At 41.7% G+C, this 115,343-nt stretch carries 98 protein-coding genes, 1 tRNA gene and 2 riboswitches (2 of these 101 running past the window's edge); of the genes, 33 read left to right on the top strand and 66 right to left on the bottom strand.

Translation table 11 applies throughout. The features are described from left to right. From ACKWCA_RS20830 to rsgA, 9 genes are all read right to left on the bottom strand, one after another. On the bottom strand, window positions 1-497 hold the 5' portion of the coding sequence (locus ACKWCA_RS20830) for a polyprenyl synthetase family protein (protein WP_413980179.1). It extends 481 nt beyond the left edge of the window; only the first 497 of its 978 coding nucleotides appear in the window; it begins with the start codon at window positions 495-497; the stop codon falls past the left edge of the window. Window positions 498-644: 147 nt separating this feature from the next. Then, window positions 645-1,682, bottom strand: coding sequence for a dual-specificity RNA methyltransferase RlmN (rlmN, locus tag ACKWCA_RS20825; protein WP_413980178.1), 1,038 nt, complete (start codon window positions 1,680-1,682; stop codon window positions 645-647). A 103-nt stretch (window positions 1,683-1,785) separates the two neighbouring features. Beyond that, complete coding sequence (gene queA, locus ACKWCA_RS20820; protein ID WP_413980177.1) at window positions 1,786-2,835, bottom strand: tRNA preQ1(34) S-adenosylmethionine ribosyltransferase-isomerase QueA; 1,050 nt, start codon at window positions 2,833-2,835, stop codon at window positions 1,786-1,788. A gap of 87 nt (window positions 2,836-2,922) precedes the next feature. Continuing rightward, window positions 2,923-4,152 (bottom strand): 3-phosphoshikimate 1-carboxyvinyltransferase, encoded by a 1,230-nt coding sequence (locus ACKWCA_RS20815; RefSeq protein WP_413980176.1) that lies wholly within the window; start codon window positions 4,150-4,152, stop codon window positions 2,923-2,925. A 35-nt stretch (window positions 4,153-4,187) separates the two neighbouring features. Next, window positions 4,188-4,514, bottom strand: a complete 327-nt coding sequence (locus ACKWCA_RS20810; RefSeq protein WP_413980175.1) for a nucleotide pyrophosphohydrolase — start codon at window positions 4,512-4,514, stop codon at window positions 4,188-4,190. Beyond that, complete coding sequence (locus ACKWCA_RS20805; protein ID WP_413980174.1) at window positions 4,480-6,531, bottom strand: DUF3858 domain-containing protein; 2,052 nt, start codon at window positions 6,529-6,531, stop codon at window positions 4,480-4,482. The genes ACKWCA_RS20810 and ACKWCA_RS20805 overlap by 35 nt, the downstream gene beginning before the upstream one ends. 29 nt (window positions 6,532-6,560) lie before the next feature. Further along, window positions 6,561-8,465 (bottom strand): DUF3857 domain-containing protein, encoded by a 1,905-nt coding sequence (locus ACKWCA_RS20800; protein WP_413980173.1) that lies wholly within the window; start codon window positions 8,463-8,465, stop codon window positions 6,561-6,563. An 86-nt stretch (window positions 8,466-8,551) separates the two neighbouring features. Further along, window positions 8,552-9,004 (bottom strand): D-aminoacyl-tRNA deacylase, encoded by a 453-nt coding sequence (gene dtd / locus ACKWCA_RS20795; RefSeq protein ID WP_413980172.1) that lies wholly within the window; start codon window positions 9,002-9,004, stop codon window positions 8,552-8,554. Then, window positions 9,001-9,954, bottom strand: a complete 954-nt coding sequence (rsgA, locus tag ACKWCA_RS20790) for a ribosome small subunit-dependent GTPase A (protein ID WP_413980171.1) — start codon at window positions 9,952-9,954, stop codon at window positions 9,001-9,003. The genes dtd and rsgA overlap by 4 nt, the downstream gene beginning before the upstream one ends. Window positions 9,955-10,258: 304 nt before the next feature. Between rsgA and ACKWCA_RS20785 the strand changes: the two genes are divergently transcribed. Further along, the gene (locus tag ACKWCA_RS20785) at window positions 10,259-10,702 is read left to right on the top strand and encodes a hypothetical protein (protein ID WP_413980170.1); all 444 of its coding nucleotides are present in this window, start codon (window positions 10,259-10,261) and stop codon (window positions 10,700-10,702) included. An 89-nt stretch (window positions 10,703-10,791) separates the two neighbouring features. Here the strand turns inward: ACKWCA_RS20785 and ACKWCA_RS20780 are convergent, their stop codons facing one another. The 10 genes from ACKWCA_RS20780 to ACKWCA_RS20735 form a co-directional block, all read right to left on the bottom strand. After that, window positions 10,792-11,874 carry a chorismate mutase gene (locus ACKWCA_RS20780; RefSeq protein WP_413980169.1) on the bottom strand — a complete coding sequence of 361 codons (1,083 nt, stop codon included), beginning with the start codon at window positions 11,872-11,874 and terminating at the stop codon, window positions 10,792-10,794. Window positions 11,875-11,989: 115 nt separating this feature from the next. Continuing rightward, the gene (locus tag ACKWCA_RS20775) at window positions 11,990-12,850 is read right to left on the bottom strand and encodes a prephenate dehydrogenase (RefSeq protein WP_413980168.1); all 861 of its coding nucleotides are present in this window, start codon (window positions 12,848-12,850) and stop codon (window positions 11,990-11,992) included. A gap of 151 nt (window positions 12,851-13,001) precedes the next feature. Beyond that, on the bottom strand, window positions 13,002-14,147 hold the full coding sequence (locus ACKWCA_RS20770; RefSeq protein ID WP_413980167.1) for a pyridoxal phosphate-dependent aminotransferase: 1,146 nt from the start codon (window positions 14,145-14,147) through the stop codon (window positions 13,002-13,004). Further along, window positions 14,144-14,971, bottom strand: a complete 828-nt coding sequence (locus tag ACKWCA_RS20765; protein WP_413980166.1) for a prephenate dehydratase — start codon at window positions 14,969-14,971, stop codon at window positions 14,144-14,146. The genes ACKWCA_RS20770 and ACKWCA_RS20765 overlap by 4 nt, the downstream gene beginning before the upstream one ends. 214 nt (window positions 14,972-15,185) lie before the next feature. Continuing rightward, window positions 15,186-15,677, bottom strand: coding sequence for a hypothetical protein (locus tag ACKWCA_RS20760; RefSeq protein WP_413980165.1), 492 nt, complete (start codon window positions 15,675-15,677; stop codon window positions 15,186-15,188). 53 nt (window positions 15,678-15,730) lie between these two features. Then, entirely contained in the window at window positions 15,731-17,233 is a 1,503-nt protein-coding gene (locus ACKWCA_RS20755) for a M20/M25/M40 family metallo-hydrolase (protein ID WP_413980164.1), read from the bottom strand. A gap of 75 nt (window positions 17,234-17,308) precedes the next feature. Next, window positions 17,309-17,770 (bottom strand): hypothetical protein, encoded by a 462-nt coding sequence (locus ACKWCA_RS20750; protein WP_413980163.1) that lies wholly within the window; start codon window positions 17,768-17,770, stop codon window positions 17,309-17,311. 61 nt (window positions 17,771-17,831) lie between these two features. Next, window positions 17,832-21,053 (bottom strand): DUF2723 domain-containing protein, encoded by a 3,222-nt coding sequence (locus ACKWCA_RS20745; RefSeq protein WP_413980162.1) that lies wholly within the window; start codon window positions 21,051-21,053, stop codon window positions 17,832-17,834. Window positions 21,054-21,136: 83 nt separating this feature from the next. Further along, a complete protein-coding gene (locus tag ACKWCA_RS20740) occupies window positions 21,137-22,102 on the bottom strand; it encodes a helix-turn-helix domain-containing protein (protein WP_413980161.1) in 966 nt (321 codons plus the stop codon). 59 nt (window positions 22,103-22,161) lie between these two features. Beyond that, window positions 22,162-23,238, bottom strand: a complete 1,077-nt coding sequence (locus ACKWCA_RS20735; protein WP_413980160.1) for an amidohydrolase family protein — start codon at window positions 23,236-23,238, stop codon at window positions 22,162-22,164. Window positions 23,239-23,634: 396 nt separating this feature from the next. Here ACKWCA_RS20735 and ACKWCA_RS20730 point away from each other — a divergent pair, with 396 nt between their 5' ends. Continuing rightward, the gene (locus ACKWCA_RS20730) at window positions 23,635-23,952 is read left to right on the top strand and encodes a hypothetical protein (RefSeq protein WP_413980159.1); all 318 of its coding nucleotides are present in this window, start codon (window positions 23,635-23,637) and stop codon (window positions 23,950-23,952) included. Here the strand turns inward: ACKWCA_RS20730 and ACKWCA_RS20725 are convergent. Beyond that, window positions 23,949-24,458 carry a hypothetical protein gene (locus ACKWCA_RS20725; RefSeq protein WP_413980158.1) on the bottom strand — a complete coding sequence of 170 codons (510 nt, stop codon included), beginning with the start codon at window positions 24,456-24,458 and terminating at the stop codon, window positions 23,949-23,951. The genes ACKWCA_RS20730 and ACKWCA_RS20725 overlap by 4 nt on opposite strands. Window positions 24,459-24,603: 145 nt before the next feature. Here ACKWCA_RS20725 and ACKWCA_RS20720 point away from each other — a divergent pair, with 145 nt between their 5' ends. Further along, window positions 24,604-25,248, top strand: coding sequence for a hypothetical protein (locus ACKWCA_RS20720; protein ID WP_413980157.1), 645 nt, complete (start codon window positions 24,604-24,606; stop codon window positions 25,246-25,248). 105 nt (window positions 25,249-25,353) lie between these two features. On the opposite strand, the gene ACKWCA_RS20715 is transcribed toward ACKWCA_RS20720, so the two are convergent. The 13 genes from ACKWCA_RS20715 to ACKWCA_RS20655 form a co-directional block, all read right to left on the bottom strand. Next, a complete protein-coding gene (locus ACKWCA_RS20715) occupies window positions 25,354-26,490 on the bottom strand; it encodes a serine hydrolase domain-containing protein (protein WP_413980156.1) in 1,137 nt (378 codons plus the stop codon). Between the two features lie 30 nt (window positions 26,491-26,520). Further along, window positions 26,521-27,324, bottom strand: coding sequence for a head GIN domain-containing protein (locus ACKWCA_RS20710; RefSeq protein WP_413980155.1), 804 nt, complete (start codon window positions 27,322-27,324; stop codon window positions 26,521-26,523). A 2-nt stretch (window positions 27,325-27,326) separates the two neighbouring features. Then, entirely contained in the window at window positions 27,327-28,418 is a 1,092-nt protein-coding gene (locus ACKWCA_RS20705) for an acyloxyacyl hydrolase (protein WP_413980154.1), read from the bottom strand. Between the two features lie 64 nt (window positions 28,419-28,482). Further along, window positions 28,483-29,436, bottom strand: a complete 954-nt coding sequence (metF, locus tag ACKWCA_RS20700) for a methylenetetrahydrofolate reductase [NAD(P)H] (RefSeq protein ID WP_413980153.1) — start codon at window positions 29,434-29,436, stop codon at window positions 28,483-28,485. 108 nt (window positions 29,437-29,544) lie between these two features. After that, complete coding sequence (metH, locus tag ACKWCA_RS20695; RefSeq protein WP_413980152.1) at window positions 29,545-32,232, bottom strand: methionine synthase; 2,688 nt, start codon at window positions 32,230-32,232, stop codon at window positions 29,545-29,547. Further along, the gene (locus ACKWCA_RS20690) at window positions 32,233-33,237 is read right to left on the bottom strand and encodes a homocysteine S-methyltransferase family protein (protein ID WP_413980151.1); all 1,005 of its coding nucleotides are present in this window, start codon (window positions 33,235-33,237) and stop codon (window positions 32,233-32,235) included. A gap of 117 nt (window positions 33,238-33,354) precedes the next feature. Next, window positions 33,355-33,465: riboswitch (SAM riboswitch) on the bottom strand. A 149-nt stretch (window positions 33,466-33,614) separates the two neighbouring features. Further along, window positions 33,615-34,676: an NAD(P)/FAD-dependent oxidoreductase gene (locus ACKWCA_RS20685; RefSeq protein ID WP_413980150.1), complete on the bottom strand. Its 1,062-nt coding sequence runs from the start codon at window positions 34,674-34,676 to the stop codon at window positions 33,615-33,617. Window positions 34,677-34,771: 95 nt separating this feature from the next. Continuing rightward, window positions 34,772-35,350 (bottom strand): precorrin-2 dehydrogenase/sirohydrochlorin ferrochelatase family protein, encoded by a 579-nt coding sequence (locus ACKWCA_RS20680; protein WP_413980149.1) that lies wholly within the window; start codon window positions 35,348-35,350, stop codon window positions 34,772-34,774. Between the two features lie 2 nt (window positions 35,351-35,352). Continuing rightward, a complete protein-coding gene (gene cobA, locus ACKWCA_RS20675; protein WP_413980148.1) occupies window positions 35,353-36,120 on the bottom strand; it encodes a uroporphyrinogen-III C-methyltransferase in 768 nt (255 codons plus the stop codon). After that, window positions 36,113-38,203 carry a HEPN domain-containing protein gene (locus ACKWCA_RS20670; RefSeq protein ID WP_413980147.1) on the bottom strand — a complete coding sequence of 697 codons (2,091 nt, stop codon included), beginning with the start codon at window positions 38,201-38,203 and terminating at the stop codon, window positions 36,113-36,115. Before ACKWCA_RS20670 ends, cobA begins: the two co-directional genes overlap by 8 nt. A gap of 3 nt (window positions 38,204-38,206) precedes the next feature. Then, window positions 38,207-38,830 carry a phosphoadenosine phosphosulfate reductase domain-containing protein gene (locus ACKWCA_RS20665; protein WP_413980146.1) on the bottom strand — a complete coding sequence of 208 codons (624 nt, stop codon included), beginning with the start codon at window positions 38,828-38,830 and terminating at the stop codon, window positions 38,207-38,209. Window positions 38,831-39,006: 176 nt separating this feature from the next. Further along, window positions 39,007-39,420, bottom strand: a complete 414-nt coding sequence (locus tag ACKWCA_RS20660; RefSeq protein WP_413980145.1) for an RrF2 family transcriptional regulator — start codon at window positions 39,418-39,420, stop codon at window positions 39,007-39,009. Between the two features lie 57 nt (window positions 39,421-39,477). Then, window positions 39,478-40,059 (bottom strand): TetR/AcrR family transcriptional regulator, encoded by a 582-nt coding sequence (locus ACKWCA_RS20655; protein WP_413980144.1) that lies wholly within the window; start codon window positions 40,057-40,059, stop codon window positions 39,478-39,480. 92 nt (window positions 40,060-40,151) lie between these two features. Between ACKWCA_RS20655 and ACKWCA_RS20650 the strand changes: the two genes are divergently transcribed. From ACKWCA_RS20650 to ACKWCA_RS20635, 4 genes are all read left to right on the top strand, one after another. Next, entirely contained in the window at window positions 40,152-41,153 is a 1,002-nt protein-coding gene (locus ACKWCA_RS20650; protein ID WP_413980143.1) for an aromatic ring-hydroxylating dioxygenase subunit alpha, read from the top strand. A gap of 57 nt (window positions 41,154-41,210) precedes the next feature. Next, window positions 41,211-42,548, top strand: coding sequence for a metal-dependent hydrolase family protein (locus tag ACKWCA_RS20645; RefSeq protein WP_413980142.1), 1,338 nt, complete (start codon window positions 41,211-41,213; stop codon window positions 42,546-42,548). Window positions 42,549-42,677: 129 nt separating this feature from the next. Continuing rightward, window positions 42,678-43,604 (top strand): sugar phosphate isomerase/epimerase family protein, encoded by a 927-nt coding sequence (locus tag ACKWCA_RS20640; RefSeq protein WP_413980141.1) that lies wholly within the window; start codon window positions 42,678-42,680, stop codon window positions 43,602-43,604. Window positions 43,605-43,616: 12 nt separating this feature from the next. Further along, window positions 43,617-44,087, top strand: coding sequence for a YybH family protein (locus tag ACKWCA_RS20635; RefSeq protein ID WP_413980140.1), 471 nt, complete (start codon window positions 43,617-43,619; stop codon window positions 44,085-44,087). A 4-nt stretch (window positions 44,088-44,091) separates the two neighbouring features. Here ACKWCA_RS20635 and ACKWCA_RS20630 read toward each other — a convergent pair whose 3' ends face one another. From ACKWCA_RS20630 to ACKWCA_RS20620, 3 genes are all read right to left on the bottom strand, one after another. Further along, the gene (locus tag ACKWCA_RS20630) at window positions 44,092-45,258 is read right to left on the bottom strand and encodes a trans-sulfuration enzyme family protein (RefSeq protein WP_413980139.1); all 1,167 of its coding nucleotides are present in this window, start codon (window positions 45,256-45,258) and stop codon (window positions 44,092-44,094) included. Between the two features lie 139 nt (window positions 45,259-45,397). Next, entirely contained in the window at window positions 45,398-48,784 is a 3,387-nt protein-coding gene (gene thrA / locus ACKWCA_RS20625; protein WP_413980138.1) for a bifunctional aspartate kinase/homoserine dehydrogenase I, read from the bottom strand. Window positions 48,785-48,898: 114 nt separating this feature from the next. Next, window positions 48,899-50,191, bottom strand: coding sequence for an O-acetylhomoserine aminocarboxypropyltransferase/cysteine synthase family protein (locus ACKWCA_RS20620; protein WP_413980137.1), 1,293 nt, complete (start codon window positions 50,189-50,191; stop codon window positions 48,899-48,901). 175 nt (window positions 50,192-50,366) lie between these two features. Further along, window positions 50,367-50,490: riboswitch (SAM riboswitch) on the bottom strand. 247 nt (window positions 50,491-50,737) lie between these two features. Between ACKWCA_RS20620 and ACKWCA_RS20615 the strand changes: the two genes are divergently transcribed. After that, a complete protein-coding gene (locus tag ACKWCA_RS20615; protein WP_413980136.1) occupies window positions 50,738-51,115 on the top strand; it encodes a DUF2200 domain-containing protein in 378 nt (125 codons plus the stop codon). Window positions 51,116-51,171: 56 nt separating this feature from the next. Here the strand turns inward: ACKWCA_RS20615 and ACKWCA_RS20610 are convergent, their stop codons facing one another. Both ACKWCA_RS20610 and metK read right to left on the bottom strand, forming a co-directional pair. Beyond that, the gene (locus tag ACKWCA_RS20610) at window positions 51,172-53,103 is read right to left on the bottom strand and encodes a CocE/NonD family hydrolase (protein ID WP_413980135.1); all 1,932 of its coding nucleotides are present in this window, start codon (window positions 53,101-53,103) and stop codon (window positions 51,172-51,174) included. A 100-nt stretch (window positions 53,104-53,203) separates the two neighbouring features. Continuing rightward, the gene (gene metK, locus ACKWCA_RS20605; RefSeq protein ID WP_413980134.1) at window positions 53,204-54,460 is read right to left on the bottom strand and encodes a methionine adenosyltransferase; all 1,257 of its coding nucleotides are present in this window, start codon (window positions 54,458-54,460) and stop codon (window positions 53,204-53,206) included. 397 nt (window positions 54,461-54,857) lie between these two features. On the opposite strand from metK, the gene ACKWCA_RS20600 reads away from it, so the two are divergent. Next, complete coding sequence (locus tag ACKWCA_RS20600; protein WP_413980133.1) at window positions 54,858-55,481, top strand: deoxynucleoside kinase; 624 nt, start codon at window positions 54,858-54,860, stop codon at window positions 55,479-55,481. Here ACKWCA_RS20600 and ACKWCA_RS20595 read toward each other — a convergent pair. Continuing rightward, window positions 55,474-56,472: an App1 family protein gene (locus ACKWCA_RS20595; protein ID WP_413980132.1), complete on the bottom strand. Its 999-nt coding sequence runs from the start codon at window positions 56,470-56,472 to the stop codon at window positions 55,474-55,476. The genes ACKWCA_RS20600 and ACKWCA_RS20595 overlap by 8 nt on opposite strands. A gap of 223 nt (window positions 56,473-56,695) precedes the next feature. On the opposite strand from ACKWCA_RS20595, the gene ACKWCA_RS20590 reads away from it, so the two are divergent. After that, window positions 56,696-57,397, top strand: coding sequence for an energy transducer TonB (locus ACKWCA_RS20590; protein WP_413980131.1), 702 nt, complete (start codon window positions 56,696-56,698; stop codon window positions 57,395-57,397). A gap of 147 nt (window positions 57,398-57,544) precedes the next feature. Here ACKWCA_RS20590 and ACKWCA_RS20585 read toward each other — a convergent pair whose 3' ends face one another. From ACKWCA_RS20585 to ACKWCA_RS20570, 4 genes are all read right to left on the bottom strand, one after another. Continuing rightward, window positions 57,545-59,929, bottom strand: coding sequence for a sodium-translocating pyrophosphatase (locus tag ACKWCA_RS20585; RefSeq protein ID WP_413980130.1), 2,385 nt, complete (start codon window positions 59,927-59,929; stop codon window positions 57,545-57,547). Between the two features lie 109 nt (window positions 59,930-60,038). Then, window positions 60,039-60,563, bottom strand: coding sequence for an inorganic diphosphatase (locus tag ACKWCA_RS20580; protein ID WP_413980129.1), 525 nt, complete (start codon window positions 60,561-60,563; stop codon window positions 60,039-60,041). A gap of 144 nt (window positions 60,564-60,707) precedes the next feature. Next, on the bottom strand, window positions 60,708-63,209 hold the full coding sequence (locus ACKWCA_RS20575; RefSeq protein WP_413980128.1) for a DUF5686 and carboxypeptidase-like regulatory domain-containing protein: 2,502 nt from the start codon (window positions 63,207-63,209) through the stop codon (window positions 60,708-60,710). A 108-nt stretch (window positions 63,210-63,317) separates the two neighbouring features. Next, window positions 63,318-64,295: a pyruvate dehydrogenase complex E1 component subunit beta gene (locus tag ACKWCA_RS20570; RefSeq protein WP_413980127.1), complete on the bottom strand. Its 978-nt coding sequence runs from the start codon at window positions 64,293-64,295 to the stop codon at window positions 63,318-63,320. 166 nt (window positions 64,296-64,461) lie between these two features. Between ACKWCA_RS20570 and ACKWCA_RS20565 the strand changes: the two genes are divergently transcribed. The 4 genes from ACKWCA_RS20565 (at window position 64,462) to ACKWCA_RS20550 (ending at window position 68,432) form a co-directional block, all read left to right on the top strand. Next, window positions 64,462-65,202 (top strand): electron transfer flavoprotein subunit beta/FixA family protein, encoded by a 741-nt coding sequence (locus tag ACKWCA_RS20565; RefSeq protein WP_413980126.1) that lies wholly within the window; start codon window positions 64,462-64,464, stop codon window positions 65,200-65,202. Window positions 65,203-65,279: 77 nt separating this feature from the next. After that, window positions 65,280-66,248, top strand: coding sequence for an electron transfer flavoprotein subunit alpha/FixB family protein (locus tag ACKWCA_RS20560; protein WP_413980125.1), 969 nt, complete (start codon window positions 65,280-65,282; stop codon window positions 66,246-66,248). 87 nt (window positions 66,249-66,335) lie between these two features. Beyond that, window positions 66,336-66,965 (top strand): bifunctional nuclease family protein, encoded by a 630-nt coding sequence (locus ACKWCA_RS20555; RefSeq protein ID WP_413980124.1) that lies wholly within the window; start codon window positions 66,336-66,338, stop codon window positions 66,963-66,965. Window positions 66,966-66,983: 18 nt separating this feature from the next. Further along, a complete protein-coding gene (locus ACKWCA_RS20550; RefSeq protein WP_413980123.1) occupies window positions 66,984-68,432 on the top strand; it encodes a NupC/NupG family nucleoside CNT transporter in 1,449 nt (482 codons plus the stop codon). A gap of 39 nt (window positions 68,433-68,471) precedes the next feature. On the opposite strand, the gene ACKWCA_RS20545 is transcribed toward ACKWCA_RS20550, so the two are convergent. Beyond that, complete coding sequence (locus ACKWCA_RS20545) at window positions 68,472-69,599, bottom strand: carboxypeptidase-like regulatory domain-containing protein (protein ID WP_413980122.1); 1,128 nt, start codon at window positions 69,597-69,599, stop codon at window positions 68,472-68,474. 260 nt (window positions 69,600-69,859) lie between these two features. On the opposite strand from ACKWCA_RS20545, the gene ACKWCA_RS20540 reads away from it, so the two are divergent. The 5 genes from ACKWCA_RS20540 (at window position 69,860) to ACKWCA_RS20520 (ending at window position 73,937) form a co-directional block, all read left to right on the top strand. After that, window positions 69,860-70,684, top strand: coding sequence for a thymidylate synthase (locus ACKWCA_RS20540; RefSeq protein WP_413980121.1), 825 nt, complete (start codon window positions 69,860-69,862; stop codon window positions 70,682-70,684). A 71-nt stretch (window positions 70,685-70,755) separates the two neighbouring features. Then, a complete protein-coding gene (gene egtB / locus ACKWCA_RS20535; RefSeq protein WP_413980120.1) occupies window positions 70,756-71,916 on the top strand; it encodes an ergothioneine biosynthesis protein EgtB in 1,161 nt (386 codons plus the stop codon). Between the two features lie 16 nt (window positions 71,917-71,932). Further along, window positions 71,933-72,904 carry an L-histidine N(alpha)-methyltransferase gene (gene egtD, locus ACKWCA_RS20530; protein ID WP_413980119.1) on the top strand — a complete coding sequence of 324 codons (972 nt, stop codon included), beginning with the start codon at window positions 71,933-71,935 and terminating at the stop codon, window positions 72,902-72,904. Between the two features lies 1 nt (window position 72,905). Next, window positions 72,906-73,634, top strand: coding sequence for a class I SAM-dependent methyltransferase (locus tag ACKWCA_RS20525; protein ID WP_413980118.1), 729 nt, complete (start codon window positions 72,906-72,908; stop codon window positions 73,632-73,634). Window positions 73,635-73,655: 21 nt separating this feature from the next. After that, entirely contained in the window at window positions 73,656-73,937 is a 282-nt protein-coding gene (locus ACKWCA_RS20520) for a DUF427 domain-containing protein (protein ID WP_413980117.1), read from the top strand. 50 nt (window positions 73,938-73,987) lie between these two features. Here the strand turns inward: ACKWCA_RS20520 and ACKWCA_RS20515 are convergent, their stop codons facing one another. Together ACKWCA_RS20515 and ACKWCA_RS20510 are read right to left on the bottom strand one after the other, a co-directional pair. After that, a complete protein-coding gene (locus ACKWCA_RS20515; protein WP_413980116.1) occupies window positions 73,988-74,287 on the bottom strand; it encodes an isoamylase early set domain-containing protein in 300 nt (99 codons plus the stop codon). A gap of 184 nt (window positions 74,288-74,471) precedes the next feature. After that, window positions 74,472-75,557 carry an aminotransferase class V-fold PLP-dependent enzyme gene (locus ACKWCA_RS20510; protein ID WP_413980115.1) on the bottom strand — a complete coding sequence of 362 codons (1,086 nt, stop codon included), beginning with the start codon at window positions 75,555-75,557 and terminating at the stop codon, window positions 74,472-74,474. Between the two features lie 56 nt (window positions 75,558-75,613). Between ACKWCA_RS20510 and ACKWCA_RS20505 the strand changes: the two genes are divergently transcribed. Both ACKWCA_RS20505 and ACKWCA_RS20500 read left to right on the top strand, forming a co-directional pair. After that, a complete protein-coding gene (locus tag ACKWCA_RS20505; protein ID WP_413980114.1) occupies window positions 75,614-76,000 on the top strand; it encodes a 2TM domain-containing protein in 387 nt (128 codons plus the stop codon). Then, window positions 75,997-76,494, top strand: coding sequence for a dihydrofolate reductase (locus ACKWCA_RS20500; protein ID WP_413980113.1), 498 nt, complete (start codon window positions 75,997-75,999; stop codon window positions 76,492-76,494). The genes ACKWCA_RS20505 and ACKWCA_RS20500 overlap by 4 nt, the downstream gene beginning before the upstream one ends. Window positions 76,495-76,498: 4 nt before the next feature. Here ACKWCA_RS20500 and murI read toward each other — a convergent pair whose 3' ends face one another. Continuing rightward, window positions 76,499-77,287, bottom strand: coding sequence for a glutamate racemase (gene murI / locus ACKWCA_RS20495; protein WP_413980112.1), 789 nt, complete (start codon window positions 77,285-77,287; stop codon window positions 76,499-76,501). Window positions 77,288-77,298: 11 nt separating this feature from the next. After that, window positions 77,299-78,969, bottom strand: a complete 1,671-nt coding sequence (gene pafA / locus ACKWCA_RS20490) for an alkaline phosphatase PafA (protein ID WP_413980111.1) — start codon at window positions 78,967-78,969, stop codon at window positions 77,299-77,301. A 111-nt stretch (window positions 78,970-79,080) separates the two neighbouring features. Here pafA and ACKWCA_RS20485 point away from each other — a divergent pair, with 111 nt between their 5' ends. Both ACKWCA_RS20485 and ACKWCA_RS20480 read left to right on the top strand, forming a co-directional pair. After that, a complete protein-coding gene (locus ACKWCA_RS20485) occupies window positions 79,081-79,818 on the top strand; it encodes an MlaE family ABC transporter permease (RefSeq protein WP_413980110.1) in 738 nt (245 codons plus the stop codon). Then, a complete protein-coding gene (locus tag ACKWCA_RS20480; protein ID WP_413980109.1) occupies window positions 79,818-80,585 on the top strand; it encodes an ABC transporter ATP-binding protein in 768 nt (255 codons plus the stop codon). The genes ACKWCA_RS20485 and ACKWCA_RS20480 overlap by 1 nt, the downstream gene beginning before the upstream one ends. A gap of 122 nt (window positions 80,586-80,707) precedes the next feature. Here the strand turns inward: ACKWCA_RS20480 and ACKWCA_RS20475 are convergent, their stop codons facing one another. From ACKWCA_RS20475 to ACKWCA_RS20465, 3 genes are all read right to left on the bottom strand, one after another. Continuing rightward, window positions 80,708-82,177: a DUF389 domain-containing protein gene (locus ACKWCA_RS20475; protein ID WP_413980108.1), complete on the bottom strand. Its 1,470-nt coding sequence runs from the start codon at window positions 82,175-82,177 to the stop codon at window positions 80,708-80,710. A 2-nt stretch (window positions 82,178-82,179) separates the two neighbouring features. After that, a complete protein-coding gene (locus tag ACKWCA_RS20470) occupies window positions 82,180-83,259 on the bottom strand; it encodes a mannose-1-phosphate guanylyltransferase (RefSeq protein WP_413980107.1) in 1,080 nt (359 codons plus the stop codon). Between the two features lie 87 nt (window positions 83,260-83,346). Beyond that, window positions 83,347-83,946, bottom strand: a complete 600-nt coding sequence (locus tag ACKWCA_RS20465) for a SprT-like domain-containing protein (RefSeq protein ID WP_413980106.1) — start codon at window positions 83,944-83,946, stop codon at window positions 83,347-83,349. Between the two features lie 195 nt (window positions 83,947-84,141). On the opposite strand from ACKWCA_RS20465, the gene ACKWCA_RS20460 reads away from it, so the two are divergent. Both ACKWCA_RS20460 and ACKWCA_RS20455 read left to right on the top strand, forming a co-directional pair. After that, window positions 84,142-84,570, top strand: a complete 429-nt coding sequence (locus ACKWCA_RS20460) for a hypothetical protein (protein WP_413980105.1) — start codon at window positions 84,142-84,144, stop codon at window positions 84,568-84,570. A 28-nt stretch (window positions 84,571-84,598) separates the two neighbouring features. Beyond that, window positions 84,599-85,207: a peptidylprolyl isomerase gene (locus ACKWCA_RS20455; RefSeq protein ID WP_413980104.1), complete on the top strand. Its 609-nt coding sequence runs from the start codon at window positions 84,599-84,601 to the stop codon at window positions 85,205-85,207. Between the two features lie 9 nt (window positions 85,208-85,216). Here the strand turns inward: ACKWCA_RS20455 and ACKWCA_RS20450 are convergent, their stop codons facing one another. The 6 genes from ACKWCA_RS20450 to porV form a co-directional block, all read right to left on the bottom strand. Continuing rightward, window positions 85,217-85,894: an SDR family NAD(P)-dependent oxidoreductase gene (locus ACKWCA_RS20450; RefSeq protein WP_413980103.1), complete on the bottom strand. Its 678-nt coding sequence runs from the start codon at window positions 85,892-85,894 to the stop codon at window positions 85,217-85,219. Beyond that, on the bottom strand, window positions 85,895-86,818 hold the full coding sequence (locus ACKWCA_RS20445; RefSeq protein ID WP_413980102.1) for a M28 family metallopeptidase: 924 nt from the start codon (window positions 86,816-86,818) through the stop codon (window positions 85,895-85,897). Window positions 86,819-86,904: 86 nt separating this feature from the next. After that, window positions 86,905-88,563, bottom strand: coding sequence for a pyruvate dehydrogenase complex dihydrolipoamide acetyltransferase (locus ACKWCA_RS20440; protein ID WP_413980101.1), 1,659 nt, complete (start codon window positions 88,561-88,563; stop codon window positions 86,905-86,907). A gap of 4 nt (window positions 88,564-88,567) precedes the next feature. Then, entirely contained in the window at window positions 88,568-89,566 is a 999-nt protein-coding gene (pdhA, locus tag ACKWCA_RS20435; protein WP_413980100.1) for a pyruvate dehydrogenase (acetyl-transferring) E1 component subunit alpha, read from the bottom strand. Window positions 89,567-89,732: 166 nt separating this feature from the next. Then, complete coding sequence (locus ACKWCA_RS20430; RefSeq protein WP_413980099.1) at window positions 89,733-90,215, bottom strand: cytidine deaminase; 483 nt, start codon at window positions 90,213-90,215, stop codon at window positions 89,733-89,735. Window positions 90,216-90,291: 76 nt separating this feature from the next. Further along, window positions 90,292-91,440 (bottom strand): type IX secretion system outer membrane channel protein PorV, encoded by a 1,149-nt coding sequence (porV, locus tag ACKWCA_RS20425; protein WP_413980098.1) that lies wholly within the window; start codon window positions 91,438-91,440, stop codon window positions 90,292-90,294. Between the two features lie 458 nt (window positions 91,441-91,898). Here porV and gldJ point away from each other — a divergent pair, with 458 nt between their 5' ends. Together gldJ and ACKWCA_RS20415 are read left to right on the top strand one after the other, a co-directional pair. Further along, window positions 91,899-93,569, top strand: a complete 1,671-nt coding sequence (gene gldJ / locus ACKWCA_RS20420; protein WP_413980097.1) for a gliding motility lipoprotein GldJ — start codon at window positions 91,899-91,901, stop codon at window positions 93,567-93,569. A gap of 68 nt (window positions 93,570-93,637) precedes the next feature. Continuing rightward, window positions 93,638-94,915 (top strand): UDP-N-acetylmuramoyl-tripeptide--D-alanyl-D-alanine ligase, encoded by a 1,278-nt coding sequence (locus tag ACKWCA_RS20415; RefSeq protein WP_413980096.1) that lies wholly within the window; start codon window positions 93,638-93,640, stop codon window positions 94,913-94,915. Between the two features lie 22 nt (window positions 94,916-94,937). Here the strand turns inward: ACKWCA_RS20415 and ACKWCA_RS20410 are convergent, their stop codons facing one another. The 4 genes from ACKWCA_RS20410 to ACKWCA_RS20395 form a co-directional block, all read right to left on the bottom strand. Continuing rightward, a complete protein-coding gene (locus tag ACKWCA_RS20410) occupies window positions 94,938-95,762 on the bottom strand; it encodes a mechanosensitive ion channel family protein (RefSeq protein WP_413980095.1) in 825 nt (274 codons plus the stop codon). Between the two features lie 35 nt (window positions 95,763-95,797). Beyond that, complete coding sequence (locus ACKWCA_RS20405; protein ID WP_413980094.1) at window positions 95,798-95,980, bottom strand: hypothetical protein; 183 nt, start codon at window positions 95,978-95,980, stop codon at window positions 95,798-95,800. Between the two features lies 1 nt (window position 95,981). Further along, window positions 95,982-96,554, bottom strand: a complete 573-nt coding sequence (locus ACKWCA_RS20400; RefSeq protein ID WP_413980093.1) for an RNA polymerase sigma factor — start codon at window positions 96,552-96,554, stop codon at window positions 95,982-95,984. Window positions 96,555-97,242: 688 nt separating this feature from the next. Next, window positions 97,243-97,317: transfer RNA gene (locus ACKWCA_RS20395), tRNA-Val, on the bottom strand. 203 nt (window positions 97,318-97,520) lie between these two features. Between ACKWCA_RS20395 and ACKWCA_RS20390 the strand changes: the two genes are divergently transcribed. The 5 genes from ACKWCA_RS20390 to ACKWCA_RS20370 are packed head-to-tail and all read left to right on the top strand — an operon-like array spanning window position 97,521 to window position 105,856. Then, window positions 97,521-100,742 (top strand): DUF1553 domain-containing protein, encoded by a 3,222-nt coding sequence (locus ACKWCA_RS20390; protein ID WP_413980092.1) that lies wholly within the window; start codon window positions 97,521-97,523, stop codon window positions 100,740-100,742. Between the two features lie 4 nt (window positions 100,743-100,746). Continuing rightward, window positions 100,747-102,213 (top strand): DUF1501 domain-containing protein, encoded by a 1,467-nt coding sequence (locus ACKWCA_RS20385; protein ID WP_413980091.1) that lies wholly within the window; start codon window positions 100,747-100,749, stop codon window positions 102,211-102,213. Window positions 102,214-102,235: 22 nt separating this feature from the next. After that, the gene (locus ACKWCA_RS20380; RefSeq protein WP_413980090.1) at window positions 102,236-103,291 is read left to right on the top strand and encodes a 6-bladed beta-propeller; all 1,056 of its coding nucleotides are present in this window, start codon (window positions 102,236-102,238) and stop codon (window positions 103,289-103,291) included. A 17-nt stretch (window positions 103,292-103,308) separates the two neighbouring features. Further along, window positions 103,309-104,682 (top strand): c-type cytochrome domain-containing protein, encoded by a 1,374-nt coding sequence (locus ACKWCA_RS20375; RefSeq protein WP_413980089.1) that lies wholly within the window; start codon window positions 103,309-103,311, stop codon window positions 104,680-104,682. A gap of 10 nt (window positions 104,683-104,692) precedes the next feature. Continuing rightward, window positions 104,693-105,856, top strand: coding sequence for an alpha-hydroxy acid oxidase (locus ACKWCA_RS20370; RefSeq protein WP_413980088.1), 1,164 nt, complete (start codon window positions 104,693-104,695; stop codon window positions 105,854-105,856). Between the two features lie 73 nt (window positions 105,857-105,929). On the opposite strand, the gene ACKWCA_RS20365 is transcribed toward ACKWCA_RS20370, so the two are convergent. Continuing rightward, entirely contained in the window at window positions 105,930-107,855 is a 1,926-nt protein-coding gene (locus ACKWCA_RS20365) for an Ig-like domain-containing protein (protein ID WP_413980087.1), read from the bottom strand. A gap of 584 nt (window positions 107,856-108,439) precedes the next feature. Here ACKWCA_RS20365 and ACKWCA_RS20360 point away from each other — a divergent pair. Continuing rightward, window positions 108,440-109,693 carry a tyrosine-type recombinase/integrase gene (locus ACKWCA_RS20360; protein ID WP_413980086.1) on the top strand — a complete coding sequence of 418 codons (1,254 nt, stop codon included), beginning with the start codon at window positions 108,440-108,442 and terminating at the stop codon, window positions 109,691-109,693. Window positions 109,694-109,751: 58 nt separating this feature from the next. Here the strand turns inward: ACKWCA_RS20360 and ACKWCA_RS20355 are convergent, their stop codons facing one another. The 4 genes in view from ACKWCA_RS20355 to ACKWCA_RS20340 are tightly spaced (at most 10 nt apart) and all read right to left on the bottom strand, a layout consistent with a single transcriptional unit that may run on beyond the window. Further along, window positions 109,752-111,044 carry an HlyD family secretion protein gene (locus ACKWCA_RS20355; RefSeq protein WP_413980085.1) on the bottom strand — a complete coding sequence of 431 codons (1,293 nt, stop codon included), beginning with the start codon at window positions 111,042-111,044 and terminating at the stop codon, window positions 109,752-109,754. A 10-nt stretch (window positions 111,045-111,054) separates the two neighbouring features. Further along, window positions 111,055-113,247, bottom strand: a complete 2,193-nt coding sequence (locus ACKWCA_RS20350) for a peptidase domain-containing ABC transporter (protein ID WP_413980084.1) — start codon at window positions 113,245-113,247, stop codon at window positions 111,055-111,057. Next, window positions 113,222-114,166 (bottom strand): thiopeptide-type bacteriocin biosynthesis protein, encoded by a 945-nt coding sequence (locus ACKWCA_RS20345; RefSeq protein WP_413980083.1) that lies wholly within the window; start codon window positions 114,164-114,166, stop codon window positions 113,222-113,224. Before ACKWCA_RS20345 ends, ACKWCA_RS20350 begins: the two co-directional genes overlap by 26 nt. Next, window positions 114,159-115,343 carry the 3' portion of a lantibiotic dehydratase family protein gene (locus ACKWCA_RS20340; RefSeq protein ID WP_413980082.1) on the bottom strand. The gene runs 1,089 nt beyond the window's last position, so only the last 1,185 of its 2,274 coding nucleotides appear in the window; its start codon lies off the right edge, out of view; it ends in the stop codon at window positions 114,159-114,161. The genes ACKWCA_RS20345 and ACKWCA_RS20340 overlap by 8 nt, the downstream gene beginning before the upstream one ends.

The following is a 115,343-nucleotide window of genomic DNA, read 5'->3' as shown; positions in this document are numbered from 1 at the left end:
TAGATATCCTCTGTTATATCGAGTCTGCGTGCTTTTTCAATTTGCAACAACTCTCCCTCACTCATCTCACGAACGGCAACCGAAATAATTCGCAAAAGGTCAAAATCACCATGATCAATCGATAATAAAAGTCCCTTCGAAAGCAGATAATCCCCGACCAAAACTGCGATTTTGTTCTTCCATAGTGCATTAATGGAGAAAAATCCGCGGCGTTTATTACTCTCGTCTACCACGTCATCATGTACCAAAGTGGCCGTATGTATCAATTCTATTACCGAAGCCCCCCGATATGTTCGCTCATTAACCTGACCGTCATTCAAGAGTTTGGCACACAGAAAAACAAACATAGGCCGCATTTGCTTCCCCTTTCGGTTTACGATGTAATAGGTAATTCTATTGAGTAGGGCTACTTGAGACGACATCGAATCGCGGAACTTGCTTTCAAAAAGTTCCATTTCCGTACGAATCGGGTCTTTTATTTGAGATACGACTTTCAAAAATAAGTTCGTTTTTCAGTAAGGTCTGAATTGAGTCATAAAATTAGGGAAAAGCGCGGAGTATCTTGGTACGCATCCGTAGTAATGCTCGTAAAAATAAAGTTCCACGGTGATTTGGATTGCTTGTTCCCTTTTCGAACGGACCTCTTATGATTTATTGGCCAACTGTCCGCATGCGGCATCGATATCTTTTCCCCTCGAACGGCGCACTGTAACAACAATATTATTGCGTTCGAGTGTTTCCGTATACATGGAAATGGCTTTTTGAGCGGCTTGCTGAAACATTCCGTCATCAATTGGGTTGTACTCGATTAAATTGACTTTCGAAGGAGCGAATCGGCAAAAGGCAACCAAGGCATCAGCGTCTTTTTGCGTATCGTTGATTCCTTTCCATACCACATACTCATAGGTAATCCTACTTTTGGTTTTCTCATACCAGTACTGAAGGGCTTCACGAAGATCCGTAAGGGAAAATGTGGCATTGAAGGGCATTATGGAAGTACGAATTTCATCGACTGCAGAGTGTAGGGAAACCGCCAATTTGAACTTGACGTTATCATCAGCCATCTTTTTGATCATTTTAGGTACTCCTGAGGTCGAAACAATAATTCGCTTCGGAGACATACCCAAACCTTCGGGCGAAGTGATTTTATCAATGGCTTTTAGTACGTTATTGTAATTCATCAGGGGTTCGCCCATACCCATGAAAACGATATTGCTCAATGGGCGATCAAAGTACAGGCGACTCTCGTTATCGATAGCAACCACCTGGTCATAAATTTCATCCGGGTTTAGGTTTCGCATTCGCTTCAGTCGTGCGGTGGCACAAAACCTACAATCTAAGCTGCAACCTACTTGGCTTGATACACAGGCCGTTGTTCGCGTACTTGTCGGAATCAACACGGATTCTACGACCAAGTCATCGTGCAAGCGTACAGCATTCTTGATCGTACCATCACTACTTCGTTGCATGACATCGACCTTGATGTGATTGATGACGAAATTATGTGCCAACATTTCACGGGTCTCTTTTGAAAGATTGGTCATCACATCAAAGGAGTGCGCCGATTTTTGCCAAAGCCATTCATACACCTGATTGCCTCGAAAAGCCTTGTCGCCATTAGCAACAAAGAAATCGCGCAGTTGTTCTTTGGTCAGGGCCCGAATGTCTTTTTTTGTGCTCACGAAGGTTGTATAAGAAATCCCTCCTTATGCTTGTATTGAACTTAAAGAGGGATTTATAACTTACGGTATACCAGTTCTACCGTAATGGAAAAACAAATATGTTCTATATAATCAGCATCGCATCGCCGTACGAATAGAACTTATACTGTTCTAAAATAGCTTCTTTGTATGCCTTTTTCATCAGGTCATGCCCCACAAATGCGGAGACCATCATCAGTAAGGTCGATTTTGGCAAATGAAAGTTCGTAATCATGGCATTCGCAATACTGAACTCATAAGGAGGGAAAATGAATTTATTCGTCCATCCATCAAAGGTGTTCAGTGTGCGCTGCGAAGAAACCGCGCTTTCCAAACCACGCATGGCCGTAGTACCTACGGCACATATTTTTCTTTTTTTGATTTTGGCAGAATTTACAATTTCAGTAGCCCTTTCATCGATAATCAATTCCTCACTATCCATCTTGTGCTTCGAAAGGTCTTCTACCTCAACCGGGTTAAAAGTACCTAAGCCTACGTGTAAGGTGAGTTCAGCGAAATTCACTCCTTTGATTTCCAAACGTTTTAAAAGATGCTTTGAGAAATGGAGTCCGGCCGTAGGTGCGGCTACCGCTCCTTCATGCTTGGCATAAATGGTCTGATATCGATCTTCATCTTCCGGTTCCACATCTCTCTTGATGTATTTTGGCAAAGGGGTTTGACCTAAATCCCTCAGTTTTCTTCTGAAATCGAGATACGAACCATCGTAGAGAAATCGCAAAGTTCTTCCTCTTGAGGTCGTGTTATCGATAACTTCGGCAACCAAGGTTTCATCATCACCGAAATAGAGTTTATTACCGATTCTTATCTTACGTGCCGGGTCGACCAAAACATCCCAAAGACGTTGTTCTTCATTCAATTCACGAAGTAAAAACACTTCGATTCGCGCTCCAGTTTTCTCTTTATTTCCGTATAATCTCGCTGGAAAGACCTTTGTATTGTTGATGACCATGATATCATCTTCATCAAAGTAGTCAATCAAATCTTTGAACATCTTATGCTCAATCTTTCCCGTTTCACGATGGATGACCATTAGCTTGGACTCATCTCTGTTTTCCGCTGGATATTCGGCGAGTAAATTCTCTGGAAGCTCAAAATTGAAATGCGATAGTTTCATATAGAGGAATTAGTTGCTTTGGATTACTATTTTTTAGCGGCTGCAAATATACAACCTGCGGATAGGGGATGTCAAGTAAAAGGGGAATTATAATTCGGAGACTTGAAATCGCAAGGTCTTTAAATCGTTCCAAAAGTCAGGGTAAGACTTTGAAACGACCTCTGCATCATTGATTATCAAATTGGTTTTGAGTGCGAGCGGAGCAAAAGCCATTGCCATACGATGGTCATTATACGTATCGATGGCCACATCGGACTCTATGGTATTCGAAGGTTTCAAAGTCAGCGCTTTTTCAGTAACCGAAATGGGAGCTCCTAATTTCGTTAACTCGACAAACAACGCTTCTAGACGATCCGTCTCCTTTATCTTGAGCGTATGTAGGCCGGTCAGTTCACAGCCCATCCCCAACCCAAAACAAGTTACGGAAATGGTTTGTGCCGTGTCGGGAGCATTTGACAGATCATACCCAACAGTGTTCAACTTCGGGTCTTCAGCCTTTATCAGGGTAATCTTATGCTGATCGAAAACTGTGTGCACACCGAAATCCGTATATATTTTGGAAAGGATACTGTCACCCTGAAGACTATCCTTTTTATATGCAGAAAGAGTAATTCGTGTTCCTATTTCACAAAGTGCTACGATACTATAAAAGTATGAAGCGGAGCTCCAGTCCGATTCCACCACTAGGTTTGCGTCATTGACAATTGTCCGGGGTGCTACCGAAATACGGTTGTCGTCGAACGTACTCACTACCCCGATCTGTTCGAGCAGGGCTAAGGTCATTTTAATGTAAGGTACCGAAGTAATCTTACCTACCAATTCCAATTCAAGCCCATTCTGAAGACTTGGGGCAGTTAAGAGTAATGAAGATATATACTGACTGCTTATATCCGCCGGCAAACTAACACTACGCTCCGTCAACTTCTTGCCTTTGATTTTCAAAGGCGGGTACCCTTCATTTTGTTCGTAAACGATGTCGGCCCCCAATTGGCGCAAGGCCTCTACCAGCACTTTGATGGGGCGTTCCGTCATACGCTTTGATCCGGTCAGGGTAACTTCTTTCCCCTCACTTGAAGCAAAAAAGCTAGTCAGAAAACGCATGGCGGTACCTGCATGGTGAATATCGACCGTACCAGTCGAGACTTGCAATCCCTTTTGCATGACTTGGGCGTCATCGGAATTCGATACATTCTCTATGGAAATATTTGGATAAAGTGCCTGAAGTAAGAGGCATCTATTCGTTTCACTCTTAGAGCCAGTAATCTGTATACTCGAGGAGAATAAGGTGCTATCAGGTGAAGCTAGTTTTAATTTCAAGGTTCGGTGTTTTAAAACGAGCCCCAAAGATACTACTATTTAAGCTTTTGATTATTGTGGTGGCGATCGTGATCTCTCTTGGTCTTGAGGTCTAGTTTCTCATCAAAAGCCCGTTGTAAATCAACGCCCGTTTGGTTCGCCAAACAAAGTACTACAAAGAGTACATCGGCCAATTCTTCACCAAGATCTTTTGATTTATCCGATTCCTTTTCGCTCTGCTCACCGTAACGTCTGGCAACAATACGGGCTACCTCACCTACCTCTTCCGTGAGTTGGGCCATATTAGTGAGTTCGTTAAAATAGCGTACCCCGTGTTCCTTGATCCATTTATCTACTTTTGCCTGAGCTGTCTGCAGTTCCATCCGATGAAGTTTTAGATAAAACTAGTTTTTCTGTTTGTTTTTCCACGACATTTTTAAACAATTCTTTCAGGTCGGCATAGTAGTTTGCCGATATCACCGCTTCATTTATTTTCAAATCGACCATGACTTGAAGGCCACTTCCGTTTTCGACTATTTGATACTTGAAGCTACCCATTTTATTGACAAGTGCCATATTCATGTTCTCCGGTTTGGAAGTCAATTGATAGCCCTCTGGGAGTTTGATATTCATGACGAACTTCTCTTGCCATGGATAAGTAAAATCTATGGGATAGTTTCTGTCTTCAAGTTTAAAGGGGTTTTCGGTCATGGCCATATAGAACATAGGTGAAAAATACATCTTATCACCTATAATGTTGGCCTGACTTTCCAAATTGAAGGTAAAACTTTCCATCACCGGTTTACCAACTGTCTTCTTGTTCTTGATGGCGTAATCAGAAATTTCCATTCCGTTATTCCTGTTCTCCAACTTCTCCAAATAATCCTCTTCGTCGGCAGCTGCATATCTATTTCTGAAAGCATAACTATCATAATCGGTATAGGACTTGCGCGCTTTACCTTCAATATCACCATTTGCCTTCAGGACTACGCTTACGTTTGTGCTTTCTCTTGAAACTTTCTTTGGAATAAGGTTCAATGTCTTAGCGGTACCATCTTTTTTGATCATCTTGCCAAACCAGTTCAGTGCTCGGGTCGGTAGTAAATTGGGCTTGGTGTATTTGTTCGTTGCATCGAGTAAGACCGTTCCTCCTTCAAGTTCTACTGCCGTAACTACATAATTGAACCCTTCGCGAGTGGGAAACATTGGTACTCCGTGGTCTCTGGTGCTGACCAATACCGGATTCGCATTCAGGCCGGCTTCTTGTAACATCGAGGTAAGAATAAGATTGATATCGGCAATATTACCCGATCGTTCTTTGTAGGCTGTCTTTACCCCTTTATCTACCCCGTATCCATAGATGCTATTCCAATTCATTCGCCCCTGTACATGCAAAAAGATCGCGGCAATCAGTTCTGATTCGGTTGTGGTGGCCGCCATCAACTTTTCAAGGTCTTCCTGGAAATATCGACCTGATTTCAATTGACCTCCAAAACTGTCACTTTTATATATTTTTTTGATGACATCTTCCCAAGTTGTCGAATAGCTTTCACGTGCTTCCTGTGGAAACTGAATGTACTGCAATTCATACTTGACAGCGCTTCTATAATTGTCCATATCATTGACATAGGGCTCTTCCTTCAATGCTGGAACATTCGCTATATCATAATGAGTTGTATTGATTTTATATTCAATTGTTTGCGCATCAAAATTGGTTGCGGCCGAGTAGCGATTAGAGCGGTTCTTTGAAGTGTAATTTATTCTACCCGCTTTTGTACCAAGTTTGGGCGAAATTGGAAGGTATCCTTTCATTAACGGTTTGAAAACAAAATACTCGGGAATCTCTACGGCTATTTCCAGTTTTTTAATCGGTATGTCATACTGCAAGTCGATTTCATCTACGGAGGAATAGAACGGTGATGTGATTTGATAGTGGTATTCAAGAACGCTACCTTCTTTTACATTGGGCAATGTAAATTTCTCCTCGTTTCGGTATTTGCTCCGGGAAGTTTTGAATACCGCTGACTTCTCCATCTTACTCTTTTCTATCTTCCCATTTTCAAGGTTATAGGTATAGGCTTTTAACCCTGAGATGGATTCCGCATCACTTCCGTTTTTATATAGCAATTGGGATACGGTCGCATAATCAAACCCATCTTTACTATATATCTTCACACGTTCATGCACATCGGTAAGCAGCTTAAAACCAACACCTTGAGTATATGAGAATCGCACGCTTTGATGACGGTACAATACCGAGGCCACGGCAGAGGAGTCTTGTGGATATACGTTCTCGGTTAGCTCTTCTTTTGAAACTTTTCCAAACTTGAAATCTTGGCCTAAAACAAAGGAAGTTGCGGAAAAAACAAGGCAAAATACGGTAATTTTAAGTCTAATCATGGTAGTTCTTCTTAATTTGTATGGTTGGTTTATTGGTTCTTGACCAAAACGATTTGCGCGTCATCCAAACGCGCTGTTTCCTTTCTGAAATCGCGATAGTCACTATACTTCTCTTTAGGATAATACCCCTTCTTAACAAGGAGACTACGGGAATACTTCACCGTATTGTTTTCAGGAACATAGGTATAAGCTACTTCATACGAACCGAACTCGGTTTCGATTTGTCGTTCTTTGGGCATCGCCTCAATGCTATACTCTTTTGGAAGCTCTATAGTGAACTCATCGGTATCCAAAAAGCCGCGTTGGATCTCAAAGGGCAGTTTTCTATTTCGATACCTATCAGGGACAAAGTCATTATTGTTGAAGGCATTCACCGTAAAGAGAATGCGATTACCACTTAATGAGGCATAGTTCGTTGCGTTCAAAGAAACCGTCTCACTAAATGTCACTTCTGCCTTATCATCATTCAAGCTATATTCGGATACCTTAAGGTTGTTGATATTGTTCCATTGATTTTTATAGTGTTTAATAACATCTTCCTTAGGGTCTTGATTCAATCTAAAATGCTGATAATAGCGCACTCCTTTGGTCTTGATAGTAGCATTGCCGGCAATACCTCCTTCGCTATCAATGACGTAAGACGCACCAATATGTTGGTAGTTATCGTCATCAACATAAGAGGTTGTTCTGACCAATTCGCCACCCTCAGGCTTTACGATCAAGACCTTTCTATCATCGGTAAAGCTACCTATATATCCGAATGGCAGCACTTGTGAGGTGCAGTCTATCCAATAATACATGCCCTTGTGAGGAATCGTCAAAATCACATGATTTCCCTGTGCCAAATCAGCAAAATCCTCCTCGAAATCAACCTTGTCGGCACCGGCCTGTACCACAGCGTAATAAGAATCGACACCAACGGCTTTCAACAAAGCTTTAGTGTAATTCGAAAGGCCTTTACAGTCACCGTACTTTACGCGATCTACCTCTATGGCACTAATGGGCTGTAAGCCTCCAATACCGATTTGAACACTGATATAACGGGTATTATCTTGAACGTACTTGTAGATTTTCTTGGCCTTTTCCAAATCATCCTCGATACCCGAAGTCAGGTTTTTCACTTCCAGTATGGTCGCCTCGTTCAGTTCATCACGACCGGCCAGCAATTTTTCATCAATCCAAGTTCCCATGGCACTCCAACTCTCGATGGCACCATCATATCCTTTGTAATGAAAATTATTGATTTTGGTCATCAGCCTAGGCGCGATTTTACCAAAAGTGGGACTTAATCTTTCTTGTTTGATGGCTCCGATATTCTCGGCGGTATACACAATACTACTGCCCGTTTCTTTCTTTTCGAAGCGAATTGATTCGAGATTCTTCTCGTGTATGATCGGTTTTAAAGCCGAATTTGAATAGTAAATGGAGTATCGACTTTTTTCCACACTTTTCATGAACCCACCCAAAAAGTACCACGAGGGTATACTACCGGTATCGGGGGTAATATATTCATAGTTGAACTCTAAGGTATAAGGGTAACTAATGGGAGTATAGTCATAATAGAGCTGTCTATAATCAAGATAAAGTGAGAAGCCATCCACCGCACTTACATCGGTAAAGTCTTTTTTCTTTATTTTCTCTATCTGGTTGCCAAGTTTGTCATAGATAATAATTTCTATTGCCTTGATTTTTTTTGAGCTGTCATACCCCAAAGCAGTTCCTGCATGTCTATTTCCAAGTCTGTTCAAGACGGTTATCACTTGCTTGTTCTTGACCACCATTTCCTTCTTTGAGTGAATCTCGATCTCCATTTGATCAAGACGAAGCACAGCATTGGCATTCTTTGTCAAGGTCTCATCAAGTGCTAAGGCTTGATATTGGGCCAAGGAAAGTATGGAGAAAAATAGAAAACACAGAAAAACTGGTAAGCGCATTGATTTGGTTTGGTTTGGTGGTAATCACATAACGCAAAGCAACTTAATTTCTTACAAAACTTTTGAAATTTATAGACGAAACCCTATTATTCTCGATTTTTGGTATCTATGATAATTGTGACGGGACCGTCATTCAACAGAGCGATCTTCATATCGGCTCCAAAAACACCCGTTTTGACTTTTTTGTTCAATTCACCTTCCATTTGCGCAATAAAATCTTGGTAAAGGGGGATGGCGATATGGGGTTTAGCAGCTTTGATGTAAGAAGGCCTGTTGCCTTTTTTAATCGCGGCGTGCAGGGTAAATTGACTCACGACCAACGCTTCTCCTTGGGCATCGATCAACGACCGGTTCATGACCCCCTCCTCATCATTGAAAATACGCAGATTACTTATTTTTCGGGATAGCCATTCGATATCCTCTCGGGTATCGGAATCAACTATTCCCAAGAGCACAAGAAGACCCCCATCGATTTCCGAAAACAGTTCTCCGTCAATCGTAACACTTGCTTTGGAAACCCTTTGAATGACCGCTCTCATTTTTTCTCGCCAAAAAGATCCGTACGATAGTTCTCCTCTTCTCCCGTCACTATCTGAACATAGCTCTTGTAACGGCTCCATGACACCTTTTCTTGATCCAACGCCTCTTTTACCGCACAGTGCGGCTCATCTAAATGAATGCAATTATTGAATTTACACTCACTTTTCAAAGTGAAGAACTCAGGAAAGTAATCCCCGATTTCCTGTTTGTCCATATCTACAACCCCAAACCCTTTGATACCCGGAGTATCGATAATACTCCCCCCAAAACCCAAGTCGTACATTTCTGCGAAAGTCGTGGTATGTTGTCCTTGTAAGTGCTGTTCGGAGATCCTTGCTGTTTTTATGTCCAGAGTTGGTTCAATAGTATTGATCAGGGTAGATTTACCGGCGCCTGAATTGCCTGCGAACATACTGATCTTGTCGACCATCAATTCTTTTACCTTGTCCACATTATTTCCCGTTTTTGCTGAAATTCCAATACAGGTGTACCCTATATTCCTATAAAGCTCCGCAAGGTATTTTACCTCGGCGAGTTCTTCTAAATTATAGGTGTCAATTTTATTGAAGAGCAGGGTAACAGGAATATCGTAGGCCTCTGCCGTCGCCAAAAAACGATCGATAAATATCGGATATGTTTTGGGGTTGTTGAGCGTAACGAGCAAAAAGACCTGGTCTAGATTCGAAGCGATAATATGGGTCTGTTTGGACAGATTGACCGATTTTCTGATGACGTAATTTCTTCGTTCTTCAATTGCCGAAATAATACCTACAGTCTCGTCACCTCCCTCTTCTATAGCAAACTCCACTATGTCACCTACGGCTATGGGATTTGTACTCTTAATACCTTTTATTCGAAACTTTCCCTTAATGCGACATTCATAGAACTCTCCATCCGCAGCCTTAATAGTATACCAACTTCCCGTCGATTTATAAACCGTACCTCTCATTCCATATTGTTATTGCGGACCATAAGTACAAAATAAAGGTTTTTGAACGAGCTGGGTCCTACTATAATTGATATAAATAGCTGTGAGAAATCGATTTCAAGATCGGATACCCAGTAAAGACGTCTCCTTATTTTCCTTCATTTTTCACCAAAAAGCCCATTTTTGTGGTTCAAATCAAAAACAGCGCTTAACTTTGAGTACTGTTCTTATCTAAAAAAACCAAAGTTCAGTGATTTTTTGAACCAGTCGTGCAACCTTAACTAAACCATATTGTCTTTAATCAACATATCTTAAATTTTTAATTATGAAAAAAATAGTTTTTATCGCAACCGTATTACTCATTGCTTCCTTTGATGCCAATGCGCAACAAATAAAGGTTATTACAAGTGTAGAATCAATTGTACCAAGTGGGCTCGGAAGATCTCGTATTATAGACGCTCAGGAAGAAAAGGACTTCGGTGAATATACTTCGGAGCAAACGGCCGAAGACAACACAAGAAACAAATCAAAACGTTCAGATATTCGCGTAAAGAACTTTGAGGAAACAAAACTGCTCAATTTTTATAACATTGCCGGAATCCGTTTTCAGAATATTGCTGCCAATGATGCCGTGATTTCATCTAAGTTAACAGCGATGCTTCAAGATGGATGGGAATTGATCTTTGTGGCCAGTGGTGTTGAAGCCGACGCCGGTGGCGATGATGGCCAAGGCTTGTTCATTACCCGCTACATCTTCAAGAAGGAGTAAAACCAGCATCCCTTTACCATCATTGACAAAAGTAAAAAGGCGCCATCATTCCTATGATGGCGCCTTTTTTATACGTTATTTCTGGTTGACTAGGCCTTTAAAATCTTCTCTTGATGATTTATTGACTCTTGGTGTATGGCTTTGAACATACGCAGCACGAATTCTTCACTCAACCCTTTGGTCTCACCCTCTAGAATCATTTTTCCCAAAATTTCATTCCACCGATTAGATTGAAGTACGGCAACATTTCGGGTCTTTTTCAATTTACCGATACCGTCAGCGACCTTCATACGTTTGCCCAAAGTATCTATAAGCTGATTGTCGATTACATCGATCTGTGCCCTAAGTCCATTTAACTGACTGTTGTATTCCGTTTCGGGGTCGTCTTCCTTTCTGATTTTTAAATCATCCATAATCTGAACCAATCTATCAGGTGTTACTTGTTGCGCCGCATCGCTCCAAGCATTATCGGGATCATGATGTGTTTCTATCATAAGTCCGTCAAAATTCAGGTCCAGAGCGGTCTGCGAAACGTCAAAGATCATATCGCGCTTTCCTGTAATGTGCGATGGATCATTGATCAAGGGCAAATCAGGAAATCTATTTTGAAACTCAATGGCCAGTTGCCATTCTGGAATATTCCTATACTTTGATTTCTCATAGGTGGAAAATCCGCGATGTATGGCCCCAAGTTTTTTGATCCCTGCGGTATGCAATCGTTCAATTCCGCCTAACCAAAGCGCCAAATCAGGGTTCACCGGGTTTTTAACCAGTACAATTTTATCAGTGCCTGCCAGTGCGTCGGCCAGTTCCTGCATAATGAAGGGACTCACTGTTGAACGGGCCCCAATCCATAACAAATCGATATCATGCTCCAAAGCTAGCTCTACATGTGCTCGATTGGCAACTTCGGTAGCGGTTTTCAACCCTGTTTCTTCTCTTACCTTTTGAAGCCATTTCAAGCCCAACGCACCCACACCCTCAAAATTTCCCGGGCGTGTTCTTGGTTTCCAAATACCAGCTCTATAATAGTTGACATCGGTATCTTTTAAATCGTGAGCGATGCGCATCACTTGTTCTTCAGTTTCTGCACTACATGGTCCTGCTATTACTAGTGGATGATCTAAACCCATATCATCCAACCATGTTCTCATTTCTTTTGTATTCTCCATTACTCTGTTTTTGGTGAAGGCGTAAAAGGCGGAGGGTAAAGGTTACTATTTTCCACCATTTTTATGTCTTCGTCTATTTAATATTAGTTATTGTATTAATCGATTTTTCTAAAACTCACTTATTATGCAAGGGTATCCCATTTAATATTTCCCTGATTTTGTTCGTGTTGTTCATTTCGTCATAAATGCCTTGATAGTCATTTTGTATGAGCATTTGTTTAAATTCTTCCAAGTTCTGAATATACTCGTTTAACGTTTCCACGACATTATCCTTATTTTGTTCGAATATGGGTGTCCACATTGCCGGTGAGCTTTTTGCGAGTCTAACGGTACTTTCAAAACCAGATCCCGCCATGTCAAAAATATCGCGTTCGTTTTTTTCTTTCTCGATTACGGTCTTTCCTAACATAAACGAACTGATGTGTGACAAATGCGAAACATAGGCGATGTGCTTGTCATGGGCTTCTGGATTCATATATCGAATTCGCATTCCCATTTTCTGAAATAGTGCCAACGCCTTCTCCTGTAATTTGAAAGCCGTCTTTTCCACTTCACAGATGATATTCGTCTTGCCTTCATACAGGCCTTCTACCGCTGCGGAAGGACCAGAAAACTCCGTACCAGCAATAGGATGTGCCGCTAAGTAATTTCTCCGCTTTGGATGATTTTCCAAGGACCTACAAATCAAACTTTTGGTAGACCCCCCATCAAAAACCACGCAATCATCGCTTACGCCATCCAGTATCTTAGGAAGCTCGCTCACCAAGACATCAACTGGAATCGAAACAATGACCATGTCCGCAAGACCAAGCTCCTCATGGCTCGAAATATGGTCAATGAGATTCAAGGATAACGCCTCTTGCAAATGCGCCTCATTGGCGTCAATACCATAGATGGTCGCCTGTGGCACAAAGCGCTTGATATCCTTGGCAAAGGAACCCCCGATCAAACCGATACCGATGATAAATACTTTCATTTTATTTACACTTTAATCTATATAGACGCCCTGTTGGGGTCAAAATCACCTGCTATGTCCTCCTTTATTCGGAATGTATCCATTTGTAGTAACGGTTCTACTTATCTCTACATTTTTAACCGACATATCCGCAACTTTCTACCTGCGCTATCTAAAATCTTTTTATAGCTTCTTCAATCTTTTCTTCAGTGACACATAAGGAAAATCGGATATACCCCTCGCCGTTACTCCCGAAAATGGTTCCCGGCGCAATAAATATGTTCTTATCGTACAGCACATCGTCAATGAATGCTTCGGAGGGTTTGCTTCCAGCAGGCAATTTCGCCCATACAAACATTCCGACGGCATTGGTATCATAAGAGCAACCTAATTTATCGGCCAGTTGGAACATCAATTTTCTTCGAGACGAATACACCTCATCGAGACGATCAAACCACTCTTTACCACTTCTGAGGGCTGCAATGGCTCCTTTTTGAATGCCATAGAACATTCCGGAATCCATATTGCTTTTCACTTTAAGTATCGATTGAATGTGTTCTGCCTTACCGAGCACCATGCCCACACGCCAACCGGCCATATTAAAGGTCTTACTTAGTGAATTCAGTTCCAATGCGACATCTTTTGCCCCAACAATGTTCAGAATACTTGTTGGGTTTCGACTTAAAACAAAACTGTACGGATTATCGTTGACCAGTAGAATATTCTTCCTCTTTGCAAAATTAACAAGTTGTTCGAGCTGCTGCTTCGTAGCAGTCGCGCCCGTTGGCATATGTGGATAGCTTACCCACATCAACTTTACTTTTGAAAGATCTTCTTTTTCGAGTGCCCCTAGGTCAGGAAACCAATTGCGATTTTCCATCAAATCATAATTTCTGCCTACGCCCCCCACCAACTTCGTCACAGCATTGTAGGTCGGATATCCGGGATTCGGAATCAGCGCCTCGTCTCCAGGATTCAAAAAGGCCATGCTGATATGCATAATACCCTCTTTTGATCCCATTAAAGGCAATACTTCGTTCATAGGGTCGACCCTCACATCGAACTTTAATCGATAAAAATCGGCAATGGCCGTTCTTAAAGCCGGCAGGCCTTGATAACTCTGATATTGATGGGCGCCCGCATCGGTCACGGCATTTTTTACTGTATCGATCACCTCATCCGAGGGGGCAAGATCCGGGCTGCCAATACCCATATTGATAATCGATCTACCTTCAGCGACAAGACCCCGTACCTCCCTAAGTTTTTTTGAGAAGTAGTATTCTTGAACCGTTTTTAACCTATCGGCCGTTTCTATCATAGCCTCCCATTTTTATATTCACCCAATACTTTGAAGTCTTCCGACATGATGTTCAACAATGATTTTGCCTTTTCAAAATTGTCATAGCCTTGAAAGGTCACATCAACAAAAAAAGCATATTTCCAAGGTGTCTCAATAATGGGCAAGCTTTGAATCTTGGTCAGGTTCAAATTGCAATCGCTCATAACATTAAGTATAGCGGCCAAACTTCCGCGTTTATGATCGGTTTTAAACCGTACGGAAGCCTTGTTGATTTCCGTCTTGGCAATCTCCTTGTTTTTTGTCTTTACAATGATAAATCGCGTGGAGTTATTCTTAATGGTCTGTATGTCGGATGCTACGATGTTCAAATCGTACAATTCGGCGGCAACTGAAGGTGCGATTGCCGCAATACCCTTTAAATTGTGTTTCTTTATTTGCTTGGCGGTCTCCGCTGTGTCCACATCCTCGACCATTTTAATATGGGGCTTGGTCTTTAAATATTCGCGACATTGCAACAGCGCCATAGGGTGTGATCGCACTTCTTCAATATCATTCACACTTTGCCCTTTCAGAACCATCAGATGGTGATGAATGTTCAAATAGTGTTCCCCAATAATGTGTAGACCATTGTCATCTACCAATGCATAATTGGGTATAATCGAACCGGCTATCGAATTTTCGAGGGCCATAATTCCCTTGTCTGCTCTACCTTCAAGAAGCTCATCTACCAACTGATGAAAAGACAAACATTCCACTAATTCTATATCAGCACCAAAATAGTCTAGCGCCACCTGATGATGGTTAGACCCTTTGATACCCTGTATTGCAATTTTTAAACCCATTCTAGCAAACTATCAACGAAAAAAGTCCCGCTTTTGCGGGACTTCCATACTATATCTTGTTGCAATATATTATAACAGTCCCTCACCTCTTTTAAAGAAGTAAAAAAAGTAACCGTTAAAAAAATATTGCTGTATCATGATACACTTAAACTTAGGCTAATGTAATGATTTAATTTAGAATTTCTATTTTCCTTTGATTTTTTTTCAATCCCCGTCAAAATTTCAAAGCCAGTCCCAGACCATTTTGATTCCCTACAGGAGTGATATAAAAAGAAGTCTGTTTATCGAATTGCCTGTTGTAGGTAAGAATAGCATTCTTTTTAGACCGGTTTGCCTTAGTTAAGTAAATCACCCCGATTACTAGCGATCCCAGTGACCCTACCAATGGACCCAAAGCTCTTTCTGCCCTTTCGTTTTTGGGTCGGCGATCGTCCAAGATTTCGGAATAGGCCCAAACCAAAAGGCCAAGCTCGGCCAAAGTTGCAATTCCGGCCACTGTTTCCTGTGTCTTTGCCTTTTTCCATTGTAATTGTACTTCGTCATTTTTGATAAACAGGGCTTCCAGTTCTTTCTTGTTTATCTTCTTATCGTCTTGATAGTACTCAGGAGCCCAGAAGCCTGAGAACATCGTAATTTCCTGCGCCATCACTTTTGGAGCATACAACACGAGTAAAATCAGTAGTAGCTGGGTCTTAAGAATTTTCATACTTGGATATTTCGAAATAGAACGAAACCCGCACTAAACAATTGTGTCGGAAGTCATAACTTCTCTTTCAAAATAGCGATCATGGTCTTGATACCTTCCCGATAGTTGCCCAGCCTAATGTTTTCATTCGGACTATGCTGGTTATTATCACGATTTACGGTAGGAACCGTTACCGCGGGGATACCCAAGGTACTTACAAAAGGGGAAATCGGTATCGACCCACCACTCATCCGAATCATGATCGGTTCTTCGCCAAACGCCTTTCCCAGGGCACTCCTCAACCATAGTCCGACTTCGGAGTCAAAATCTGTCCGGAACGATTGATAGGAGATTTCAGTGGTAAGGGTTGCTATTTTGTGGTGTTTCAACCGTTCTTCTTTGGTAGGTTCGGTATCGATTACAACATATCCTTGGTCTTGCACATGCGATTTTATCAAATTCAGCAGTCGTTTCGGGTTGGATTCCAACACGAGCCGCACATCGATTTCCGCCCTTGCCCAACCCGGTATAATGGTGCGTACTTTTTCATTGATCCAGCCCGATTGCATTCCCCTAATGTTTAAAGAAGGGTATTGAATGGCTTCCTGATAATAGTTTCCCACTCCATCGGCTTCCACTATCTGCAGTCTATTCTTGATCTGATTCTCATTATCGGGCACGGCCCTTAGGATTTTTTCCGTATCCTCATCTATTCGGATTCCATCATAAAAACCAGGAATGATCACACGCCCACTATCATCTTTCATAGAAGCGAGGAGTTTGGACAATCGAAGTGCCGGATTCGGAGCATAATTTCCGAAATGACCGCTGTGCTGAGGCACTACCGGTCCATAGGTGGTCAAGGTCGCAGTGGCAATTCCCCTAGCGCCAAAGGTCAAAGTGGGCTTATTCGTGATGTGACGCGGGCCATCGAAAATAATCAACATATCCGACTCCAAAAGCGAAGCATTGTCAATTACGGCTTGTGGCAGATGTGGAGAACCCAACTCCTCCTCAAAATCCATAATGACCTTAATATTATAATTGGGCCGAATGCTAGCCTCGGCGGCGGCATCCAAAGCTGCTAAAAACATAGCCACCGGTCCCTTGGCATCGCTTGCTGACCGAGCAAAGACCCGCCAGTCATCTTCATAATTCGTAATTCGATTCCAGGGAATGGATTCCCAATCGCCATCTTGACCTTTCTTTTTCAGGGTAGGCGTATACGGACTTTCTTGAAACCATCGTGTACTATCTACAGGCTGCCCATCGATTTGCAGGTAAATCAATACGGTCTTCTTTGCGCTCTTATGCGTACGTTCGGCAAGTACTAAAGGAGCCCCTTTAGTCGCAATTCTATTTGTGGCAAACCCCCTCATACCGAACTCGGTTTCACACCATGTTACGTTTTTTTCAATATCATCAGGATAAAAGGCATCATTAGGAATGCTCAACAGCTCTTTCAATAGCGGAAAAGAACATTCTGCATAACGATTTGATAGGTCATCTAGTTGAGCTGACTTATTCTGGGCCATCACTAAAATGGGGAGAAAAGTAAAAAGGACAAGGTATTTCATAGGTGTAGTATTCTATACCTACTAAAATAGTACTTATCCTTTTAGCAAAAAACTAGTAATCGATAAGGGACGACACTAGAACTTCAAAGCCAGACCAAAACCGTTTTGGTTACTTGTAGGAACCAAACGGTATGATGTTTTTTTATCTAAGGAGTCATTATATTCCAATATAGCTTTTTTCTTGTTCTTCATTGAAGAATGAAAAAAGATAGAACCGATAAGACCTGTTCCAGCGACAGCAATGGCCGGACCTGTTAGCGGTTCATTCTTATCGAGGTTAGATAAGAGCCATATGGCAGATCCAAAATTAGCCGCACCGAAAACAAGTCCTCCGAGTGCTTGTTTTTTCGATTTTTGCCAATGCATTTCCGCCGCCTGGCTTTCTTTCATTATCGCGTCTATCTCTTTCCAGGAGAGCTTAGTCTTATCTTGGTAAAAAGATTCCCCCCACATCCCTGGAAAAGAAGTTATTTCCTGTGCCTGTAAAGCAGTAGCACCCATTAAAAGAAACAGCATGCTGAAAACTATCTTTTTCATTATCATTATTTTTTTGTTTAAAGATAATCAATTATTCTTAAACAAGAAAATAGAATTAACCTTACTCTAACATATATTGAAACTCTTTAAGATAGTTGTTAAAATGATTTTCCTCCTTTTCCGCTTGAGCGTTTTGGCCATTCTTCACCAAAATATCGATCAACCTTCTGTAAGACTGTAAATCACTTATCAATGTTTCCAACCGTTCGTACTTCTCATCGATTGGCCGTTTGCGGTAATAGTTCAATCGATCCACATACACTTTCTTCAATGTCGCAAACATGGCTCTAGCTTCTTTAGTTTCTCCTACTTTGAAAGAGCCATCCAAAAAAGGCTCCACAAAAGTATGATAGCCATAATGTTCTATCGGAATGTGTTTCCGAACCAATTTGATGATGGATTTTGCCTTTTCAATTTCGTTTTCCTCCAATAAGGTTTCCAGTAGTCGTGCCAAGACAATACGATAGGATACGCCCCACTGCTTTCTCGTTTGCGGATCATGATAGATGTCAGCGTCACCGGAATTTCCCCAATCCCATGTATTGATGATTTCAAACATCAGTTCACTATCTATCCTTCCCTTGTCGAAAATAGATTCGGTCTTGGTTTTAATGGGTACCAATTTGTACGCTAATCCATCCAGTTGTAAAAAATCGCTCATCCAGATGTATTCCTTTTCGTCAAAGCTTCCGCCTGAAAAGTAAATCGGCCGTTCCCAATCATTGTTAGCAATAATGTCGAGCATCATAAGACTTGCTTTACCGATACCCGATTGTGGTAAGTCGATGTCTATAAAGTCGACTATTTGATCCGCATCTTCTACCTTCACCAATCCGGTCTTTAGTACCTTTTTTTTGTTGACCGGCAGCCTTATTTTATAGGTGGGATAATACACGGCCTCGAGATAGCTATCGGAATACCCATTTAAGTCACGGCCTTGTTCTTGCAAAAGATTCTTGACTTTTGTTCTTGGGACATCGCTCGCCACCCATTTCATAAAGTCCTTTATAGCCCAACGGTTATCGGTTATCGGCGCATAGTAGATGATATCCCTAGACCCGTATCGGTACAGATCGTGATCGAGTTGCGAGGGAATAGGCGCACTCTCATAGGCCCGACGTTTCATCTGGTCAATAAACCAATCTGTTCCGAAATACGTGGTAACCACCACTCTGGTATCCGTTCGATACCCCTCTATGTCTTGAACATACCAAAGGGGATAGGTATCTATGTCACCTATCGTAAACAGAATAGACCCTGCATTCTTTTTCGTAGAATCGAGATAAGCTTTGGCCATTGCCAAAGCCGTATACCGGTTGCTGCGATCATGGTCATCCCAATTTTGTTCGGCCATACGCAAGGGCACTATCAACAAACAAATCAAAAGAACCATCGGCCCTACGTATGCTGATCGTATCTTTTTTCTTAACAGGTTGATTAAACCATACGCTCCGAAGCCAATCCAAATTGAAAAAACATAGAAAGACCCTACCAAGGAATAATCACGTTCTCGTGGTTGAAATATTGGTGGGTTGGTATAAAACTGAATGGCAAGGCCCGTAAATAAAAAGAAAACCAATAGTACCCAAAACTGTTTCCAATCACTTCGAAATTGAAAAACCAAACCGACAAGGCCTAAGAGCAGCGGTAAGAAATAATAAGTGTTTCGACCTTTGTTCCGCAATACCTCCTCGGGTAGATCTTCTTGACTTCCCAAATGCAGGTTATCTATAGGTACTATTCCAGAAAGCCAAGCCCCATTGTCGTCAAAACGCCCCTGTTCATCATTCTGTCTACCGGTGAAATTCCACATGAAATACCTCCAATACATATAACCCAACTGAAAATGAAGCATGTACTTGATATTCTGACCTAGGGTGGGAGGGCGCACTTCGATGTAGTCGCTCGCTTCATTAAGAAAGGTTATATACTCGGTTATCCCTATCTCACCCTTAGCGTGCTGCTGTCTTATCAAGTTTACCGTATTCTTTAGGTCTTGATTATTTTTATACTTGGGTTTAATGGTGAAATCGAGCACCCCATAATACCGCATGTAATTCTCTGCATTTTGCTCACTCCACATGCGTGGCAACCACCCTTTGTGCTCTTCAGAGGATCCTCGGAGTGCTCCTTCAAAGTCATTTACGATGACATATTTGCCCAGTCGCTCGTTTCTCTCATATTTTGGTCTATCGTCCTTATCCGGATGGTCCGATGCAAACGCAGCTGAATAGTAGGCTCCGTAAAAGGGGCTATCGGTAGCAGGATATTGTTCCCTATTGTAGTATGCCAACAAGGAACGGGCATCAGAAGGGTCATTTTCATTGATCACGGTTTTGGCACTGGCCCGAATGGGAAGCAATAGCCATGATGAAAATCCCAAGACCAAAAAAAGTATGGAAAGAAGTATCGTATGGGCTGCCATATATTTACGTCTCCTTGTATATCGCAGGCCAAAATAGAAGAGGGCGACCAACAAAAATCCCATGAGTACAGTACCTGAATTAAAAGGCAACCCGAAAGAATTCACCAACACAACCTCGCACCAACCGAACAGTTGAAGCACGTAGGTCAGCGCAAATTTGAACACCAACATCAGCACGCCGATTGCCAAGAGATTGGCGAGAATAAAATTTTTGACCGTGGGCCTATAGCTCTTGAAATAGTAGAGCAATACAATAGAAGGGATTGCTAAAAACCCCATAAACTGAACACCAAAGGTCAACCCGACGACAAATGAGATAAGCAGTAGCCATTTATTCCTTCGTACGGAATGTTGGTCATCCGTCCATTTGAGTCCCAACCAAAGCAATAGGGCCATAATGAAACTTGCTGTAGCATATACTTCGGTCTCGGTTGCATTAAACCAAAAACTATCTGAAAAGGTATAGGTCAAAGCACCGATGCTTGCACTACCTAAAATGGCGATGTGGTTTTCCCTAGTAGGCCTTTTGATCTTGAAGACCAGTTGTTGTAGCAAATGGGTAATCGACCAAAAAAGAAAAAGAATGGTAAAAGCGCTTGAGACCACTGAAACATAGTTGACCATGAGTGCAATCTGCGATTTATCATAGGCAAAGAGCGCGAAGAACGCACCTATCATCTGTAAAAGAGGAGCCCCCGGCGGATGGGCAATCTGCAATTTGGCCGAGGTAGCGATATACTCACCGGCATCCCAAAAACTTACGGTCGGTTCAACCGTAAGGGCATATACCACAAGCGCAATACCAAAGAGCGCCCAGCCCAACATACGGTTCCATCTGTTAAAGTGGTTTGTTGACATCTAAAAGTACTTTATAACAAAGGACTTTCAGAATAGTTTAAAAACGTATTTTAAGTAGTGGGAAATAGGCACTAGTACCCGTACTAATTTCGCATTTTCCGCACCAATTCCTGACGGTTGGCGACTTTTAGCTTTTGGTAGATATTGGTGATATGGGTTTTTACGGTACTAATGCTGATATAAAGCTCATTTGCTATTTCCTTATTGGTTTTTCCTTCAACAATTAATTTTTGAATATTCTGTTCCTGCCTGCTGAGTGCGACGGGTATAGGTGCACTTTTTCGGCGAACTATCAGAAAACCTGCGAGCCCCAGCACCAAGACTCCCAATATGTAATTCACCATCTTGCTCCAGGCGTATTTTTTTTCTATCGTACCCTGTGTTAAAAACGCCAGACGCTTTTCAAGAAACAGATAGTTTTCTTTGGGCATTTCGCTTTCTTTAAGTTCGGAAAGAAGCGCGAGATAAAAAGCTGAATTTTTGGTGATATCCTGTTCAAGGAGTCCCTTTTCTTCCAATTGCTTGATTCCTATCAATTTTACCATCAAAATGCGGAGAGAGTCTTTCGCATAACCCTTTAACTGTTGCTCCTCGTTATCTTGGTCCAATTTCGATTGTAACAATTCCGTCTCGTAGGCCAATAACCTTTTCCATTCTTTATCGGCTTCGTTGGTGGTTGTGTATTCGGCGAAAGGAACTTTAGTTCTCTGGAAAATCATTTTATCCGACTTGGATAAAATAAAGGTAGCCCCGGCAGCAATCGTATCGTTTAATGCTTCTTCTACCCGTTTCACATAAATATGATACACGGCATCTTTATCGGCAATGTGTTTTTGGTCAAAAGTGAACGAACCATCTTCCCTGGTTAGCATCCAGGCTACGGGCTTTGCAAATTTCAAATCCTTGATATGTTCGATATTCAATTTGGTCAAATGTACTTTGGCAGGAGTGCCCTCAACATTTCTATTGATTTGGCCAGAAATTGCCGCCTGGGCACATACCACAACACTGTAAAAAAATAAAAGAAAAAACAGGCTTTTTTTAATCATATATCATCACATTACACTATCGCTTTTAATAACTGACGCGTCTCTAGTACTTTTTGAGTTCAGTCCGCTTCGAGCCCTAAAAAATCAATAGCATTCCGGTAATAGAATTTATGCAACACTTTTTCGGGCAATTTTAAACCAACATTTTCTTGTCCTCTCTCATAAATCGAATCAGTGGTACTTACATATCGCCAAAGACGATCGTAATCTTTCTCAAGGGCATGGACTTCGTTTTTCAATTCATTTGGACTTTTTCCATCTTGGACAACCGAGTTTCCATAGTCCGTTCCGAACAGGATACGATCTTGGTATTCGATAAAAAAAGCCTTCACCTTCTCGGAATCCTGTCCTACCAAATCACCAAAACGAGCTGCAGGCTCTACATACATATTAGGAAAGCGGTCTAAACGTTGCGCCACCATTTCTACATCATGCGACATACTGCCTAAATGCGCGCCCAAGATTTTCAGTTCGGGGTTGTTCTCAATCCATCGATCTCGAGCATTAATAATCGTTTCGTAGGATGGTATCTCCGGGTGTTGGAAGGCATGGTATTCGGGGTGCTCCGAATAATAACCGTAATGTGGATTGTTCTTGTCATTCAATGGTCGCCATGCTTGGATAGGCTCTCCGATATGGGCCATTACGGGAATGTTTCTATCTTTTAAAAATTCCCATATGGGCTGCAACCGAACGTCATCTATTTGAATGAACTCTCCAGAGGCATCTTTGGTGACCATACCAAAATTCTTCCAAACCTTGACCATCAATGCGCCTGCTTCGATTTCATTTTTTAACCGTTCGATCTCTTTCTCGGCAAAATCAGTGGCATCAATGTCAACCCCGATTAGGGAGGTACAGAGAAAGTACAAATCAGGCTGGGTACCGCTATGCGCTAAATACTCGTTCCAACTTCTATTGACTCCTGCTGAATCGGCAATGGATACATCAACAAGAACGGCTTGCATATTCCATTTTTTGAAAAAATCGAGAAGGTAATCTCGAGAATATTTAAAGTGCGCGTGCACATCGATCTTTTTGATCGACTGCTGCACTAATTCAGGGGATACATTGCTCCCGCCCTCTTTTTTTGCTGTCTGACAAGCATACAGACAACAGATTAAAACTAGTATCAAAGATCGCAAAGTCATACTGAAAATTATTCCTCATAAGGTACTAATATCCGCGCAAAAATTTAAATAAATATTAGTGTTAACAAAATCGTTTTCGTTCCTAAATGAGCTCGAGCGAAGGACCACTAGAGAAAATGTCCAACGTTCAGAACTTTTTGGCGCACTTTGATTACAAATGACACTAGGGGCAACACCTGTCATCCGTTGTATATCAAGCCTCTCTTTCACTACCCCTCTGCATGCATAGGCCATACAAATAATATAACGGTTGAGAATTTGGAGGAAGCGAAGTTTTATTCTGTACATACATTCGCCGATAGATTGCCCATTTTACGTTGCTATTTAATAGAATATATTTTATATTTAGATGTATTTGTCGTCACCTATAAACCATATTCAATGAAATTGCAACAATCGTTGATTCAAAAAATCGATGACTATATAGGTATTGAGGACCTCAGCAAAGAAATGGAGCGGTATCGTTCGCTGACTCATGAAAAGAAATGGTTCAACTATATGATCATTTACTTCAATTGTCTCTATCATCAAAATGAGAACGTTGAAGAACACACTATTTCTTACCGCCAAATTATATTAGGGACGAAGGCATTTCTTGATGAGTTCAATGAAACACGTAATGAGGCCACTATTCAATTTTTATTAGACCTTATACAGTTCAAATTAGATTATGTTGAGGGAATGAGTCGTATTCCTTAACTCGTCATAGCATCCGTATCGGACTCTTTAGACGTCATTTGTTCATCCATATGGGCAGAAAACAAGGTCATTAATTGAAGTTTGATTGCTTTAAGTTCTTTTCCATATTTGTTCTCCCATATTTGCAGAATCATTTGCTCATAGAGGCCTAAGCGGTCAGAATTTGAAGAATTATCTAAATACTCCACTAGTTCTTCGCGGCTTTGCAAACCAAAAAACGCCAGTATCTGTGCAATTAATTCTTCATCTGTTCTTCCCTTTGAAATTTTAAAATCAGATGCTGAATTAGCCGCGGCATTCAACATTTCCCCTTCACCTCGAAGTAGCCATTCGGCGTTGATGTCAGGATAGGTGCTCAGTATTTTTTCAACGACATTTGAGCCGATATTCCTTTGATGTTTCCAGGCATTCGATATGCTTCCATGGCTTACCCCTAAGGACATTTCGAACTTATTGAAGCTTAAATCGCGATGTAGAAGATAGTCTCTCAGTCTATTTAAAATCATCAACTATTTTTTTATGTAAAAAATATTTTATAATTTGCGAATGCCAATTGCTAATATCTGATTATTTTTTACAGCTCAACAGTTTTAAATACTGTCATGCTAGTAAAAAATTGTCATGCTAGGAAAACTATAAAAATATTAGCAAATGACAAATTATTCCAAAATCACCCTTGCCCAAAGTGAACTTGAAATTATTCTAGATTTTGAAAGAAATTTAGAACAGATTTTCTCAACCGACATTAAAGTAGTAATCTGTCCGCCTTCTGACGGACTTGTAAACCTGGCCATAGAGGTCGATTGCAGCTTCAGTCTTCCTGAAATAATTTCCTTAATTCGAATGCCCTTTGATGATTCTGACCAAAAAGTCAATATTTCGAAGCCCATTCTACAATTTCAAAATGCGCTATATGGCTTAAATCAAGCCCTTACGCCCACATTCGATTTCGAAGAAGTTTCCATATACTTTAAAAACACCTCGATCACTATCTATTCCGTTGAACAGAACAGTATTGTTGAAGAATTTGAATACATCGTTCAAGCCCTTCTTCATCATTACGAGTACTATTCAACAATAATGGGCCAAGCACCCAATGAAATCCATATTCCAGTCTTAGAGGATACTACGACCAAAAAGCTTTTTACTAAAAACAATTCGGTCAGACCTCAAAAATACGATTCCCCTTACTCCAAATACTGGGGGCTTTATTTCGACTCTTTAGACAAACCTCTTATCTACAATCTAAGTAAAACTAATATTACTCCGGGTGATCTATATTTTTGCTTTGATTAGTACGTGTAATGAACTATTACAGTACTCTTTTTATTACTTTTTAAATATTCTTCAATGCTAAAATAAAAGAATTTTGTTAAAAAGCAATATGTGCTTGATCGTTTACTATCCCTCGATTTTAAGTAGGCGGTCTTGTACCATATTCAATTCGTCTTGTATACCAGGGTTCGTACAATTGATTAATGCCGCAAAAACCATTTGCTCCCTCGGATAAACGAATAGATTTGAATACCCCCCAACGCCATTTCCAACATGTCCGTAGTATGGTCTTCCGTGCTTATCCTCACTCACCTGCCAACCGAGTCCATAGTAGGTTTTGTTCTGCTTGACCGTCTCGGAGGTCAAAAATTCATCAAGATGCTCTTTATCCAAGGCTTTTTCATCTAAAACAGCCTGGCCGAATTTTGCGATATCCCCAGAGGTAGATAGAAATCCACCTCCGGCCAGTTTATAGTGATTGTTTACAGGTATTGCCTTTCGAAAACCAAAGCGATTTTTAGTATAGTAAGTTGCTCGAGTTTGGAAAACTGTATTGGATCGACTGGTTCCTGGGTTTCGGTCTTCAAGATGTAGTGTTTCTTCCTCCCCTTCTCTCTTTCTGGAAGGGGCCAAGGTCTTTGTCATATCGAGGGGGCGCAAAACCTTTTCCCGGGTATACTCTTCAAAAGGAATCCCACTTGCTTCCTGCATCGCCAATGAAATCAATACCCAATCAAAACTAGTATACAGATAATCCGTACCCGGTTCGAAAAGCAGGTCGTCGTCCTTAAAAATAGCAATACTCTCTTGAATGGAGTAGGGCTTGTTCAAACCGTATTCCAAGCCTCGGTATCCTCGTATACCTGCCGTATGGCTGGCGAGTTGTCGAATGGTAAAGTCCCATTGTTTTTTAGGGAAATAGGGTACGTATTTGTAAAAGGAAGCGTCAAGGGAAATCATACCATCCTTGACCATATGTGCCAAAGCGATTGCTGCTATATTCTTTGATATACTGGCTATTCTACAGATTGTTTCCCCGGGGTCCATGGGAATTCCGTTTTCTATATTTGCATAGCCGTAGCCCTTTTGCAACAACTTTTCCCCATTGCGCATCACGGTAACCGAAATACCGGGCACTTTTTTCATGTCAACCAGTTCTTGAAGCAACATATCCGCCTTGACCAAACCAGTAAGCTGCTGGTCATTACCTACTACACGTTTCTTGCGTAATATGTCTTTGATATACTTGAGAATGGGGTTCACACCGTATACAAGTTATTGGGTTGCCATGGATTAATTTTTAAATATCAGTTTACCATTGAAAAGTGTTTCAATTTCAACTTCCGGGGGTCGGTTACTGCTAATCACGTCACCCGTACCTCGAATAACCCCGCGTAAAGACTGTTGCGGATTTACGAACAGATCATTGGTTCCGCGATGGTCTATGGAAACTCGCTCTGCGATAAGATTTTCAGCCTCGATACGAGAATCCCCGGCTGCTATCTGAACGTTGAAATCCATCGCCGAACCCCTTAGCTTAAAATAGGTAATTCCGTTTACAATAAGGGCCAGATTCTCCACATTCAAATCCAAATCGAATTCACCATCAGTGGTTTCACTTTCCGGGTTTAAAAAACTTTCCGAAATCAACGTCAAATCTGCATAGTTCAAAACACCCTCGCTTCTAATAGGCAAGCCGGTACTGCTTCTTATCTCAGTAAGCTCAGGTGCGGTAACGTAAACCGTGGTGATTCCATAGTCTCGAACATAATTACAATCATTGGTGTCACGTAAGAGCAATCGACTTCCCTCTACCGTGATACTGACCTCATTTCTGAGAAACGATCCCGTTTCCACCTCAACTTTATGTTCAACGCCTTCCGCTACGATCAATCGCACATTTTCGAAAACCGTGATTTGTGAGAAACCAGCAACCACAACCTCATCCCTAACAATTTCCCCGGCGTTTTGAAAACAATCAGAGGCCGAGTTGGAATTACATCCCTGGTTTATGAAGATCAGCAGGTACAATAGGCAGAATGGAAGAGCGTTTCGTCCTAAAGTTCTCTTAAACTGTTTTTTTTGCGTGCTGTTCATGATCATAATCTAATCCCTATTCCAAATTCGACGGCTTCGGCAGCCGCACCATGTGATTTGAGTGAGATTTCGCCAAACCAGCGATTCCCAAAATAGCGTTTCAACCCCATTCTATTGTACACTTTTCCTTCAAAATCAAAGGGGTAGTACACATAATATCCGAGCTGACTAGTGACACTTAATTTATTGATGAACAATTCATGGCCTATGAAGACCCCCACACGTTTGAAATCGGTATCCGCAGCAATCTCATTCTCCGGAAAGGAAATCGATTGAAACCGAATCAACTCTTTTAAGAAGTTCGAAAAAAAGATATCGGCACCCAATTGTATGGCACTCTTCCTCCCCAACCGTTTGTCAACAAACCCCGAAAAAACCGCAAAGCCATATTGACCGGAATTAATTACATCACTTTCATTCACTCCTCCTCGGAGCGCTACCGTATAGCGAATGGGTTCTGTTATCTTTTCTTTTTCGCGTCGGATATAGACCTCTTCTTCTTGATTTATACTATATACCAACCCTGCATTAAAGGCCAACGTATTCGTCGAAGTATTCGGAGCTTTGACATTTGCATTGGAATAGTGAATGACCGAAATACCGGCCTTAATACCAAGATTCTTAATGATGTTCTCTTTCTGAAAGTTCAACATTAAATACGTAGAACTCAGTAAGGTCGAGCCGTAAGCATTATTTCTAAAATTGGTATTCTTATCATATGGATTGGTCGTATAGGCCATTCCCTGGCCTATACGGAGCTGCAGATTTCGTTTAAAGAAGTAAAAGTTAAAGTGAGCATACAATCCGATATTCTTACCTAGCGTCGGATTGACCATATCTTGGTAAATAAAGGAAGCCCCCAAATCTGGATAGTTATACCATTGTTGCCATTCTTCATTTCCGAACGTCTTGCGGTTAAAACCCAAAATAATTCCGGACGGATGTTCGGTAATCAAATGGTTGATATCAGGATTATGCAAGATGACACTGCCGTAAAAGGGGCTGGCCTCTAGGGTATACGATTGCTCCTCTTTATCTTGAGAAAAACCAAGCACCACCGTAAAAAGGAAGCAAAGGAGAACTTTTTGATTCATGGGGTGCAAAGTTAACCAGATAAAATGTCATGTTTTCGATTCCAATCGATTTTCTCTGAAAGGCCTAGAACAATTCCTTTGCAATTGCCCTAATATTATCCGATTTACCCATGGAATAGTAATGCAATACAGGCACTCCGGCCGCCAAGAGCTCTTTGGATTGTTGCACACACCATTCAACTCCGACCTGACGTACCGTTTTGTTGTCTTTACACTTTTCGACCGCATCCACTAAATCTTCGGGCAAATCGATTTTAAAAACCTGCGGTAGTAGGTTCAAATGACGTTTCACCGCAATCGGTTTGATTCCCGGTATGATAGGCACATTGATTCCTATGCCCCTTGCCGCATCAACGAAATCAAAATACTTTTGGTTATCGAAAAACATTTGTGTCACCACATAATCCGCGCCCGAATCCACTTTTTCCTTCAAGCGTTTCAAATCCGTTTTTAGGGACGGGGCCTCTAAGTGTTTTTCGGGATAGCCGGCCACCCCAATACAAAAGTCGGAACAAGCGTCCGTTTCGATTACTTCATGCAGATACTTGCCGCAATTAAGATGCTGAATTTGTTCGACCAAACCAATCGCATAGTCATGCCCCCCTTTGGTAGGTTCAAAATACTTCTCTTCACGCATGGCATCACCGCGCAGGGCCATGACGTTATCAATACCCAAATAGTGACAATCGACCAGTAGGTACTCTGTTTCTTCTTTGGTAAAACCACCACAGAGCACATGCGGCACGGTATCTACATCATATTTATGCTTTATCGATGCGCAGATGCCAACGGTACCCGGCCGCATGCGGGTCAATTTTTTGTCAAGTAATCCGTCTCGATCGATATACACATATTCTTCCCGAGATGTGGTTACATCGATAAATGGAGGTTTGAATTCCATCAAGGGGTTTATATTGTCATAGAGTTCTTGAATATTCCGTCCTTTTACAGGGGGAATGATCTCGAAGGAGAAAAGTGTTTTCCCTTCTGCTTCCTTTATATGATCCGTTACTTTCATAAACAACCTATACTTTTATTACTCCCGCTTCACGGGAATCTCTTCATTCAACTATGCGCAATTCAAGTCATCTTGGAAGCACCTTCAGCAACGCACTTCAAATCTCGTTCAATCCTCCGAAATGTTAGGTGCCAACCATTGCCTCGCCTTCTCAACAGCAATGCCTTTGCGATCGGCGAAGTCTTGCACCTGATCTTCCTTTATTTTTCCAAGCCCAAAATAGCGCGCCTCCGGATTCGCAAAATAGTATCCGGATACTGATGCAGCCGGCCACATCGCCAAGCTTTCCGTCAGCTTCACTCCTATCTTATCCGCTACCCCAAGAATATCCCATATGGTCAATTTTTCTAAATGATCTGGACATGCAGGATACCCTGGCGCCGGTCGGATACCTTTATAGGACTCATTGATCAATTCTTCATTGGTCAAATGCTCGTTGGCAGCATATCCCCAATGTTCAGTTCTCACTGCATGGTGTAAATACTCTGCAAAGGCCTCCGCTAAGCGATCAGCCAAAGCTTTGATCAGTATAGAACTGTAGTCGTCTAATTGCTCCTCATAGGCCTTCGCCAAATCCGCCGTACCAAAGCCCGTGGAAACACAAAAACATCCAATATAATCTTGTTGGCCACTCTCTTTAGGCGCGATGAAGTCTGCCAATGCATGATCAGGCACGCCTTCCCTACGTTTTAGTTGTTGACGCAATGTTCTAAAGACATACCGTTCGTCCGCAGCTACTTCAATATCATCATCGTTGATCGTATTGGCAGGAAAAAGACCGAAAATACCCTTAGCTTTCAATTGTTTTTCCCTTAAGACCGTATCCAGCATTTGCTGCGCATCGGCAAAAAGCTGAGTAGCTTGTTCCCCAACTATATCATCCGTTAAGATATCCGGGTATTTTCCATGAAGCTCCCAACTTCGAAAGAAAGGGGTCCAGTCGATATAGGGAACCAATTTTTCCAAGGCTAGCTCTTCGATGACCTGAATTCCCAGTTGTTTGGGTTTAACGATGGTAGTTTCGTCCCAATCGATTTTAAACTTATTGGCCCGCGCACTTTCAAGGGTTTTGAACTCTTTTTGAACAGCGCGTTTCAAGAATTTATCGCGAAACAGATGATAATCCTCCTTGATTGCCTTTTTATACCTGCCAGAGCTCTCTTTTTGTAATAGATCGCCTACCACAGTGACCGCTCTTGAGGCATCATTTACATGTACCACAGCCTGACCATACTGTGGGTCTATTTTTACCGCTGTATGGGCCTTACTGGTCGTCGCTCCCCCAATCAATAAGGGGATCGTGAAGTTCTTCCGTTCCATTTCCTTGGCCAAATGCACCATCTCATCGAGGGAAGGCGTGATCAGACCACTAAGACCGATGATATCCACACTTTCGTCAATAGCGGTCTGTATAATTTTCTCCGGAGGAACCATGACTCCTAAATCGACAATCTCATAATTATTACAGGCCAATACGACGCTCACGATATTTTTTCCAATATCGTGTACATCTCCTTTTACCGTGGCCATCAATATCTTTCCCGCGTTGGTGGAATCTCCTTGCTGAGGGTTCAATAATTTTTCCTCTTCGATATAGGGCAATAAATAAGCGACCGCCTTTTTCATGACCCTAGCGGACTTCACCACTTGAGGCAAAAACATCTTTCCACTCCCGAACAGGTCGCCTACCACATTCATTCCGGTCATTAAATGCCCTTCAATGACCTCAATAGGTTTAGCGCACGCCTGCCTCGCCTCTTCTACATCAGTTTCAATATATTGATCGATCCCTTTGACCAGAGCCCTAGTGATTCTATTTTGCAAGGGTTCTTCACGCCATGACAGATCGATCTTACTTTCTCTTGCTTTACCTACAACTGATTCGGCAAAATCCAATAAACGTTCCGTAGCGTCTTCCCTTCTATCGAGCATTACATCTTCCACATGCTCCAATAGGTCTTTGGGTATATCGTCATAGACTTCCAATAGTGCCGGATTGACAATACCCATATTCATCCCTGCTTTTATGGCATGATACAGGAATACGGAATGCATGGCCTCTCGCACAGGGTTGTTTCCTCGAAATGAAAAGGAAACATTACTCACACCACCGCTGACGCTACAATGGGGAAGGTTTTTGCGAACCCATCGGGTTGCTTCGATAAAGTCAATGGCATTTCGTTTGTGTTCGTCCATTCCGGTGGCCACCGGAAAAATATTCAGGTCGAAAATAAGATCCTCAGGGGGCAGCCCAACCTTGTTCACTAAAATATCATACGAACGTTTTGAAATCTCTATACGCCGGTCGTAGTTATCGGCCTGTCCGACTTCATCAAAGGCCATAACGATAACGGCGGCACCATATCTCTTGATCAGTTTGGCATGATGTACAAACTCTTCTTCCCCTTCTTTCAGGCTAATGGAATTTACAACGCATTTTCCTTGAACCACCTGCAGGCCTGCCTCGATAATTTCCCACTTTGAACTGTCGATCATAATGGGCACACGGGCGATATCAGGCTCAGCGATGACCAGGTTTAAAAACCTCACCATGGCCTCCTTACCATCTATGAGGCCGTCATCCATATTGATATCGATAATCTGGGCGCCACCTTCTACCTGATGACGGGCCACATCGAGTGCTTCCTCGAACTTGTTTTCCTTAATCAAGCGCAGGAATTTTTTAGAACCTGCCACGTTAGTGCGTTCCCCAACATTGACAAAATTGCTTTCGGGAGTTACTACCAAGGGCTCTAAGCCACTCAATTTCAAATATCTTGGCTTGGCTTCAGTCATCTAAACGTTTTGAGTTATCAATGTCCTAGGCTCATGCTGTTTCACCAGCTCGGCAATTGCCGAAATATGCTCTGGCGTAGTGCCACAACAGCCACCGACAATATTTACCAAACCTTTTTCAAGGTATTCTTTGATTTGTTGTGCCATTTGCTCCGGGGTTTCGTCATATTCCCCAAAGGCGTTGGGCAAACCGGCATTCGGATGTGCAGAAACGGCATGCTCGGTTTTATTGGACAGGACCTCTAAATGAGGCACCAATTGACTTGCCCCTAAAGCGCAATTAAAACCTACCGATAAAATGGGAATATGGGAAATCGATATGAGAAAGGCCTCTGCTGTTTGCCCTGACAAGGTTCGGCCAGACGCATCCGTTATGGTACCACTGACCATGATAGGAATATCGATTTTACGTTCTTCCTTAATTTCCTCTATGGCAAAAAGTGCCGCCTTCGCATTCAAGGTATCAAAAATGGTCTCTAACAACAAAAGGTCAGATCCCCCATCGAGAAGTGCTTCCGCCTGTTGCTTATAGGCAATTCGCAATTCGTCAAAAGATACGGCGCGATATCCAGGATCGTTCACGTCGGGCGACATACTGGCGGTTTTATTCGTGGGACCCATACTACCCGCCACGAATCTCGGCTTATGCGGTTCTTTTCTAGTGAATTCGTCCGCTACCTTTTTTGCGATTCGCGCCGATTCATAATTCAGTTCATAAACCAAATCCTCCATATGGTAATCGGCCATGGCGATTGTGGTTCCAGAAAAAGTATTCGTCTCTATAATGTCGGCCCCGGCCTGAAAATACTTTCGATGTACTTCCGCAATAGCTTCAGGCTGTGTTAAGGACAAGAGATCATTGTTCCCTTGAAGGGGGTGTTCCCATGCAGCGAAACGTTCCCCTCGAAAATCTTCTTCTTTGAACTTATAGCGCTGTAGCATGGTACCCATTGCGCCATCAAGCACTAGAATTTTTTTTTGTAATACGTCTTTGATCGTTACCATAAACAAATGACCAAAATTAAAATTGGTCGAATAAAATATCAAGTAAGGAAAAGTGTAGACGGCCTGTCTGTTCTTTTGTTATCTGTCTTAATAACCAATCGATTTAGAACTGGTCCTGCGCATCCGAAAGCTTCGGGCCAGGGTAAGATAGAACGTAGCACCTTCTTTAAAGTTAAAGGGTTGCTAAGGCTTCATAGGGTCTAATCCCTCCACCTTTCTTGATAACGTTTTCAATGTATTAATGAACTAAGGACAAAGAAACGGCACAGTAAATTCAAAAGCAAGAAAACCCGTGTTTTTTATACTTCCAGGACAAAAAAACCTCCGATCGATAATCGATCGGAGGCTATCGCTAATTCACGGTCATAGCAAACTTTTTAGGCAATACTCTGCACCACTTCTTTTTTGGCTTCCTTCTTGGTGCCGTCAAAACCTTCGACTCCACCAACAGTGGTATATTTCATAACAAATCGCTTCCCTGGATTTATAATTTGATAGGCATATTGACACATCACAGCGGCCTCATGAAAACCGGAAAGGATTAATTTCAACTTTCCTTCGTAGGTGTTCACATCACCTATTGCAAATACCCCGGGAAGATTGGTCTGATAATCCTTTGCATTGTTCACGCGAATCGCATTCTTCTCGATTTCGAGTCCCCAGGTACCAAGGGGGCCAAGTTTTGGGGATAAACCAAACAAGGGGATGAAGTTATCTACTTCCAAATAGGTCTCTCCTCTACTTGAATCATTGTGCTTTATAACCACTGCCTCAACCTGTTCATCCCCGTATATTTTTTTCACCTCTGCTTCGGTGAATAGTTTTATTTTTCCCAGCTTCGCCAGTTCAGAGGCCTTTTCAACCGAATCCAAGGCGCCACGGAATTCATTTCTCCTGTGGACGAGGGAAACCTCGGCTGCTACATCGGTCAAATAGATTGCCCAATCCAGAGCAGAATCGCCACCTCCGGCAATCACCACTTTTTTATCACGATACACTTCCGGGTCTTTGATAATATAGGCCACCCCTTTATCCTCGAATTCCTGTATATTTTCAATGGGTGGTTTTCTAGGCTCAAAAGAACCTAATCCGCCAGCAATAACAACTACCGGGGCATGGTGTTGAGTGCCCTTATTCGTTGTCACGATATAAGAGCCATCTTCTTGCTTATCCAACGTTTCAGCTCTTTCACCCAAGGTGAAACCCGCTTCAAAAGGTTTAATTTGCTCCATCAGATTGGATACTAAATCCCCTGCCAAAATTTCCGGGAATGCCGGTATATCGTAAATCGGCTTCTTCGGATAGATTTCGGAACATTGTCCGCCAGGTTGTGGCAAAGCATCTATTAGATGGCATTTCAATTTTAAAAGTCCGGCTTCAAAAACCGTAAAGAGGCCTGTAGGGCCGGCTCCGATGATGAGTATATCTGTTTTTATCATTTTATTTACGTATTATAATATTTGAATTAGTAGGGTGAAAATTGCTATCGATTGCGCTGACGACCCTAACGGTTTGTCCGGAATACTAACGTCTTTTATACTCTTTCGACTAATTTTTGCGTGATTTCATTCATTTTTACTACTTTTTGTTCAAAATCACCTTTTAGGGTTTTTCTATAGACATTGAGATTTTTTACCATTTGATCGATATCTTCCGGAATCACCTCTTCAAAGAACTGACGAAGCCGTTTAGCTGTTGTTGGTGATTTCCCATTGGTGGAAATCGCTATTTTGACATTGCCTTTGGTCACGATACCACCCATATAAAAATCACAATAGGGAGGATTGTCGGCTACATTTACCAGTTTGTCTAAAGACCGGCAATCATGATACACCTGAATATTCACTTCCGGTACGTCTGTGGTTGCAACAACCATATGGGCACCCATCAAATATTTCGCATAATAGGTATCGGTAATCATTTCAACATCGTACAGCTGAGCCAATTTTTTGGTAGCCTCTCGAAACATGGGAGATACCATGGTGACCTTGGCGTCTGGACTCGACTTCGTTAAAAAGGTCAATTTCTCTTCGGCCACATTTCCTCCTCCTACAATCAAAACATGAAGGTTTGCAGTTTTCAAAAAAATGGGATACAGGTTATTTCGTTCCATTTTCAGTGTACTAATTCGGTTTGACCATATTGCCGTTGTATTTCGAAAATCCGTTCGCGATGGCGCACTACTTCCCCGATAATAATAATTGCGGGATTGGCGAGCCCTTGGCGATCCACTTCCTGCTCAATGGAGTCAATCGTACCCACTCCTACTTTCTCATTTTCCCTTGTCCCATTCTGTATGATAGCTATCGGCGTATGAGACTTGCCTTCTTTCACGAAGAGGTCTACGATCTGGGAAAGTTTCGACATACCCATCAATATCACGACCGTGGCCGTTGACTTGGCCGCTAGGCGAATGTCGTTCGATAATCTGTGTTCCTTTGTGGTTCCGGTGATGACCCAAAGGCTTTCTGAAGCGCCCCTTTTGGTGACAGGTATATTTTGGGACCCGGGAACGGATAAACACGATGAGATGCCCGGTACCATGGCGACTTCAATTCCGTGAGCAACTGCATATTCCATCTCCTCGGCTCCCCGTCCAAATACAAAAGGGTCGCCTCCTTTAAGGCGCACAACATGACCATGACTTTTGGCACGACTCACAATGAGTTCATTGATTTGCCCTTGCTGATAGGCATAACATCCTTTTCGTTTTCCAACAAATATATGTTCGGCGTCAGGAGCGAAACACAGCAATTCAGGATCGACAAGTGCATCATATAAAACTACCTCTGCAGCCCGCAGGGCATAAATGGCCTTTACGGTAATCAGTTCAACATCTCCAGGGCCAGCGCCCACCACCGTTAATTTGGGTTCTTTATACATATGCCAGTTCTTTTTCCCGAAAAGTCTCTACTTTTTGTAAAAAGACGCTAGTCTCTTGCAAGTAAGCTGTTGCAAATTCTTTAGTGGGCTCGTTTTTATTCAATTGTAGCACCAGCGCTTCAAATCCTCCTGAAACGATTATCCGTCCTGATTCAACAAACTTCGTGTCAAAATCCTTGATGATGCTGGCATGGGTATTCACCTTCGTCTTTTCAGCTGTCAGTAGGGCTTTGGCCGAATTCACCATGGAGGAATAGGAATGGTAGATACTAGCTGCCCATTTACCTTCATCTAGACTCTCTTTCGCTTTTTCTATTTTTTCCTTGCTTTCAAGAAGTAAGGTAGCGATTAGGTCGATCACCACCCCGGCACATTCGCCAATACCGATAGCCTTTTCATAGCGCTTTTCCGTTCCCCAATCAATAAAATCAAGTGGTGTCAAGGTGTCGATATCGGTCAGCGGTTTGAGAAAATCATAGAAATAGTGCTCGCCTTTTTCCAAGTAATAATCCGCATACGTACGTCCATTTCCATTAGCATCAAAATCATTTAAGATCAAGCGTAATGCTTCTGGTCCTCTTTTGCTTGGCACTTTGACCACTTTATCTGCAAAACGACCTTGCCCATCTCCAATATTCCCACCACCTAATAATACCTGCAGGGCGGGTGCCACCAATTTATCCTTAGTGCGTATGCTCATACCTTGAAAACCAATGTTCGCCATATTGTGCTGACCACAGGCATTCATGCATCCACTTATCTTAATGACCACATCCGAATTACTGATGTATTGTGGATATTCGGCTTTGATAATCCGCTCCAACTCTTCTGCGATTCCGGTACTACTGGCAATCCCCAAATTACAGGTGTCGGTACCCGGACAAGCGGTGATATCCAATGCTTTATTATAGCCCGCCTCTACAAACCCAAGTTTTTTTAGCTCCGTATAGAAAAAAGGAACCTGCTCTTCTCGGACAAAAGGAATCAATATGTTCTGACGTAAGGACAATCGAATTTCCCCGGCAGCATAGTTCTGAACTAAATCGGCCAATATCCTGGCCTTATCCGTATAAAAATCGCCTAACAATACTTTAATCCCAATAGCGACATAACCTGGCTGTTTTTGTGGGACCAGATTGGTCGATTTCCATGTTTCGTAACTTTCTTTGTCTTCAATTTCGACCGGAGGCACAGTTGCGGTCGCCACTTTTATCTCCGGGTAACTTGAGGCATCAATAGGAAATACTTTATAAGGCACGGCTTTTTGCTCTTCTTCCAAAAGCGATTTGAATCCTTCTAGACCTACATCCTTCAACAAGAATTTCATTCGCGCCTTCGCCCTACTCTTTCGTTCGCCATAGCGATCGAATACGCGGATGACACCGTCCATTAAGGGTATGATTTTCTCCGATGGGAGAAACTCGAAAAGCACATCGGCATGTCGCGGCTGTGAACCTAAACCACCCCCTAACATGACTTTGAATCCCCTAATACCATTCTTTATCTTGGCAATGAAGCCTAAATCGTGCATATATGACAATCCGGTATCCGCGTCGCTTGCCGAAAAGGAAACCTTGAATTTTCTACCCATTTCCTGACTTATCGGATTACGAAGAAAATAAGTGAATAACGCATGCGCATATGGTGATACATCGAAGGGTTCGTCAACGTCAATCCCTGCCGTTTCACTTGCCGTTACATTTCGCACGGTGTTCCCACAAGCCTCTCGCAATGTGACTTCATCTTTTTCAAGCTCCGACCACAGCTCAGGGGTTCTATTCAGGTCTACATAGTGAATCTGAAGATCTTGTCGCGTGGTAATGTGCAAGCGACCAGTGGAGTATTCATCTGACACATCGGCGATTCGATGTAACTGCTTGGAGGTAACTTTACCATAGGGCAGTTTGATTCGAATCATTTGTACCCCCTGCTGTCGCTGGCCATACACTCCTCTGGCTAACCGAAGACTTCTAAACTTCTCTTCATCAAGCTTGCCATTATGAAACTCATTTATTTTGCGTTCCAATTCGAGAATGTCTTTCTCGATTACAGGATTTTCTATTTCTGTTCTAAAACTCTGCATTTCTTATTGTAGGTGTATGCCACATTCCCTATTTTCGAGTGCCTTAATAGGGTCGTAGTAGTTACTATTTTTCGGTAGATGATTTTGATCCAAGTAGACATCCAATTCTTCGTCGGACCAGTAATAAAAAGGACTCACCTTTAAAATTCCGTCTTTGCTATAGCTCAAAATATCCTTGGAATTTCGATACTCGGTTTTTCGCACTCTGATATTGGTAAACCAAATGTCAGGGTCATGCTCTTTCAATGCCCTTCTGAATGGTTCAAGTTTTACGATTTCAGTAAACTCCGTAAAACCTGGCTCATCTACCTTCGGAAAACCCAGTCGGTGTTCGATAAATGCCTTTGTTTGCATGGGCACATACGTATTGAGGTTGAGATGAAATCTATTCAACAGGTAATCGGCATGTGCATAGGTCTCCCGTAAATTATAGCCGGTATCACAATAAACCACATCAATATCAGGGTCTTTTTTACTAAAGGTGCTCAACAGCACCGCCGAGTATTTACCGAAACTGGTGGTGACGATTCTCTTATCGGACAATTGCAGCGCCCATTCGATAATCTCATTCGGACCTTGATGTCTGAAGAGCTTGTTATAGTAGTCTAAATCTAGGTTGATCTTCATAATTATTATTCCTATGGATTTAATAGGATATTCAAAAATAGAATTAATTCCCTAACTAAGACGTAAGCTCCCCTAATTTATTTCATTTACCCTATAGATTTAATAGATTATTAACAAAACACCATGTAAATTGAGAATAATTTAGTGGTTGTCGCATAAATTTCGACAAGACGCTATCAGAAAGATACCAGGTCGGCAAGGGTGTTGTTGCGGTAGACCTCCAAATTGGCATCACGCACCTTGAGCATCAGTTTGTTTACGGAGCAGGTATGCTCATCAGGACAATCATCACACTTTTCGTAGAAATTGAGACTTACGCAGGGGACCATTGCAATGGGCCCCTCCAAAATACGCATGACATCGGTCATTAGGATCTCACTTGGATCCTTAATCAGGTAATATCCTCCACCCTTTCCCTTTTTGGAGCCCAGAAAACCTGTTTTTCGAAGGGAGAGCAAAATACTCTCCAGAAACTTTTGGGAAATATTCTCTTCTCGCGAGATTTCCGCAATTTGCACGGGTTTGGTGTCTTTTCGGGAAGCCAAAAAAGTCAAGGCTTTGAGTCCGTATTTTGTCTTTTTGGAGAGCATGTCGCTAAGATAGTTAAAATAGGTAAAGCGTACTGGAATTACGGAAATAGCTCAACTTTATCCATTCTCCGACACGCCGTTGAAAATAAAGGTTAGGAGCTGTTTTTCAAGCTCAATCGGATTCTTTGGCGTATCGTCCTGAAGATAGCTGTTGTGTAACCAACGAAGAGAAGCCAAAATAGTCTGTGTTGCTATTTTCGGGTCAGCTGACTTAAAAAGTTGCTGTTCCATTCCGTCTTCAAGAAGCCACATTAGTTTATTTTCATACGCCTTTCTTCGCTCCAGAAACCGCTGCAATCCAGGTTCCTTCAAATTTCGCCATTCATTGACCAGAAGGGCCTGCTCATAGGGTCGCTTCGTTGTTATGCGAATATACGAGGAGATGACATGTCGTAGTTTTTCATCCGGGGCATAGGATGACTCTAGAATAAGCTCCATCGCATCATGAAATTCGTTTTGTGTATCGAAGATATACGTCTCTAACAGTGCCTGTTTTGAAGGAATGTAGTTGTAGACATTCGCCACTTCGAAATTCAGTTCTTGGGCGATATCACGCATCGTAGTTGCCTTAAAGCCCTTTCTATGAATTAGTTTCAATACGACTGCGAAGAAGCGTTCTTTCTTGGCGCTATTTTTCATTTTAACCTATATGCCCCAAAAATAGAGAAAAGTTTGAGGATTATGAACAATTATATATATTTACATGAACATTTGTTCATATATAAAAACCTATGGAACCTAAAAAAACTTCATTTCCAGAGAAATTATTCGCTTGCTGGCATCCAGTGGGTTATAGTGAAGAAATTAAGCCCGACACTCCCTTTGGCACTTTTTTGTTGGACGAACCACTGGTCATCTGGCGAACGGTCGATGGGTCGGTCCATGCCATGCGTGATATCTGTATCCATAGAGGAACCGCTTTGTCCCTAGGTTGGATAAAAGATGATTGCCTTGTTTGTCCGTATCACGCTTGGCAGTTCGATAAGCAGGGAAAATGCGTAAAGATTCCACAAGCTCCGGATGTAGCTATTCCTTCAAAGGCAAAAACCCCTGCATACCGTTGTCAAGAAAGATATGGCTTGATTTGGGTTGCCTTGGAAGATGCTGCCTATGAATTGCCAGATATTCCCGAGTTTGGAACAGACACCTGGAAATGGGTCAAAACAGGTCCGTTTGATTGGAATAGCGATAGCTCAAGACAAGTGGAGAATTTTACCGATTTTGGCCATTTCCCATGGGTTCACCCTGGTTTACTGGGAGACCCAAACCGTCCCGAAGTTCCGGAATGCAAGGTCACGGTCAAAGATGCGGTGCTTCACTACTCAGTCGTGCGGCCAGAAGCTACCAATAGTGATGATTTTCCGGTTTTTGCCAATGAGGATGTCGTACAGCCCGAGCGCCAAAGTGTTTATGAATTACATCTGCCGTACACCATTGTGCTACGCCTGGGATGGGGCGGTGAAAAAGGTATGGTCTATTTTTTCGTTTCGCAACCGACTTCCAATACCAAATGTCGCGGATTCTGCCTGATCGGCCGCAACTATAATCTCGATGAACCCGATACAATTTTACAGGAGTTTGAGCAGGTTATCTTTGATCAGGATAAGCGTATTGTTGAATCACAGCGGCCCGAGCAGGTTCCTTTCGATTTTACCGAAGAGCTACATCTGAAATTTGATGCTGTAGCCATGAATTACAGGCGAACCATGAAAAAACAAAAATTGAGTTATTGATTGAAAAGCTTACCTTTCTCACTTAAACTTTTCAACTACCACCACAACACCAGCCCTATGAGAACCAAATTCCTGACACTCTTTTTTTCCTTTATAGGTCTTGCAATCTATTCACAGCATACAACACTGCTAAAGAATGTCAATGTTTGGGACGGAACAAGCAATGTGCTCAATACCAATGTCAGTGTACTCATCAAGGGCAACCTTATTCAACACATTTCAAAAACCATTTCCGAACCTGATGATGCCATCGTCATCGATGGAAAGGGGCACACCCTAATTCCAGGCTTGTCGGATGCCCATGTTCATTTGTCGGCCACCATGAGCGATAAAGAATCTAGAAATGAAGCGCATTGGATGTATACTGCCGTTAGGACGGCCAAAGCGGCCGAGAATTTTTTGATGTTGGGTTTCACCACAGTTCGTGATTTGGGAGGTCCGGTTTTTGGCATCAAAAGAGCAGTAGATGAAGGCCTGATTCCCGGACCTCGTATTTACCCTTCAGGAGCCTATATTAGCCAGACATCAGGGCATGGTGATTTCCGCAGTTCCAATGAGCCCAGCGTTCAATTGTCAGGAGGACAAATGCATCCGTCAGATTTATTGGGCTGGTCTTTCGTGGTGGATGGGGTACCGGAAGTATTAAAGGCGGCAAGGGAGAACTTGAGAAAAGGAGCGACCCAACTGAAAGTTATGGCCGGTGGCGGCATTTCCTCTGATTTCGACCCCATTCACTCTGTACAATTCACCCTTGAAGAACTAGAAGCGGCAGTACAGGCAGCAGCTGATTGGGACACCTACGTTGCGGTTCACATTTATGAATCCAAAGGTGCCATTCGAGCCTTAAAGGCAGGCGTTAAATGTCTTGACCATGGGCATCTCATCGATGAAGAAACCATTAAATTGATCAAAGCGAAAGACGCATGGCTTGTACCACAAGCCTTTTGGACCGAGACCCCAGCAAGTTTCTGGGTTCCTGGAAAAGACACGATACCAGAACCCTTGCTCAAAAAAATAAAGCCTGTACTAGAAGGAACGGACCATGTTTTTAAGCTAGCGAAAAAATATGACATCAATGTAGGGTTTGGTTCTGACGCCTATGGAGATCTAGGTTACGAATCGTACGCCCTAAAAGAATTTACAACCCGTACCAAATGGTATTCGCCTTTGGAGGTTCTGAAACAAGCTACCTCCGGCAATGCACGTCTATTCTCGCTCTCAGGAAAAATCAATCCGTATACGGAAGGAAGACTAGGTGTCATAAGAGCTGGTGCCTATGCCGACCTTCTTATTTATGAAGGTAATCCATTGGAGAATATTGACATCGTCGCCGATCCTGAAAAGTATCTGAAATTTATTATGAAAGATGGGAAGATTTTCAAAAACAAGTTATAAGGTAATTTTTATACTATAACTGCTGATAAGGATAGTTGTGAAGCCATAAAACATAAGTAACTTACTTGCCATATAATAGTTGGATACTTGTATTCTACAAACCAAAAACGTCATCTGAAATTAAACAATATGAAGAAAATGATATTTCGATTCGCTACACTTGCCTTTTTGTTTTTAGGCTTTGTAGCATGTAAAGAAAAGGCCGACAAGAAGAGTACTTCAAGCGAAGCCGGCGCCGCCCAACCTATGGAATCAACTGAAAAAGCCCAGGTGGGCGGATTGGCCCTCTATACTGTTCGCGACGCTATGACCGAAGATGCGAAAGCGACCTTGAAAACCGTGGCCGAAACCGGTTATCAAAATATTGAAGCTGCCGGATATGCCGATGGAATGTACTATGGCATGTCGCCCGAGGATTTTCAGGCTTATTTGAAAGAACTCCATTTGCGTCCTATAAGCACACACCAAAGCAGTGTCACCCTGGACAATGCAGAACAGGAGATGGCTGACGCCAAAGCCGCAGGATTTCAATATTTTGTCGTTCCGATCCCACCCATGGGATTATTCAATTATGACAATGAGACCAACACCATGAGCATGACCGGTGGAGCAAAGAATTTAGCGGAAATCATTGATGCGCTAGGAGAAAAAGCACATGCCGCTGGACTTCAATTATTGTACCACAACCATGACTTTGAATTTATGGAGGATGCTGACGGCATCGTGCCGATCGATTATTTGCTGGACCACTGCAATCCGGATTTGGTCAACTTTCAAATGGACCTCTTTTGGGTCACCAAGGCTGGCGCGGATCCGGTGGCCTACTTTGAAAAATATCCCGGACGCTTTAAAATCTGGCATGTCAAGGATATGGATGACGAAGGGAAGTTCGCCCCGGTGGGCAAGGGCACAATCGATTTTGCCAAAATATTAGCAGAAAAGGAAAAATCAGGTATGGAGTACTACATGGTAGAGCAAGACATGACGTTCACCATGAAACCCCTCGAAGCCATTAAGGTTAGCCATGAAGGGATTAAGAATTTAGGCTTTAACTAAACCGTGGTGATTATGAAGACGACATCCACTCTATTCAAGAATCTCCTTACTTTTGGGTTACTGATTGTAACTATCAGTTGTTATTCCCAAGAATTCTCGGGAAACCAGAAGGATATCGATCAAATTCTCCAAAACGCGCAAGACTTCTCTAGCTATGTGGTTGGGGCCAATTATGAGATGATCGTTGAATCATACACCGAGGACGCCAAACTATTTCCTAACAATATGAAAATACTCGAGGGAAAAGAGGCCATATTGAACTACTGGAAATTGCCGGAAGGAGTCCAAACCACTTACCATAAACTCATGCCCTCGGAAGTAAAGGTCATCGGCGATGAAGCTTATGACTATGGCTATTATGAAGGAAAAACCAAACGCGCCAACGGCGAAGAAAGTAGTTGGAAAGGAAAATATGTGGTTATTTGGCGCAAGGTGGAAGGTGACTGGAAAATGTATCTTGATATTTGGAATGCCGTGAAATAATCCACTACCCTAACGCCTGGGCTATATCATCTATGATATCATCAATATGTTCTAAACCAACAGAAACCCTAACCATACCATCTGTAATACCCGTTTCTGCCCGTTCTTCAGATGTTAGTTTGCTATGGGTTGTCGAGGCTGGGTGCGTAACAATGCTTCTTGAATCACCCAAGTTGGCGGATAGCGACAATAATTTGATCGAATCAAAGAATCGCTGACCTGCTGTCAACCCTCCTTTTACTTCGAATGCGACCACGCAACCACCTGCTTTCATTTGCTTTTTGGCAATCCCATACTTGGGATGCGATTTTAAAAATGGGTATTTCACCCAATTCACTTGGTCATGATCTTCTAAAAAAGTGGCTAGTTTCAGTGCATTTTCACAATGACGGTCCACACGCACCGCCAAAGTCTCTAAACTTTTTGACAAGACCCATGCGTTAAAAGGAGAAAGTGCTGGACCCGTAATTCTTGAAAAGCGATATATCTTATCAACCAATGCCGATTGCCCGACCGTGACACCGGCCAAAACCCTACCTTGACCATCCATTAACTTCGTGCCCGAATGAATGACTAAATCAGCACCGAATTTAATGGGTTGTTGCAAGTATGGTGACGCAAAACAATTGTCAATGACCAAAATAAGATTGTGTTTTTTGGCAATGTTTCCAAGCATTTCCAAATCCAAGACATCCACTCCAGGATTGGTCGGTGTCTCGGCATAAATCAATTTGGTTTTCGGAGTGATCAGTTCCTCAAGGCCATCCAACTCATCAATCTTAAAGTACGTGTGTAAGATATTCCACTTTGGAAAAAAAGAACTGAATAACGAATGCGTTGAACCAAAAATACTTCGCGCCGATAAAATATGGTCACCACCTTCCAATAAAGCAGCCAAAGTCGAGAATACAGCGGCCATTCCTGAAGCAAAGGCGAAACCGGCCTCTGCACCTTCCATTTGACAGACCTTATCCACAAATTCGGACGAATTCGGATTCGAATATCTAGAATAGATATTACGCTCTTTCTCTTCTGCAAATGAAGCACGCATATCTTCGGCATCCTCAAACACAAAACTTGAAGTCATGTAAAGGGGCACCGAATGCTCGAGATGCTGCGAACGTTTCAGTTGGTTTCGTATAGCGTTGGTTTCGAACTTATTTTTACTCATGTATTCAACTTTATTTGGTTTTGGCTTTGCTTCACCTTGTATTGGCTTTGGCTACGCTTGACCTGGTTTTGGCTTCGGCTACGCTCAGTCAACAGTTTGAAATACCATCTTACAATTCGGTGACTGAGCGGAGCCGAAGTCATCCTTTTTCGGCAATTCTTAAAATATCTCCAAAAACGCCTCTGGCAGTTACTGCCGCTCCCGCCCCAGCTCCTTGAATGACCAAGGGATTCTGCCCATATGATTCCGTATAAATCTCTATAATGGAATCCGAACCCTTGACCTGACCTAACGCGCTCTCCTTAGGCACTGAAACCAGTTCAACATCCAGCACCCCTTTTTCTTTTTGGAGGTTCCCATGCAAGTCCCCCACATAACGCAGTACATGATTCGGTTTTTGATTCTTCTTGATTTCATTGAACTTGTCATCCAACATATTCAAATGCTCTAGAAAGTAGGCCACTTCTCCTTGTTGTAACTGCTCTGGAATCAGGTTTTGAATCTGAATGTCCGTAAACTCGTTGCTCAGCTCCAACTCACGGGCCAAAATCAATAGTTTCCTTCCCACGTCGTTGCCGGATAAATCCTCTCTAGGGTCCGGCTCGGTAAAGCCTTTATGCATCGCATCTTTTAATATCTGGGAAAAGGGTGCGTTGACTTCCGAAAACGTATTGAAAATATAGCTTAATGAACCCGAAAAAACACCTTTGATCCTCGTGATATTCTCACCTGACAGGTGCAACAATTTAATGGTGTCGATCAGCGGTAGGCCAGCGCCCACATTGGTTTCATACAAATACTGCTTTTGATTCTTCGTCAGTTCTTCACGAAGTAACTGATAGTAATCAAAACCCAAAGTGTTTGCTATTTTGTTCGAGGAAACCAGATCAAAACCATTCTCCACAAAGTCGAAGTAATGTGCCACAAAATCCTGATTCGCCGTATTGTCCACTGCAATCAGGTTTTCTAAATGGTTTTCTTTTGCAAAATTAAAGATATCCCTCATCTTGTATTCGGCTCCTCTTGACTCGATTGCCGATTTCCATGATTTAGGAATTCCTTTTTTACTCAAAAGCAGTTTTCTTGAATTGGCCACGGCAAACACATTCAAATCGATTCCTTTTCGCTTGGATATACTTTCTGATGATTTTAAGATCTGGTCGATAAGGGTCCCCCCAACATTACCATGGCCAAATATCGCAAGGTTCACCTTTTTGATAATACCGAAAATCTGACCGTGCATGACGTTTAAGGCTTTGTGAAGGTCTGCTTTTTTCAAGACTAGACTTACATTTTTTCCCGATATCGTATTATTAAAAAGCAATGGAACGATTTGATTTTTAATCAGGGCATTATAGGGTTTATGAAAAGTGCTCAGGTCTTGCCCTACTATGGATACCACTGATACGTCATTGATTACCGTAATCATATTGATATCCTTGGATTTGAAATCCCTTGAAAACTCTTTTTCCAAAGCCTGTTTGGCCCTTATGGCATTAGGTTCGTTCACCACTAACCCGATTCCGCGTTCAGAGGAACCCTGGGATATAATACTGACATTGATGTTCTTTTCCTCCAGGGCTCTAAAGATACGGGCGTCGATCCCCACTTTTCCCAAAAGTCCCCTACCCTCAAGATTGACCAAGGCCACATCTTCGATGATGGAAAGGGATTTAATACCATCTTTGCTTGATTTTGCACTGATCAAGGTACCCTCATTGTCATTGTTGAAAGTATTGAGAATTCGCAACGGGATGTTCTTCTCGATCAACGGGATAATCGTCTTTGCATGCAAAATGGTAGCACCGAAATTCGCCAGTTCGTTCGCCTCTTCATATGACAAGTTCGATAGCCTCTTGGCTTCTGGCACAAAATCGGGGTTGGCCGTGTAAATTCCATCAACATGGGTATAATTCTGCAGCTCTTCGGCATCTAGAAAATTCGCGAGCAAGGCCGCGGAATAGTTACTGCCATTTCTGCCCAAGGTCGTTGTTTCGCCTTCCAAGGTAGCGGCAATAAAGCCGGTAAATACTGGAACTATGTCGGACGTCAATGATGAAAACGTTTGCAACACATTTTCTTTCGAAACATTTTCCAATAACTTGGCATCCCCGAACGTATCATCTGTTTTGAACAGTTCCCTGGCGTCTATGAACTTGGCATTTATGTTTTCCCCGATCAACAGTTTAGTTAACAACTTACCGGAAATCAATTCCCCATAGGCCAACACCTCATCCTTGATTTTTGCGCTATAATCGCCTAATAGGGAAACCCCTTCGAAGAGCTTTGCCAAACTTTTGAATTCCTGAGAGAGATTGACGTTGCCGAAGGTGTGTTGCTGGTACTTTTCGAATGCCTCAAAATCCTTGATATAATTTTTTCCTTGTGCTGCTTTATTGAGCATCGCCTCCAGCTGATCGGTAGCCTTTTCCCGAGCCGATAGTACCACAGCAATATTTTCATTTGCCGCAACCTTTGATTGTACGATTTCCAAGACCCTACCGATGCCTTCGCCATTACTTAGTGATTTTCCGCCGAATTTCAGAACCTTGACTCGCTTCGACTTCCCGTTTTGGTTGAAAATGCCCGAGAGAAGTTTTTGCAATTGCTCAAATTCGATCAAGAAGGCGTCATGACCATGAAGTGATTGTATCTCACCATAGGTCACATTGCTATTGGCCTGGGCAATCTGCTTGAAAGTCTCCTTGTTTTCCTTGGCGGTAAAAAACAAGTCCGAATCCACTCCGACGATATGAATATTGGTATCGCTATTTTGAAGGTTTTTAAAATTTTCATCGCCATTACGAGTCACATCGATGGTCTTCAGCAGTTGGTTCATGAGCTTATAGGCGGAAAGCTGAAATCGTTCTTGTAGCTTTTTACCGTGATGCATCAACCAACTTTCCACATTGAACACCTGCAGTTCTTCATTGGTACTCCTTTTAAAGCGTTCCTTGAAAGACTCAGGTGTACGATAGCATAACATGGCATGCATTCGCGCATCATGAACGGGTTGCTTTGAATTCACCAAAAACTGTTCTTGAATCTGACAGTTGGCAATTAACCAGTCGGTAGATTTCCAATCGGAGGCGACGGGAATCAGATGCTGGATCAGTTTCGGGTTCAAAACCGCCATTTCCCAAGCGATGCCGCCACCTAAAGAACCCCCGATAACCGCAAAAAGGGAATCGATATGCAAGCCTTTCAAACCCTCTAAGAAAATATGGGCAATGTCACCCGCAACAAAATCCTTATAGTTTTCGATGGTGAATTTGTCGTATCCATTCCCTGGAATATTGAAGGATAGAATGGTATACTTTTTCGTATCGATACACTTACCCTCCCCGATCAAAGAAGCCCACCAACCTTCTTTCCCGGTGACATTCGAATTTCCGGTCAACGCGTGATTCACTAATACAATAGGCGCCTCGTGTAGCTTTTTTCCAAAAAGCTGATAGGATAACTCGATGTCTTGCGTTACACCGCTGATGGTTTTATAGTTTGCTATTTTTAGGTGGTGGAGCATATATTAAAGGTATGGTTCTGTCATATCGAGCGGAGTCGAGATACAGTCAACTAGTTATTTCGACTTCGCTCAGCCGACTCTATTTCATGACTGAGCGAAGCCGAAGTGACTTTCCTAAGCTAAAATCGACTTGTCGATCGAAGCGAAAGCATTCTCTAAATCTGATTTTAAATCTTGTATATCTTCTAACCCTACCGATAGGCGTATTAGGTCTTGACCGACACCGGCAGCCTCTTGTTGTTCTGCTGTTAGTTGTTGATGTGTTGTACTTGCCGGATGGATAATAAGTGACTTTGTATCACCGATATTCGCCAATAACGAAAATACCTTCGTGGCATCGGTTAATTTCTTGGCTGCTTCAAACCCGCCTTTAACTCCAAAAGTCACCAAGCCACTTTGCCCTTTTGGCAAATACTCTTGTGCCAGATCATAGTACTTGTTACTCTTGAGTCCCGGATAGTTCACCCATGCGACTTCTTCCCTTCCTTCTAACCAAGTGGCCAATTCCAAAGCATTGGCGCTATGCTGCTTTATCCGTACCGGCAAGGTTTCCAAACCTTGAATAATTTGGAACGCATTGAACGGACTCAATGCTCCGCCGAAATCACGCAATCCTTCCAAAATCAACTTAAATGTAAATGCAGCAGCGCCTAAAGCTTCGCTATACACCAAACCATGATACCCTGCGGAAGGTTCGGTAAACTCTGGGAATTTCCCGTTGGTCCAATCGAAGGTACCGGCGTCGACTATCGCTCCCCCAAGAGAATTGCCCTGACCACCAATATATTTGGTAAGTGAGTGGATCACTAGGTTTGCGCCGTGCTCAATAGGATTCAACAATCCCGGAGTAGCCACCGTATTATCTACGATAAAAGGCACTTTTGCTGCTTTGGCTTCTTTAGAAATCGCCTTTAAATCTAAAACATCCAACTTCGGATTCCCTAAAGACTCTACAAAAAAGGCTCTGGTGTTCTCTTGAACTGCCTCCCCGAAACTTTCAGGTTTTGAAGCATCAACAAAGGTGGTGGTAATGCCCAATCTAGGCAAAGTAACGTTCAATAAGTTAAAGGTGCCTCCATACAAACTACTGGAAGCAACGATATGGTCTCCTGCTTTCAAAAGCGTCAATAAGCCTGTGGAAATGGCCGCTGTACCAGAAGCAAAGACCACGGCTCCCACGCCTCCTTCTACTGCCGCCAATCGATCCTGTAATATTTGATTGGTAGGGTTGTTCAATCGGGTATAAATAAAACCAAGTTCGGCTAGCGAAAAGAGATTCGCGGCGTGATCGGTATCATTGAAAACATACGAAGTGGATTGATAAATAGGCACTGCTCGCGTACCCCCTGTTTGTGTTGTGTCATGACCTGCATGTAAGGCATTTGTTGCTAATCTTTGATTGCTCATAATAGTACATTTTGCGCGTCCGTTTTTTTATTGGAACACTGGTTCTTACTAGATTTCCGCCTCCGCGGGAATCACAAAAAATCATTAAAAGCCAAACCCAAGCTAGCCGACATTGCAGCAAGGTTAAATCAAAAAGTTATAAGAAAGCGAATAGATTGTATGAACAATCTGTTTTGCGTTATCTGCCCATTGATCAACGGATAGAATTTAGCACCTTCTTGATCCCGATAGCTATCGGGAGGAGTCAAGGGTTGCTAAGGCTTCAAAGGGTCTAATCCCTCCACCTTTCTTGATAACTATTCAATACGTGTTTGAACTTTGAGACCACAAATAAAAGTCAGAATTGTTTAAAAACCTAATGATTTGGAAAAATTTCACAAAAATCCCAGTCTTTTACTAGGGTAGCATACCGCCTCCGGTCTTCTTGATTTCGAGAAAGGAAACTAGTTTGTTAGCAGCTCTATTTCCTACTATTGAAATCTGTTGTAACTTGTAGTTGTCTGCATGTGTTGGCACCAATGAATTTGAAATTAAAAACCAATAGACATGAAAGTTACAGCTGAAAAAAATGAAAAAGTCGCTCATATGATATTTGCATCCATTTATCCACTTTACTTGAATAGGCTAGAGAAAAATGGTAAAACAAAAGAAGAACTAGACCATGTAATTAAATGGTTCACTGGTTTTGATCAAGAGGCTTTACAAGCACTTATTGATGAAAAAGCAACATTTAGAACATTTTTTCAAAAAGCTAAAATAAATCCAAACGCACACTTGATCAAAGGAGTCGTTTGCGGGTATCGAATTGAGGAAATAGCGGATGAATTTGAAGTCTACAAACAATGTAGACGTATGGAAAAACTTATTGACGAATTGGCAAAAGGTCGAAAAATGGACAGAATTTTGCGCGAAGAAAAAAAGTAGAAACCGCTGCCAACAGCACCTGAACTCCTTTAACAACGGCCTCACCACACCGTTACCTACTCCAACACCGAAAACTCAATACTTGAATCGGTAAACACCGTATGGGTTTGGGTTTTAAAATCTTCTTCGTCCGCCTTAAAAATATTCTCCACATAGGTCTGCGGATTCAGATCTATCAGTGGAAACCAGGTACTCTGTACTTGTATTTGAAGTTTATGTCCTTTTTTAATGGTGTGAAACACATCTTGCAATTTAATGTTCACCTCGGTTTTTGCATTCGGAACAAAAGGCTCGGGATTTGTAAAACTGTTTCTAAAACGACCTCGCATCACTTCACTGCGTACCATCAGATGGTAATTGCTCATTTTTAAATGATCTTGCATTTCTTCATTAGTTTCCGTTTCGGCAGGATGCACGTCGATGACCTTTACAATCCAATCCGCAGCATCGCCTGTCGTAGCTACTTTGAGTTTGGCTAAAATATCTCCTGCAAGGGTCAAATCCTCTTCCAAAACTTCGGTTTCAAAAACAAGCACATCAGCGCGTCGAGCGGCAAAACGCTGATCGTCAGTCATATACTTTCTGGGCGTAAATACCGACTTTACATCCTCCGAATAGGGCACCGGTTTTTTGATATTGCTCATAAATTCAATTCCCACTTCAGCTTTCCGCTCTGGGGTTAATTCTTGATTTTCCGATAAGAACATATCCTTTTTGACTACTCCTTCCGGAGGCCAAGTATCGTATTGCTTCCATTCCTTTCTTCCGGAATCAAACACATAGGCTTCTGGAAGTCCGCTGTTCTTATCGCCATTTCCCTTAAGAAAATGATCAAAGAACTTGGTTTCGATATTTTCCTGAAAAAATTCTGAAATGCCATCTCCGAAATAGTAATTCCCCACAACCGTACGTCCATCACGCTTTGACCAGCGCCCATGATCCCAAGGACCGAATACCATGGTATTATAATTTCCTTCATTGTATTTTTCAATATTCTTGTAAGTCTCCAAGGGACCGTATAGATCTTCCGCATCGAACCAACCGCCCACAACCATAGTCGCCACATGCGATTTCACGTCCTTTAAATGTTGAATAAGCCCTCGACTTTGCCAAAGTTCATCGTAATTGGGGTGTTCTTTTAATTCATTCCAAAAGAAATCATCGGTCATTTCATCTGGTGCTATCGATACCACGTCTTTAATATCGTATTCAAAAAAGGAATTCAAATTTTTAAGCGGGCCTTTATCCAAAAAGAACTGGTACTGATCTTCGGTCTTTAAATCAGGTAGGCCGTACCAAGCCGTATCAATGGGCTGGTCACCATTGGGCCTTGGGGTACCAAATAAGGAAGTAGCCCTAAAATAACTCAATAAATAAGCTCCGTTATGATGGAAATCATCAAAAAAGAAATCCCCGATACTAGCTTGCGGAGAAGCGGCCTTCAATGCCGGATGGGCATCTACCGTAGCGTAAGTGGAATAGAACCCGGGGTATGAAATTCCCCAAATACCTACACGTCCGTTGTTGTTTTCCACATTATTGACCAACCATTCAATGGTGTCATAGGTATCCGAACTTTCATCCACGTCTTCATTCGATGTTTTGTTCGGAATGTAGGCCCGCATGTTCTCATAATGCCCTTCACTCAACCAACGTCCTCTAACATCTTGATACACGACAATATAGCCTTCTTGCATCATATGGATATTAGGACCTATTTTTTCTTTGAATTGCCCTTCACCATATGGTCTTGAACTGTACGGGGTGCGTTGCATAATGATGGGATACTTTTTGGAAGTATCCTTTGGGGAATAAACGGTGGTATGTAGCTTGACCCCATCACGCATTTCAATGGCAACCTCATTCTTGGTATAATTGTCGGCCACATAGGTTTTTGAGATTTCCTCTGCTTCCGGCTTGACGGTTTTGACACAAGAACCGACACACAACATAACAAGGGTTATCAATGAGAGGGCTAACTTTCGCATAGTGATGATTTAAGTTTCCCTAAAACTACTAAAGAAAAAGCAGGGATGAAAAAAGCCCGACAATCAAATTGCCGGGCTTCACATAATTTACTACTTTCTTCTAGAGTTTGAATGCCTTTTTAATAGCCTCTACCCTATCGAGTTTCTCCCAAGTGAACAGTTCCACTTCCTTTTCGACCCGGCCGTTATAGGGAGATTCAAAAATCTTAGTGGTGATTCTAGGCTCTTTACCCATATGACCATAAGCCGCGGTTTCTAGATAAATCGGATTTCTTAGTTTCAGTCTTTTCTCAATCGCGAACGGTCTCATATCAAATAGCTTTTCAACCTTCAATGCAATTTCGCCATCGGTCAAATCAACCTTAGCCGTTCCATAGGTATCCACAAAAATAGAAGTTGGCTCAACCACACCGATAGCATAACTGACTTGCACCAATATCTCATCCGCGACACCCGCAGCCACAAGGTTTTTTGCCGCATGTCTGGCCGCATAGGCCGCACTGCGATCCACCTTACTCGGGTCTTTTCCGCTAAAGGCGCCACCACCGTGTGCACCCTTGCCCCCATAGGTGTCCACAATTATTTTTCGACCTGTAAGGCCTGTATCTCCATGTGGGCCCCCGATAACAAACTTTCCGGTTGGATTGATATGGTATTTAATCTGGTCATCGAACAGATTCTGTATTTTCTTCGGCAGCTTCTTCTTGACCTTCGGAATCAAAATCTCAACGATATCCTTTTTGATCTTTGCCAACATCTTCGCATCGTTTTTGTGGAAGGCGTCATGCTGGGTGGACACCACAATAGTATCGATTCGTTGCGGTACATTATCATCGGAGTACTCGATCGTTACTTGCGACTTGGCATCCGGCCTGAGGTAATCAATTTCCTTTCCTTTACGCCGTAAATCGGCCAAAACCTGCAATATTTTATGCGAAATATCAAGGGCCAACGGCATGTAATTTGCCGTTTCATTGGTGGCATACCCAAACATCATACCCTGGTCACCGGCCCCCTGCTCTTCTTTCTTACCGCGGTCAACACCTTGATTGATCTCTTTTGATTGCTCGTGAATCAATGAAATCACACCACAGGAATCCCCACTGAATTGGTAGGCGCCCTTGGTGTATCCAATTTGATTGATGACCGTTCGTGCAATATGCTGCACATCGAGATAGGTATCACTTTTCACTTCGCCCGCCAATACTACTTGACCTGTGGTCACCAGGGTTTCACAAGCCACTTTACTCTCAGGGTCAAAAGCCAAAAAACTATCCAGTAGGGCATCACTTATTTGATCGGCAACTTTATCAGGATGCCCCTCACTAACGGATTCAGATGTAAATAAATACGACATAATAATCAAAAAATCTGCGAAGGATAGGCCGTAATGCTTTGAGAAGTGTGATAGTAGCTTGCTAATATCAACTGCTTTAGCATTTTTGCACCCTGAAGGCTCCAGGGTCTAGAGGTTGCAATCAGTCAAATCCTTCCTCTTGGTTCAGGTGCAAAAATATGAAAATAGTTTTGTTGCCGATATGAATCGGTAAAGAATTGCCGCTAAAAAGAGCGGTTCGAAAAAGGAAGGCTTATGACAACAGTGGCCCCCACGGGCTTCAATCCGAAAATAATGGGTAGAAATAAATTTAAAGCCTTATTTCATCGATGATTTTTTGAGTGAACTCGATATACTTTGTATATTGTATGCTATCGATTTTATGCGGAGTAACTAACCATCATTATAGCTTTAAAGTATGCATATAGCCGTTGCGGGAAATATTGGGGCGGGAAAGACCACATTGACAAAATTACTTTCCAAACATTATAAATGGGAAGCGCACTTCGAAGATGTGGTAGACAATCCTTATTTGGATGATTTCTATACCCAAATGGAACGCTGGAGTTTCAACTTACAGATTTATTTTTTGAATCACAGATACCGCCAAATCTTGAAAATAAGGGAATCGGGCAAGAATATCATTCAAGACCGTACCATCTACGAGGACGCCTATATTTTCGCCCCTAACCTCCATGCCATGGGGCTGATGACCAACCGTGATTTCACCAATTACTCGAGTTTATTCGAATTGATGGAGAGTTTGGTTCAACCTCCCGACCTCCTGATTTACCTCAGAAGTTCGATTCCGAATTTGGTCAAGCAGATTCATAAACGTGGCCGTGACTATGAGAATACCATATCCATTGATTACCTCAGTCGTCTCAATGAGCGCTATGAGGCTTGGGTGCACGGGTACGAAAAAGGCAATCTTCTGGTAATAGATGTCGATGACCTTGACTTCGTGGATGAACCTGAAGACCTAGGTCATGTCATCAACAAGATCGATGCCGAAATCAACGGTCTGTTCGAACTTAAATAAAACCGTTTTCCTTGGCGTGTTCAATGGCTTGTTCGCTTGTACGAACCAACACCATGGGTACTAGGGAAAAAGAGTCGATCAAGGCCTGTATTCGGCGTATTTTCTTTTTATGGTTGACCGTGCGCAAGTAAATGGCCAAAATTCGATTTGGGTTTTTCTCGGCGATATCCTTATAAATATCGGCATCCTTCTCACCACTATCACCGATCAAGATAAATTTTAACTGCGGATAGGTGCTCAAAATATCCAGGATCTCATTCTGTTTGTGTGGCTTTTTTGATTTTCCAGGTCGAAAACTTGACATGCTGCGCAGCAGTATGGGGCCTTTTGGAAAGTTGTTCTCGGTCAAGAAGAAATCAAGGTAGCGATACAAGTTCCATGGGCTATGACTCACATAGAAAATGGGATTCGCATTTTTGCCTGATTTTCCAAGGTGGAACGTATGATATAGTTCAGCCGCTCCTTTCAAAGGTACTCTTTTCGCAGCATTCTTAAAGAAGGTATTGACAATGACCCGCCATTTCAAAAGCGATACCACGCCAGTATGTAAAATGGTATCGTCAATATCGCTCACGACGCCATATTCGATTTTTTCAGAAGGAATAAGTACTTCCCCTGGAAATCGGTTCGCCCTCGAAATTTCATGCTTCAAATCCGTTGCTTCAAACGCCAGTTCGCAGGTTACCCAGCCTTCAGAATTGGTCAAGCTGAGCAAGTTATCAGCCTGCACATCGAACTTGTAGTAGCCCTCATGATCCGTTTCGGTATAGAATACCCGATTGTCGGGCAAGGTCAGACGAAGCTTGGTATGTTTCACCTCATCGGTCTCGAACCGCTTGAACGAATTCCAGAATAAACGGAACAAACCCTGATGGGCCAAATCGATTTTTTCATCCTCCAAGGCGCGGCCCCTGACATACAAATGGGTATCGGTTCCATAGCTCTGAAAGCTGATGATCTGCAGTTTGTCTCTCTTACCGAATAGTGCCATTACTTCAAATATAGAAAAGCTTCAAAGGACATTCCTCACAGGTTGGTTAAAAATTAACCTGTTCCCTCATTAAAAGGGTTCGTTCCCTCAATACTCATTGCTTATCGTGGCATACTGTTCTAGATTGAACTACATAAACAACCCATCATTTCCTAAAGACTACCGACGCTTTTAAATTTTATGTAAACCGAGTTCTTGAAATGGACTCAAAAATCAAAAAGAAATGGAACTTAAAAAAAATCCGAAAAAAGATTTGAATCGAAACAGTGGAATGTATTTCGTTGTTGGCCTCTTCTCCGTATTGATGCTGACCTACGTGGCATTGGAATGGAAAACCTTTTTTGAAACACCAGACTATAGTATTTCCATGAATGTGGATGAAGAGCTAATTGAAGAGATTGAACTATTTGAAATAGAAACTCCACCTCCTCCAAAAAAAATTACGACTCCTCCCATTATAGAAGTTATACCTGACGAAGAGGAAACCATTGAGACGGTTATTGAAGTTATAGAACCGGAGCCGGATACGGTCATCGAAACATTAGAAGATATAGATTTCGAAAAAGTGGTTGAAGAACCAAAAGTTGATTGGATTAACATTGAAGAAGTACCTGTTTTCCCTGGATGTGAAAATGATCAGGACAAACGCGCATGCTTCCAGAAAATGATGAACAAGCATATCTCAAAAGCATTTAAATATCCGGAAATGGCTCAGGAAATGGGTATTCAAGGAAAAGTATTTACTCAATTCACTATCCAAAAAGATGGAACCATAAGTGGAATCAAGTTAAGAGGACCACACCAAATTTTAGAAAAAGAAGCTGGAAGAATAATCGGGAAACTCCCTCAAATGAAACCCGGAAAACAGAGAGACAAAAACGTGAAAGTAGCCTTTACGATTCCTATCAACTTCAGACTCAATTAAAAGCATATGACGATCAACCCTATATAGTAAATAAAGATGGTTTTATTTATACGGTTCTATACCTCAGATAAGCAATAGCCTTAATCAAGAAAGCCATCCGACGTCTGTCAGATGGCTTTCAATATCCAATGAAAAACTAAAGTCCTATTAATTGACTTCCTTTTCAATCACAATCTCCTTTTGTACGCCTTCAGTTCTTACTTCAGCATCTTTCATTTCTTGCAACTGGGCTTCCACTTCTACTTTGGTACCTGAAATGGTCTTCTCCTCGGTCACTTCTTCTCCATTCACAACTGATGTATAGGCAATTGTAGCTTCGGCCATATCATCATTTTCGACATTCATTGTGATGGTTTTTGAAACTTCTTCGGTAGTAGTTGCCATACCAGTGTCTACATCCATCGCGATACTTGGTGCAATAACCAAAGCAACAACGGACATCAACTTTAATAGGATATTCAAAGAAGGTCCGGAAGTATCCTTGAACGGATCACCAACGGTATCACCTACCACAGCTGCTTTATGCGCATCTGTACCTTTTTTACCTTGTTCCTCAATCATCTTTTTAGCGTTATCCCAAGCACCACCAGCATTGGACTGGAAAATCGCCATGAGCACCCCACAAGTTGTAACTCCCGCTAGAAGTCCACCCAACATTTCGGCACCACCTATAAATCCGACGGCAACCGGTACGGCAATCGCCAATAGTCCAGGCAATACCATTTCTTTAATCGATGCTTGCGTGGAAATCGCAACACATTTATCATATTCGGCAACGCCGTCAGCAGCATCAAAAGTAGCACGCTGTTCAGGGGTCGCTTTTGACATATCGGAATCAACAGCCCTCATTACTTCAAGGGCCGCTTTCAATTGTGGAATATCCCTAAACTGACGTCGTACCTCTTCGATCATGGCCATTGCGGCACGACCAACTGCATTCATTGATAATGCAGAGAATACGAATGGAAGCATTCCTCCCACCAACAGACCAGCCATTACGGTCGGTTTTGAAACATCAATTGCAGTTACGTTTGCAGTTTGCATAAAGGCAGCAAATAAGGCCAAAGCCGTTAAAGCTGCGGAGGCAATCGCAAATCCTTTACCAATGGCAGCCGTTGTATTTCCTACTGCATCCAATTTATCCGTTCTTTCCCGTACTTCAGGCTCAAGTTCCGCCATTTCAGCGATACCTCCTGCATTATCGGAAATCGGTCCGTAGGCATCAACCGCCAATTGGATTCCGGTATTGGCAAGCATCCCTACTGCAGCAATCGCGATACCATATAGTCCGGCAAAGTGATGCGAAACCAAGATCGCAGCAGCGATCAATAAAATAGGGAACATCGTAGACATCATACCTACCCCGAGGCCAGCAATGATATTGGTCGCTGCGCCGGTTTCGGATTGTCTCACAATAGCGTTTACGGGTTTTGTACCTGTACCTGTATAATACTCGGTTACTTTACCTACTGCCAAACCAGCAACCAAACCAGCTATTACAGCGAAGAAAACACCCAACGCAGAATATTCGGTTCCTCCGAAAGACCAGCTTTCGGGAAGCATCATGGTAATAATGAAATAAGAAGCGACCAACATCAAACCAGCAGAACCAAATTCGCCGATATTCAACGCAGTCTGTGGATTTCCACCATCCTTTACTTTCACAAAGAAGGTACCGATGATAGACATGATTATACCAATGGCAGCTAATACCAAAGGAAGATAAACAGCGCCCAAACCATCAAAAGCTCCTGCAAAAGCAGGGATTTGAGTAAACGCAGCACCCAATACCATGGTACCGATAATAGAACCTACGTATGATTCGAAAAGGTCAGCTCCCATACCGGCAACATCACCGACATTATCACCGACATTATCGGCAATCGTAGCAGGGTTTAGTGGGTGATCTTCAGGAATACCTGCTTCGACTTTACCTACCAAATCAGCGCCAACGTCGGCCGCTTTGGTATAAATACCACCTCCAACACGTGCAAACAAGGCAATTGAAGAGGCTCCAAGTGAAAATCCGGAAAGTACATTCAACACTTCACCGATGGCCCATCCTTGACCACTATACAACATGAACAATCCGCTTAATCCTAAAACACCAAGACCGACAACACCAAGTCCCATCACGGCACCACCTGCAAAAGCTACTTCCAAGGCTTTTCCAAGCGATTGTCTTGCAGCATTTGTGGTTCGCACATTCGCTTTGGTGGCGACTTTCATTCCAATAAATCCGGCTAAAGCCGAACAGATCGCCCCTACTATAAAAGAGACGGCCACCATACCGTTAGAGCCTTCTTCATTACTTCCTTTAAAGAATAAAAGAATAGCTACAGCCACTACAAAAATCGACAAGATCTTGTACTCGGCTTTCAAGAAAGACATTGCCCCATCGGCAATATTTTTTGCGATTCGAGCCATTTTGGCGTCACCGACTTCTTGCTTGCCTACCCATGCATTCTTCCAGGCCACATAGAGAAGGGCCACCACTCCGAATACAGGTAAAAATTTTACGATTAATTCCATTGTTGAGTTATTTATTTAGTTTTTTCTAACGGGGGCAAAAGTAGTGAAATCATAGAGAATAAAAAAAGCCCCATTTAACTATAAATGGGGCTTTTTTGGAGCTGAAATTTTAAATCGTGAAGGTGCGTTTCTTTTTGTGGTCACTCTCTTCGTAACGCTTCACACATTCGTGATAAATCTTAATTGCTTCCTTTGCGTCGCCCCACCCTCCGGTATCGACTTTCTTTTCCTCTAAGTCTTTATATACCTTAAAAAAGTGGGTAATCTCTTTTTTTCGATGTGGATTGATATCGCTGATATCGTTCTTCTTGTTCCAAACAGGGTCGTTCACAGGAACACAGATAATCTTTTCATCCGGACCTTTTTCATCGGTCATGTGAAAAACACCTATGGGCTTTACTTCCATCACGACCATGGGATAGGTCGGTTCAGTGGTCATCACCAAGACATCCAACGGGTCTTTATCCAAGGCCAAAGTTTCTGGAACAAAACCATAGTCACCTGGATACATCATCGATGAAAAGAGTGTTCGGTCAAACCGAATTTTATGAAGGGTAAAATCGTATTCGTATTTATTTCTACTCCCTTTGGGGATTTCGATCAACACATCGAATGTTATTTCTTTTTTAGGCATTTTCGCTATTTTTTAGTCCGCAAAGATATTCTAACGTTTAAGGTACAACAATAGTATAGGTTTTACATGTAGGTTAAAAAAGTCTTCAACCATTTCGACTACCCATACCACCTTTACAAAGATGTCGGGAAAAGTAAGGCAACGTTAAAAGCTAAAACCAAAGGTACCTGTTATGGCAAATGGTCGCGCATTCGGGCTATCCAAATAATTGCCCCGAAAGTTGAAATCGATTCTGAGAATCCTAAAAATATTACCGATTCCTAATGAGTATTCATAATAAATTCTATCATCCGGTGCTTGTAACGGCGTGTTTATAGTAGCCGGTGCACTCAAGGCCATATTCGAATCGGATAGCTGCCCCCAAACCCCTCGAAGACCGATAATCTCCCTGAGATTGAATTTTCTAAGGAATGGTATTCTAGAAAACAGCCTTCCATTAAAGTTATGTTCCAAATGTACCGAAGCATAGGTATCGGTAACGAATTCATAAAAATCCAGATTGGCAAAGGTGCCATAGGTCGTGAAAAAAGTTTGATTGCCTGGCACAACATTCAGAAGACCTAAGGGTACATCCCCAAAAGTTTTACCAACCTCCACGGTACTGAACAAACGCCCAAAACCTCCTACTTGCCATGGTTGGCTATAAGAGAACTGCAACTTGCTATAATTGAAATCGCTATCCCAAACACCATCGATACCTTTGGTGTATTTCAATAATAGTGTGCTGTATTCATCATTGATGTCGCGACGTTCGACACCATACCCTATCGTTCGTTTGCCCGGGGTATAAATCAATAGGGCATTCACATCAAACTGTCGAATTTCAGAAGAAACCCCTGTATCAGCGCTTGCATCCACATAATCTAAGCTAAAGGCATCGGGCAAGGCCGAACGGAGTGTTCGAAAGGTGGACCCTAAACCAATACGGAAATTGGTCACCGGCTCCATTTCAAGGTTCAAAGCGCTTAAGTTGATACTCGTCAATCGGTTGTTGGCCCCTACCGTAAGTACTGCCGAAGAGGCAATACTCCTTCCTAAAACATCGTTGGTCGCGGTAAGGCTTCCTCCCAACTGCTCTACATCACGGCGATTGCCCCCAGATAAAATCAATCTGTTTTTCTTATCCAACAGAAATTTAGCGGATGCACCGTATTTGAACTTTTTATCCGTGAAACCATATGCCCCGTAACCTTCCAAACGCCAAGGGTCGTTTTCACCAAAATAGGTTCGCGCCCCTAATCGAACTCGTGGACCCTCGGCATCGTTAAAGCCAAAGACATCGTAGATGCGGCCTATATCCATATTCCACTTATCGATTTCCACATAACCAGAACCCAAAATACTCGCAAGATTGTAGTACGATTTGAATTTCGGGACTGTTTTCAGCGTATCGAGCAATTTGTAAATTCCAGATTCATCTTTATTCAGTTCTTCCAGACGATTCTTTTCCCAGAATGTGTCTTCCTGTATCACGGCATTCGGGTCGTATGGATTCTTATCCGCTTTATAAAAATCCTTGGTTTTTTCTATATCGAACTCGTAGTTATCATACACCGTGGTGCGCTTACCATAAATGCCGCGTGATTTTTCCTTTTTCTGATAACTGAAGTCACTCAACATATAGTCACGCTTCAACAGAAAAACCGAGTCGTTGACCACATCGAATTCCTGTTCAATATAAATCTCTTTTACCCAATTGATATTGGCGCTTTTGGTCACCTCGAGATTAATGTTCTTAATCGCATAGGTAGAATCGTTCACCCAAAAATCGCCCTTGAACGTCAATTCATTTTTTCTCCGTGGATAGTATACAATATTATAACACCATTTATTGTCGATAAATGCACTATCGCGCAACGCATAATTATAGGTATCTACGCCCGTTCGGGAAAGCGGACTTGTAAAACTCTTGTCAAAGAACTTCAGGTAATTATTGTAAATATCATAGTCTTGATAGAGGTCGGCGACAAAAGCGATTATGGCTTGGTTACTATCGAATCCTGAATTCTTGTTTCCCAAGATATTTTCCTTTTCCTCCTTTAGGATATTGTCGCCATGTACCTTGGAGAAGGTTTCGTTCAAGAAAATAGGGAGGTACGTTTTACCCGTAATTCGGGAAGTATCCAAATCTTGAAAAATAAATTCCAATCCCTTGAAAACCTTTTTCCTCATCAGAGCACTATCAATGGTATTCAGGTCGAACTCCACTTTTTCATACTTGTCGTACGCGTATTGCTTAAACTTTCGAACACCATTTTCCCTTTTTTTAGCCCAGATTTTCTTCAGAATCTCTACGGCCGGGTTGTTTTTCTTCGATTGTTTCCCCGAAATCAATACCACCTCGTTAAGTTGTTCGGTTTCTTCTTCCAAAACAACTTCCATGTCGTAATTCACGCGAGAAGGCAAGTTGATCTCTTGGCTTCTATAGCCAATAAAGGAAACGATAAGCGTCTTGTAAGTCGCATCCGATTCAAAGTAGAACCTACCGTTCTCATTGGTTATGGTACCCTCGGTGGAATTTTTGAAGAGCACATTGGCAAACGCAATGGGCGCTCCGCTTTCATCTGACACTGTACCCCCCACTTTGGTCTGGGCCAAGGTGACTAGCGGTACCATCAACATAAGGGCTAATACAAGTCGCTTCATTAAGTATTTATAATCACGCTTCTGCTTTATCAAATAGTATACCATAAAAAAAATTGCTTCGCCAAGTGTAGTCGGCGAAGCAAACATATCGTTACAAAATGAAATACCTTATTTATATAACACCTTTTTAACAGCGGCGATCACATCGTTGTAGTCTGGCAACCATTCAGCTAAAAGCACAGGAGAATAAGGTGCCGGCGTGTCTGCAGTGTTTATCTTTACAATAGGGGCATCCAAATAATCGAATGCATCGCGTTGCACCCGATAGGTGATTTCAGTCGCTACATTGCCAAAAGGCCAGGCCTCTTCCAGAATAACAAGACGATTGGTCTTTTTAACGGAAGTTAGAATGGCCTCGGCATCCATAGGCTTGACCGTACGCAAGTCGATAATCTCACAACTAATACCTTCTTTTTCAAGTTCATCGGCAGCTTTGTCCGCTTCCTTAATAATCTTTCCGAAAGATACTATGGTTACGTCATTGCCAGCTCTTCTAATATCGGCAACCCCTAATGGAATGGTATATTCCCCTTCAGGAACTTCACCTTTATCCCCATACATTTGCTCCGACTCCATAAAAATGACCGGATCATCATCACGAATTGCGGATTTCAACAATCCCTTGGCATCAGCTGGATTAGAGGGCACAACAACTTTCAAGCCCGGACAGTTGGCATACCAACTCTCGAAGGCTTGCGAGTGCGTGGCCGCCAATTGACCTGCCGAAGCAGTAGGGCCTCTAAAAACTATGGGACAAGGAAATTGTCCACCGGACATCTGACGGATCTTAGCAGCGTTATTGATAATCTGATCAATACCGACCAATGCAAAATTAAAGGTCATGAATTCGATAATGGGCCGATTACCGGTCATGGTCGAACCTACGCCGATACCTGCAAAACCCAATTCGGAAATCGGTGTATCGATTACCCGTTTGGCCCCAAACTCATCCAACATCCCCTTCGAAGCCTTATAAGCACCATTGTATTCGGCAACTTCTTCGCCCATCAAATAAACGGACTCATCTCTTCTCATCTCTTCGGACATCGCCTCACAAACGGCTTCACGGAATTGTAATGTTTTCATATAACCAAGTTTCTTATTTGTGCTAAAAACGCATGCAAAAGTAGCAAATTATTGCTCAAAACATTCCAACACCGAATCAAAAAAACTATAAAATTTACTATGCGCGCATAGTAAATTTGAAAATTAATACTTATCTTAGCGCAGCATTTTTAAAGGCATTACAATAATGAAAATATTAGTTTGTATAAGCAACGTACCCGATACGACCTCAAAGATAAATTTTACCGAGGGCGATACGAAGTTCGACACCAACGGTGTGCAATTTGTAATCAATCCGAATGATGAATTCGGGTTGACCAGAGCCATGTGGTTCAAAGAAAAACAAGGGGCTAGCGTACACGTGGCAACCGTAGGCGGACCATCGACCGAACCCACTATACGCAAAGCTTTGGCAATCGGTGCAGACGAAGCCATACGGGTGAATGCAGAGCCGACCGACGGTTTTTTCGTGGCACAACAGTTGGCCGAAGTGGTCAAAAACGGCGGATATGATCTGGTCATCGGAGGAAGAGAGTCCATTGACTACAACGGAGGTATGGTCCCTGGCATTCTTGCGACGCTTTTAGATATGAATTTTGTCAATACTTGTATCGGCCTAGAAGTGGATGGCACTACCGCTACCGCGATGCGCGAAATTGATGGTGGAAAAGAAAAAATCGAAACCACCTTACCTCTGGTCATTGGAGGTCAAAAGGGATTGGTCGAAGAAAGTGACCTCAGAATACCGAATATGCGGGGCATTATGATGGCGCGTAAAAAGGCCTTGAATGTTGTAGAACCAACAGATGCCATGAAGGCGACCCAGGATACCAAATTCGAAAAACCGGCGGCCAAAGGTGCCGTTAAGTTGGTCGATAACGTCACTGACCTTGTCGATCTTCTTCACAACGAAGCAAAAGCTATTTAAAATAACAGATTCACAATGTCGAATTCCAATAGCACTATTGGAACTCACACTTTGAGAATTGAAATTCGATACCATTTATGTCAGTATTAGTATATACCGAATCGGAAAACGGAAAGTTCAAAAAGAATGCCTTTGAAGTGGCCTCATATGCCCATGCAGTAGCAAAGCAAATGGGTACAAGCGCCACGGCAATTTCAATTAATGCGGAAGATTCCGCTCAGTTGGGCACCTATGGTGTATCAAAAGTGCTAAATGTCTCGGACGAGGCACTTCAAACCTTCAATGCCAAAGCTTTTGCCCATGCAATAACCGAGGCAGCGGAAAAAGAGGGGGCGAAAGTAATTGTGCTTAGTAGCAGCGCTGACACCAAGTTCTTGGCTCCGCTTCTTGCGGGTAAACTTGGCGCGGGCTATGTACCCAATGTAGTTGCAGCACCTACTGCAATGAGTCCGTTAACGGTAAAAAGAACCGCCTTTAGCAACAAAGGTTTTGCTCATACGGAAATCACTTCCGATGTCAAGATAATTGGTGTTTCCAATAACGCTTATGGTGCAAAGGAAGAGGCGATTTCAGCTGCTATAGAAGATTTTAGCCCTTCACTGAATGATACCGATTTCTCAACTAAGTCGGTAGAGATCGACAAAGTAGTGGGCAAAGCGACCATTGCGGACGCTGATATCGTCGTATCTGGGGGAAGGGGTTTGAAAGGACCGGAAAACTGGGGGATGATCGAAGAGCTAGCCGATGTTCTCGGCGCGGCGACCGCTTGTTCAAAGCCGGTTTCCGATCTAGGCTGGCGCCCACATGGTGAGCACGTTGGCCAAACCGGAAAACCAGTGGCCAGTAACCTCTACATCGCCATCGGAATCTCTGGGGCCATCCAACATCTTGCAGGAGTAAGTTCTTCAAAAGTAAAAGTGGTCATTAATACGGATCCGGAAGCGCCGTTCTTCAAGGCGGCCGACTACGGTATTGTAGGGGATGCCTTCGAAGTTGTACCGCAGCTTATCGAAAAATTAAAAGCATTTAAAGCCCAGAACGCTTAAATTTTGTTAATTTGCCCTCATTAAGAGGCTGTTTAAACAACTAGGTTCCTCCTCTTGTTTAAACAGTCTTTTTTAGTTTCAAAATCTATGAGTTTAGTTCGATTGAAAATAAAGGGAATCTCGTACAGCCAGACGCAGAATGGTGCGTATGCCCTGATATTGAATGAAGTCGATGGCGACAGGAAGCTTCCTATTGTCATCGGGGCCTTCGAGGCACAATCCATCGCCATTGCACTAGAGAAGGAAATAAAACCTCCTAGACCCTTGACGCACGATTTGTTCAAAAATTTTTCCGATCGCTTTGAGATCGTGGTAAAGCAAGTGATCATACATAAACTAGTGGATGGTGTTTTTTATTCCAGTATCATTTGTGAACGGGATAAAATCGAGGAAATCATTGATGCCCGAACCAGTGACGCCATCGCATTGGCCCTTCGCTTTAATGCACCCATATTTACCTATAAGACCATTTTGGATAAAGCGGGTATTTTCTTGAAATTTTCCTCCAAGGACAAGGAGAAAGAAGAAAGTGATGATAGCATTATGGTCGATGAGATCTTACAGGAAGGCGAAACCGTCGAAATCGAACAAGGTGCGACCGATGGTTATACTGAATTGACTATTGATGAATTGAACAAAGAGCTCGAAAAAGCCGTTGCCAATGAAGACTATGAAAAGGCGGCAAAGCTCAGGGACGAAATCTCCAAACGCAACTAAGTCACTAACCAAGAACATATGAAAGCCAAATTCTGGATTCTTTTATGCGTTCTATTTATTGCCTTCCCCGCCCTATCCCAAGAAATTACAGAAGCCACTACTTCTGAAATTGCCGTTGAAGCCGGAATGATCACCGAAGCTGATACCATAATCCTCAATGAAGGGTTTACACTGAGTAGCTTTTTACGCGGAGCTCTCGGCATGTTAGTGCTTATATTGATCGCTTTTCTTTTTAGCTCGAATCGGAAAGCGATAAATTGGAAAACTGTTGGAATTGGTCTAGGAATACAAATAACCTTGGCGGTGGGAATTTTAAAAATCAAAGCTGTTCAATGGCTTTTTGATATCTTGGGAAGGTTCTTTAATGAAATATTAAATTTTACTTTAGAAGGTTCGACATTCCTTTTTGGAAATCTAATGGATTTGAACAATCCTAATATTGGCTATGTTTTTGCCTTTCAAATCCTGCCCACAATTTTATTCTTTTCAGCCCTTACCTCGGTTCTATACTACTTTGGGATAATCCAGAAGGTTGTTCAAGGCTTGGCTTGGGCGTTAACCAAGGCCCTTGGAATTTCAGGTGCAGAAAGTTTAAGTGTTGCAGGCAACATCTTTCTAGGCCAGACAGAAGCTCCATTGCTCATCAAAGCCTACTTGGAAAAAATGACAAGATCTGAAATCCTATTGGTTATGATTGGAGGAATGGCGACCGTGGCTGGTGGTGTCTTGGCATCCTATATTGGGATGCTTGGGGGAAGCGATCAGGCGCTAAGAATATTGTACGCACGTCATTTATTAGCGGCATCTGTTATGGCAGCTCCTGGAGCAATTATTTTATCCAAGATTCTCTGTCCGCAAACCGAAACAGTAAGTTCAGAGGTGAAGATAAATCAATCAAAAATAGGAAGTAATGTTTTGGATGCGGTATCGAACGGAACTTCGGAAGGATTGAAATTAGCCTTGAATGTCGGTGCAATGTTACTTGTTTTTGTTGCATTAATTGCAATGCTCAATGGTGGACTTGGCCTAATCGGAGATTGGACTTCCTTGAACCAATTTATTGCTGATAATTCATCCTTTGACAAGTTATCACTTGATTCAATATTAGGAACTGTTCTAGCCCCACTCATGTGGCTCATTGGTGTGGACAGTGCCGACATTGGACAAATGGGACAACTGCTTGGAATAAAATTGGTAGCAAGTGAATTTATCGCATATGAACAGCTTGCCGTTCTCAAAGATTTGTCAAATACACCTAGTTTAAGCTACAACAAATCTGTCATTATGGCTACCTACATGCTCTGTGGGTTTGCAAATTTTGCTTCCATCGGTATTCAGATCGGAGGTATCGGGTCATTGGCCCCGGGGCAACGCAAAACACTTTCCGAATTCGGATTAAAAGCCGTTCTTGGGGGGTCTTTGGCCTCGCTCCTCTCTGCCACTATAGCCGGAATGATTTTGGGATAAAGTCGTTTTTCAATAGGGTTACAGCTATTTCGAAGGGACTTAATTTTGAGTACTTTTCAAGTATTTCTCGATTTCGCTGAGTTTCTTAGTTGCCAGAGGTGCATTGTAGTTTGCCCAAAATTTGGCGTTATATTCTCCCGACTGATTCTCAATACTACTCCCCTTGGTCATATTTTCTTGAAAGGAATAAGTAGCCAGGTCTTCAGTGATTATCCTATTTATAAACAACTCCTTTTTAGGATTTTTGACAAACAGTAATTTAGAGGTATCCTCGATATCATAAATCTCCCATGTATCCTCTTCTTTTTGATATTTTAAATACATCTTCCCTTGGTACTGTTGGTATTCAAAAATGACATGATAAAAACTAATCTCTTCCCCATTTGTCAATCTTCTTTTCCAAGATCTTCTATTGTGTTTCTTCCTGGTCAGCTCCATTCTCACAAAAGCAAAAGACTTCGTATCTATATATAATATGGTTTCTTGAAACGGCGCATCAACACCCCTTATTTTGTAGACGAACCTACTATCATAAGGCAAAACATCCTCTATTTCATATTGCCACCCCCCTTTTGCTCTTATCGGCCCATAATCGAATCGAATGAAGTCGTCTTCTATTAGGTCCATAATCGAGTTTTTTCTTTCCCATTCTTCATTCCATGGGTTTTTCTGCGCTATGCTATTTATTCGAATTTCCACCAACTCCACATCCGGCTCCTCTTTAATAAAATGAGCTTGATTATAGAATTTCGCAGCACACTCCAAGTACTCAACGTACTGATCATCCTCTTTCTGAAGGTCCCGTATAAAGCCCTCAAGGATGTAAGGTTGAACGGGGTAGTTTTCGGCAATGGTCTTGTAGGCTTTCTTTACAATCTGCCTTGCCGTTAGTTTCTTCTTTTTCGTGGAAGTAATCACGACCTCATCAAGCTGACTGACCTTAGAACTCAAAAAAATAGCTTCTCCGGTTTTAAATTCATCAATGCTCATTTCAAGGGACTCATAACCGAGGCTTGAGACCACAATAATAGTTGAATTATCCGTATGAGGGAAATGAAAAACAAACCTTCCCTCTTCATTGGAAATGGTACCGATTGACTGACCTTTAATATAGATGGATGCAAAGGAAATAGGAGTTTTATCTTGCTTGTCTAAAATGGACCCCATAATGGTTTTTTCAACATCTTGGGCAAAACCGATAATAGAAAAAAATAGGAGGATCGTAGAAAATCGTAGGCGTAAAACTGTTATCATACCGGCAAGACGAGTCAAAAAAAATTTCGTTACGTTTGAGAACAAATTTAACTGCTTCAACGTTCAAAAATAGGTTTGTTTGGCAGAAAAGAATTTTCTGGTTGATAAAATATAATAACTCAAAGTTGTAAAACATGCCTGCTTTACCCTTTACCTTTTAAATTTGCACTACTATGAAACAATATCACGACCTACTAAAACATGTCTTAAAAGAGGGCAATCAAAAGGGAGACCGTACCGGTACGGGAACAGTAAGTGTTTTCGGATATCAAATGCGATTCGACCTCAGTGAGGGTTTTCCTATGGTGACTACCAAAAAGTTGCATCTGAAATCCATTGTACATGAGTTATTATGGTTCTTAAAAGGGGACACAAATGTCGGTTACCTTCAAGAGAATGGCGTACGAATATGGAACGAATGGGCCGATGAAAACGGGGACTTGGGCCCTGTCTACGGTCATCAATGGCGAAATTGGAACAATGACGAAATCGATCAGATCCAAGAAGTAATCCAAGCCTTAAAGAACAATCCCAACAGTAGGCGTATGCTAGTTTCCGCATGGAACCCCAGTGTATTGCCCGACACCTCAAAATCATTCTCCGAGAATGTAGCCAATGGCAAAGCGGCTTTGCCTCCTTGCCATGCGTTCTTTCAATTTTATGTGGCCGATGGCAAACTGTCGTGTCAATTGTACCAGCGCAGTGCGGACATCTTTTTGGGCGTACCCTTCAACATTGCCTCTTATGCCCTATTTACGATGATGATGGCCCAAGTTTGCGGTTACCAGGCCGGCGAATTTATCCACACCTTTGGTGATGCGCATATCTATAACAACCATATGGAACAGGTACAGCTGCAATTGAGCCGTGAGCCTCGGGCACTTCCGAAGATGGTTCTTAATTCTGAGGTAAGGGATATTTTCGATTTTACCTTCGAAGATTTCACTTTGGTCGATTACAATCCACACCCTCACATAAAAGGCGTGGTTGCGGTTTAAGGTTGTTTTAAGAATCGGAAAGATCAATACCTTCTACTCAAATTCTTATCTTTAGGGAAAGTAAAATACCTATGGTTCTTACCGACTCTTTATTGGATTTCTTTCTGAAAACCCGTAAGCACACCGAAGACATCTGTTCTCCTTTGGAAATTGAAGACTATGTAGTGCAGCCCATAGTCGATGTCTCTCCACCAAAATGGCATTTAGGCCATACCACCTGGTTTTTTGAGGAGTTCATTTTAAAACCTCATGCCACTGACTATACTGTTTTCGACGAAGATTTTTCGTTCGTTTTCAATAGCTATTATGAAACCGTAGGCAAAAGAGTCGTCCGATCTGACCGGGGTAACCTCTCTAGACCTTCGGTTGAAAAAGTGTATGCCTATCGAAAGTACGTAACACAAGCAATGAAACGGCTTTTTTCGACACATCAAGAACAAGAGCTGCTCGATATTCTTGAGATTGGTATTCATCACGAAAAACAGCATCAAGAACTCTTACTGACCGATATTAAATTCATTTTAGGGAACAATCCGTTGCTTCCCCCTTACGCCAATAATTTTGAGGAACATGCTATAGAAACCCACGAACAAGAATGGATTTCTGTTGATGAGGGTATTTACGAAATTGGTCATGATTCACAAGACTTCTGTTATGACAACGAATTGGGTAGACACAAGGTATACCTGCATCCTTTTCAACTCTCGAACAAATTGATCACCAATCAGGAGTATATTGAATTTATCGACGCCGAGGGGTATCAGAGGTTTGACCTTTGGCACGCCGAAGGGTGGGATTGGATCTCAAACAAGAACATTGAAGCCCCGCTATATTGGTATAAGATCGAGGGGCGATGGTATCATTATTCCCTATCGGGATTGCAAGAACTAAACGGGAATACCCCTGTAACCCATATTTCATACTTTGAGGCCTTTGCCTTTGCGCAATGGAAAAATTGCCGTTTGCCTACCGAATTCGAATGGGAAACCGCGCAACGGTATTTTCCTTGGGGGAAGCGTTGGGAGTGGACCGAAAGCGCCTATTTACCGTACCCGAACTACGAAAAAGCAGAGGGAGCTTTGGGCGAATACAACGGCAAGTTCATGGTCAATCAAAAAGTGCTTCGAGGTGGTTCGGTAGCCACACCTGAAAAGCATACGCGAGCTACCTATCGCAATTTCTTTCAAACAAATTTAAGATGGCAATTCACTGGGATAAGATTGGCCAAGTAATTACGACATACTTTTCATGAGCGAAAAAACAGCAACTCTATTCAAAACAGCGTTTGAAAACGAAGTATATCAAGGGTTAACCGACTACCCAAAACACCTATCTTCAAAATACTTTTATGACGTCAAGGGCGATGCACTGTTTCAAGACATCATGAATATGCCCGAATACTATTTGACCGATGCAGAGTACGAGATTTTCAATGCGCAAAAGACGGCAATTGCTGAACTCTTCTCCTCCGATCACTTGCCTTTTGACCTAGTGGAGCTGGGTGCAGGGGACGGGAAAAAGACGAAAGTATTACTATCCCATTTCGATAAGAAGGGCATCGATTTTCAATACGTACCTATCGATATCAGCCAAAATGCGCTCGACTTATTACACGATGCACTGCAAAGAGAGTTGCCCAACCTCAACGTCAAACCTGTTCAAGGCACCTATTTTGAAGCGCTGGCCCAGGTGGCCCAACAGCAAAAAAACAGAAAGGTAATTCTCTTCTTAGGCTCCAACATTGGTAATCTTTTACATGATCAAGCGATTACCTTTTTAAAAAATGTGCAAGACCTGTTGGAAGAAGACGATTTATTTTTTGTCGGTTTTGATCAAAAGAAAAATCCACAGACCATATTGGATGCCTATAACGATGCAACGGGAATCACCGCTGCTTTCAATAAAAACATCTTGACTCGAATCAATTCGGAATTGGGGGGCAACTTTAATCTAGATGCCTTTTTTCATTGGGAGGTGTACAATCCTGAATCGGGTACAGCCAAAAGTTATTTGGTATCCACGACGCAACAGTCGGTAAGTATTGAGCAATTGGAATTGAAAATCGATTTCGACCCATGGGAAACCATTCATACCGAAATTTCTCAAAAATATGATGACCGAACAGTACATTGGCTAGCAGAAGAATCAGGATTGCAAATTGTAACTCAATTCACTGACGCTCAAAAACAGTATAAAAATTACGTTTTCAAAAAAGCATAACTTGTCCGAAGCATACTCCAAAATAACAGCAGGGCACTATGCCGCTTTTCGACCTTCACTACATGCGCCTATTCTGGAGAGATGTATTGAAGAAGGCGAACGCTTCGGTACGGGGTTAGACGTCGGTTGCGGCACTGGTCGCTCTACTATTGCTCTGGCGGACTATTGCGATTCCGTAATCGGAATCGATCCGAGTTCGGCCATGTTAGACACTGCGATTCAAAACCCGAAAATAAAATACCTCAACGCGATTCTCGAAGAATCGGATTTAGGTTCGGATTCCTATGACATCATAACGTTCGCTGGAGTACTGTTCTACTCTAAATCACAAGACCTTTATAATGAAGTGGTGCGACTCAGTAAGAAGGGTGCACCAGTTATCGTTTACGATTTTGAGGTGGTACTGAAAGCTTTCGATACCATACTCGACTTAGGGAACACGGAAAATGTTGGACCTCCATACGATCATGCAGTCAACTTTGCAGGTTTACTTGATGGAAGGTTGGATTTAAAAATCGAGGAAAAGGAAGTGGTTGACTTAAGTGTCTCTTCGTCAGAATTGGCACATCTTATACTAGCTGAAGAATCGTCTTATCGGAAATTGGCATCAAGATTCGGCTCAGACGAAGTGTTCGAAAGTGTTCAGCGGATCTTAGATACCGCATCAATGGGTACCGCCCTTCATGTTCAAGCCAACATTTTCTACTCCATTTATGTCAATACAAAGTAATATATACCTAAAAGAAAACGGATGAAAGCCATTTGGAACAACACCATACTTGCGGAAAGCGATGAAACCGTCGTAGTCGAAAACAATCATTATTTTCCGTCGGAAAGTATCAAAAAAGAGTACTTCAAAGCCAGCGAAACACATACCACTTGCCCATGGAAAGGGGTCGCATCGTATTATTCAATCGAAGTTGATGGTAAAACCAATCCCGATGCAGCCTGGTATTACCCAGAAGTAAGCGAACTCGCCAAAGGTATTAAGGGAAGGGTCGCTTTTTGGAAAGGGGTTGAGATAACAGAATAAAAAAACCGGAATGTGAAATACATTCCGGTTTTTGTGATTTTCGCTTAAAACTACAGTTCAAGAACCGCGTTCTCAGAACCAGCATATTCATTCCACTGGTAACGATCAGCCTCCGCATCGTTTACATAGTTACCATCAATGATATATTTGAATTCAAAAGTAGATTCTTTTGGTAATTCGAAGGTTCCTTTGAAGTTTCCGTTTTTCAATTTTTTCAATTCACTTGCCTTATTCGCTTTCCATTTGTTGAAATCGCCAACGACAGCTACTTTCTTCGCTTCTTCAGCTGGTACCGTAAAAGTTACTTTACAAACTGGTTTTGTCTTTAAATACTGTTTTGCTATTGCCATGATAAATTACTTTAAAAGATTATAAATTATTTGTTTAAGTGCTTTCAAATTTCGGCACAAAGCTAAAGCATTAAAATGCTCATTTACAATGACTAAAGTCATTTTTATCATTTTCGTAATAATTTGATAACATTTAACACTCCTACAAAAAAAAGCGATACGAATTTTTCACGATTGGCAATAGCTACAGCCTTGTTTTTAAGATTCTTACAATAGCATCGATATCGTCTTCGGTGTTGTAAAAATGAAAACCAACACGAATTCCACCTCCGCGCTGGGCGCAAACAATAGCATTATCCATTAAACTTCGAAAAAGGGTGTCTCCACCCTTGAAATTGAAAATGGTACTGTGTTCTTTTCGCATAGTAATCTCCTTGGATAGGAGTCCGAGTTCATTAAACTCCAGAAATGCTTTTTTTATCAATTTTTTGTTGTGTTCCGCTATGGCGTCTTTGCCCACTTGCGTTAAAAATTCCAACGAGAATTTTAAACTCCCAAAACTAAGACAAGACAGATGTCCGGGTTCAAAACGCCTTGCAAAACGCACTTCATTCTCCATTTCAGGACGCGCATTAGCGGCATTGAAGCCAATGGTCTTTAGGTCGCATTCATCTTTTACGACATCTTTGAAGAGCATCAGACCGCAGCCATAACCGGCCAACAACCATTTATAGGCACTAGCCCCAAGAACATCGATTGCCGATGATTCAAAATCAAAATTCGTGGTTCCCAGAAACTGGGTTCCATCGGCAATGATCAATACATCGGGATATTCCTTTTTCAATTTCTTAAGAAAGTCCAGATCTATTTTGAATCCATTTTGCCATTGCACAATGCTAAGGGCCAAAATGCTACTATTTTCCTTTTTCACCGTTTCCCAAATACCCTGTTCGACCCGCTCATCAATTTTAACGTGAGTCACCGGAAAACCGCGACTGGCAAAAGGCCATTCCACTGATGGATAATCATTCTCGAGCAATACCACTTTTCTGGTACGATCCAATCCTTCCAAAAGCATGTTCAAGCCTGTCGAAAAATTATTGATCAATGCTACATTTTCCCTCTTACAGTTAAAAAATTGACCTACCGTGGTTCTAGTATCGGATAGTACCTTGAGGCTCGTTTGCCGCATTTCGCTCGCCTTCAGCAAAAAATCAAGGTCATGTTCTTGACGCCAGTCCAACAAGTTATCATAAAGTGGTCCATATACCGGAGTATTCACATATACTTGATTGCGAAGGGCGGGAAATAGTTTTCGGGTCTTTTCCATAAAAGTCTTGGCTAAAACTGAATTAGAGTATCTTTGTCGTAAAGATAGGTATTGCCATGTTTTCTAAGAAAAAGGACATATCGCCAGTAGATCTTGAGCAACATGAACTGCTTGAACATGCCCAAAAAAGAATCAATCAAAAGAAGAACCTCTTCACCCATTTTGTTATTTTTTTGATCGGCAGTGTCTTCTTGATCTTAATCAATAAAATCTTGAAATACGGGGAGAGCTATGACTGGTTTATTTGGGGCATTACCGCTTGGGCATTTCTTTTTGCCATTCACGCATTCAATGTTTTCGTGACATCAAAGTTTATGGGCAAAGACTGGGAACGATCGCAACGCGAACGATTGGTAGCCAAACAAAGAGCACGTATCGCTGAGCTGCAAAAGGAGATCGAAACCGATTTTCCATTATCTAAAATCAATAAAAAAAAAGCGTGAACGAACTCGTATTAATAGCCGCAGCAAGCGAAAACAATGCCTTGGGCAAGGACAATGACCTATTGTGGCATTTACCGGACGATTTTAAGCGTTTTAAAAATTTGACTACCGGGCATGCTATTATCATGGGTAGAAAGACTTTTGAGAGCTTTCCAAAACCCTTGCCAAAAAGACAACATATCATTATCACAAGAGACCGGAACTACGCGGTAGACTTTGAGGCTTGCAGTGTGGTGCATTCCTTAGAAGAGGCCTTTAAGGCGGTTGAAAAAGACTCATTATCCTATATTATCGGCGGTGGAGAGATTTATGCCCAGAGCCTAAAATTCGCTACTAAAATCGAGTTGACCAGAATACATGCGGATTTTTCCGAGGCAGATACTTTTTTTCCTGAGATAGATTTGGAAAGTTGGAAACTCATTGCGGAAGACTACCATCCAAAAGATGAAAGACACGCCTTCGATTTCACCTATTTGACCTACGTTAGGCGATAAGACTTCAAAATTCTAGAAAAGATGTTTCTATTGGCACATTTACATCCGTCAGAAAAGTATCGAGAATAGCGACATCCGCATTTGTATAAAATCGATATACGCCTTTTGCGTCTGTTCGGTTGCGCAAAACACCTTGTTCCAATACGCTTTTCGTTTGCCGGGCCACCGCCTCCCCAGAGTCTATAAGAGTCACATGTTCGGGTAACAATTCACGCAACACGGGAATAAGGTATGGGTAGTGGGTACACCCCAGCACCAAATGGTCTATACCTTTCCGCAACATAGGTTCGATGAATTTCATCAGTAAGTTCCTGACCTCATCGGAATGGGCTTCCCCTTGCTCAATACGTTGTACCAAACCAGTACCCTCTTGTTCTATTATCGTTATGCCATTGGCATGAATTTCTGATGTACTAAGGAAGAGACTACTTGATAGGGTACCTCGTGTCGCCAAAACACCAATGGTCTTGGAAGCCGATTTCAGGGCAGCGGGCTTAATGGCCGGTTCAATTCCTATAAAGGGCACTTGGTAATTGCTCCGTAGGTACTTAATGGCGTTGGTAGTGGCCGTATTGCAGGCCACGACGATGAGCTTACATCCCATTTGCAGTAAGAGCTCTGTGTTCTTGATACTTAAACTAAGAATTTCATCTTGTGACTTTTCTCCATATGGGGCATTCTTGCTATCCGCCAAAAAAATGGTATCCTCATTGGGTATCAGCTTTCTGATCTCTTTCCAGATGGAAGTACCCCCTACACCAGAATCAAAAATACCAATAGGACCTTCGTTCATTGTCGAGTGGATTATTCCAATACTTTGGCGATGGGCTTACCTGTAGTTCCGTTCGGAAAGGCTATACCCAACAACGCTGCGATTGTTGGAGCGATATCAGGAATTTCGGTACGCGCTACCGTACTTCCTTTTTTCACACCCTTACCGAAAAAAAGCAGCGGTACATGTGTATCATAAATTTGAGGAGATCCGTGGGTGGAACCTGTTTCGTGATAGGTCACGACCCCAGGTTCTAAAACCATCAGAATATCACCTGATCGCTTTTGATGGTATCCCTGTTGCAGAATATAAGGAATGCCCGAAGTATAATGATTATTCCACATTTGGTGACCCGTGAATACCTGATCAACACCTTCGTAACCCAATAACTCTTTAGCGATCAGCTCTTCTGCCTTTGCCAAGTCCATATCTAGGTTCTTGATAATCTTATGATCTAGAAAAAACTGATAGTTCGAGTAGTTTTTAATAATATCGGTAGTTCCAAAAGTATATTTTAAAAACTCGGAAAAGCGCTCCTTCATGGCATCCGAGTCAAAATAGCCTGCCGGTATTTTCATATCCTTCAAGTATGAAGGCACATCCACAGCACCATGGTCAGCGGTAAGAAAAACAGTGTATTCGCCGTTTCCTACTTTTTTATCAAGTGCTTTGAAAAGACGTTCCAAATCTTTGTCCAATCGAATATAGGTGTCCTCTACTTCCTTTGAGTTCACCCCGTATTTATGGCCTACATAATCCGTACTGGAAAAACTGATGGCTAAAAAGTCGGTTATGGTATCAGATCCTAATCCTTCTTTTTCAAGCGCTTCAATGGCAAAGTCGGCAGTGATGCTATTTCCATATGGCGTATACTTCAAGATTTCAAAATCCGCATTTTTATTTAGCATATTCGGTGTATCGTGAGGAAAAGTAGCCGTGGTCTCTGTTTCGAAAAGCCCTTCATACCTATTCTTGTCCAAACCGCTTTCCACATAAGTACTAACATCCTTCATCGTTGTCCAGGTCTTCTTGTAATCCTTGACCTTACCGGACTCATTGTAATCCTTTACCCATTTTGGTAGCTGGTCCATGTAATAAGAGCTTGTAATCCACAGTCCCTCATCGGCACCATGAAACCAGTAGGCGGCATTTGCGGTATGCCCTCCAGGAAGCACTGCCCCCCTATCTTTAAGAGCAATTGCAATGGTTTTTCCGCGCTTTTGGGTATGAAGCCTTAACTGATCAGTAATAGTCGTGACATTCATACGGTGGGGTGACATTTGCCCGGCATCGGAAGAGGTACCTACCGAAGCATAAGTTGAATCGGAAGCACAATACACTTCTACTTCGTTCACCTTGTCATACCAATTGTTGCCGATAATACCATGCCTAGAAGGCGTTGTTCCGGTATACACGGAGGTATGCCCAGGTCCCGTACTAGTTGGCGCGTAGTTAAAATGATTGTTCTTGCAATTGAAACCTTCGTTGATCAGTCTTTTGAACCCACCTTCATCATATTGATCCCAAAAGCGTGTGAGGTAGTCGTAGCGCATTTGATCTACGACAATGCCGACCACCAGTTTGGGCGAAGTCTTGAGTTGAGTGGCGTCTACCTTCTTTGATTTCTTTTGGGAAACCAAGTAGAGCGGGCTTGTGGCCACAAGTATGAACAAAAAGAAGAATGTCGTTTTTTTCCCTAACATCGATACGATTTTGACAACAAAAATAGCTAAATAAAACCTTATTATTTTAAATGAAGGTGAATTCCAAATCCATTATTGCTATTTTTACATCAAGATGTCTAAATACATTTAATGAAGTACCTAGCTGATATCGGTGGCTATGCGATTATGGTTGTCGAAGTGTTCAAAAAACCCACCAAATGGAGGATTATGAGGACTTTGATCTTGAAAGAGATAGATGAGCTTATCTTCGGGTCATTGGGTATCATAATTTTTATTTCCTTCTTCATCGGTGCTGTTGTGGCTATTCAGACCGCTTTGAACCTTACAAGTGAACTTATTCCGAAAAACCTGATCGGATTCGCGACTAGACAATCGATTATACTCGAGTTTGCGCCCACTTTTGTTTCCATAATAATGGCGGGGAAAGTAGGTTCCTATATCACCTCAAGTATCGGCACCATGCGTGTCACCGAACAAATTGACGCCCTCGAGGTAATGGGGGTCAATGCCCTCAACTATCTTGTGTTCCCAAAAATAATCGCTATGCTCTTTTACCCCTTTGCTATAGCTATTGCCATGTATGTCGGTATCTTCGGCGGTTGGCTCGCCGGGGTCTTTGGTGGTTTTTTGACGAGTGCGGATTTTGTAGAGGGACTCACCATGGAGTTCATTCCCTTTCATGTGACTTACGCCTTTATCAAAACGCTTATCTTTTCATTTATCATAGCAACGATACCCTCTTTTCATGGGTTTTATATGCGTGGAGGAGCCCTAGAGGTTGGTAAAGCGAGTACCACAGCTTTTGTCTGGACCAGTGTGGTGATCATTATCACAAATTACATTCTAACCCAATTACTCTTAGGTTAATGATCGAAGTAAACAACATTCATAAATCGTTCGGTGAGGCCCATATCCTAAAGGGCATTTCTACCGTATTCGACACGGGAAAGACCAATCTGATTATCGGGCAAAGTGGTTCGGGAAAAACCGTTTTCCTTAAGTGCTTGTTGGGTCTTTTTTCGCCAGAGGAAGGAAGCATTGTTTATGACGGACAAAAATACTCGGAATTAAGCGGAGATGAACAACGTGATTTGAGGCAAGATATGGGGATGGTCTTTCAGGGAAGTGCACTTTTCGATGGTATGACCGTCGCCGGAAACGTGATGTTTCCGCTTGAAATGTTTACCAAACTGGCAAAGTCGGAAATGGAGGATCGTGTCGACATCGTCTTAAAACGGGTAAATCTCGTAGATGCCCATATGAAGTATCCATCCGAAATCTCCGGAGGGATGCAAAAGCGGGTTGCTATAGCGCGCGCCATTGTCATGAATCCACAGTATTTGTTCTGTGACGAACCCAATTCAGGCCTTGACCCCAAAACCGCCATCTTGATCGACAACCTCATCCAAGAGATTACGGAGGAATATAACATCACGACCGTCATCAATACACATGATATGAATTCGGTCATGGAAATCGGTGAAAAGATTATTTTCCTAAAAGATGGTCTGAAAGAATGGGAAGGTACCAAGCACGAAATCTTTAAAACGGATAACCAAGCGGTCACCAATTTCGTTTACTCCTCTGAGCTTTTCAAAAAGGTACGTCAAATGTATATCGAAGAGCGTAACTAATACCCTCATTTTTTGCACCGATAATATACAATAACCATCTTGGTTGAAAAGGGATTATGCCAAACTGTGTAGCCCTCGTAGCAATGAAATTAGCAAGAAGTAGTCTTTTTCTTGTTATCTATTTAATCTTGTATGATTTCTGTCAAGAGAATGGTACTATCCTTCAAACGTATCTTTAGCCAACTATGTAGTTTTTTGGCATCTCTTAATACGTCGGCCCGCCTCGCCTCGCGTTTCCACTTTGCTTCGAAGACGGCAACGGTATCCAACTTTTTAAAATCGGTTCGGATGGCGTTGGAAAAGGCCAAATACTCTAAGTTCTCATAATTGGTCTGTGCTTCGGCACTAATATCCTGAAAAGGAATCTGCCGTGCATTCAGTTTGTTCAAACGCCCCAATTCAGCTTCCAGCAATCTGATTTTTTCATCTTTTCCCAGCAGCTCGTTTTTTTGCGATTGGTACAATTCTTCTACGTATCTCAGCTGTGTGGCCTGTTGATTTTGCGAGCCTTGTATGATCTTCAATTCACAATCCTGCAAATGCTTGAACTGTGCTTTGTTGGCTTCCCAAGTTGCGATGACACCCTCAGGAACGCCCTCACTGCCCATGAACACTAATTCAATGGTCGGTGCTTTTCCCTTGTTGAACTCTATATCACTAAGATCTTCCAAGAAACGTCCATCCTTAGTAAACTTATAGGGCATTATATTTTGAGAGATAAACTGGTCGGCATCACTTTTAAATCGAAACTCTTGATAAACACCCCAGAAGATATATCCGGCAGGTATCATCACCGCCAAAGCTATCGCTGAAACCATACGGGCTATCAAACGGCGTCGCTTTGAGTTCGCATAGCGCACCATAGGAAAACGCAAGATTTTAAGTACCAAAAAAGTAGCTAGGCCGATAAAAATCGTATTGATGCCAAAAAGAAGTAGCGCTCCCCCTGCATAATCCCATCTGCCGATTGCCAAACCATAGCCGACCGTACATAAAGGAGGCATAAGGGCCGTGGCGATAGCCACACCAAAAATTACGGTGGCAATGGTTCCTTTTTTGGCTCTTGCAATAACCAGTGCCAATCCTCCGAAAAAGGCTATAAGCACATCCCTTATATCGGGTTTGACCCTTGCCAATAGCTCTGAGGATTCTGTTTTTATGGGAAAGATAGCAAAGAACAGATAAGCTGTAAGTACACTAAGAACTACCATAACCGCGAGGTTCTTCAAGGACCTTCTCAGCGTGTCGATGTCATTAATCGCCAAAGACATACCCATTCCAAGAATTGGCCCCATCAGTGGTGAAATTAACATGGCCCCGATAACGACGGCAGTAGAATTCGCGTTTAGCCCTACCGACGCGATAAAAATAGAACAAATTAGAATCCACGAGGTATGTCCTTTAAAAGGAATATCCGCAATAATAGCCTCTTTAGTTGCTTCTTGGTCGGTGTTCGTTCGAATATCCAGAAGTTCGGATAGAAACTTCTTGATACTGCCCAAAAGACCCTGAAAATCCTTTTTGACATCTTCTTTGCTTTGAACCGGTTCTTCCGAGGGGCTTATATTATTTTGGTCAAGTTCTTCACTCATTATTAGGCGTATTCGTCTCCGAACTTGGCACGTACCGCATTCAAGACTTGTTTGATATCTTGTTCCTTGGCTTTTGGATAAATCAAAAGTACATTTTCCTTATCTACAATGATATAGTCATCTAATCCGTCGACCACCACAATTTTGTCTCCTGAGCTACGTATCATGTTCCCATGTGCCTCATCTGCAAGTACCCTTGCATTGACAACAGCGTTACGCTCCGCATCCTTGTCGAGCTTCTCATATAACGAACCCCATGTGCCCAAATCATTCCAGTCAAAGGATGCCGGAAGTACATAGATCGACTTCGACTTTTCTAAAATGGCGTAATCGATGGAAATATTCTCGGCTTTTGGGTAATTCTCCTTAATGAAAGTTGCCTCCGCATCAGTATTATAAGCAGAAATACCTTCTTCAAAAAGTTCATATAATTCTTTTTGATGCGTTTTAAACGCATTGATGATAGTGGTTACACTCCACATAAAAATACCCGCGTTCCAAAGAAAATTACCTTGGTTCAAAAAGTCTTTGGCCGTTTCATAGTTCGGCTTCTCACGAAACTGATCTACCTTTTTCAAATTAGTCTTTCCCTCCTTTTCAAATTCAATATACCCAAAACCTGTATTCGGGAAGGTAGGTGTGATCCCTAAAGTACAGAGTGCAGCTTCTTGTTCGCAGGCATCAAAACAGCTAACTACATCAGTCTCGAATGCTTTCTCATTCTCGATCCAATGATCACTAGGAGCTACTATCATGACCCCATCAGGATTCATTTTATGGATTTTCAAAGCGGCGTACAAGATACAAGGCGCCGTATTTCGCATCGCAGGCTCTAAAACCACCTGCTCTTGTTTGACCGCGGGCAATTGCTCCAAGACCAAATCATTATAGCGCTCATTGGTCAAAATCAGAATATTTTCCGTTGGAACAAACCTATTCAAACGCTTAAATGTCTTTTGTATCAGGGTATCGCCAGTACCTAACATGTCATGAAACTGTTTCGGATACGCTGAGGTACTGATAGGCCAAAATCTGGATCCCACTCCCCCGGCCATTAAAACGGCGTAATAGTTTTTATTCATTTATTCAATATTACGAGCGGGGTGGCGCTTCAGTTTTCATCAGTGCTACCCCTATTAATACAGTGTTCTGTTCTAGTAAAAAAGGATTCAATTCATTAATTCGACCTCAGCATTTGGCTGAAATAAATACATTTTTCCCGAAGCCAATTCAATACACTCATATCTCTTAACGCGCTTCTTTCCCTTTTGAAACAATTTACCATTATACATGCGAAAAACGCTACCGTATGGTAATTCAAAAACATATGATTTTGAGTCGTCTCGAAAATCAAAACTTTTTAAAGCTACTGATAATTTTGCATCCGTATCGCTGCTCGCCTTGGGATTTTTGAAATGATTGGCTAAAATGGGCAACAATTTTGATGGAAAAATCTCAGGTCGAATGAAGGGAAGCATCATGAATTGAAAGGTTTTCTTCCACTCAATACCATGTGGTTTGATATGACGCCCATACTTGCCGAATGCAACCAAATGTGCTATTTCATGCACCAGAGTAATGAGAAACCTATACTTGTTGAGATTGGCATTTACGGTAATCTGGTGTTGACCATTGGGCATTTTCCGATAGTCTCCATGACGAGTCACCCGTTCATTGACAATTTTTAGATGTACCCCGGTCTCCTTGATTAAAGCTAGACAAGGCGAAACGGCCCGTTCAGGAAGGTATTTTTTCAAAACGTCATCCATTACGTCAAAAATAAGTCATTTAGTGCTCAAAGAATACCTTGTCGTATCAAAACAGTGAAAGGCCCATGTTTCATCGATACTTGGAATAAGGCGATGAAGTCGCCCTTAGCAATGTATTCCTTACACAGTTCAACCCTTCATATCCCATAGGGCAATAATTTTTAATTTATTACCTTGACCTGAAATAGGGCACCCATGAATTCCGTAGTAAGAAATATTTTAGCTGTTGTAATTGGTTGGTTTGGGGGAAGCGCCATTAATATGGCACTTGTTAACCTAGGCCATAGCATACTCCCCATTCCAGGGGTTGACCCCACCGACATGCAGGCCTTGGGGGAAGTACTGCCGACCTTAGATTTCAAATATTTCGTATTTCCCTTCTTGGCCCATGCTTTGGGTACCTTAACGGGAGCCTTTATAGCAAGTTGGATAGCGACGAAGCATAAAATGAAATTTGCGATTGGCATTGGGATCTTATTCCTAATTGGAGGAGTCATAGTTAACTACATGCTTCCCGGGCCGACTTGCTTTGCCATCACCGATATTCTTCTCGCCTATCTGCCTATGGCCTGGCTAGGCGGAAAAATTGGCTCAAAGTTATCGACTCGACAAAAGATGATGTAAGCTTGAAGCATATGAACCAATTTTCCAAATGAAAACAATCATTGGCTTATTTACCGTTTTATTGATTGGTTGTGGTTTTCCAAAGTGGGCTAAAGAAATAGCTCCTGAGATTTTTATTACTCGATTTGAGACCTCGGAAGGTATTTTTGAAATTGAGGTCCAACGAAAGTGGAGTCCTAAAGCCGCCGATCGGTTCTTTCAACTGGTGAACCATAAGCATTTTGAAAACGGTGTGTTTTATAGGGTGATTCCAAATTTTGTCGCCCAGTTCGGCAGTAGTGACACCCTTAGTTCAAAGAGTTGGAACCGAATCAAGGTTCCAGATGAAAAAGTCATTTTAGGAAATACAAAAGGCACTCTAAGCTTTGCACGCAGTGGGATAGAAACAAGATCGACGGAACTTTATATCAACCTTACCGACAACCTAAGACTTGACACCCTTAATTACAAGGGAGTAGTCGGGTTTCCTGCATTTGGAAAAGTAACCAAAGGAATGGAGGTCGTAACGGCCCTCTTTTCGGGATATGAAGGGAAATCAGCTGCAAAACTTGACTTACTCTACAACGATCGTACAACATATTTTGAGGCGTTTCCCGAGCTAGATACTATACAAAGAGTATCCATTATTCAACAATGAACGTACGAATCAAGGAGTGCTACTGGAAACTTGTAATAACTTTCCGTTATAGAGTTTAGATCCAATCAAGGCAAAGTCCATGATATACCTTGCCATGTCCAACGCACTAATTGGCGCTTGATATCCCGGAAAAGCTTCCTCCAACATTTCGGTTTGCACAGCCCCCAAGGCCAACACATTGAAAGAAGGACCGGACGCCTTGAACTCTTCGGCCCACAATTCGGTCAACGTAATCACGGCTGCTTTACTAGAACTATATGCAGAAAGACCCGGAAATTTCACACTACCCTGAACCCCTCCCATAGAACTGATCGTCACCACGTGACCAGTTCTGGGCATCTTTGGAAGCACTGCTTGGGTCATGGCCATGACCCCAAAAACATTGACACGGTACACCTCCTCAAACTCCTGCGCCGAAGTTTCCAAAAAAGGCTTGTTCAAAAGCTTACCTGCATTGTTGATAAGAATATCAACCGTTTCCCAGCTTTGAAGAAAGTCGGTCAGGCGCTCGAGATCATTGGGCTTAGACAAATCAAATGGAAACACACTAATATTCGGGTGTCCTAAATCAAGTATTGGACTATCATTTCGTGAAAGCGCCAACACTTGATGTCCTGAATCGGCGAACAGTTTTGCCAATTCAAAGCCAATTCCCCTGCTTGATCCCGTTATAATTACATTTGCCATCTAATTATATTTTATCTCTCGATTTGGAGCGTTAACGATGCCTACGAAAACAGGAACCAACTTATTGACAAGAGATGCCATATGTTCAAAGTCCATAAGTGCGTTTTCGTCCCCTACTTTATGGTAGTGCTCAAAGTTGGTAAAATCAAAAGTGCAATAGGTCTGCGAAGGAACATTGAATTTTTCATGAAAGGGATAGTTGTCCGATCGTTGAAAGAGGTTGAAGTCTTTCGCAGTGGGTAAAAATCCTATAAGCTTCTCATTACTATAGCTGTTACTTACTTCCGCTAGGTTCGATTTTTCATATCCGGTGACATACATCAAATAATCTTTTTCCCTGAGGGGAACTCCCACCATTTCAAAATTCAACATAGTGTACAGGTTCAAATTCTCCGCCTTCAATTTTTCGGCCAAATGGGCGGAGCCTAAAAGTCCTTTTTCTTCCGCACTGAACAAAGCAAAAATAATACTACGCTTATTCGTTCTTGTTTTGCCAAAATACCGTGCCAATTCTAAAACCGTGGTAGTGCCCGAAGCATTGTCATTGGCCCCGTTGGCTATCGAATCGGTAGTTGGCGAATTGGTAATACCAATGTGATCATAATGCGCCCCTATAATAATAAATTCATCTTTGAGGTTTTTATCCTTCCCCTCAAGATAACCCACTACATTATACGCAACACCCTCAAAATTCGAAAGGGTATCTCGATAACTTTTAAAATAAGGTGCGATTTTATTTTCCTTAAAAAGCGTTTCAATATAATCCGCTGCAACGGCGATACCTTCTGTTCCCGCTTCACGGCCTTGAAGGGCATCAGAGGCCATATAATCCATAATTTCGCCTACCCTTTCAGCAGTTGAAGGTTCCGGCATCGCCTTGCATCCCACTGCCAGACAGATAATCAAGAATAGAAAGTACCTCATACAATTCGTTTTATAGTTTTAAAGACAAAAAAGCATCCACCAGTTGGCAGATGCTTTTCCAAAATTAGATTTTAGATCTTCTTGGTTTAGGCCAACATGGTTACCGGGTTCTCCAAATACGCGCGAAGCGTTTGCAAAAACTGTGCTCCAGTAGCACCGTCAACGGTTCTATGGTCACAGGCCAAACATAACTTCATCGTATTACCGACCACAATCTCCCCATTTTTGACGACAGGCTTCTGAACAATTGCACCAACGGATAATATTGCGGAGTTCGGTTGATTGATAATGGACGTAAATTCTAAAATACCGAACATTCCCAGATTGGAAACCGTAAAAGTACTACCGTCCATTTCCGCCGGAGTCAATTTCTTATTTCTTGCTCGACCTGCCAAGTCTTTGACCGCCGATCCGATTTGCGTCAAACTCATCTGATCCGTAAACTTTAAGACCGGAACAACCAAACCATCGGCTACAGCTACGGCCACACCTACGCTGATATGATGATTGAATTGTGTTGTATCGCCTTTCCAAGTAGTATTCACTTGAGGGTGTTTTTTCAAGGCATTGGCACAGGCCTTGACTACCATATCGTTGAACGAAACCTTGGTATCGGGTAACTCATTGATCTGTTTCCGGGATGCGATCGCATTATCCATATCCACTTCAATAGTCAAGTAGTAGTGGGGTGCAGTAAACTTTGACTCAGCCAAACGTTTGGCAATAGTTTTCCGCATCTGCGAATTCTTCACTTCCTCCGAACTTTCCTCACCCACCGGCAGTCGAATAGGTGCTATGGCACTTCCCGATACATCAATGGTATCTTTAACCGTCTCAGAAACAGGAGTGGCTATAGCCGCGGTAGCCGTAGCGGCAGGGCTATAGTTCTCAATATCTTTTTTGACAATTCTACCATGGTCTCCAGAGCCTTTTACATCGGCCAAATCAACACCTTTATCGGCCGCCATTTTTTTGGCCAATGGCGAAGCAAATATCCGTTGCCCGTCATGCACGCCCTTGGTTTCGGCAATAGGCTTATCGTCAGTAGTTGCCGTTGTTTCCTGTTTCGTTTCGTTAGAAGCTGTGGATTGTGAAGCACTCTCGGAAGGTCCTGCATTCAAAACGGCATCTACATCAGTACCCTCGGGGCCTATAACGGCCAATACCTCATCGACAGGGGAAGATTCCCCTTCTTGAATTCCTATATATAGAAGCGTACCCGAATAAAAGGATTCAAACTCCATCGTAGCCTTATCCGTCTCTATTTCCGCCAAGATATCACCTTCTTCTACCGTATCACCAACCTTTTTCAACCAAGTTGCCACCGTACCCTCTTCCATGGTATCGCTAAGTCGCGGCATTTTGATGACTTCGACACCTTCAGGAATTTCCGTTGCGCTCGAATCGGAATCCGTAGGTGGGGCGGCATCGGTTTTTGGTTCTGGCGCTTCTTCCTTCATAACTTCCGCAGCTCCACTTCCGTTTAACAAGCCTGAAATATCTTCTCCTTCTTCACCAATAATCGCCAACAACACGTCTACGGGTGCCGTATCTCCTTCTTCAACCCCAATATGCAGAAGGGTTCCTTCGTTAAAAGACTCAAACTCCATAGTGGCCTTATCGGTCTCTATTTCGGCTAGAATATCCCCCTCTTCTACTTTATCGCCCACTTTTTTCAACCATGCGGCAACAGTGCCTTCTTCCATAGTATCACTCAATCGGGGCATATTTACTACTATTGCCATTTACTTATGCTTTATGTTGTACAAAAGGAAAATCTTCTTGCTCGTAAACCATGTCGTACAATTGCTGTACCGGAGGATAATCTGATTCTTCGGCGAACTTTTCGCATTCAGCGACTCTGGTCTTTACTCCTTTATTAATAGCCGTGATTTCATCATCGGTAGCATACGCTTTCTCTTTGATCACGTCGAGTACTTGTGTAATAGGATCTATTTTTTTGTATTCCTCAACCTCTTCTTTAGTTCTATAGTGTTGGGCATCGGACATCGAGTGGCCTCGATACCTATAGGTCTTCATTTCTAAAAACGTTGGCCCACCGCCACTTCTTGCGCGTTCAATGGCCTTACTCATTTCTTCGGCCACGGTCACCGGGTTCATACCATCTACTGGTCCACATGGCATTTCATATCCCAAGCCCAGTTTCCAAATTTCAGTTGAATGTGCGGTTCGGGCTACGGAGGTACCCATGGCATATCCATTGTTCTCGCATATGAAAACTACCGGTAGTTGCCAAAGCATCGCAAGGTTCAAAGCTTCATGAAAAGCACCCTGTCGCACGGCACCATCTCCCATATAGCAAAGGGTCACATTGTCTCTGCCAAAATACTTATCGCCGAAAGCCATTCCTGCTCCTAGAGGAATCTGTCCTCCCACAATTCCATGACCTCCATGAAAACGATGTTCTTTTGAAAAAATATGCATAGAGCCTCCCATCCCCATGGAGGTACCCGTTACCTTACCGTATAATTCAGCCATCACCTTTTTTGGATCAACACCCATACCGATGGGCTGAACGTGATTTCTGTAGGCCGTGATCATTCGGTCTTTGGTCAGGTCCATAGCATGAAGTGCTCCGGCCAAAACGGCTTCCTGGCCATTATAAAGGTGCAAAAACCCACGCACCTTTTGTTGAATGTATACTGCTGCCAACTTGTCTTCGAACTTTCTCCAAAACAGCATATCCTCATACCACTTCAGGTAGACCTCTTTGGTGATTTTTTCCATGAATTACTTATTTTTTTCGTGCCATTTCCTATGAAAACGGAAAACAAAAATACGTATTAAATCAATAGTGGAAAAATAAGGTTTAATGAAAAATAATGGGTGTTTTTTGAGGATTTCGAAAATCGAATTCAGGTCTTGAGAAAGCACCTTTAATTAAAAAAAACATCTATAAATAAGAGCTATCAAAACCTAGGGGAAGAATATCGGCTACGGATTCACATTTGAACACAGATCCTTTTTCACCTGCCATCAGCAATGAAATCGGGGTCTTTTGACGATTCTCGTATTCGGAAATCGATTGCCGGCAAATGCCGCACGGAGCAGTAGGCTTATCCACCACATATTTATTCGAAGCTGCAGAGATCGCGATAGTTTTGATAACAACACCAGGAAATCGTGATCCGGCTTGAAACACCGCCACTCCTTCAGCACAAAGTCCGGCGGGAAAAGAAGCATTCTCTTGATTATTACCAATGACCACTTCACCATTTTCAAGAAGAGCGGCTGCGCCTACATAAAAATCGGAGTAGGGAGCATATGCATTCTTTCTGGCCGCAATAGCGGCCTGCATCAACTTAAGTTCATCATCCGGCAGACTTTCAACTGCATCATAAACAGATAAATCAAAAGAAATCTTTTTTTTCTCCATGACCTATTTCCATTGGTTCTGACCAAAAATAACAAAACCCGCTCGATGGCGGGTTTTATATGTCACACTAATTTATTTAATCATTGAAGTATTCTTCGCCTAAATTGAAAGTCAGGGAAAAACGCAATGTATTTTCCAAAGGATTTCTCACTTGCGAAGTAGAGAACAAATAGGACAGGTCGATTTGGGCAGCTTTAAATCGGAAACCTGCACCAAGGGTAAAGAATTTTCGGGAACCCTTTTCTTCACTTTCGTTGAAATATCCTGTTCGAATCATAAAAGAATCTTGATAGACATACTCGGCACCAAGGGCCCAAGTAAATTCCTTTAGCTCTTCTCCAAAACCGTCGGGCGCATCTCCAAAGGATTCAAAGATACCGCTGAAGAAACCTATTTGCTGGTACTCATCATTATCAAGTGCATCAATGGTGCCATCACCATTAAAATCTTGCGGAGTAGGCACAAGTAACTTATTGAATTCAGTAGTCAAACCAATAACGTTATCTTGATCCAAGATAAAATCAAAACCTACACCTGCTTTTAAGTTGGTAGGCAAAAAGTTCTCTTGTCCGCCTTCGTCATATTGAATCTTACCACCTAAATTCGAAAAATTGAAACCGGCTCTCCAACGTCCGTCAAAACTATTGTAAGCGATTTCACGAGATCTATAGAAACCAGAAACGTCTACTGCGAATGAACTGGCCGCTTGCGAATCTACATCGCCATTTTGAGGTAATTTGAGATTGGACCGAATAAAACGACCACCGACCGACATCGAAAAGGTTTGACTTAACTTCAATGAATAGGAACCGTCAAAGGCCAATTCATTCGGCTTCGCCAAGGTACCTGGATCGTTCGCAAATTGTCGCAATTCAATCTCCCCCAAAGTAAAGTATCTTAAACTCAAGGCAAATGCACTTTGGTCATCGATTTTATTATAAAAACTGGCATTCAAAAGGGAAATGTCGGTGATAATGCTTTCTAGATAAGGCGTGTAACTTATACCTATACCTATTTTTCTGTCGGCAAAGGCGAATTTCGCCGGATTCCATTGTTGGGAAAAGGCATCAGTTGAAGTTGCCACACCCATATCACCCATTCCAGCAGATCTTGCGTCGGCCGCAATAGTCAAAAAAGGAACCGCAGTAGTAATTACCCTATCGTTATTCTGGGCATAAAATTTACCTACGAAAATAAGTGCAAATAGTATTGGAATTTTCTTCATTTCTAAATAGCTAAGTTGAATTGGCAAATATTTAAAATTACACCCAAAAGCTAAAATATATTGGACGTATGACACGTAAACGGGTATTTTAAAAATATCTTGTGCAATAAAGGGATTATTTTTTCGAAATACACCTTATTATAGTATTAAAATCATGGAAAATAAACCGTGCGTTTCCAAAGACATCCGGTAGGCTATTTTTGTAGAGCTGCATCACAAAATTAGACTCCTCAGAAAAGACCAACTATCCATACTATTATTGAATTTATACCGTTATGACTTTTAGAACATAAGCTGTTGCTATAATGTTCCCGTCATATGGCAAATAATTTTAAACCCGATGAAATATTATATATAAATCGTCGTTTTATATGCCGAATGACCTATTAATTGAATCAAAATACAATTCCAAACTACTTAAGCAACGTAGTTTAACCATTTGAACTCAAGTCCTAATTATGAAAAAACAGTTTCTTAAAGTTGCACTTTCTTGCGCAGTTATAGCGGGAGGTTTTACGGTTACCAGCTGTAAAAACTCTTCGTCTTCTTCCAAAAATGTATCAAGAGCTACAGGTTGGAAAATAAATGCCAAAGAAGGTGGCTTTCAATATAACACCGATTTCAAGGAGCAAGAAACGGCCCCGGGCCTTGTCTTCGTTGAGGGAGGTACATTTACAAAAGGTAAGGTACAAGATGATGTAATGCACGACTGGAACAACACCCCTACCTCGCAACATGTACAGTCATTCTATATGGACGAAACGGAGGTGACGAATGTGATGTATTTGGAATATCTTGACTATTTGAAGAGTGTTTACCCTCCGGAAAATCCGCAATACGCCAATATTTACAAAGGTGCATTACCGGATACTTTAGTATGGAGAAATCGATTGGGTTTCAACGAAACCATGACCAATAACTATTTACGCCATCCTGCCTATGCCGAATATCCCGTGGTAGGAGTCAACTGGATTCAAGCGACACAGTTTGCGGAATGGAGAACAGATCGAGTGAACGAAGTAATGCTGGAAAGAGAAGGGTACTTGGCAAAAGATGCCAAATATCAGGCGGCCAGTGGTGAAGTAGCAGGTACGTTTAGTACAGAGGCCTATTTGAACCGACCAGAATCGGTCTACAACGGTCAAATCGATTCGTTACAAGGCAAAATGAAAAAAGATAGTGTCAGCACCTTCGCTAAAAGAAGCAGTGGGGTGATTATGCCTGAATACAGATTGCCGACAGAGACCGAGTGGGAATACGCGGCCCAAGCGAATCAAGGGGCTCGAGAATATAACAATTATAGAGGTAGAAAAAAATATCCTTGGGAGGGTGATTACACCAGAAATGGTCAACGTGTTGGTCGCGGTGATCAGTTGGCCAACTTCAAACAAGGAAAAGGTGATTACGGTGGAATTGCGGGATGGTCTGACGATGGTGCCGATATTACCGCTCAGGTGATGTCTTACAAGCCAAACGACCTAGGCCTTTATGATATGGCCGGTAATGTAGCTGAATGGGTTGCCGATGTTTACCGTCCTATAGTTGATGATGAAGTGAGTGATTTCAACTATTACAGAGGAAATATTTACATGAAAACCGCCATTGGCGAAGATGGCAAGGTCAACATCTTAAGAGATTCGGTAGTGTATGACACCCTACCTAATGGAAAAGTAGTAGCAGTCAATCTTCCTGGTGAAATCAAAATGGTGCCTGTTGATGAACAAGAAACCTATTTGAGAACCAATTTTGACTCTAGTGATAACAGAGGATATAGAGATGGCGACCCAGGTTCTTCTAGATTCTTCGATCAGTTCAGTGATGATGAAGATCCTGCGACCGCAAGAAAAATGTATGATTCACCAAGACACAAGGTAGAACGTGATTCTGCTGGCAGCATCGTACGTCAGTATGACAAATCAAACAACAGAACCTCATTGATCAATGATGAAGTTCGCGTATTCAAAGGTGGTTCATGGAGAGATCGTGCCTATTGGTTAGACCCTGCACAAAGAAGGTATTTGCCACAATATATGGCTACCGATTATATCGGCTTTCGATGCGCAATGTCTAGGGTAGGTTCTAAGTCGAAAACAAAGAACAAAACCCCGAGAGGTAAAAAGGCAAAATAATTAATTGCTATATAAAGATCAAGAAGCCCTAACAGTACTGTTAGGGCTTTTTTGTATTTTTACCGCATATGACCATACCCGAATTACACGCGCTATTTCTGAAGTTTCCCACTGTATCGACGGATACAAGAAAAATCACAAAAGGCTGTATTTTCTTTGCACTCAAAGGCGATAATTTCGATGGAAACAGCTATGCTTCGCAAGCCTTGGAGAAAGGTGCGGAATGGGCGGTTATAGACGATATCGATTATAAAAAATCAAATCATCACATTGTAGTTGAAGATGTACTGACCACCTTACAGAAGCTTGCTACCTATCATAGAAGATCCTGTCAGGCCAAGGTAATCGCTTTAACCGGTAGTAACGGTAAAACCACTACCAAAGAATTGATTGCCGCGGTACTGTCAAAAAAATATAAAATCGTTTCGACCAAAGGCAACTTCAATAACCATATCGGAGTACCCCTGACGCTTCTCAATATCAAACAAGACACCGAATTGGCCATCATCGAAATGGGGGCCAATCACCAAAAAGAAATCGCTTTTCTCTCTACCATTGCAGAACCTGATTTTGGGTATATCACTAATTTTGGCAAAGCCCATTTAGAAGGTTTTGGTGGCGTCGAAGGCGTCATCAAAGGAAAGAGTGAGTTGTATGACTATTTGATGGCGCTAAATAAATCGGTCTTTTTAAATGCCGACGACTCTATTCAGTTAGAAAAGCTTGGGGCCTATGTCAAAAAGTTTGGCTTTAGCACAACCAACCCGCACTATTATCAAATTAAGTTCATAAGCGCGAATCCGTTCGTGCGACTTGAAGTGGAGGATCTAGACATAGCGTCACAGTTGATAGGCAGTTATAATTTTACCAATTGCGCCATTGCGGTAGTAATGGGGAAATATTTTAATGTTCCATTAGCCGCTATCAAAACTGCCATTGAAGGCTATGTGCCGGAAAACAATCGATCACAGATAGTAAAGAAAAATGGTCATGAAATCATTCTTGACGCCTATAATGCCAATCCTACTAGTATGAAAGCCGCTCTTGAAAACTTCAGTTGCATGAAAGGGGAAAACAAAGTGGTCTTTCTTGGAGACATGTTCGAATTGGGGGAGGCTGCTTACCAAGAACATCAAGATATTGCCGATTTTGCTAGCAAGCTGCATTTTTCAGAACTATATCTTATTGGTGAAAACTTCAATGCCATCGACACGCCTTTACAGACCTTTCCTTCTTTCGACACCATTTCAAGATACCTGGAGAACAACCCTGTGGACAGAAAATGCCACATATTGATCAAAGGGTCAAGAGGCATGGCATTAGAGCGATTATTGAAGCTCCTTTGAACTTGAACACACACCACAACCATCAGTCCAATTCCACACGGTTTTCAACTACTTCATTTATAGGGAGTACCAATCGACCCTTCGCAGTCTTCAAGGTCAAGAACATATGATCAATGGATTCAATGGTACCAATGACCCCATTCACTTTTATTTCCTCACCTGGATTGTACTTTTTCCTGGCATAAAAGGTTTTAAGCAAGCTGGCGACTACATCTCTAGACCCTAAACCGAGGCCGAGTGCAAACGCCAAAAGAAACGCACCTAATATTATCGTGAAATTATTCGTAATAATGGTGGTGTTGATACCGGCGTGATTCAAAGCTGTAATCGTGACGAAAATGGCCATGATATAATACACCACGGAACTTACTACTTTAGACCCCGTAAAAGCCATTGATTTAAATACCTTGACCAGAGTAGTGCGTATCATGCTGGCCACATACAGGCCGACTACCAATATCACAATAGCACTTAACAAAACCGGCAGATAGCGCAGTAAGTTGGCTATTTCATTTGAGATAATGGTCAATTTGACCATGTCAGCCGCGATAATCACGAAAACAAGTAGCAACAACCACTTGACAAAACCAAGAACTATTTTTTCAATATCGATATTGAGGTTACCATCACCCAACAATTTGGCATCGTTGATCTTATCTGAAAGACGATTGACCTTCGCCAACTTAAAGAGTTTTTTCAATGCAAAGCGGGCCGCCTTTCTAACGAACCATCCGATAATCAATACGACAATCGCGCCTAGTATATTGGGTATTGCGGAAGCAATGTTTCCAAGTGCAGGCGAAAGTGTTTCATAGGTGAGGTCTTTCCATTCCGCTAGTTTATTCATAAGTCAAAGGTATTTTGGTTAGTTAGTTATTACGATCAAGAATTTGTTTTCATCATCTCGTTAATGGTTTCTTTATAATTACAGGTAAACAAAGACGCCATTTCGGTTAGTAGTTTGGCCATGGCAATATCATTCATCACCTTATTTTTCAAATGAGGAGGGGCCTCCTCCCAGGATTGCTCCATTTTCTCGAACGGGTTCTCAATTTTCTTTGACATTTCAAGCTATTTTATTGTAGGTTTTCAAGAGCGAGGCTTTGGCACGCATGAGCCTCATTTTGACGGCACTTTCACTCAGGCCCAATATTTCGGTTAGTTCTTTGATAGTGACCCCGTCCTGATATTTTAAAAGGAGTATTCTTTTTTCTTCCGCACGAATTAAACCCAATGCTTTTTTTAAGATTCCTGTTCGCATCTCATAAATACTAAGATCGCCAACCTCTTCATTTAAGCTTAAATCTTCTTCGCTTAGGCTTTCGGAAGCCTCACTGATTTTCCGCTGTTTATTTCGATTTACATAATTCACACAGAAATTATACGTAAACGAATACAACCATGTTGAAAACTTAGACCGCCCTTTGAAACTACCCAATTTCACATATAACATCAAAAAAACATCTTGGGTAAGGTCTTCCGCTTCAGAATGTGATTTCGAAAAACTATAGCACTTATTGTAAACTGCCTTAGAATATCGATCATATAACACTCCAAATAATTCGGTATTTTTCGTTTTGACGATTTTTCTAACCAACGCTTTGTCCGTTAAATCACCGAATGCTTCTTTCGTTTCCAAATCAATCTTCTGGTTCGATATTCATATTAGACACCTTTTTCAAGAAAAAGTCACATTTTTAACACTTTATGTTTTCAAGGACTTAGTAAATGAGAAACTCGAATCCTTACAACGGTAAAAACCTTCATAAATTACAGAATTAACCTACATTTTTGTTAATCAATAATATGAACAAAGAAATCAAAATAGAAGAAGCCCCGATAAAATCGGGGCTTTGACAACCAAATTAACCTACAAAAACAACAAGTCTATAAATGTCGCAAACTAACCAATTTTACGACCTTACAAATTTCAAAAGAAAATTGCCGTCCCTTATCATAGACTTAATTGAGAAAACCTGGCTGTACATAACGTTTAAACGATTTTCAAAACAAATGATTCATTTGGACATCGCTTGTATTACTGAAACGAGCCATCATTTAGCTCCTGACTTTATTCCTTTCTTACTTCTTTCTAGAAACAGTGAGGGCCAAATTGTGCCAATTGTTATTAAAAAAATGAGAATGCCCCCTCCAAAAAAAAGATCAAGCAGTAGTGAGTTCAACATCGTTAGGTTCTCTATTAAATGGTTACATTTCTTAAGACACAGCTTTCTTATAGAGGTCACAATTAATTTGAAAAAAAAATGAAAATTTTAGGTAAAAACAAATCCTGAGATTGGATTCCTTACTATGAGAGAAGAAAAATGTGGGATATACTGGATTCGAACCAGTGACCTCTGCCCTGTCAAGGCAGCGCTCTAAACCAACTGAGCTAATATCCCTTTTTTAAGAGTTGGTAAAAGTAAAACATATTTTTGATATCCCTAAGACCAAACACCAATCTCTCCTCAAACTTTATCAAACCGGCAGACCCTTCTTGGCAAAAGTTTAAAGAAGTGAGTCATATATGAGCATATTGATAATAGATATGATCTACTCCTTCTAATTCACCAAGTAATCTTAGAAAAAAATGTATTTTTAAAGGATGCTACCGCTTAAAAAAATAAGTTTTTCGGAAACCATAGCTCTTTGGGTCTGCCTACTGGTGATTTCATGTGGGCCTGATTTGCCCAGCGAAGTGGCCGATGCCTACGAAGACCTTCCTGAAATCGTAGATTTCAACTTTCATGTCAAACCTATTCTTTCCGACCGTTGCTTTAATTGTCACGGGCCGGATGAGAACACAAGAAAAGCAGGACTTCGATTAGATCTGGCCGAAGAGGCATTTTCAACCTTATCCAGCGGAGCACGGGCTTTTGTCGCAAACAAACCCGAACGTAGTTCAAGTGTGCAGCGCATATTGAGCAATGATCCCGAAATTCAAATGCCTCCACCTGAATCAAATTTGTCCTTATCACCAAATGAAAAGGCAATGATCATCAAATGGATCGAACAAGGAGCGGAATGGAAAGACCACTGGGCCTTTGTTAAACCCGAAAGACCAAACCACAAGATCGGCAATGACAACTGGCCGAGCTATAACCCAATCGATGGTTTCGTTCAAGGGCGATTGAAGCAAAAAGGATATCAGCCTGCCCCAGAGGCCGACAGAGAACGATTGCTCCGTCGAGTGAGTTTGGATTTGACCGGACTCCCTCCAACGGTACAGGAACTCGATTTATTTTTAGAGAATAAAAGCGCTGATGCCTATGAGAAGGTAGTGGATAGACTGTTACAAACGGATGCCACTGCGGAGCGTCTTGCCCTAGACTGGATGGACATCTCTCGCTACGCCGATTCTCACGGCCTGCATGCTGATGGTTGGCGACTTATGTGGCCATGGCGCGATTGGGTCATCAATGCCTTTAAAGAGAATATGCCTTATGATCAGTTCGTTACTTGGCAGTTGGCCGGGGATCTTTTTCCCAAAGCTACCAAAGAACAGAAACTGGCAACGGCTTTCAACCGAAACCATCCAATGACAGCAGAAGGAGGAGCCATCGAGGAAGAGTTCAGATTAAATTACGTTTGGGACCGTGCAGAAACGGTTGGAACAGCGCTTATGGGCCTAACAGTTTCCTGCGCCCGTTGTCACGATCATAAGTTCGACCCCATTTCCCAAAAAGACTACTATAGGTTAACTGCATTCTTCAACAATGTAAAAGAACTGGGTATGACCGGTGATGATGGCAATTATGGTCCGATGCTTGCCTTACCAGACACTGAAACGGAGGAAAAACTAGGCAAATTAGAAAAACTAATTACCGCAAAAGAGCAAACACTTGAGTTGACCAAAAAAGAACTTGCCAATCTCGAAACCTATATCACAACCTTACCTAAAGATGCAACCAAAAAAGAGCTTTTGGGACATTATCCTTTCGATAAGGTAGCCCGACAAGGCGACACCTATGTCATAGACCGCACTACGAATGCAACGGCATCCAAAGCTCCTGGAATCATTGAGGGTAAAAAAGGGAATGCCCTGGTGTTTACGGGGGAGTACGATGAAGTATATCTGAATAACATTCCCAATTTCGAGTGGACAGATACCTTCTCTGGAAGTCTATGGCTGAAAACCACCAAAAGAGAAAAGCTGAAAACGCAAACACTGATGGGCACGTCAGGCGAAAAAAATAATTTTTGGCGTGGATGGGACTTTTATCTTGACAGCCTGAACTACCTAAATGCTAGATTGATTCACTCCTTGCCGCACAACTATATTCACGTAAAATCGAAAGACTCTCTTAAAACAAATGAATGGCAACATGTTGCATTTTCATACAATGGATCCGGTAAGGCCCAAGGGTTATCATTGTTTATCGATGGAAAGAAAGTGGAAAGTGAAGTAGGTCATGATAATCTTTATAAATCCATCAAAACCATAAGGTCAGCGGTTCATACCCTTTATAAGCAACCCGTCAGAGTAGCGAAAAGTTACAGGGGCTTTACGGGAGAAAATGGAATTTTCAAAGGTGCCCTTGATGATATTCGAATGTATTCAAAAGAATTGACACCGTTGGAAGTATTACTTCTTACCAAAGATGGTTCTTCAAAAGAAGCTCCGGAAAAAAAGCTGGTACAAGAGTATAAGATCAACCAATCTCCCGAAGTTCGTAATATAGCGGCCGACCTTAAAGAACTTAGAAACGAGTGGTTGCAACTGATGATGCCGGTGATGGAAGTTATGGTCATGGAAGAAATGCCTCAAAACAGACCTGCATATGCCTATAATCGTGGAGACTATTCGCAACCCATATATCAAGTTGAACCCAATACACCTGAAGTATTGCCCAAGTTTTCCGACGCCTATCCAAAAAATCGATTGGGCTTGTCCAAATGGCTTTTTTCCGAAGAAAACCCATTGACGGCCAGAGTTACGGTGAATCGTTACTGGCAAATGTTATTTGGTAAAGGCTTGGTAGATACACCCCAAGATTTTGGAGTTCAGGGAGCTTTACCCTCGCATCCTGAATTGATTGATTGGTTGGCCGTAGAATTCATAGAAAGTGGATGGGATGTCAAGGCGCTTTTGAAAACAATGGTGATGTCGCATACCTACCGTCAGTCTTCCCAAGTTTCCGAAGAAATGAGAGAAAAAGATCCCAATAATTTTTATTTGGCAAGGAGCAACAGTTATCGTTTACCGGCAGAAATGATTCGAGACAATGCGTTGGCGGCAAGTGGACTTTTGGTTCAACAAGTAGGTGGAGAAAGTGTAAAACCATATCAACCAGGCAAGCTATGGATCGAAAAGAACAGTTTCTCGCATAAATTACTGAACTATAAAGAATCACAGGGCGATAGCCTTTACCGAAGAGGGCTGTACACATTTATAAGGCGCACATCGCCCCATCCGGCGATGACCGCTTTTGACGCGCCCAGCCGAGAGGTTTGCACTGTGCAACGGGAAAATACCAACACACCACTTCAGGCATTGGTTCTAATGAACGACACCCAATTTGTGGAAGCTTCTAAAGTTCTTGCCTCTAGAATGCAAAAAGAAGGTGGAACATCATTGGATGAACAGATCACCTACGGTTTTCGATTAGCAGTAAGCCGTTATCCGAAAGAAGAAGAAAAGACGATTTTCAAGGAAATTTTCGAAACACAACAAAGGCGTTTCAAAAAGGCTCCGAAAGAAGCTGACCAACTGTTATCCGTAGGCCAACAGCAACTGGAAGACAATTTGGACAAAACAAAAACAGCAGCATTGACCATGGTAGCCAATACGATGCTGAACCATGACGAAGCCTATATGAAAAGATAAGACCATGTGTACCCACGAGCATAAAAAAAACTATACGAGAAGAGATTTCCTCACCAAGACCACCTTAGGAATGGGAGCGTTGACCATGGGTTCAATGCTTGACCCTATGGGTCTTTTTGGAAAAGAGAAATCACTTTCCGGCATTCCAAATCTCAATGGCGGCGGCGTTCTGGGGCAGGCCCATTTTCCACCTAAAGTAAAACGTGTTATCTACCTATTTCAGAGTGGAGCACCCTCGCAAATAGATTTGTTCGACCATAAGCCATTACTAAATAAAATGAATGGTCAAGATCTGCCCGAAAGTGTTCAACAGGGGCAGCGATTGACAGGAATGTCCTCTGGTCAAGCCACTTTACCCATTGCCGGATCGCCATTTTCTTTCAAGCAACATGGAGATAGCGGCGCCCTTATGAGCGAACTTATGCCGCATACCGCGAAAATAGTCGACGATCTTTGCTTTATCAAATCAATGTATACGGAAGCGATCAATCACGATCCGGCCGTAACCTTCTTTCAAACAGGATCCCAACTTCCCGGTCGGCCTTCAATTGGCTCATGGGTAAGTTATGGCCTTGGAACGGATAATAAGAACCTTCCTGAATTCGTGGTGCTCGTCACGAAAGACAAATTCGGACAACCCCTATATTCGCGAGCGTGGGGGAATGGCTTTCTACCTTCTCAACATCAAGGGGTACAATTCAGGGCAGGAAAAGACCCAGTACTCTATTTAACCAATCCACCCGGCATCGACGGAAAGACCAGACGTGAACAATTGGATCAGTTACAACGTCTCGAAAAGATAAACCATGATGATTTGGGAGATCCTGAGATTTTGGCTAGAATGGCCCAATACGAAATGGCCTTTAGAATGCAGACCTCAGTACCTGAAATCATGGATACCACGGATGAATCCGATTATATTTATGATATGTACGGAGAGGATAGTCGAAAACCTGGGACTTTTGCGGCCAACTGCATCTTGGCGAGGCGCTTGGCAGAGCGTGATGTGAAATTTATACAACTCTATCACCAAGGTTGGGACCAACACGGCAACTTACCCAGTGCTATAAAAGTTCAATGTAAAGAGACCGATCAGGCCACAGCAGCATTGATAACCGATTTGAAACAACGCGGCATGCTCGAAGATACTTTGGTCATCTGGGGGGGAGAGTTCGGCCGAACCAACTATTCTCAAGGCCAACTTACCGACACCAATTTCGGTCGTGACCATCATCCTAAATGCTTTACCATCTTTATGGCCGGTGCCGGAATCAAAAAAGGATTCTCTCTGGGTGCCACGGATGATTTTGGTTACAACGTAGTCCAAAGACCGGTACACGTGCACGATTTTCAAGCCACCTTAATGCATTTGCTTGGCATAGACCATGAACGACTGACATTCAAATTTCAGGGACGACGATATCGACTTACCGATGTGCATGGTGAAGTCGTTAAAGAAATACTGGCATGATAACTCACAAAAAACAAGGAACATGAAACCCAATACAAGAAGAATTTTTATTAAAAAAACCTTGGCCGCTTCAGCAGCTAGTATTGCCCTACCTGACTATTCTTTCGGAATCATTACAAAGAGAGGAGGTGCTGCGAAAAGAGTAGGACATGGTGATTTTCAGTATACGGTGGATCAGGAATGGGGTATTCAAGACCCCTCGAAAATTCCTGTTAACGACTGTCATGAAATGGTACTTGATGACCAAGGCCGTATTTTAATGACTACCACCGGCGCGAACAACAATAACGTTTTGGTGTATGACAAATCCGGAAAAGTATTGGAATCATGGGGAACCGAATTTCCAGGAGCACATGGCCTATCTATTGCTGGTGAGGGTAAAGACCAGTTTCTTTTTATTACCGATCCAGATTCTCACAAAGTAAGCAAAACCACTTTGGACGGAAGAATTCTCATGACCCTCGAACGCCCTAAGGAAGTTTCAGGATATACAAGCGATGATCAGTTTAAGCCTACCGAAACGGCCATACTTCCAAATGGCGATTTTTATGTAGCCGACGGCTATGGCAAAAACTTCATCATAAAATATAGCGCGAAAGGCGACTACATTTCCCATTTTGGTGGAACTGGCGAGGCCGACGATCAATTCAATTGCTGCCATGGCATTACATTGGATACGCGGAACAAGGAAAATCCAACCCTCCTAATTACTTCTAGGGCCAGTCAGGAATTCAAACGTTTTTCGCTGGACGGTGAACATTTAGAGACGATTTCCCTTCCTGGATGCTCCATTTGTCGACCTGTTATTCATGGCGAGAACCTCTATTTTGCGGTAATCGTGACAAAAACCTGGGATACCTGGGACGGCATGTTGGCCGTCTTGGACAAAAACAACAAAGTCCTTTCTTTTCCAGGAGGAGATAAGCCTCGGTATTTAGACGGTATACTTGACACACCGCTATATGACGGAGGTACTTTCAAGAATCCCCATGACGTCCTTGTTGATGGCGATGGTAATCTATATGTACCGCAATGGGCATCGAATAAGTCCTATCCTATAAAATTAAATAGAATATAAATCCGTAAATAGTATAAATGAACCTATTTCTTGCATTTGACTTTACCAATTTTGTTGGTCGTTTTCACCCGATACTAGTACATCTCCCGATAGGATTCTTGCTTTTAGGAATTCTAATGGAATGGTATCAACGTTGGAAAAAAACCGAAAAACTTAGCGATCTTATTGGCTACGCCTGGCTTTTAGGAGCTATCGGTGGAGCCTTCGCAGCCTTCTGTGGATGGTGGTTGGGAGAAACAGGTCTTTACTTCGAAGACGATCTCTTCCTGCATCGTTGGGTGGGCATTCTTATTGTAATCATTTCCTTGGTAGGATGGTGGTTGAAAAAAGATTCGACTAGACATTCGGCAGCAACACATCGCATTACCAACCTTTTGATTCTGGGACTTTTGATTTTCGAAGGGCATTTAGGAGGAAATCTTACCCACGGCGCATCCTATTTATTCGAATATGCTCCAGAACCCATTAAAAATCTTATGTTGAACGAAGAATCGGATATCATGGATTTTTCCGCTGCAGACTCCGTTATTGTATACAACGATCTGGTACAACCCATTTTTGAACAAAAATGCTTTGCTTGCCACGATAATAAAGTACAGCGAGGTGGTTTGAACATGGCTTCGATAGATTCAATGCTCGTCGGAGGCGACGGAGGTCCTGCATTTTTATCGGGCAATGTTATCGAAAGTGAATTATTCCGACGGGTAACCCTACCACAGAAAAATATCAAATTTATGCCTCCTGTTGGGGATCCATTGACCTATGACGAAATTAAGGTTTTGGAGTGGTGGATCGCTTCTGGAGCGGCAGCGGACAAATCGTTAACTGATTTGGAGGTCCCCGAGAGCATTAAGCCTACACTACTCCGGCGCTATAGTTTAGACACAAATCCGAAACCCTACTATGAAACGGTCAATATCCCACCCTTGGACAGTGTTACCATTGCCAATCTTGAGGAAAATGGTTTCACCGTAAAGATTCTAGGCGCGACCAATCCGCTTTTGGATGTCAAATTCTCAGGTACCGATCTGACCGATGAACAGTTAAGGAGTCTTGAGCCGGCAGCAGAGCACATTACCTGGCTCTCTTTGGCCAATACGAACATAACGGATGAAGGACTCGCGACCATCGCAAATTTCAGGAACCTTACTCGCCTGCAATTAGAAAAAACCAATATTGGTGATCCGGGTGTAGCAGCTTTATCAGCACTAAAACACCTTGAGTCTTTGAATCTGTATCGTACAAAAGTAACCGACGAATGTTTGACCGACCTTGAAAAAATGGAAGGCCTAAGACGGGTATATTTGTGGCAAACCGAAATAACTTCGAATAAAGCCAAGGCTTTACAAGACAATAATGAAGAGCTCCAGTTAATTATTGGCCAAGGATAAATCGAGACTTATGCCGAAAAAAGGAAAATCAAACTTCGATAGTCGATACCCATCTGTAGAGGACCTGAGGGCCAAAGCCAAAAAAAGAATTCCAAAATTCGCTTTTGAATATTTAGATGGGGGATGTAACGAGGATATCAACCTACATAAGAATACAGCTGAAATTCGAGAGGTGGAGCTCCTCCCCTATTACCTGAGCAAACACAGCGGATCAAATATGAAGACAAAGCTCTTTGGTCATTCGTACGATGCACCCTTTGGTATTGCCCCTGTGGGACTCCAAGGCTTAATGTGGCCAAGATCTCCCGAAATCTTAGCAAAAGCCGCTTTCGAACACAATATTCCTTTCGTGCTCAGTACGGTATCGACCAGTGCCATTGAACGTATTTCCGAAATTACAGAAGGACAAGCCTGGTTTCAACTCTATCATCCCGCCAAAACCAAACTGAGAGACGATATCATTAGACGTGCGGCAGCTGCTGAGTGCCCCGTTCTAGTTATCCTATCGGATGTACCCACTTTTGGCTTTAGACCTAGAGACATCCGCAACGGTTTGGCCATGCCTCCAAAAATGTCGATTGCCAATATCTTACAAATTATGGGTAAGCCTAATTGGGCACTTCAAACCCTTAGGCACGGACAACCTAATTTCGAGACCCTAAGACCTTACATGCCAAAGAATTTGGATTTAAAGCAACTGGGACAATTTATGGACCAAACCTTCTCAGGTCGCTTAAATGAGGAGCGTATCAAGCCTATACGGGACATGTGGAAAGGAAAGTTGGTTTTGAAGGGTGTCGCTTGTGAAGCCGATGTTGAGAAAGCCATTCAGCTCGGTTTGGACGGAGTCATCGTATCCAATCACGGTGGGCGTCAGTTGGACGCTGGTGAGTCGACCATTCGACCATTAGCACGTATCGCTGAGGCCTATGGCAGCCAAATTGAGGTCATGATGGATAGTGGTCTTAGATCTGGCCCTGACATCGCCCGAACAATGGCCAGTGGTGCCAAATTCACTTTTATGGGTCGTTCTTTTATGTACGGAGTAGCGGCATTAGGCGCTGAAGGTGGAAACCACACTATTTCTCTATTAAAAGCGCAATTACAACAGGTGATGGAACAGATTTGCTGCGAAAACATCCAAGATTTCCCTAATCACCTTATTCAGAAATAAGTATAATTTGAACTGGAACAAAAAAAATCGACTCCTTAAAAAAGGAGCCGATTTTAGTATATTAAGAATCTACTTATTCTCTTATAAGAGGAATCGTTTCTTTGGATCCTGATGAACTTAGTGTCATATAGTAGACACCTTGAACTTGCCTTCCAATATTGGACAGATTCAACTCTACATCTCTTTGAGAAGACGCAGCATCAAATGTTCCTTTTTCTACCTGAACCCCTAAAGAGTTTGTTACACTATATTCATATTTTCCAGAAGCACCTTCAGGCAACCTTACAGATACCTTGCCGTCAGTAGAAACTGGGTTAGGGAACAAGATTGCCGATTTACCAGAACTTGATCCTACAGTGAACTTAATGGTTTTGCGGGCAATAACACTATTGATATCACTTGTACTTGAATAGGCACCAGCAATCAAGGTATACGTACCACTTTGTAATGTTACTCCTTGATAGTTGCCATTAGTATCACCATAAACCGAATAAGGCCAAAAGAACTCAAATCCTACTTTGACTCGGTTTCCATTTCTAAGTACTTCAAGACCTACCCTTCTGGTACCTGATGGCACATTTACCCTAATATTGACATTTTGCACCTTAGAGGAATTAAGTGAAGAACCATCAACCAATGCCCCTATACTACTGTTTGTTGATGCATTGATTAAATTAAAGGAAATATCGGAATTAGTTGGAGGTGGTGGCGTACCAGAGCCAGCAGTTATGGTAACTGTACTTGACCCTGTTGCTCCCTTATTATCGGTTACCGTAACTTTAATAGTATAACTTCCGGCAGAGATGTTCCGAATAGGGTGTGGTGTATAGTTCGATCCATCGGTATCTACCAATTTACCATTTACGAATACTTGGTGCTTTACAATACTCCCATCACTGTCGTTCGCATTTATCCCAACAAAAACTGTACTTCCAACCGCTACTTGATCACCGTTTGAAAGACTTTTGAAACTGACTGTAGGAGCCTCATTTCCCGTTGGAGGAGGGGGAGGTGTGTCATCATCTCCAACAGATATATTAATCGTTTGAGAAGCCGTTTTACCTCCATTGTCCGTAACAGTGGCCCTTATTGCATAGTTACCTGGAGCAATATTATTTATAACATGTGGAGAATATCCTGCCCCATCAGTATCCACCAATTTATTGTTGACAAAAATCTGATGCTTCGTGATGTTTCCATCTGAATCATTAGCCGATAATCTAACAGTCACGTTGCTACCTGCGTTAAAAGTCTGCCCACCATTCGGACTTGTGATACTTACGGTAGGTGCGACATTATCAGTAGGTGGAGGTGTTCCGCCAGAACAACTGGTAACCGCTCTTGTTAAACTCTCAGATTCTGAGTTTGAATATTGATTTTCCTTGTAAAGTACCATTCTATCGATACTATGTCCCTTAGAACGTGCAGATACCCGTATGTTGTAAACACCGGCACTATTGAATCTGGCATAAATATTGTGATTTTCAAAATCACTGGTACGCGTTATCCAGCTCCATCCTATTGAGTTGGTATAAATTTTAAACCAACCTCCAGAAGTAGACCCCTTGGCAACTGGTGTCTTACCAGATCCCCCAGGATACACTCTAGTATTGCCTGTAGCACCATAAAAATCAGATGCATCGATTTTCAACCACGAATCGTTGTGCTCCGTGTTGGCAGGCTCAGGTCCAGAACCAATAATGCTAATTCTGTTTCTCCATTTGAATCTATAAGTTCCAGGAGAATTTATTTTCACCTTATACACAATTGCAGAAGTACCCGGAGTATTGAATTTATCCGACCCCCTGTACGTCAATGCTTGACCGCCAGAAGCTCCAGAAATATTCTCCTTTTTCCAAGAACCGGAGACTTTAGAATCCAACTCAAGGATCGCTATTCCATTTCTTTCCTCAAAATCGGCGCCATCACAAGACTGGGCCTCGACCTGAGTGAAGTACAGAAGAGTAGTAAATAAAAATAAAGTAGTTTTTAATCTCATAGTAAAAAAGGGTTTAGTGGAGTTAAAATTATTTTACAAAATAAAAGATTCATTAAAACCGGCTTTGAAGAATATCTAAGTTTCCAAGAAGCAAATTTTAACAAATCAGGTTAAACTATGTTTTATAACATTTTTGTTTAAGGAGATGTTAACTCCTTAAATCCCTATTTATACGACGAAAGTATCCTTTTGGACTACGAAATACATAAAAAAAGACAAAAGATCGATGAATGGTCAAAAACGTTAAGATTTCTTTTAGATTTATCCCTAACGTTATTTTATTCAGAAAAGTATCTCGGTAAAAAAAGATGATTCCTTTTTTTACAAAAAACATGAATCAAAAAAAGCCTCCGATTTCTCGAAGGCCTTTGTTTACGATGTGGGCCCTACTGGATTCGAACCAGTGACCCCCTGCTTGTAAGGCAAATTTTTAGCAATTCATCCGAACATCACATATAATATAAATATCTGTTTTTCAATGTTTTATTAAATTTTTATTATCATTTGATATCATCTAGCATCAACTAAAAGTGTGCAAAAAGTGTGCAATTATTGTCGTATCTTTTTTTAAAGAAATAGAAAAGATGGCTAAAGTAAAACTGATATTGGATACAAGGAAAAGCTCTAAAAAATCAGATGGAACCTACCCTATCTGCATTCGTGTTTTTCATAAAAAACCTCGAATCATTCCATCAAAATATTCCACCACAATGTTAGGTTGGGATGGCATAAATTGCAAGCTTAGGAAATCCGTTGGTATAAACAAAAATTTGGATTGTGACAATATAGGTTTTGAACTTGATGAGATGTTGTATCAGGCTAAAGGAGTATTAAACGAACTTGGGAATAGTATCCACAGGATTTCAATTGACAGACTTCTAGATATCATAAAAGACAAATGGGACTATAACCCTAAATCAGAACTGAAAAAGAAAATTCAAAACGATATCTCCTTAACACAATGGGGAAATGTCCTTATAGCAAGAAAAGAAGCCGCTAACAGAGCAGGGACGGCCAAATGGTATCAAGATGGAATTGCTGCACTGGTAAAATTCAATGGCGGCAAAGATTTAAAACTATATGATATTACAGTAACCTATTTAAAGAATTTCGAAGCCTATCAATTAGGGATGGGAAATTCAATAAATACCATCAGTATTTACTTGAGGGCTATCCGCTCCATTTACAATGCAGCAATTGACGAGGATCAGTTTACCCCTATTAAAGATTCCTTTAAGGTATACAAAATACCTTCTTCTACCCGTACCAAGAAAAGGTCGGTTACCAAGGAGAAAATATCCAATATCAAGAATCTCAAATATGAGCCCAACTCAGCCTTTTGGCACGCTAAAAACTATTTGATGACCATGTTCTATTGCCGTGGTATGAACTTTATTGACCTTGTACAAATTAAGGTTGAACATATCACTGACATGCACCTTTTCTATGGTAGGAGCAAATCCGGGCAGCCCTTTGCTATTAAAATTGTTCCAGAATTGAGGATGATTCTTGACTATTATTTGAAGGATAAAGAACCTAATGATTATTTGTTCCCTACTAATTATGACGGTAGTACCGAAAATTTCCAAAAATACAAGTCCCAACGCAGGAGAATGAACGAAAGGCTCAAGGTAATCGCAAAAGACGCAGGAATAAAAGGGGATTTTACAACATACTATATACGTCATTCTTGGGCCACTATCGCAAAATTTATGGGTATTTCCACAGCTTTAATTAGTGAGAGTTTGGGGCATAGTTCAATTACTACTACAGAAATTTATTTAAGGGATTTTGAGAACGATGTTCTGGATGAAGTTAATGCGAAAGTAGTTTCTTGACCGTAAAATATCACAATACGGACAATTTATTTATTAAATAGATGAAAGGAAGGCATACCTAATTGTCAAACAATTGTTTAAACTGATAGAAGAATCTTTCCAATAGCCTAAGATCTTCGGTAATGATTTCAGCCGTACCCCTCATTTCCTGTTTGAATTCAATCTTTTTGTTATAGGTAGTTACCAAGTTGTTGGGTACGGAAACATCCACAAGGTAAAACCCCTCTTTATCCGGAGAAAGGGAAATGAACTTCACCTTTCCTTTTAGCATTCCAAATTCAGTTTCTGGAAAGCTCTTTAGCTTTAAGTTTACGCTTTGGCCCAATTTGATCTTACCGGAATTCTGAGGTGCTGCTCGAACTTTGGCCAAATAACTCTGGTTATCTTTAGGAATAATAGTAAAAACTAAATCCCCTTTGTTTACAGTTTGAGTATTGCTCCAATAATTAAGGAATGACACCTGTCCCTCGATTTCAGATTTAAGGACAAAACGATCCTCCCAGTCTCGAATGGACTTTTTTAATTGAATAAAAGACTGTAGAACATTCCTCATCAACTTGGCCTCTCCTGTAGTTCTTGAAATTTGAGTGCCCTTAACATCTCTAGCAGCATTAGCTATCGACTGTCTTGTTTGAGAAATTAAATTCCCCAAATCTTTTAATCCTTTTTCAGAATTAAGAATTTCCAGCTGCTTCTTTTCAAAATCTAATTGTGATATAACACCCTTTTTATACAGAGATTCATTACGGTCTAAATCCTTTTTTTTCAGTTTAAATTCCCTAAGATTTAAAGAGTATTGGGACTGCATGTTTTCCAAACGAATTTTTAGCTCATTTAGAGAAGTTTTATTAGCTATTGCTTCGTTATTAAATGGACTTAACGCTTTATTTAAAATGTAGTCACTATAATTATTTTCGAAGGTCGCATAGGCATTTTCAACTTCCCCGAGCAAGAGAATTGGCATCTCATAAATTGGAAAATAAATTTCTTGATTTCTGACATTGATAGTATCCAAAATATACTTTAAATAATAAACATCCTTGGCATTTGCAGAATTATCAAGTATTGCCAGCAATGCATTTTTTTCAACTAGTTGGGAATCCCTAACGAAAATTGTATCTAGCTTACTAGTAGAACCAGCAAATTCCTTCTGTGGTGGCGTTTTTGTGGTCAAAAGAGCTTCTGTCTCTATAACATCTGGATATTTGACAAACCAACTTATGACTACCACTAAAATAATTAACGCCAGGAATAGGGCACTTCCCCAACGAATCATCCAATTTGGCACACGTGTAAGAATCTCTTGTATCTCTTCACTCCTAAGATCTATTTCTTCTAATTTGCTAGACATCCGTTAAATTCTATTTACCCAGTTCCAATTGGTTTTTCACTAATTTGAAATAGCTACCTTTTTTTGAGATTAACTGCTCGTGGTTACCTATTTCAACAATAAGACCCTTGTCCAATACCACGATTTGATCAGCATTCTTAACGGTACTCAAGCGGTGTGCTATTACGACCACAGTTTTATTCGCAAAGAATTTGTTCAATTTTTCCATGATAATCTTTTCATTGTTGGCATCTAATGCCGAAGTTGCTTCGTCAAAAAAAAGATAATCGGGATTTTTATAGACGGCCCTGGCAATGAGCAATCTCTGTTTCTGTCCAGTACTTAGTCCCACACCTTCCATACCGATTTTAGTATTGTAAGAAAGAGGTAGTTCCTCGACAAAATCCTTGATGTTAGCGACATCCACCGCGTAACCTAAACGTTTTTTATCAATGAAGTCAACACCTACTGCTATGTTACTAGCAATTGTATCATTGAAAATGTAATCTTCTTGCATTACTACTCCACATTTTTCTCGCCATACTTTATGTGAAACATTATTCAAGTTATGAGACCCAAGTCTTATCTCACCTTTGTCAGGCGAATAAAACTTCATGAGCATCTTTATCAAGGTTGTTTTGCCGCTACCGCTAACACCAACAATAGCCGTAATTTTTTTTGCAGGTATTCTTAGGCTAAGACCTTCAAATATGGATTTCTCAGAACCTAAATATCGAAAATAAACAGAGTCAATGTTAAAATTCAATAATTCATTGACTTCTATAATTTCATTATTGATTCCTTCGTCTTCATCTTTTTTGTTGTGAATTTCCGATAATCGTTCAAGAGAGATTTTTGCATCTTGTAACTCCCGTACAAATCCTATTAGTTGACTTACAGGCGAATTCAACTGTCCGACGATATATGAAATAGCCAACATCATACCCAAGGTAATATTACCATCAATTACTAATTTGGCAGATAAAACTGTTATCAATATATTTTTGAATTCATTGATAAAACCGGACCCAACGTTTTGATACTGTTCTAGAATAAGTCCTTCAATGGACACTTTAAAGAGTCTTGCCTGCAAGAATTCCCAACCCCAACGTTTTTTTTTCTCAGCGTTGTTGAGTTTAATCGTTTGCATACCATTGATCAATTCAATAACCTTACTCTGTTCTTGGCTAACCTGTGTGAACCTCTTATAATCCAAGTCAGCCCTTTTTTTAAGGAAAATAGCAATCCAAGAGAAGTAAAGCACACTACCGATTAAGAAAATCAAAAAAATATATAGGTTGTAAAACGCTAAAACAATACCAAATATCACCAAATTAAACATTGAAAAAAGTACATTTAAAGAGGAGGTAGTAAGAATACGTTCGATTCTTTTGTGGTCATTAATACGTTGTAATATATCACCGGTCATACGTGTATCAAAAAAAGAAATTGGAAGCTTCATCAATTTTATGAAGAAATCTGAAACCAATGAGATATTAATTCGGGTACTCAAATGTAATAGTATCCAACTACGGATAACCTCAATGGAGGTACGGCCAAGAAACAGTCCTAATTGCGCAAAAAGAATTAAATAAACAAAATTTAAATCTTGATTTTTAATACCAACATCAACAATACTTTGTGTCAAGAATGGAAAAACCAATTGTAAAAGGCTTCCTGCTATTAGGCCAATGACAAGCTGCCAAATAAATTTCTTGTAGCGAAATAAATATTTTGTTAAATAGAAAAGATTAATCTTTTCTGTTTTATCTTCGGTTTTATCTTCAAAAAAGTCTGGGGTAGGTTCTAACAAAAGGGCTATTCCCTCTTGTGACTCAGCCCTTTCAGCACTACCATTCCAAGATTTTAAAAATTCCTTAAGACCGTATTTTAGAAGTCCATAGGCAGGGTCAGAAATAAAAAAAAGTCCATTTTTTATTTTATAAAGAACAACAAAATGATTGTTATTCCAATGCAAAATACAAGGGAGCGGCGCCTCTCTCAATTGCTCCAGTGATATTTTAACTCCTATGGTCCTAAATCCAATAGTTTCCGCGGCATTACCGAGTCCTTTTAAGCTACTACCCAAGCGAATTGTTTCCGCTAACTGTCGAGCTTTCTGAATTGAAATTGACTTACCATAAAACTTGGCAACTATTCGCAGACATGTAGGGCCGCAATCTTTGGAATCAGGTTGTTTATAATGCGGAAATTTTGCTTTCAATTAGGGTTGTATGAGTTGATGTAATTACATTACTATTTTTAGTTCTTGCCATTTTGGACCTGTAATATCTAAATAAAAAATCATAGCTCACCATTTCATTCAATCGGTTTTTAGATTTGAAGAGCCTATTCATCAACATATGTATGTAACTACCTAAGAGACTATTTATTGATATTTTAAGCCTTTCAGATTCAGCCATAAACAAAATCTGCTGTGCGATTTTCTCCAGCTTTTCTCTTTCATCGGACAAAATTTTAAGAATAGGGTAATAGTCGTTTTTTATTTTTCTATCTAATTCAAAGAAGTTTTCAATAGACTTCTTTTCTCTTCTATATTTGGAATCAAGTTGTTTTTTTAATGGCCTAGACATCCCGAATTCTACTCCGAAATCAGTTTTCAATTCCTCAAGTAAAGAAGCCTTCTCTTCCAATTCATAATTAAATGCATTCAAAAGGTTATCAATAGCTCTTAGACCAAAAAGCCATCTTAGCCTCTCTCCTTCATCACCCTCAATGAGGCCCAAGAAGTTTAATATGGATTCACTACTTAAACAGAAAAGCGATTCAGATAAATTTATGGTATTTTCACCATAGCGCTCCATTTCCCTCTGATATGTATCTAGCTGCACTTTCTTTATGAGGTCTTGATTTAAAAAGGCTCCTAGTTCTGAATAAACACTATTTACAACTTTAAAAATATGGGAGCTATCTTTCATCAAAAACCTTACTCTTAAATGATGACTTGGATCTGAATATCGAATAAAAAACCATTTTTCAACTACTTCTTCCATCTTCAATTGGTGCACCACCGGCAAGATAGCTTTTGTTAAAACACTATCTGTTGTTCCTGGCCCACAATATATTTTGTAGTAAACCCATTTACTTCCTAAAATAAATTTTCTTTGCACTTGGCTAGGCATAATTCAGAGTTTCAAGTTCTTTCTTCTTACTATTGTAAAATGTAAATACAAACTGATTGGCGAAACATCTTCCATCATTCATAAGTTGGTTACTTCCATGTAGAAACTCGGAAAGAATAAATTCTTTTCGGTTTTTGACCGTTTCCAAAAGCATTAAGACTGAGGTCATATTTTCCATGTTTATCAATAATTCATTATCCCCTTCTGTCAACAAAGCCATTTTTGGGATACCTCTTCGCAGTCTTAATTGATTAACTCCATCTTTTAACTTCGATATGTCTTCTTTGGAGTCGCACAAAAATTGAATCTCAGTCTTCAGCACCTTCCATCGTGCAACCTTAAGGATAACATTCTTGTATTCAACTCTTGGAAAGAAATCTAATTTTTCAAAAAGAAAACTGTGCCCAAAGTTTATACTCACCCTCAAACCCTGAGTCTGCATGTCACAAAGAAAATGATAAATTGGAAGTGAATTTGCCGAAAAATTATGTGCATTTGTTAAGTGCGGAATTATTTCCTTTTCAAGTTTTTTCGATTTTAAAACTATTCGATTGTTTCTAACTGAAATAAACAAATCTCCCAAGGGTATCTGCTGTTTATAATCTATTTGGGATTTTGATAAGTATGGGATTTCGTACTTCCGAAAATTTGGACGCATTAAAATATTTCCTGCACGTGCTTCTGGCAGATGTACGATTTCTGCTAAAATCCTGTTTGATTCTATACTTTCTTCAAATTCAACAATACGTTTTGTATGACTTGTCAACGCACTTTTTTCATGGCAAAATCTTCCCAAAAGGTTGGCTCCCGAAGACCCGCCAAAGCCTGAAAGTTTTAATTTAATCTTTCCGTCGTCGTCTATCAATTCCGTTATTGTCGACATTGTATTTGGCAAATCGTTCCACCTAATCGGTAAATCTTTAAAATCGTCTTCAACAACGACAATTTTTTTAAGATTCCCATTATAAGCGTCTACTACCTTATCCATTATCCTTTGGTCAATTATGTCCCAATTTATTTTACTAGACTTGTAAGAATCATTTGGGAAAGGCAGTATTAAGTCATCAACCAATGGGTTTATGTCGCCTGAGATTTGATTTTGAACGTATCCTATTCCAGTATCTACATCAAGAACCTGTGACAAAGGCATCTCTCTACTCTCATAAGTTTCAAGAAA

Source organism: Maribacter corallii (assembly GCF_047345415.1).
Taxonomy (GTDB): domain Bacteria; phylum Bacteroidota; class Bacteroidia; order Flavobacteriales; family Flavobacteriaceae; genus Maribacter_C.
This window is presented reverse-complemented; position numbering and strand designations above follow the sequence as displayed.

Bases quoted from the DNA above. Each gene is read 5' to 3' on its own strand.
- ACKWCA_RS20455 (WP_413980104.1), top strand. From the start codon at position 84,599: ATGAAAACAATCATTGGCTTATTTACCGTTTTATTGATTGGTTGTGGT.
- ACKWCA_RS20465 (WP_413980106.1), bottom strand. From the start codon at position 83,946: ATGGATGACGTTTTGAAAAAATACCTTCCTGAACGGGCCGTTTCGCCT.
- ACKWCA_RS20600 (WP_413980133.1), top strand. From the start codon at position 54,858: ATGCATATAGCCGTTGCGGGAAATATTGGGGCGGGAAAGACCACATTG.
- ACKWCA_RS20750 (WP_413980163.1), bottom strand. From the start codon at position 17,770: ATGAAAAAGATAGTTTTCAGCATGCTGTTTCTTTTAATGGGTGCTACT.
- ACKWCA_RS20485 (WP_413980110.1), top strand. From the start codon at position 79,081: ATGAAGTACCTAGCTGATATCGGTGGCTATGCGATTATGGTTGTCGAA.
- ACKWCA_RS20510 (WP_413980115.1), bottom strand. From the start codon at position 75,557: ATGGAAAAGACCCGAAAACTATTTCCCGCCCTTCGCAATCAAGTATAT.
- ACKWCA_RS20505 (WP_413980114.1), top strand. From the start codon at position 75,614: ATGTTTTCTAAGAAAAAGGACATATCGCCAGTAGATCTTGAGCAACAT.
- ACKWCA_RS20670 (WP_413980147.1), bottom strand. From the start codon at position 38,203: ATGCAGAGTTTTAGAACAGAAATAGAAAATCCTGTAATCGAGAAAGAC.
- ACKWCA_RS20430 (WP_413980099.1), bottom strand. From the start codon at position 90,215: ATGGAGAAAAAAAAGATTTCTTTTGATTTATCTGTTTATGATGCAGTT.
- ACKWCA_RS20545 (WP_413980122.1), bottom strand. From the start codon at position 69,599: ATGGGGTCCATTTTAGACAAGCAAGATAAAACTCCTATTTCCTTTGCA.
- ACKWCA_RS20480 (WP_413980109.1), top strand. From the start codon at position 79,818: ATGATCGAAGTAAACAACATTCATAAATCGTTCGGTGAGGCCCATATC.
- ACKWCA_RS20645 (WP_413980142.1), top strand. From the start codon at position 41,211: ATGAGAACCAAATTCCTGACACTCTTTTTTTCCTTTATAGGTCTTGCA.
- ACKWCA_RS20355 (WP_413980085.1), bottom strand. From the start codon at position 111,044: ATGTCTAGCAAATTAGAAGAAATAGATCTTAGGAGTGAAGAGATACAA.
- ACKWCA_RS20550 (WP_413980123.1), top strand. From the start codon at position 66,984: ATGAAAGCCAAATTCTGGATTCTTTTATGCGTTCTATTTATTGCCTTC.
- pafA (WP_413980111.1), bottom strand. From the start codon at position 78,969: ATGTTAGGGAAAAAAACGACATTCTTCTTTTTGTTCATACTTGTGGCC.
- ACKWCA_RS20660 (WP_413980145.1), bottom strand. From the start codon at position 39,420: ATGCTCTCCAAAAAGACAAAATACGGACTCAAAGCCTTGACTTTTTTG.
- ACKWCA_RS20520 (WP_413980117.1), top strand. From the start codon at position 73,656: ATGAAAGCCATTTGGAACAACACCATACTTGCGGAAAGCGATGAAACC.
- ACKWCA_RS20445 (WP_413980102.1), bottom strand. From the start codon at position 86,818: ATGAGGTACTTTCTATTCTTGATTATCTGTCTGGCAGTGGGATGCAAG.
- ACKWCA_RS20665 (WP_413980146.1), bottom strand. From the start codon at position 38,830: ATGAAGATCAACCTAGATTTAGACTACTATAACAAGCTCTTCAGACAT.
- ACKWCA_RS20760 (WP_413980165.1), bottom strand. From the start codon at position 15,677: ATGAAAATTCTTAAGACCCAGCTACTACTGATTTTACTCGTGTTGTAT.
- rsgA (WP_413980171.1), bottom strand. From the start codon at position 9,954: ATGAGAGGTACGGTTTATAAATCGACGGGAAGTTGGTATACTATTAAG.
- ACKWCA_RS20680 (WP_413980149.1), bottom strand. From the start codon at position 35,350: ATGGAACGAAATAACCTGTATCCCATTTTTTTGAAAACTGCAAACCTT.
- murI (WP_413980112.1), bottom strand. From the start codon at position 77,287: ATGAACGAAGGTCCTATTGGTATTTTTGATTCTGGTGTAGGGGGTACT.
- queA (WP_413980177.1), bottom strand. From the start codon at position 2,835: ATGAAACTATCGCATTTCAATTTTGAGCTTCCAGAGAATTTACTCGCC.
- metF (WP_413980153.1), bottom strand. From the start codon at position 29,436: ATGAAAGTAACGGATCATATAAAGGAAGCAGAAGGGAAAACACTTTTC.
- ACKWCA_RS20365 (WP_413980087.1), bottom strand. From the start codon at position 107,855: ATGAGATTAAAAACTACTTTATTTTTATTTACTACTCTTCTGTACTTC.
- ACKWCA_RS20580 (WP_413980129.1), bottom strand. From the start codon at position 60,563: ATGCCTAAAAAAGAAATAACATTCGATGTGTTGATCGAAATCCCCAAA.
- ACKWCA_RS20415 (WP_413980096.1), top strand. From the start codon at position 93,638: ATGACCATACCCGAATTACACGCGCTATTTCTGAAGTTTCCCACTGTA.
- egtD (WP_413980119.1), top strand. From the start codon at position 71,933: ATGAGCGAAAAAACAGCAACTCTATTCAAAACAGCGTTTGAAAACGAA.
- ACKWCA_RS20565 (WP_413980126.1), top strand. From the start codon at position 64,462: ATGAAAATATTAGTTTGTATAAGCAACGTACCCGATACGACCTCAAAG.
- thrA (WP_413980138.1), bottom strand. From the start codon at position 48,784: ATGCTCCACCACCTAAAAATAGCAAACTATAAAACCATCAGCGGTGTA.
- ACKWCA_RS20805 (WP_413980174.1), bottom strand. From the start codon at position 6,531: ATGATTAGACTTAAAATTACCGTATTTTGCCTTGTTTTTTCCGCAACT.
- ACKWCA_RS20470 (WP_413980107.1), bottom strand. From the start codon at position 83,259: ATGAATAAAAACTATTACGCCGTTTTAATGGCCGGGGGAGTGGGATCC.
- ACKWCA_RS20380 (WP_413980090.1), top strand. From the start codon at position 102,236: ATGAAACCCAATACAAGAAGAATTTTTATTAAAAAAACCTTGGCCGCT.
- porV (WP_413980098.1), bottom strand. From the start codon at position 91,440: ATGAAGAAAATTCCAATACTATTTGCACTTATTTTCGTAGGTAAATTT.
- ACKWCA_RS20740 (WP_413980161.1), bottom strand. From the start codon at position 22,102: ATGATTAAAAAAAGCCTGTTTTTTCTTTTATTTTTTTACAGTGTTGTG.
- ACKWCA_RS20755 (WP_413980164.1), bottom strand. From the start codon at position 17,233: ATGAAATACCTTGTCCTTTTTACTTTTCTCCCCATTTTAGTGATGGCC.
- metH (WP_413980152.1), bottom strand. From the start codon at position 32,232: ATGACTGAAGCCAAGCCAAGATATTTGAAATTGAGTGGCTTAGAGCCC.
- ACKWCA_RS20610 (WP_413980135.1), bottom strand. From the start codon at position 53,103: ATGCGAAAGTTAGCCCTCTCATTGATAACCCTTGTTATGTTGTGTGTC.
- ACKWCA_RS20595 (WP_413980132.1), bottom strand. From the start codon at position 56,472: ATGGCACTATTCGGTAAGAGAGACAAACTGCAGATCATCAGCTTTCAG.
- ACKWCA_RS20540 (WP_413980121.1), top strand. From the start codon at position 69,860: ATGAAACAATATCACGACCTACTAAAACATGTCTTAAAAGAGGGCAAT.
- ACKWCA_RS20570 (WP_413980127.1), bottom strand. From the start codon at position 64,295: ATGAAAACATTACAATTCCGTGAAGCCGTTTGTGAGGCGATGTCCGAA.
- ACKWCA_RS20440 (WP_413980101.1), bottom strand. From the start codon at position 88,563: ATGGCAATAGTAGTAAATATGCCCCGATTGAGTGATACTATGGAAGAA.
- ACKWCA_RS20650 (WP_413980143.1), top strand. From the start codon at position 40,152: ATGGAACCTAAAAAAACTTCATTTCCAGAGAAATTATTCGCTTGCTGG.
- ACKWCA_RS20575 (WP_413980128.1), bottom strand. From the start codon at position 63,209: ATGAAGCGACTTGTATTAGCCCTTATGTTGATGGTACCGCTAGTCACC.
- ACKWCA_RS20615 (WP_413980136.1), top strand. From the start codon at position 50,738: ATGAAAGTTACAGCTGAAAAAAATGAAAAAGTCGCTCATATGATATTT.
- ACKWCA_RS20630 (WP_413980139.1), bottom strand. From the start codon at position 45,258: ATGAGTAAAAATAAGTTCGAAACCAACGCTATACGAAACCAACTGAAA.
- ACKWCA_RS20765 (WP_413980166.1), bottom strand. From the start codon at position 14,971: ATGGGTTTAAAAATTGCAATACAGGGTATCAAAGGGTCTAACCATCAT.
- ACKWCA_RS20515 (WP_413980116.1), bottom strand. From the start codon at position 74,287: ATGGCAATAGCAAAACAGTATTTAAAGACAAAACCAGTTTGTAAAGTA.
- ACKWCA_RS20785 (WP_413980170.1), top strand. From the start codon at position 10,259: ATGAAAAAAATAGTTTTTATCGCAACCGTATTACTCATTGCTTCCTTT.
- ACKWCA_RS20585 (WP_413980130.1), bottom strand. From the start codon at position 59,929: ATGGAATTAATCGTAAAATTTTTACCTGTATTCGGAGTGGTGGCCCTT.
- ACKWCA_RS20705 (WP_413980154.1), bottom strand. From the start codon at position 28,418: ATGAATCAAAAAGTTCTCCTTTGCTTCCTTTTTACGGTGGTGCTTGGT.
- ACKWCA_RS20775 (WP_413980168.1), bottom strand. From the start codon at position 12,850: ATGAAAGTATTTATCATCGGTATCGGTTTGATCGGGGGTTCCTTTGCC.
- pdhA (WP_413980100.1), bottom strand. From the start codon at position 89,566: ATGGAAAAAATCACCAAAGAGGTCTACCTGAAGTGGTATGAGGATATG.
- ACKWCA_RS20690 (WP_413980151.1), bottom strand. From the start codon at position 33,237: ATGGTAACGATCAAAGACGTATTACAAAAAAAAATTCTAGTGCTTGAT.
- ACKWCA_RS20655 (WP_413980144.1), bottom strand. From the start codon at position 40,059: ATGAAAAATAGCGCCAAGAAAGAACGCTTCTTCGCAGTCGTATTGAAA.
- ACKWCA_RS20555 (WP_413980124.1), top strand. From the start codon at position 66,336: ATGAGTTTAGTTCGATTGAAAATAAAGGGAATCTCGTACAGCCAGACG.
- ACKWCA_RS20345 (WP_413980083.1), bottom strand. From the start codon at position 114,166: ATGCCTAGCCAAGTGCAAAGAAAATTTATTTTAGGAAGTAAATGGGTT.
- ACKWCA_RS20725 (WP_413980158.1), bottom strand. From the start codon at position 24,458: ATGATTTTAAATAGACTGAGAGACTATCTTCTACATCGCGATTTAAGC.
- ACKWCA_RS20410 (WP_413980095.1), bottom strand. From the start codon at position 95,762: ATGAATAAACTAGCGGAATGGAAAGACCTCACCTATGAAACACTTTCG.
- dtd (WP_413980172.1), bottom strand. From the start codon at position 9,004: ATGAGAGCGGTCATTCAAAGGGTTTCCAAAGCAAGTGTTACGATTGAC.
- ACKWCA_RS20450 (WP_413980103.1), bottom strand. From the start codon at position 85,894: ATGGCAAATGTAATTATAACGGGATCAAGCAGGGGAATTGGCTTTGAA.
- ACKWCA_RS20685 (WP_413980150.1), bottom strand. From the start codon at position 34,676: ATGATAAAAACAGATATACTCATCATCGGAGCCGGCCCTACAGGCCTC.
- gldJ (WP_413980097.1), top strand. From the start codon at position 91,899: ATGAAAAAACAGTTTCTTAAAGTTGCACTTTCTTGCGCAGTTATAGCG.
- ACKWCA_RS20800 (WP_413980173.1), bottom strand. From the start codon at position 8,465: ATGCGCTTACCAGTTTTTCTGTGTTTTCTATTTTTCTCCATACTTTCC.
- ACKWCA_RS20640 (WP_413980141.1), top strand. From the start codon at position 42,678: ATGAAGAAAATGATATTTCGATTCGCTACACTTGCCTTTTTGTTTTTA.
- ACKWCA_RS20810 (WP_413980175.1), bottom strand. From the start codon at position 4,514: ATGGAACTGCAGACAGCTCAGGCAAAAGTAGATAAATGGATCAAGGAA.
- ACKWCA_RS20360 (WP_413980086.1), top strand. From the start codon at position 108,440: ATGGCTAAAGTAAAACTGATATTGGATACAAGGAAAAGCTCTAAAAAA.
- ACKWCA_RS20375 (WP_413980089.1), top strand. From the start codon at position 103,309: ATGAACCTATTTCTTGCATTTGACTTTACCAATTTTGTTGGTCGTTTT.
- ACKWCA_RS20635 (WP_413980140.1), top strand. From the start codon at position 43,617: ATGAAGACGACATCCACTCTATTCAAGAATCTCCTTACTTTTGGGTTA.
- ACKWCA_RS20745 (WP_413980162.1), bottom strand. From the start codon at position 21,053: ATGTCAACAAACCACTTTAACAGATGGAACCGTATGTTGGGCTGGGCG.
- ACKWCA_RS20730 (WP_413980159.1), top strand. From the start codon at position 23,635: ATGAAATTGCAACAATCGTTGATTCAAAAAATCGATGACTATATAGGT.
- ACKWCA_RS20720 (WP_413980157.1), top strand. From the start codon at position 24,604: ATGACAAATTATTCCAAAATCACCCTTGCCCAAAGTGAACTTGAAATT.
- ACKWCA_RS20370 (WP_413980088.1), top strand. From the start codon at position 104,693: ATGCCGAAAAAAGGAAAATCAAACTTCGATAGTCGATACCCATCTGTA.
- ACKWCA_RS20770 (WP_413980167.1), bottom strand. From the start codon at position 14,147: ATGATAGAAACGGCCGATAGGTTAAAAACGGTTCAAGAATACTACTTC.
- ACKWCA_RS20475 (WP_413980108.1), bottom strand. From the start codon at position 82,177: ATGAGTGAAGAACTTGACCAAAATAATATAAGCCCCTCGGAAGAACCG.
- ACKWCA_RS20385 (WP_413980091.1), top strand. From the start codon at position 100,747: ATGTGTACCCACGAGCATAAAAAAAACTATACGAGAAGAGATTTCCTC.
- ACKWCA_RS20780 (WP_413980169.1), bottom strand. From the start codon at position 11,874: ATGGAGAATACAAAAGAAATGAGAACATGGTTGGATGATATGGGTTTA.
- metK (WP_413980134.1), bottom strand. From the start codon at position 54,460: ATGTCGTATTTATTTACATCTGAATCCGTTAGTGAGGGGCATCCTGAT.
- cobA (WP_413980148.1), bottom strand. From the start codon at position 36,120: ATGTATAAAGAACCCAAATTAACGGTGGTGGGCGCTGGCCCTGGAGAT.
- ACKWCA_RS20460 (WP_413980105.1), top strand. From the start codon at position 84,142: ATGAATTCCGTAGTAAGAAATATTTTAGCTGTTGTAATTGGTTGGTTT.
- ACKWCA_RS20560 (WP_413980125.1), top strand. From the start codon at position 65,280: ATGTCAGTATTAGTATATACCGAATCGGAAAACGGAAAGTTCAAAAAG.
- ACKWCA_RS20390 (WP_413980092.1), top strand. From the start codon at position 97,521: ATGCTACCGCTTAAAAAAATAAGTTTTTCGGAAACCATAGCTCTTTGG.
- ACKWCA_RS20710 (WP_413980155.1), bottom strand. From the start codon at position 27,324: ATGAACAGCACGCAAAAAAAACAGTTTAAGAGAACTTTAGGACGAAAC.
- ACKWCA_RS20590 (WP_413980131.1), top strand. From the start codon at position 56,696: ATGGAACTTAAAAAAAATCCGAAAAAAGATTTGAATCGAAACAGTGGA.
- ACKWCA_RS20620 (WP_413980137.1), bottom strand. From the start codon at position 50,191: ATGAGCAATCAAAGATTAGCAACAAATGCCTTACATGCAGGTCATGAC.
- egtB (WP_413980120.1), top strand. From the start codon at position 70,756: ATGGTTCTTACCGACTCTTTATTGGATTTCTTTCTGAAAACCCGTAAG.
- ACKWCA_RS20405 (WP_413980094.1), bottom strand. From the start codon at position 95,980: ATGTCAAAGAAAATTGAGAACCCGTTCGAGAAAATGGAGCAATCCTGG.